The sequence below is a fragment of the Arthrobacter sp. LAR12-1-1.1 genome (genome assembly GCF_040676555.1).
In the GTDB taxonomy this organism is placed as follows: Bacteria; Actinomycetota; Actinomycetes; order Actinomycetales; family Micrococcaceae; genus Arthrobacter.
Map to the genome: position 1 here is coordinate 1 of NZ_JBEGIG010000012.1, position 110761 is coordinate 110761.

The window sequence follows — 110761 nt, forward strand, 5'->3', positions numbered from 1 at the left end:
CCGCAGCCTGGACCCCCTCCGCGGCGCACCACTGAAGCAGCCAGTCCAGCTCCTCGGCGGTGTCCGTGGCGAATTTGTTGACCGGCACAACCGGGATGATGCCGAACTTCTCGACGTTGCGGATGTGGCGCGGGAGATTGGCGACGCCGGCCCGCACGGCGCCCGCCCGGACGCCCCCGCCCAAGATGTAGGCCAGCCCACGTAAAGCGCCGCAAACGCGCGGATTCGCCGGAAAATCCCGGCGAATCCGCGCGTTTCCGGCGATTTCGCGTTTGCGGACCGGGGCGCAACGTGATCGAGTAGGAATATGACTGAACAGCCCGCACACCTGGACAACCAGCCGCTGAACGAACTCGAGGAGCAGCTTGCCCGGGGGGAGCAGCCGGACGCCAACCCGGTGGACGTGATCCTCGCCTTCCTCAACAACGAGGTCTACGTGGTCAGCTCCGACGCCCTGGAAGGCCCCGACTCGCAGGTGGAGCCGCTGGTCCTCGCGAACTCCTCCGGCAAGCCCGTCCTGGCCGTCTTCTCACACCCGAGCCGCGTCACCGAGCAGTATCTCGCCGCCGCCCCGAACGTGCTGGGCACGCAGGGCGCCGCGATCATCGGTAACCTCGGCGCAGAGCTCGGCATGGTGATCAACCCCGGGGCCGCCTACGGCTTTGAAATCGACCCGGAGGGCGTGGCCAACATCCGCCGCGACTTCAAGCCTACGGAGGAGCCCGCTGACGGAACCGCGGCCCAGCCCGCTGACGGGACCGTGGACCGGCCGGCGCAGAACGGCGACCCGGCCTAAGCCCGCGGTGGCGACGGCGGTATTCTTCGCGAATACCGCCGTCGCAGCTAGGCCAGCCGCACCGTGGGGGGAATAATGGCAGCATGCGTCTAGGCGTCCTCGACATCGGGTCCAACACTGTCCATTTGCTGCTGGTTGACGCCCATCCGGGCGCCCGTCCGGTCCCCTACGCCTCGCACAAGCGGCGGCTGTCGCTCGTGCAGTACCTCGACGACGACGGCAACATCAACGACGAGGGGCAGCATGAACTCGTCGAGTTTGTCCTTGAGGCGTGGGAATTCGCGGCCAAGCACAAAGCCGACGACCTCCTCGCGTTCTGCACCTCGGCCATCCGCGAGGCCACCAACGGTGCTGACGTCCTGGCCCGCGTCAAACATGAAACCACCGTCACCCTCCGTGAGCTCAGCGGCAGCGAGGAGGCATCCATGACGTTCTTCGCCGTCCGGCGCTGGTACGGCTGGGGCGCCGGGCCCATCCTGAACCTCGATATCGGCGGCGGCTCCTTCGAGATGGCCCTCGGCCAGGACGAGCTGCCCGAGCTGGCGATGTCCGTTCCGCTCGGCGCCAGCCGGCTGACGCGTGACTGGCTGCCCGAGAACCCGCCCTCGGCCAAGAGCATCAAGGAGCTGCGCCGCTACATCCGCTCCACACTCAAACCCGCGGTGCGTAAATTCGAGAAGCTGGGCCCGCCCAACCTGGTGGCGGGCACGTCCAAAACTTTCCGGTCCCTCGCCAGGATCGCCGGTGCCGCCCCGAGCGCCGCCGGACCCTACGTCAAGCGGGAGCTGCTGGCCCTCGACCTGGGGCTCTGGGCGCAGCGGATCTCGGCCATGGAGATAGGGGACAGGCTCCACCTGCCCGGCGTCTCCGAGGCCCGCGCGCCGCAGGTCCTCGCCGGCGCCCTCGTCGCGGAAGCCGCCCTTGAGATGTTCAAGTTCGACAGCATGGTGACCTGCCCGTGGGCCCTGCGTGAGGGACTCATCCTCCGCCGCCTGGACCAGTTGGTATTTGAGGGACCGGTCGATCCCGCGCCGCACGTGGCAGAGCAACCTCCGGCGCGGCTCTTGTCGCCGGAAAAAGCTTCCTGAAACCGCCCGGGCCGCGACTATGTCGATCCGCAGGGACCTCGATCGTGTAATTGCTGAGAGGCCGGCACGCCGCCGGCTGATTCGACAAGGAGGCACCCGAAATGACGCAGTACCTGCTCAGCATTTACCAACCGGACGGCCCTGCCCCGGACCCTGAGTTCCTCGAACCGATCATGCGTGACCTGGCGGCCCTGAACCATGAAATGCAGGCGGCCGGGGCCTGGGTGTTCGCCGCGGGACTCCACCCGGCAGAGTCCGCGACCGTCCTCCGGCCCAGTGACGGCGAGATCCTCGTGACCGACGGGCCATTCACCGAAGGCAAAGAGCATCTCGGCGGATTCACCGTGATCGAGGCCGAGGACCTTGACGCAGCCCTTGGCTGGGCACGGAAGCTGGCCGGCGCCAGCACACTTCCCGTTGAAGTCCGTCCCTTCCAGCACTAGCCGCCGGGCCGAGGGGGCTGCTGTGGGCGACACCGGCGCAACTGACGGCGCAACTGACGGCGCGACCGAGGCGGACATTGCCCGCGTGTTCCGGCTCGAATACGGCCGCGCCGTAGGTGTCCTGACGCGTACGTTCGGGAACATCGATATTGCCGAGGACGCCGTCCAGGATGCTTTTGCTGCGGCGCTCCAGCACTGGCCCTCGGCAGGCGTCCCGCCCAGCCCGGCCGGCTGGATCATCACGACGGCGCGGCACCGGGCGATCGACCGGCTGCGGAGGGAGGCCTCCCGGGAGGACAAGCATGCGCAGGCAGCCTGGCTGGCGGCGGCGCGGTCAGGGGCCGGACCTTCACCGGCTGCTGAAGAGCAGTTCCTGGCGGAACAGTCAGGAGTCGAGGACGTGGACGACGACACGTTGCGGCTGATTTTCACCTGCTGCCACCCCGCCCTGGCCAGATCTGCCCAAGTGGCGCTCACGTTGCGGCTTCTGGGTGGATTGACGACGGCGGAGATCGCCCGGGCCTTCCTGGTGCCGGAGGCGACCATGGCACAGCGGCTGGTCCGGGCGAAGGCGAAAATCCGGGATGCCAAAATCCCGTACCGTGTCCCGCAGGGAGCCGAACTGCCCGAACGGCTGCAACCGGTGCTTGCGGTCGTCTACCTGATCTTCAACGAGGGCTACACCGCCGGCCCCGCCGACAGCCCGGCCCGTGCGGAGCTCTGCACTGAAGCCATCCGGCTGGGCAGGCTGTTGGCGTCCCTCATGCCGGACGAGCCGGAAGCGGCGGGACTGCTGGCACTGATGCTGCTCATTGAGTCCCGCCGCGCTGCCCGGTTCGCCCCCGACGGCGGACTCGTGCTGCTCGCGGCCCAGGACCGGGGGCGCTGGGACAGCGCCGGGGCCGCCGAAGGCCAGGAGCTGGTGCGCCGCTGCCTGCGCCGGAACCGTCCTGGGCCGTATCAGCTCCAGGCGGCGATCAACGCCGTCCACAGCGTCGCCACGACCGCCGCGGAGACCGACTGGGCGCAAATCCTGCAGTTGTATGACCAGCTCCTGGCCGTCGCGCCCGGACCCGTCGTGGCGCTGAACCGCGCCGTCGCACTTGCCGAACTGCGCGGGCCGGTTGCCGCGCTGGCCGCGGTGGAGGGCCTGGGTCTGGAGAACTACTACCTCTTCCACGCCGTCCGCGCCGACTTCCTGGTGCGCCTGGACCGCTATCCGGAGGCCGCCGAAGGTTACAGGCGGGCCCTGGGGCTGGCCGGAAGCGCCGCGGAACGCCGGTTCCTCGAGGGCAAGCTCCGCAGCCCGGCGTTCGGCGGGGACGGAGCCGGTTAGAAGCGGGCCCACCCGGGCCTGATGCGGGCGGGTCAACGCCGGTTAAATGTGTAGCGCCGGGCGACTGGAGCAGGACTTGGGGGAACTCTGCTGCCAATCGCCCGGCGCACCGCCGGCTCCGGGGGAACCGACTATCATCACTCGCACCTGTTGAGGCACTTTCCAAGGTAATGGCCGATCTTGGGCGCACAGCGAGATTTCCCTGTGCGTTCGCTGGCAATCCCGGAGTCCCCGCTTTTTGGCCGGCTCCGGTGTGGGGCCTCTAAACGGCAAAGCACCGATTAAACGGCAAAGGCACCGGCGGTCCGCTGCGGGAAAAATGGGAAAATCCGCTGCAAACCACCGGTGCCGCGCAGGCATCCGCATGCCTGCTGCATCACTCGCACCCTCAATGAGGTAGCTCCAACGTTAGGGCCCGAAGTTGTGCAATGACTGCGGTAAAGGTGTGAGCTGGCTGGGAATCACGTCCGACTGCAATGATGGGGACATGAGCAACCGAATCGCATTCCTGGGCTGTGGGTCAATGAACGAGGCAATTCTGGGTGGGCTGATCGACGGCGGTGTCGACCCGGCCGATATCGTCGCTACCGTCCGCCGGGCCGAGCGCGCGGCCGAACTGGCCCAACGCCACCACGGGATCACGGCCATCGCGGGCGAAGAAGAGCCCGACAACAACAAGCAGGCCGCCACCGGCTCCGGCGTCGTCATCCTTGGCGTCAAGCCCGCGGGCATCGCCGATCTGGCGCGGGAAATCAGTGAGTCCCTTTCACCGGACACGATCGTCATCAGCGTCGCGGCCGCCGTGTCCCTGGCGCAGCTGGAGGCGGCGCTGCCGGCCGGCCAGCCCGTCATCCGCACAATGCCGAACACGCCGGCGAAGCTGGGCCGCGGCGTCGTCTCCGTCTCTCCCGGGACCAACTGCTCCGCCGGGCAGCTCCAGCGCGCCAAGGACATCCTCGCAGCCGCCGGCACGGTGGTGGAGATCCCCGAAGACCAGGTGGACGCCCTGTCCGCGATCAGCGGCTCGGGCCCGGCCTACGCCTTCTACCTGGCTGAGGCCATGGCAGAGGCCGGCGCGCAACTGGGCCTGGATCCGGAGCTGTCCCTGTTGCTGGCCCGCGAGACCGTCGCCGGGGCGGGCTTCATGCTGGCCGAGCCCGGCGCGGATCCTTCCGCGCTGCGCAAGGCGGTCACGAGCCCGAACGGCACCACGGAACGGGCCATTGCCACGTTTGACGAGCGGGGACTGCCGGCCATCATCGCTGACGGCGCCCGCGCGGCCGCTGCGCGCGCGGCCGAAATCACCCGGCAGCTCGCCTGAGCCTGCCCGGTCGTACACGCGCTTCCGGCGGGCACCAGGGCCACCGTGGTGGCTCCGGTCGCCGGTGGGCGCCGGTTGTGGCCTAGGGACGTGCGGCGAACCGTTCGAGCAGGTCCACGTGGCCCGAAACGATGAGCATGTCCCGCGAGGAAACCTTGGTTTCCGGCCGCGCATAAGTGAAGTCCTCACCCGGGGACTTCACGCCCACAATCGTGACGCCGTACTTGGAACGGACCTTGGACTCGTCCAGGGTGAAGCCCACGGTCTCCCGTGGCGGGTACATCTTGACGATCGCGAAGTCGTCGTCGAACTCGATGAAGTCCAGCATGCGCCCGGAGACCAGGTGCGCGGCGCGGACGCCAGCGTCCGCCTCCGGGTAGATGACGTGGTTGGCGCCGATCCGGGTCAGGATCTTGCCGTGCGAGGGCGTGATCGCCTTGACCCAGAGGTGTTCGATTCCGAGGTCCACGAGGTTCACCGTGATCAGCACCGAGGATTCGATCGAGGTGCCCACGCCCACGACGGCGGAACTGAATTCCTGGGCCCCGAGCTGGCGGAGGGCATCGATGTTGGTGGCGTCGGCTTCGACGACGTGCGTCAGGACACTCGCCCACTTCTGGACGAGGGTGCGGTCGCGCTCAATGGCCAGGACCTCCCGGCCCTGCTTGACCAGCTGCTCTGCGGTGGATGCGCCAAAACGGCCCAGCCCGATCACCAGCACGGGGGCGTTGTGGGCGGGGCGGTTGACGGCGCCTGAGGAACTAGCCAATGATCGGTCTCTCTTCCGGGTAGTGGTACAGCTGGCTGCGCTGGCGCAGGGCCAGGCCGGCGGCAAGGGTGACCGTCCCGACGCGCCCGGCAAACATGAGCAAGGCGAGGACGTAAACCCCCTCCGGCGGCAACTCTGCACTGAGGTTGGTGCTTAGGCCCACCGTGGCGAAGGCGGAAATGGTTTCAAACAGGACCCGGTCAAGGGAGGCATGGCTGATGTGCAGGAGCAGGAGGGCCGAGACAGAGACGAGGGTGGCGCCGGCGACGATCACCGAAATGGCCACGCGCATGGTGCCCTCAGGGATGGTGCGGCCATAGATCTTCACGTCCGCGTCGCCGCGGGCCTCGGCGGCGATCGCCAGGAACATCACGGCGATGGTCGTGACCTTGATGCCGCCGGCCGTGGAGGCGGAGCCGCCGCCGGCGAACATGAGGGCATCGGAGAGCAGCATGGTGGTCGACTCCATGTGGTTCTGGTCCACAAGGTTGAACCCGCCCGAGCGCAGCATGACTGAGGCAAACAGCGCATGCGTGATCTTGTCGCCGAGGTCCATGTCCCCGATGGTGCGCAGGTTGTCCCACTCCAGGAAGCCCCAGAGGACCGTACCGGCGGCGAGGAGGATGAAGGACACCTGGATGGTCAGCTTGGTGTGCAGGTTCCATTTCTTCCACCGCAGCCCGTTCTGGTGCAGCACCATGACCACGGGGAAACCCAGGCTGCCCAGGAACACCCCGAGCATGAGCGGGACGAGGATCCAGAGATCGGTTTCGTACGGGACGATCCCGTCCGAATGCGGCGTGAAGCCGGCGTTGTTGAAAGCCGAAATGGCGTAGAAGATGCCGTGCCACACAGATTGCGGGAAGCTCTCCCCGAGGATCAGGAAGCGGGGGATAAGAGCCAGCGCCAGGGCGCCCTCGATCACCACGGAGGTCACGATCACGATCCGCAGCAGCGTTCCGACTTCGCCGAGCCGGCCTGCATTCATGGCCTCCTGGGCGATCAGCTTGCCGCGGACACCGAGTCTCTTGCTGACCATGAGCGCCAGCAGCGACGCGAGGGTCAAGGTGCCCAAGCCGCCCACGAAAATGCCGAACAGAATCACGAGCTGGCCGAAGAAGGACCAGTGCACAGCCGTGGAGACCACGGTCAGGCCCGTGACGCAGACAGCGGACGCCGCAGTGAAGAACGCCTGATGCAGCGGTGTGACCTGTCCTGTCGCGGAAGCTAAGGGCAGCGAGAGCAAAGCGGTGAAGACCAGGATTACGACGCCGAACGCCGTAAGCGCCAGGCGGGCCGGCGAGCTGTTTGCGATGCTGTCAATGAAGTCGCGCAGGCGTGTGAAGATCCACAGGCCTTCCCGCTCCGGCATACCTGGCTGCCAGCTGGCGGGGCTCTTGGACCTCGACTGGCTTTGCGTCATGTTTTTCCTCGGTTGAAACTGCTTCCCCAAGTAGTAAACCACTAAACTCCCGTAATGGCCGGGGGAGCACCCGTGCACGCGCGGGAACCCGGGGACCGCTCCGGTAGCCTGTGATTGATGACATTCCTGCCCGGACTCACTCAGACCGCGCTGCCGACGACGGTGGTGTGGGCTCCTGCCATGACCGCCTACAACTTCGGCCACTCCCACCCGATGGCGCCGGAGCGCATGGAGCTCACAGCGAAGCTGGCCGGCAGTCTGGGACTGCTGGATCTGGACCACGTCACGGTGGCGGCACCGGACGTCGCCGCCGACGCGGAGCTGTGCGCGGTCCACAGCCCGGAGTTTGTGGCCGCCGTGCGGCGTGTGAGCGAAAACCCGGACACCCCCGACCACGCCAGGGGCCTGGGAACCGAGGATGATCCGGCCTTTGCGGGCATGCACGAAGCCAGCGCCCGGCTTGCCGGCGGCTCCCTGCTGGCGGCCGCTGCCATCCTGGACGGCAGCGCGGTGCGGGCCGTGAACTTCGGCGGCGGGATGCACCACGCCTCCAGGGACCGCGCGAGCGGTTTTTGCATCTACAACGACGCCGCCCTCGCGGTCCAGCGGTTGCTCGACGGCGGCGTCCAGCGCGTGGCCTACGTCGACGTCGATGCGCACCACGGCGACGGCACGCAGAGCATCTTCTGGGACGATCCGCGCGTGCTGACTATTTCGCTGCACGAGTCCGGGCTGACCCTCTTCCCGGGCACCGGGTTTGCCAACGAGATCGGCGGCCCGAACGCGCAAGGCAGCGCCGTGAACGTCGCCCTCCCGGCCGGCACCGCGGACGCGGGGTGGCTGCGGGCCTTCCACGCCGTCGTGCCCCAGCTCATTGGCGCGTTCGAGCCGGAAGTCATCGTCAGCCAGCACGGCTGCGACTCGCACCGGCTTGACCCGCTCGCCCACCTGAACATCAGCGTCGACGGCCAGCGCGAGGCCGCAACGGCCATCGGCAACCTCGCCGCGCGCTACTGCGACAACCGGTGGATTTCCACAGGCGGCGGCGGCTACAACGTCGTCAGCGTTGTGCCGCGGTCCTGGAGCCACCTCATAGCCATCGCGGCCGGCCGCCCGGTACCGCTGCGCACCCCGGTTCCGGAGGGCTGGCGAAACTATGTCAAAGACAAGTACGGGGCCAAGTTCGGTGTAGAGCCGCCCGAGGCGATGGGCGACGACGTCGACCTCTGGTGGCGGTCCTGGGAAGTCGGTTTCGACCCCAACGACGAGGTGGACCGCAGCGTCATGGCCACCCGCAAGGAAGTGTTTCCCCTGCACGGACTGGACCCCTGGTTCGACTAGGCCCGGGCCCGGGTGGAGGCCCCGGTTGGGGCCCGGTGCCAGGGAAGCAATTCGTGGATGCCATCTGGCGTATATGTCGCTAGTGTGGAGGACATGGTGACAGACGACGTATTTGCCGTCATTGCTGAGGCAACCAGGCGTGACATTCTGATAGCCCTCCGCAAGGGGGACAAAGCGGTGGGGGAACTGGTCCAGGAGCTTGAAGCAAGCCAGCCCACCATTTCCAAGCATCTCAAAGTCCTCCGCGAAGCGGACCTGGTGAGCATGCGCGCCCAGGGCCAGAAGCGGTACTACACGCTCAACCCCAAGCCGCTCGCCGGGATCGCCAGCTGGCTCCAGGCGTTCGACGTCGGCCCCGCTGCGACAGCGGACGCCGCCGCGCCCCTCCACCCCGAACCCAGTCCTGCCGCCGTCCCGGATGGCCTGGCCGCAGCGGCCGTCCCGCAGCCGGTCGCCGCGCAGCCCGCCGCAGCACTGGCGGCCCGTCCTGCCGGCAGCCCGCTGAGCCCCGCCGTCGTCATCCCGGTGGGAACGGCAGGGGAGGACAAGAGGCCCCAGCAGATCGGGCGGACCGTGGGCCGGGCCGCCACCAAGGCCGCCGACCTCCTGGCCAACCTGCCCAAGTTCGGCCGCAAGAAGTAACCCGGGCCGTTTGTGTCCTGCGCCACCCCGTTTTTGTCACAGGGGGCGCCCTCAGGTCCTCAAATAGAAATCCTTTCCGGCCCAGTGCAACCATGGAAAGGCTGGATTGTTGCGCCCGGAGAGGGGCGCCAAGGTTGAGGGAGTTGCAATGGACGCACGGCTTGAAGCCATCCGGGACACGGTGCTGGCACGGAATCCCGGCGAAAGGGAGTTCCACCAGGCAGTCATCGAGGTCTTCGAAAGCCTCGGACCGGTCCACGACCGCCACCCGGAGTTCCTTGAAGGGGCCGTCCTCGAGCGGCTCTGTGAGCCCGAACGGCAGATCATCTTCCGCGTGCCGTGGACGGACGACGCCGGCAGCTTCCAGATCAACCGCGGCTTCCGGGTGGAGTTCAATTCAGCGCTGGGCCCCTACAAGGGTGGCCTGCGATTCCACCCCTCGGTAAACCTTGGCATCATTAAGTTCCTCGGCTTCGAGCAGATCTTCAAGAATGCCCTGACCGGCATGCCGATCGGCGGCGGCAAGGGCGGCTCCGACTTCGACCCCCGCGGACGCTCGGACGCCGAAATCATGCGCTTCTGCCAGTCCTTCATGACGGAGCTGTACCGCCACATCGGCGAGTACACGGACGTCCCTGCCGGGGACATCGGAGTCGGCGGCCGCGAAATCGGCTACCTCTTCGGACAGTACAAGCGGATCACCAACCGCTACGAATCCGGCGTCCTCACCGGCAAAGGCATCTCCTGGGGCGGTTCGCTGGTGAGGCCCGAAGCCACGGGCTACGGCACCGTGATCTTTGCCGAAGAAATGCTCAAGACCCGCGGCCAGTCCTTCGACGGCCAGCGCGTGGTGGTCTCCGGCTCCGGCAATGTCGCCATCAACGCGATCGCCAAGGCCCAAGCGCTCGGCGCCACCGTTGTGGCCTGCTCCGATTCCTCCGGCTACATCGTGGACGAGGCCGGGATCGACGTCGCGCTGCTGCGCCAGATCAAGGAGGTCGAGCGCGGACGGCTCAAGGACTACGAAGCCCGGCGCTCCGCCGTCTCCTACGTGGAGGGCGGCTCAGTCTGGGACGTCGACGCGACGGTCGCGCTGCCGTGCGCCACGCAGAACGAACTCGACGGCGACGCCGCTGCCCGGCTGGTCCGCAACGGCCTGCTGGCGGTGGGCGAGGGCGCCAACATGCCCTCGACGCGTGACGCCGTCGCGGTCTTCCAGGAAGCCGGCATCCTGTTCGGCCCGGGCAAGGCCGCCAACGCGGGAGGTGTGACGACGTCCGCACTGGAAATGCAGCAGAACGCCAGCCGCGACTCCTGGTCGTTCGCGCACACCGAGGAACGCCTCACGGAGATCATGGTCGGAATCCACGACCGCTGCGCGGCCACCGCGGACGAGTACGGGGACCCTGGGAACTACGTGCTGGGCGCGAACATCGGCGGCTTCGTGAAGGTAGCCGACGCGATGCTCGCCCAGGGCCTCATCTAGGTCTGATCTTCCGGTTGCCCGTGTGCCGGGACAGCGGTGGCGGCAGTGTTCTTCGACAGACACTGCCGCCACCGTCATTTCCGCGGGCATATGTCGGACGGGCTACTGCCGGAGGATCCGCACGTGGTCCGGGGTGAGGTCCGCGATCCGGCTGACGCCCAGCAGGGCCATGGTGCGTTCCATGTCCTTCTCCAGGATTTGGAGGGCGCGGTCCACCCCGGCCCGTCCGCCGGCCATAAGCCCGTACAGGTAGGCGCGGCCGATCAGCGTGAAGTCGGCGCCGAGGGCGAGGGCGGCGATGATGTCCGCGCCGCTCATGATGCCGGTGTCCAGGATGATCGCGGCCTCGCTGCGGTCCGCCTTCAGCGCGGCAGCGACCTCGGGGAGCAGGTGGAACGGGATCGGTGCCCGGTCCAGCTGGCGGCCGCCGTGGTTGGAGAGCACAATCCCGTCCGCGCCGTGGTCCACCACCTTGCGGGCGTCGTCGACCGTCTGAATGCCCTTGACCACGAGCTTGCCCTTCCAGGTCTCGCGCAGCCAGTCGAGGTCGGCGTAGGTCAGGGTGGGGTCGAACATGGAGTTGATCAGGTCCGCGACCGTGCCCGTGTACCGGGACAGCGACGCGAAAGTCAGCGGCTCGTGGGTGAGGAAGTTGAACCACCACGCGGGCCGGTAGGACGCATCGAGCACGGTCTTGAGCGTCAGGGCGGGCGGGATGGTCATGCCGTTGCGGACGTCGCGGAGCCTGGCGCCGGCGACGGCGGTGTCCACCGTGACCATCAGGGTGTCGTTGCCCGCCGCGGCGGCACGCTGGATCAGTTCCAGCGACCGGTCCCGGTCCGTCCACAGGTACAGCTGGAACCAGTTGCGGCCCGTGGGTGCGGCGGCGGCCACGTCCTCGAGGGACGCCGTGCCCATGGTGGAGAGCGTGTATGGAATGCCGGCGGCTTCGGCGGCCTGGGAGCCGGCGTATTCGCCCTCGGACTGCATCATCCGGGTGAATCCTGTCGGCGCGATCCCGACCGGCAGGCGGGAAGGCCCGCCCAGGATGTCGGTGCTGAGGTCGATGCTGGAGACGTCACGCAGGACCCCGGGCCGGAACTCGATGTCCAGGAACGCCTGGCGTGCGCGGCGGAGGGAGATTTCGGCCTCGGCGGCGCCGTCGGTGTAGTCGAACGGTGCCTGGGGCGTGCGGCGCTTGGCCATGTCCCGCAGGTCCCAGATGGTGCTGGCACGGCGCAGCCTGGCGGCCCGGCTGAACTCCGGCTTCTTGAACTGCATCAGGGGAGCGAGGTCGGCGTATTTGGGCACACGGCGCTTCAACGCGGCAGGAAGCCCACGGGCGGCCGCTGCCGCTGCGCCTTGCCCGGACGAGGAGGCCCCGGGGTCCGTGGAAGTGGCCCCGGGAGTGATCGGAGCCTCGGGGCTGCCGGGCGGAACGGTCTGCGTCATGGCTGTCTCCATAGTGGGTCGGATGCTCGTGCTGGGGTTCCCTCACACTCTAGGTGGTGCCGGTGTGCGCCGAAATGACACTTCGCGGCAGTGTTGGCGCGGACGACTGCCGCGAACTGCACTCTCGGCGTCCCGGGGCGACGGGTCCGGCGAATTGTTACGCCCGGTGTTTGCCCCGGCCGCGGCTCCGGGGCTATGGTCGACGCTATGACTAACCGTTGGTATGCGTATTTTTCGTTGGCTCTGGAGGGGCCCGCGTCTAACTGACACGCATCCAACTTTCCTTCAGAGCCAACAGGGCAGAGATCATTCTCTGCCCTTCGCCATTTCTCCGGCGGGTTCTGATCAGGGCCCGCTCCGCATCCGGAACAGGACCCGAACATGAGCATCGAAGCAGCCCCCGGCACCCAGCACTCCACCTCGAACCTGCGCGTCAGCGAGTTCACCCCGCTGCCCACCCCGCAGGACCTCATGGCGGAACTGCCGCTGGAGCCCCGCCTGGCCGAGGTAGTTGGACGGGGCCGGGACGAGGTCCGGGCCATCATGGACGGTGTCGACGACCGGCTGCTCGTCATCGTGGGCCCCTGCTCCATCCACGATCCCAAGGCGGGGCTGGAATACGCCCGCCGGCTGGTCAGCCAGGCCGAGAAGCACCGCGAAGACCTGCTGATCGTCATGCGCACGTACTTCGAAAAGCCGCGCACCACGGTGGGCTGGAAGGGCCTGATCAACGACCCCCGGCTGGACGGCAGCCACGACATCGCCGCGGGCCTGCGCGCGGCCCGGGCCTTCCTGCGCCAGGTCACGGCCCTCGGCCTGCCCACCGCCACCGAGTTCCTTGAGCCCATCAGCCCCCAGTACGTCGCGGACCTGGTCGCCTGGGGCGCGATCGGCGCCCGCACCACGGAGAGCCAGATCCACCGCCAGCTGGCTTCCGGGCTGTCCATGCCGATCGGCTTCAAGAACGGGACCGACGGCGACCTCCAGGTGGCGCTGGATGCGTGCAGCGCCGCCGCTGCGGCCCAGGCGTTCCTCGGGATCGACGACGACGGCAGGGCCGCGCTTGTGGCCACCGCCGGCAACCCGGACACCCACGTCATCCTCCGCGGCGGACGCAAGGGACCCAACTACTCCGCCGCCGACGTTGAAGCGGCCTCCGCCAAACTCGCCGCGAAGCAGCTGAACCCCCGCCTGATCGTCGACGCCAGCCACGCCAACAGCGGCAAGAACCACCACCGCCAGGCCGAGGTCGCCCTCGAAATTGGTGCCCAGCTGGAAAGTCCCGGAGCCGCGGCCGGGGCCATCGCCGGCGTCATGCTGGAGAGCTTCCTGGTGGGCGGGGCGCAAAACCTAGAGGTCAACGCCGCCGTCACAACCGCAGGCAAAGCCGCAGGCAACGCTGGAGCCGCCGGCCGGGACGAGCTGGTCTACGGCCAGAGCGTCACGGATGCCTGCATGGACTGGGATGTGACGGCGTCGGTACTTGGCCAACTGGCCGCCTCGGCCCGCACGCGCCGGACGCGTGCCTGAGGGTTGGACAGGAGGGCGCGGGAAGTGCGAGATTTTCGAGATTCCTGCGGAAAACGTGTGGGGATTCCTGAGGAAGTCTTTCACATTGGCACCATGAGCAACTAGTGTTGCTAACACATGGTTGTTTGATGGCTCAGCATCGGCACACCGCCATGTCACCAGGTGGGGCTGCCGTTCGCTTGAGCAAAGGAATAGGGAAATGTCTACGGAGGCCAACTTCTCCAAGGCCCGTTTTTTGACCGTGGCCGAAGTCGCGGAACTTATGCGGGTATCAAAGATGACTGTGTACCGTCTGGTGCATTCGGGGGAGATGCCGGCCGTGCGCTTCGGCCGCTCCTACCGCGTGCCGGAAAACGCCGTCGAACAGTACCTCAAGGGTGCCGTCGTCGACCGGAGCGACGGTCACGCCGGAACTGGCTGAACAGCCAGCGGCAACATTCACAGCGTGAATCGACTGCTTTGGGTCCCGCATGGGTCCCGCGGTCGTGGGGTGCCTCGCAGAGGCGGTACCCTGTTAAGGAACGTTTTACGTCATTGTAAGAACCTGTCAGTTGTTTCAGTCTGCTTGCTTAGCCCGCGGACCCTTCCCAACAGGCAGGTACTGCATCTAGCCGGTAAGGAACTTTCGTGGGTTCAGTTATTAAGAAGCGTCGCAAGCGTATGGCCAAGAAGAAGCACCGCAAGCTGCTTCGCAAGACGCGCCACCAGCGTCGCAATAAGAAGTAGCCATACTTCGAAATGCATGAAATGCCCGTTGCCTTCCAGGCGGCGGGCATTTTTCTTGCTCCAGCCCGGTGGGAAGATTTCGCGCCGGATTGGACGCGGGCTGCGGAATCGGACACGGGCGGGCCCGGATCCGCGACGCGCGGGTCTGAAACAAAGGCGCGGAACCGAAACCGCAGCGGAAAACCGCGGGGATCAGCGGCTGGGTCCGCGGAAGCGGGAGAACCCCCGCCACAGGCCGTAGATGGCCCCGCCGACCGTCGCGGCCTTGAATCCCAGGGTGGCGGCACGCCGGCCGGCACGGAAGTCGTAGACCGGCCAGTTGTGCTCGCGGGCGTAACGGCGCAGCTTGGAGTCGGGATTGATGGCAACGGGGTGCCCCACCATGCTCAGCAGCGGGATGTCGTTGTGGGAATCGCTGTAGGCCCAGCAGCGGCTGAGGTCCAGCCCTTGGTCGTCGGCAATTTGCTGGACTGCGACTGCTTTGGCCGGGCCGTGGAGGATTTCTCCCACGAGCCGCCCCGTGTACGAGCCGTCCAAAATCTCGCCCACCGTGCCCAGCGCCCCGGTCAGGCCCAGCCGGGCGGCAATGACGGTGGCTACCTCGATCGGCGTCGCCGTGACGAGCCAAACTTTGCGCCCCACCCGGAGATGCTGCTCCGCCAGGGCCTTGGCCCCCGGCCAGATCCGCGACTCAATCATCTCGTCGTAGACCTCTTCGCCCAGAGCTTCGATGTCCTTGGCTGTGATGCCGGCGGCCAGCGTCAGGGCGGAATCGCGGACGGCGTGGACGTCATCCATGTTTTCGCCGCGCAGGACGAACATGAATTGCTTCCAAGCGAACCCGGCGGCCTGCGGCAGGGTGAACGCGCCGCGCTGGTGAAGCTTGCGGGCGACATGGAAAAGGCTTGCGCCCTTCATGAGGGTGTTGTCGACGTCGAAAAACGCAGCCTCGCCGTGCTGCATCGATGCAGCAGGCTCACTGGCCACAATGACGTATTTCTCCTCGGGCATGCCACGAGTCTAGTCAATGACCGGGCCCCGGACCGCCCGCACGGCGCGCGACGCGACGGCGGGACGGCCCGGCCTCAGGCGGACTGCGCCGCGCGTCGACGCCGAAGCGGCGGCCGGGCTACGGTGGATGCATGGCCAAACCCGCGTCCTTCCCCGATGTCGTACTGATCACCAAAGCTGACTGCCACCTGTGCGCGGACGCGCGCGCCGCCGTCGCCCGTGTTACCGCTGCGCTCGGCATCGACTGGTCGGAGAAATCGGTGGACGACGACGCCGGGCTGCGTGAGCGCTTCGCCGAGGAGATCCCGGTGGTGCTGGTCAACGGGGTCCAGCGGGATTTCTGGAAGATCGACGAGGCCCGACTGACCCGGACCCTGCAACGGGTCCTCGACCAGCCGTCCTGACGGCGGGGTGCTTTGTTGCGTGATGCGCCGGGGCTCTAGAGTGGGAAGCACAACGCGACGCAATGGAGCAGATAGTGACTTCGCTGGATTCATCTCCCGGGGCTGTCTCCGGGGGAGCCGGGACTGCCGCCAAACAGATTCCACCCGCGGCCGTGGCCCGGCTGACCATCTATCTGCGCGCCCTGACCACACTGCTGGCTGACGGGGTTGACCGGGTCTCGTCCGAGTCGCTGGCCGAGGCCTCCGGAGTTAGCTCCTCGACGCTGCGCAAGGACCTCTCCTATGTCGGCTCCTACGGAACCCGCGGTGTCGGTTACGAGGTCCAGTACCTTAACCGACACATCGCGGCTGCGCTCGGGCTGACGCATGACTGGAAAGTCGCGATCGTCGGTGCGGGCAACCTGGGCAAGGCCCTGGCCCGGTACGGCGGATTCGAGTCGCGGGGCTTTGACATTGTGGCGATTTTCGACGCCGACCAGATGGTGGTGGGTAGCGAGGTCGGCTGGCTGCGGGTCAGCGACGCCGCTGACCTTGAGCCGGTACTGCAACGGACGGGGGCCAACATGGTGGTCCTCGCCTTGCCCGCCGCGGTGGCCCAGGGCGTCTGCGACCGGGTGATTGCCGCCGGCGTGCGGAGCATCCTCAGCTTCGCGCCGGTGATGCTGCAGGTCCCCCCGGGGGTCAATCTCCGCAAGGTCGACATGGCAACTGAACTGCAGATTCTGGCCTACCACGCACAAAGGGCGCAGGACCCGGAGGACGCCGACTAGGATCGGCCGTACCCTCCGGGTCCCGCGCCCGCTGGGCAGTTCCCTGCTGGGTGGTGCTTGGCGAAGCTACTTCCCGAAAGGGGCTCCGGGCTGTCCGTAAGGGTTGGCAAAGGTCTGCCGCTTCTGGAAGTACGGCGAGGCCGCCGGCAGGTAAAGCAGCACGATGGCCGCGATGCCGACCAGCGCCGCGAGCGTGGCGAGGCTGAGCGGGAAGATGTTGAAGATCGACAAAGCGGCGAACACGGTGCCCAGAATTCGAGCCCAGTTCTTGCCCTTGCGGATATTGAATGCGACGAGGGCGTACAGCCCGGCGCTGATCAGGGCGAACACCACGATTGTGCCGATCAGGAAACCCTTGATGGATTCGAAATCGACCCTGGTGCCGCTCGTCGCCATCTGCTGCTCGAACATGTCCCTGACGGCAGGCGTGTCCAGGGTTCCCAGTGACACCAGCATGGAGATGACCCACAGGGCTCCGGCTGCGACGATCAGCCAGAACGAAGTGTTGACCAGTTGGGGAACCGCGCCTGGAGCCTGCGGCTGTTCGGACGGGTACTGGGCGTAGGGGGACTGGCCGTAAGGGGGCTGGCCGTACTGTGGCGCCTGCGGGGCGTTCTGGCCGTAGGTCGGGGGCGTCTGCTGGCCGTACTGTGGCGTCTGCGGGGCGTTCTGGCCGTAGGTCGGGGGCGTCTGCTGGCCGTGCTGCGGCGTCTGCGGGGCGTTCTGGCCGTACGCCGGCGGCGTCTGCTGGCCGTACTGTGGCGCCTGCTGGCCGTGCTGCGGCGTCTGCGGGGCGTTCTGGCCGTACGCCGGCGGTGTCTGCTGGCCGTGCTGCGGCGTCTGCGGGGCGTTCTGGCCGTAGCCCGGAGTGGATTCCCCGCCCGGCTCGGAGCCGTTGGGCGGTGAGGGCTGGACTGGCGGGTTGCTCATGAAAGCGGTCCTTTGCGTGTCGATCACTGAATCGGCCACCGGGACCAGTGATCCTGCCCTGCCCCCAGCATGGTTTAGCTCAACCGTACCGCGGCCCGGCCGCCGTGTGGATCATTCCGGAGAGGTATTCTCAACCCTTATTCGAAGGCCGGCGCAGCTGCGGCGGGAATGCACCGCCGCCCCCACGATCCGGTGGGTTCCCCGTCGGGCGGATGGCCTAGATTCGGCCCCGGTTGGCGACAAACCAGGCCTGGGCGTTCGGCAGCCACATAAGCACGGTAGCCACCAGGCTGATGATGAAGCCCGGCAGGTTTCCGCCCGCCCGGCCGTCGGCGACGCCGGCACCGATGACTGTCAGCACCAAGGAGATGCCGACAAGAATGGTGAGGGCGAAACGGGCCCACTCCCGGCCTTCCTTCATCTTCATGGCCAGGATGATTTGAGCGGTTGCCAATGCAAGAGCCACGATGACGAGCAGCAGCACCACGAGTCCGATCGGCGGCGCGAAGGCGATCAGGACGAAGGACCCGAACAACCCGATGATTCCACCGAGGAGTCCCAGCAGTCCGCCGATAAGCCAGATCCAGTACGAGACCTTCAGCTCGGTGGGCATCGGAGCGACCTTGAACATGCCGGAGAGGCCGCCTACAGGCAGTGCATCGCTGAAGTTCCTGGGACGGTCGGTGGGCATCTCGAAGCGGAATCCGCCAGCCGGCGCCGGCTGGCCCTGGTACCCGGGAGGGGGAGCCTGATAGCCGGACTCACCCTGATACCCGGGCGGCGGTGCCTGATAACCCGGCGGGGGAGCCTGATAGCCGGGCTCACCTTGATACCCCGGCGGCGGTGACTGGTATCCGGGAGTGGGCGACGGGTTGACTGGGGGCTGCTGTGGGCCGGCTGGCGGGACGTTGCCCGACGCCGGCGGCTGGGCGCCCGGCTGCTGTGGCGGTACATCACTCGGGTTGCTCATGGCTCTCACTGTAGACCGGCGTTTCCCTGTTATCTAGGAAATCCCCAGGCCCGTCGCGAAGCCCGTCGCGGCGCCCAGCAGCGGCACAAACAACAACGCCCTGCTTCATCGCGAAGATGAAGCAGGGCGTTGGAACCGGCGGGCCGGCGTCGTCCGCCCGGGACCGGACGAAGTGACCGGCCCGCGGCGGTACTGGCTACGCTGCGGGGGCGATGAAGGCCAGTTCCAGGTTGATGGCAACCTTGTCGCTGACCAGCACGCCGCCGGCGTCGAGGACTGCGTTCCAGGTCAGGCCGAAGTCCTTGCGGCTGATGGTGGTTTCGGCGCTGAGGCCGGCGCGGGTGTTGCCGAAGGGATCGACGGCCACGCCGTTGAACTCGGTGTCGAGGGCCACGGGGCGGGTGATGCCCTTGATGGTGAGGTCGCCCTGGAGCTCGTAGGCGTCGCCCTTGGGGACGATGGTGCTGGAGACAAAGGAGATCTCCGGGAACGTCTCGACGTCGAAGAAGTCTCCGCCGCGGACGTGGCCGTCGCGGTTGGCGTCGCCGGAGTCGAAGCTTGCGGTCTTGATCGAGGCGTTGACCTTGGAGTCGGTGACGTTCTCGGTCAGGTCCAGGGTGGCTGCGGCGTCGGTGAACTGACCGCGGACCTTGCTGATGCCGGCGTGGCGGACGGTGAAGCCGATCTCGCTGTGCGACGGGTCGAGGGTCCAGATGCCGGTGGTGACGTTTGCGGGAAGTGCCATGGTGATGCTCCTTGAGTCGGGTTGGTACTGCGGTGGTTCGTCTGATCGTTAGTTGAAGCCTCATTGGTTGAACTCTCAACTAACTGCTTCACCCAGTATAAACATGCATTTGCATCTTTTATTCCAACTCCGGGGAACATTTTTCCAAACTCTTCAGTTCTACTTCCTGTAGAAGATTTCAGATCGACCGGCATCTTTGAGAAACTGGTAGACATGCCCCAAGCCACTGTTCATTTGCTCCGCCACGGCGAGGTCCACAATCCCGATGGTGTCCTGTACGGCAGGCTGCCGGAATTCCACCTCTCCGAACTCGGCCGGGAGATGGCCCGCACGCTGGCCGAACACTTCAGGGAGCGTTCCGAACAAGGGGCCCGGATCGTCCACCTCGCCGCGTCCCCGCTGACCCGCGCGCAGGAGACGGCCCAGCCGATTGCCGATGCCCTGGGCCTCGAGATTGCCACCGAAGCCCGCATCATCGAAGCCGCCAACTACTTTGAGGGCCTCCACGTCTCCAAGGCGGAGCTGCTCCGGCCCAAGCACTGGGCCCGGCTGTACAACCCGTTCCGGCCATCCTGGGGTGAGTCGTACAAGGAGCAGGCCGCGCGGGTCATCGCGGCCGTCCAGGACGCGCGCGTCCGTGCCCTCGAACTGGGCGGCAACGGGGCCGAAGCCATCCTGGTCAGCCACCAGCTGCCCATTTGGGCCACGCGGCTCAGCGCCGAAGGCCGGCCGCTGTGGCATGACCCACGCAAGCGCGAATGCACGCTGACGTCCCTCACCTCCCTGGTGTTCGACGACGCCGGCGAGCTGGTGCGCGTCGACTACAACGAGCCCGCTGCCGCCCTCCTGCCTGGTGCCGCCAGCACCCCGGGAGCCTGACGATGCCGACGAACCGCCCCGAAGGGACTCCGCTGTCCCGCCGCCGCGTCCTGACCGTCGGCGGCGCCGCGCTGGCCGCAGTGCTCGGGCTTTCCGGTTGCGCCCAGGACGATGCCCTCGCCAAGCAGGCCAAGGCCGGGGACAACAAGAACTACGTGGCCGGCGACGGGTCCGTGACCGAGTTCGCCGTCGCGGACCGCAAGAGTCCCGTGGCGCTGAAGGGGACGCTGTTCGACGGCACAGCCGTCACGTCGGCGGACTTCCCCGGCAAAGTCACGGTGCTGAACTTCTGGTTCGCCGCCTGCGCCCCCTGCCGGGTCGAGGCGCCCTCCCTCGAGGCGCTGCACCAGGAATTCAAGACCAAGGGCGTGCAGTTCTTCGGGGTCAATTTGCGCGACGAGAAAGCCACGGCCGACGCGTTCGACAAGACGTTCAACCTGACGTACCCGAGTTTCAATGACAAGGACGGCGCCGTGCTGCTGGCCGTCTCCGGACTCGTGCCGCCCGGCGCCGTGCCCACCACCCTCGTGCTGGACAAGCAGGGCCGGGTCGCCTCCCGGGTCCTGGGCGAAATCCAGCAGGGCACCCTGAAGTCCCTCATCGCCGCCGCCGTGGCCGAGTAGTCCGGTCCCCGCCGTGAACAGCCCCTTCGCCGAAGCCATCCTGAACGGATCGCTCCTGCTTGCCATTCCCGTCGCGCTGCTGGCCGGCCTCGTCTCGTTCCTCTCGCCCTGCGTCCTTCCGCTGGTGCCCGGCTACCTGGGCTACGTCACGGGACTGACCGGCGTCGACCTGCAAAAGCAACGGCGCGGGCGCATGCTGGCCGGCATCGGGCTGTTCGTCCTGGGCTTCTCCGTGATCTTCGTGCTCCTCGGCGGGGCCTTCGGGCAGCTGGGCAGCCTCATCACCGGCTCGCAGAACAGGTGGATCACCCAGCTGCTGGGCGTCATGGTGATCGTCATGGGCGTCGTGTTCATGGGCGGCTTCGGCTGGCTCCAGCGCGATGCCAAGATCCACGCCAAGCCACCGGCCGGGCTGTGGGGCGCGCCCCTGCTGGGCATCACCTTCGGGCTGGGCTGGGCACCGTGCATCGGCCCCACCTATTCCGCCGTCCAGTTGCTCAGCCTCTCCGGCGGCTCGTCGGCGGCCAAGGGGGCATTTCTGGCCTTCGTGTACAGCCTTGGGCTGGGAATCCCCTTCCTGCTGATCGCCCTGGCCGTGCGCCGCGGCATCGGGGTGATGTCCTTCTTCCGCACGCACCGGCTCGCCATCCAGCGCACCGGCGGCGGGATCCTGATCCTGCTCGGCCTCCTGATGGCCAGCGGTGTGTGGGGCACCTGGGTCTCCGGGTTGCAGTACTGGTTCCAAACCGATGTGAAATTGCCAATCTGATGAGCGAGCGCGTGAACGAAAAGAAGAAGAAGTCCTCGAAGCCCGAGGCGGTCCTGCCCTCGCTGGGCGCGTTGGGCATGCTCCGGTGGGCGTGGACGCAGCTGACCAGCATGCGCACGGCCCTGTTCCTGCTCCTGCTGCTTGCCGTCGCCGCCGTGCCCGGCTCGCTGTTCCCGCAGCGCCCGGCCAACCCGGCGATTGTCACGCAGTACATCAAGGACCACCCCGACTACGGCGCGATCCTGGACTCGCTGCAGCTCTACGACGTTTACTCCTCGGCATGGTTTTCCGCGATCTACATCCTGCTGTTCGTCTCGCTGATCGGCTGCGTGATCCCACGCGCTATCGCGCACTACAAAGCGATGCGCTCCCAGCCCCCGCGCACCCCCGCACGCCTGTCCAGGCTCCCTGAATACGGCACCCTGGTCATTCCGGCCGACGCCGGGATCCCGGCGTCGGCGGCCATCTCCGATGCCGGAGAACTGCTGAAGAAGCGCGGATACCGGGTCGACGTCCGGGACCGCGACGGCGCCCGCCCCTCTTTGGGGGCCGAGCGTGGCTTCCTGAAGGAGGTCGGCAACCTCGTCTTCCACACCTCGCTGATCGGAGTGCTGGTCTCGGTGGCGGCCGGCGGCCTCTTCGGCTACAGCGGGCAGCGGATCCTGGTGGAGGGCGACACGTTCGTCAACACCCTCGTCGGCTACGACCAATTCACGCCCGGCACCAACTTCCAGAGCAGCCAGCTCCAGCCGTATTCGGTCCAGCTGGACAAGTTCGACATCACCTTCGACCGCGAATCGCAGGGCAAGTTCGGCCAGCCCATCGACTTCACGGCCGCCGTGACCACGAAGGAAAACCCGGACGCACCCGCCAAGCAGGAAGTGCTCAAGGTCAACGACCCGCTCAGCCTCGGCGGCACCAGCGTGTACCTCACGGGTAACGGCTACGCTCCCGTGGTCACCATCCGCGACGGCGCCGGAAATATTGCCATGCAGGGGCCAGTGGTCGCCAAGCTCCAGGGCGAGAACTACTACTCCTCCGTGGTCATCAAGGTCCCGGACGCCAAGCCGGAACAGCTCGCCTTCGCCGGGTTCTTCCTGCCGACGGCGTTTGTCACCGACCAGGGGGTGTCCTTCAGCGGTGATCCGGAGCTCATCAACCCGCAGCTGACCCTGAACTCCTACTTCGGCGACCTCGGCCTGGACGCCGGCTCCCCGCAGAACGTCTTCGAGCTCGACGTCAAGAAACTGACGCCGCTCAATGCCCGCAACCTGGACACCAAGGGCATCGTCCTGGCGCCCGGGAGCAGCTACACGCTGCCGAACGGCAAGGGTTCCATCAGCTTCGACGGCGTCAAGCGCTACATCGGCGTGGACATCCACCACAACCCCGGCCAGCTTTACGCCCTGATCTTCGCGCTCCTGGCCGTGGCCGGGCTGGTGACCTCGCTCTACGTCAACCGCCGCCGCGTCTGGGTCCGCACCGGCACCCACGAGGACGGCCGCACCATGGTGGAGTACGGTCTCCTGGCCCGCGGTGAAGACCACCGCCTTGCCGGGGAGGCCGCAGCCATCCGCAAACTCCTTTCCGACGAATGGCTATTGGGCGAGGACGCCACGATCGGTTCCCAGCCCGCTCCCAGCACAACGGCGGATAATGACCGGGCGGATTCCGCCGCGAACGGCGCCGGCAGCACACACGCCACCGAAGAACAACCCGCAGAAGACTTCATCCAGTCAACAGCCGGCTCTTCCGAGTCGAAGAAGGATCAGTAATGTTGTTCTCGATCAACGAAACCATGGGCCAGTACAGCGAGCTCTTCATGCTGCTGGCCGCAGGCACGTACACGGTGGCGTTCATCGCCTTCGCCTGGGACCTGGCCAAGAGCAGCAAGATGCTGCGCGCGGTGGACCTGAAGGCCGCGGAACTCGCCGCGCAGGCGACGACAACCGAGGCAGCGCGCATGCCCGTCGGCGTCGGTGCGGGGACCGCCGGAGGCGACGTTGACCGCTCCGATGCGGACGTCAGCGGCCCGGCAGGCCGTGCCGAGCGTCCGACGTCGGCCGTCTCCGGGCGCGGCACCGCGGCAGGTGCGGGCCAGACCGCCGACGGCAGCATGCGCTACGGCGGCGAGCGGCGTGCCCCCGCGCGGGTGGCCGTCGCGCTGACCGTCCTCGGCGCTGCGATCCATGCGGCCGGTGTGATCACCCGCGCCCTCGGTGCAGGCCGGGTGCCGTGGGGCAACATGTACGAATTCCTCACCACCGGCGCATTCGTGGCCGTGGCAGTCTTCCTCCTCGTGCTGATCCGCCGTGACCTGCGCTTCCTGGGCACGTTCGTGATCGGCCTGGCCATCATCATGCTGGTTGCGGCCTCCATCGCCTTCTGGACGCCCGTGGGCCACCTCGTACCGGCGCTGCAGAGCTACTGGCTGATCATCCACGTTTCCATCGCGGTGATGTCCTCGGCGCTGTTCACCCTGACTTTCGCGATGTCCGCGCTGCAGCTCGTGCAGTCGCACCGGCAGAAGACCATCGCGGCCGGCGGTGCCGACAAGCTCGGGTTCATGCGCCTGGTCCCGAACGCCCTGAGCCTGGAGAACCTGTCCTACCGCATCAACGCCATCGCGTTCGTCGGCTGGACGTTCACGCTCATGTTCGGCGCCATCTGGGCCGAGAAGGCCTGGGGCCGCTTCTGGGGCTGGGACACCAAGGAAGTCTGGACCTTCGTGATCTGGGTGGTCTACGCCGGATACCTGCACGCCCGCGCCACCCGCGGCTGGACCGGAACCCGTGCCGCCTGGCTGTCGATCGTCGGCTACCTGTGCGTGGTCTTCAACTTCACGATCGTGAACCAGTTCTTCAACGGCCTGCACTCCTACTCGGGTCTGTAAGCCGCACCCCAGTCCACGATTCGCCACAGATGGCCGCTAAGCCGATGCGCTTGGCGGCCATTCGTGTCAGATGAGTGCGGTTGGGGTGGCGTGGCGTGGCGGGCACTGCGTTGGGGTGGCGCGGCGTGGCGGGCACTGCGTTGGGGTGGCGCGGCGTGGCGGGCACTGCGTTGGGGTGGCGCGGCGGGCACTGCGTTGCGTGGGCTTCGGCCCCGGGCCTTTGGACCCCGGGGCGGGTTCTTTCCGGGGCTGGCTCGAACTCCATCGATTTGCCGCAGATGGGCGCTATGCAACCGTGCTTAGCGGCCATTCGTGCCAAGTGAGTGCGCTGTGGGGCGGGCACGTTGACGTTGCCCCGGCTTCGGCCCCGGGCCTTTGGAGCCGGGGGCGGGTTCTTCCGGGCTGCGGCTGGCCCGAACTCCATCTATTTGCCGCAGATGGCCGCTATGCAACCGTGCTTAGCGGCCATTCGTGTCAAGTGAGTGCTCTGTGGGGCGGGCACGTTGGCGTCGCCCCGGCTTCGGCCGCGGACCTTTGGACCCGGGGGGCGGGTTCTTTCCGGGGCTCCGCCAGCACTCTCTCCATCGATTCGTCGCAGATGGCCGCTATGCCACCGTGCTTAGCGGTCATTCGTGCCAAGTGAGTGCTCCGTGGGGCGGGCACGTTGACGTTGCCCCGGCTTCGGCCCCGGGCCTTCGGAACCGGGGCGTGTGGTTTGCCCGAGTGCGCTTGAACTTCGTCCCGGTGCTTCCAGGGGCTCCGCCAGCACTCTCTCCATCGATTCGCCGCGGATGGCCGCTATGCCACCGTGCTTAGCGGTCATTCGTGTCAAGTGAGTGCTCCGTGGGGCGGGCACGTTGACGTTGCCCCGGCTTCGGCCCCGGGCCGGGCGTCCAGCCGCGCTCCGTCAGCGCCGCGCGCACGCGGGTAACCGCGGCCGGCTCCATCCCAGGGGCGAACGGGGTCAAGTCCCATTGGGTCAATACGACGACGCGCCACCCGGCATCCCTGGCGTTCTCATCCCGAGAGATGTCGCTGCGACGCTGGGCCGGACTGGCGTGATGCCCGCCGTCGTACTGAATCGCGATCTTTTCTTGCTCGTAGGAGAGGTCCGGGTCTTGGATCCAACCGCCGGTCTCGTTGAACATGGGGACGTTGATCCCCGGTTCGGGCAGGCCATGTCGAATCAGAAGTAGCCGGAGTTCGGTCTCTTTGGGGGAGTCCGTGTCGGCGCGTATCAGGGAGCGGGCACGCATAGCGCTCCGGTAGCCCGCCCTGCCTTGCTTCCCGGCGAGGAATGCGTCCAGCTCATCGATGGTGGTCAGTGGATTTCTCCGCCGCAACAGGAAGTCCCCGGCAATCACCAATTCATCGAGGCTCAGGATGCCGGCGAGATCGAACCACGTCCGCAGCGGGGAGGTGCAGCTCACCCTGGCCCCGGGCACGATCTCCCCCGGTTCAAGTGACTGCTGATGGCCCACCACATTCTTATGCCGCACAGCCCGATGGCCCGGCCGACTCGTCAGATGGACGACAGCCAGATTCTCCAAGGCCTGCGGCAGAGGAAAACCCCACAGCACTGCCGCAGACAGATGACTCACGATTGCGCCCGTCACGGCCGTCAGGGCATGCACGCGTTCCAGCAAACTATCTGGGGTGGCGGCGGTGGCGCGCACTCCGTAACAGGGGCTGACGAGATCCCGGGCCCGGGTCCGGCGTCGGCCCAGCCCGGCACTGCGGGCCTCGGCCACGGTGAAGGGCCGGTTTCGAAGATGTGGGGGAAGCTCACTGGGCTGGCGCATACGAGCATTCTGCGCCGACGCCGAGAGTGCTCGGAGGTTATCCACAGAGCGGGCAGGGTGTGGGGGAGGAGTGGACCGTGGAAGCTGCAGGCGCGGGCGCGGATGAGCGGCGGCCGTTTGCCGGGGATGGCCGCTTTGAGGCGGGGATTCCGGCCATCTGGGGCGAATGGCCGCAGTTAGGATGCCCGGTGGTGGGGGATGGCCGAAGACGTACGGGACGCCTGGGCCCGGTGCGGGGACACACTTGGCAAGCTGCAGTCGCGGATGAGCGGCGGCCGTTTGCCGGAGATGGCCGCTTTGAGGCGGGGATTCCGGCCATCTGGGGCGAATGGCCGCAGTTAGGATGCCCGGTGGTGGTGGGGATGGCCGAAGACGTACGGGACGCCTGGGCCCGGTGCGGGGACACACTTGGCCAGCTGCAGGCGCGGGCGGCGGATGAGCGGCGGCCGTTTGCCGGAGATGGCCGCTTTGAGGCGGGGATTCCGGCCATCTGGGGCGAAAGGCCGCAGTTAGGAAAGCCGGAAAGGTGCTATTTGACTTCGTCGGTGCCTGGCGTTCCGGCGTCACCGGGTTCATGGGCATCGCCGGCGCCCTCCGGGCCGCCGGCCTCCGCGCTGCCGGCGTCGGGCTTGCGATCCTTGGCGTCGAGTTCTTCCTTGAGCTTCTTGAGCCTCTCGGCCTCGGCCTGGTGGCGGCGGCGGATTTCAAGGTTGCGGAGGAATTCGGGGTCGTCGTCGGGCGCTACCGGGTGGCTGTAGGGGACCGGTGCGGTGTCCGTGGCGCGGGGGCGCCCAAGGAGGAACCACAGGGTGGCGCCGACCACGGGGAGGAGAATCTGCACGAAGATCCAGGCGGTCTTGGAGATGCCCCTGGTCAGCCGCGCGTCAGTGCGGATGAGGTCGACCAGTCCATAGACAAATACGGCCAATATGACGATCGGAACCACTACACGGAGCATACCTTCAGTCTAGCCGTCGGGCGCCTCGACGGCGCAGGTCACTGTGGCCCGGTGCAGGCCGCCGGCGCCGCAGCGGCGGGGAGCAAGGTGGCCGAAGCAGCCCCGCTGTCCTGGCGGCTAAACTTGAGGGGTGGCATTCCTCAAATACACCCTGATTCGGCTGGCGCTGTTTGCGCCCTTGTTTGCGCTCTTCCTCTACCTGCAGCTGGGGGTGCTCCTGGCTGCCCTGTGCGCCGGGATGATGTCCTTCGCCATCAGCTTCCTGTTCTTCCAGAGGCAGCGCGACGCGGCCACGGCGACGCTCCACCACCGGTTCTCGGGTAAGGCCAAGCCGATGCGCAGCGCCGGCGAGGTGGCTGACGCCGAGGCCGAAGACCGCCTCGTGGACGCGAACCCCGACATTGCAGTCCGCACGGACAACCGCCCCAAGGATTCCCAGCAGCCAGGGTCCTGAGCCCCGGCCGTCATTTCAAGCAGTCCTTGAAAAGTCGCGGCTCGAAGCCGCGGCTCAGAGCCCCCGGCTTAGAACCCGTGGCTGAGGACGAGTCCGATTGAAAACAGCGCGGCGAAGCCGAGGTTGATCAGTCCGGTCTGCTTCAGGACGGGGATGAGGCTCTTTCGGCGCCGCCCGGCGATCATCAGCCAGGACGGCATGAGGCTGGCGGGGATCAGCAGCAGCACGATCAGCATCCACGGCCGAGCGGGGGCCAGGACGATGACCAGCAGGATCGCGACGGCGAGCATCAGCACGTAGCTTTCGCGTGCGTGCTTGTCCCCGAGCCGGACGGCCAGGGTTTTCTTTCCCGCCTTTCTGTCGGTCGGGATGTCGCGGACGTTGTTGGCCATCAGCAGCGCACACGCGATCAGCCCGGTGCCGATCGCCCCGATGATGGCGGCGAGGCTGAGCTGCCCCGCCTGCGTGTACGTGGTGCCAAGCGTTGCGACGAGCCCGAAGAACACAAACACGAAGACGTCGCCCAGGCCGAGGTATCCGTACGGGTTCTTGCCCCCCGTGTAGCCCCAGGCGGCCAGCACGCAGCCGAGGCCGACCAGGATGAGCCACCAGGCCTGCGTGATGATCACAAGGATCAGGCCGAACAGCATCGCCAGCCCGAACGCCGCGAACGCGGCCCGTTTGACGTGCTCCGGACTCGCGGTCCCCGAGCCCACCAGCCGGAGGGGACCCACCCGGTCCTCATCCGTGCCGCGGATGCCGTCCGAGTAGTCGTTGGCGTAGTTGACGCCGATCTGCAGGAGCAGGGCGACCAGGGCCGCCAGCACGGCGTTCAGCAGGATGAACGAATCCATCTCGTAGGCGGCTGCGCTGCCGATCAGCACCGGTGCGATTGCAGCCGGCAGGGTGCGCAGTCGGGCGCCTTGGATCCATTGTGCGGCTGTGGCCACGGTCAGTACCTCGTTGATTGGTTGAATACTCGTTGGTTGGTTGAATAGCCAGCGGCTTGTCTATTTTCCCTGATGGAGCGCATCCAGCAGGACCGTCATGCCCAGGCGGTCCGGTTTGCCGTTGGGCAGCATGAGCAGTTCCGCCGCGGGCAGGACCGTCTTCGGGGCCAGCGCGCCCAGCGCGGGTCCCCAGGTTTCGTTCCGGCGGGCGGCGAACGCCGCCATGCCTTCCGGGGAACTGTCGCCCATGGCGACGTACGCAGCCAGGGCGTGGCCCCACTCGGCAGAGGGCACCCCGGCGACAAAAGCCGCCCGCACGCCGTCGAGCTTTTCCAGCTCAGCCTGGACATAGGCGGCGGAAACCTTGACGCCGCCGGTGATGACGACGTCGTCGGCCCGGCCGAGAACGGTGAGCCGGCCGTCAGCGTCCAGTTCACCGAGGTCATTGGTCCGGTACCAGCGGATGCCGTCCTCTTCGATGAACGTCGCTGCCGAGAGCTCGGGGGCCTGAAGATACCCGGCGGCGACGGTTGCCCCGCCCAGCAGGATGCGGCCGTCGTTCTCCACGCGGACCAGGACGTCTTCGAGCGGGAAACCGTCGTACACGCAGCCGCCGCAGGTCTCGGACGAACCGTAGGTGGTCACCACGCGCACTCCGGCGTCCCGGGCCGCGGCGAGCAGCTCCGCAGGTGCGGGGCCGCCGCCGAGCAGGATGGCGTTGAAGCGCCGCAGCACCGCCAGCGTCTCGCCTGAGGGTGCGTCCAGCAGCCTCTGAAGCTGGGTGGGTACCAGCGAGGTGAAACGGATCTTGTCCGTGAGCTCCAGCGCCGCGGCGGTGAAGGCCTCCGGCGTAAAACCGCCGGACAGATCCATGACCCACGGTCGGGTCCCGGCAAAGAGCGAGCGGACCAGCACCTGTACCCCGGCCACGTACTGGACGGGGAGGGCCAGCAGCCACTGGCCTTCGCCCTTGAGCGCAAAGGCGGTCGCCACGGACGAGGCCGCCAGGGCCTCGACGGTGAGGACGGTCGCCTTCGGCGCGCCGGTGGACCCGGAGGTCCGCACCACGACGGCCGCGTCCTCGATGCCGGCCGTGTCAGGGAATCCCAGCACCGGTGAGCCGTCCGGCCCGGCGGAGAGTTCGACGGCGGGACCCTCGCCGTGGAGGGCAGCAGCCAGCGCCTTGAGCGCGGGTTCGATGTTCATGGCTCCGGAAGTCACAATGCGCCTTAGAAGTAGTACGGGAACGCGGACCAGTCGGGATCGCGCTTCTCGAGGAAGGCCTCCTTGCCCTCCACGGCCTCGTCGGTCATGTAGGCCAGGCGCGTCGCCTCGCCGGCGAAGACCTGCTGGCCGGCCAGGCCGTCGTCCGCCAGGTTGAACGCGAACTTGAGCATGCGGATGGCCTGCGGGGACTGCCGGGCAATGTCCGCGGCGTACTCCAGGGCGACCTCCTCAAGGCGTCCGTGGTCCACGGCCTCGTTCACGGCGCCCATCCTGACCATGTCCTCGGCGGAATATTCGCGGGCCAGGAAGAAGATTTCCCGGGCGGCCTTCTGGCCGATCTGGCGGGCCAGGAGGGCCGAGCCGTAGCCGGCGTCGAAACTGCCCACGGTGGCGTCGGTCTGCTTGAACTTTCCGTGCTCGCGGGAGGCGATGGTGAGGTCCGAGACGACGTGCAGGGAGTGCCCGCCGCCGGCTGCCCAGCCGTTGACGACGGCGATGACCACCTTGGGCATGGTGCGCATGAGCCGCTGGACTTCCAGGATGTGCAGCCGGCCGGCGCGGGCGGGGTCGATGGTCTCCGTCGTTTCCCCGTTGGCGTACCGGTAACCGTCACGGCCGCGGATCCGCTGGTCCCCGCCGGAGCAGAACGAATGGCCGCCGTCCTTGGCGGAGGGGCCGTTTCCGGTGAGCAGCACGGTGGCCACGTCCGGGGTCATCCGGGCGTGGTCCATGGCGCGGTAGAGCTCGTCCACCGTGCCCGGCCTGAAGGCATTGCGGACCTCGGGGCGGTCGAAGGCGATGCGCACGGTGGGCAGGTCCCGGACCACGGAGCCGTCCGCCCCACGCTCCACCTGCCGGTGATAGGTCATGTCCTGGAAGTCGTCGAAACCGGACACGGTGCGCCACCGGGTGGGGTCAAAGACGTCGGATACCTTGGCGGGGATTTCGTTGCTCACAGTCCGAGTCTAGTAATCGCGTCAGCTGATGCAGAACTCGTTGCCTTCCGGGTCCGCCATGGTGTGCCAGGAATGCGGTCCCTGGCTGGCGGTCCAGAGGAATGTGGCGCCGCGCGCTTCAAGGGCGGCCCGCACGGCATCCTTGTCCGCGCCCGCGAGCCTCACGTCCCAGTGGACCCGGTTCTTGACGGTTTTTTCTTCCGGGACGATCTGGAACAGAATGCGCCGGGCGGGCGATTTGGCGTCGAGTTCGTCGGGCGGGCGGATGGCGGCGCCCTCGCGCCACACGAGCTTGCCATGGTGCATCGTGGTGTCCGCCTCGGTAGCGAAGCCCTGATCGATCATGGAGTGGATGAAAACCTCATCCTGTGGCTCAACCGCCCATTCCAGTGTTTCAGCCCACCAGTCGGCGAGCTCGTGCGGGTTTTTGCAGTCCACAGCGATCTGGATGTTCAGTGTCATGGAAAGAACCTACGACGTCGGCGCCCGCGCCGGAAGCCCGGACCGGCATATCTCCCGCTGTTTCCAAACAACGCGGGGCTACGCACGAACCCGCCGTGCCCCACACGGGCCGCAAGTGACCCGCGTTGTTTTGGCTAGCCCTGCACCTGCTGCAGCTGTTCGAGGACTTCCGGCGGAATCGCGTAAATGAAGATGACCGCGAGGAGGTTTTTGGAGGCGTGGACGAAGTAGGAGAACATCACGTTCTTCCCGGTCCAGACATACACGAACACCAGGACGGCGCCCATGGCGAGGTAGGGCATCAGCACCTGCAGGGTCATTTGTTCCTGGCCCACGATGTGCAGGGCCCCGAAGAGGACCACGGACAGGACACAGCAGACCCAGAGGTTGACCCGGCGGCTCAGTTTGCCGATCAGCAGATGGCGGAAAATGTATTCCTCGACGAACGGTCCCACCATCACCAGCAGGGGCACCATGAGCCAGACCGGGACCTGCTGCATGAGCGCCTGGAGCCCGGCCTGATTGGCGGAGGTCTGCACCGGCCCGCTGACCGCCACGAGAACCGCGGTGAGGGTAAGCATCACCACGACGGCCAGCGGCACCATGAGCGCCGTGAACCAGGGCCGTGTGGCCAGGACGCGGAGGTCCCGGACGGCAACGCGCCGCGCGGCGGTCAGGGCAAGGATGCCGATAGTGGCGTAAAAGATCAGGTTGACCGCGTAGGACGCCACCGCAGGATTGGGCGATATCTGCAGCAGCAGCGGCGCCAACAGCCCGCCCGCCACGGCGAACAATCCGGCCACAGCAACATAGAGCCCAACGGTGACGAAATCGAGCCGGGAGAACCGGTAAAGTTCCGGCTGCGGCGCGGGTGGTGTGCGGAGAGCTGTGCCCATGTCCCCAGCCTAGCGCCGCGGCAAGGTTGCGCAGTCACGTACAATATTCGGCATGCCTAAATTTTCGTTTCGGTGCGCCAAAGTTGTCCGCCGATCCCGTCCCGTTCGCGCCGCCGGAGCCGCCGTCGCTGCCGTTCTTCTCTGCCTGTCCCTGGCCGCGTGCGGAGGTGCCGGCCAGGGCCAGGGTTCCGGGGGCGGGAAGCCCGTAGTCTTGACCACCTTCACCGTCCTTGCCGACGTGGCCCAGAACGTGGCGGGGGACAAGCTGCAGGTCGAATCCATCACCAAGGCCGGCGCTGAGATCCACGGCTACGAGCCCACCCCCGGCGATATCCGCAAGGCAGCCAAGGCGGACCTGATCCTGGACAACGGCCTGAACCTTGAAGCGTGGTTTGCCCAGTTCGTTGAAGGCCTGGACGTTCCGCACGCCGTGGTGAGCGAAGGCGTGGAGGTGATGTCCATCAGCGAAGACTCCTACCAGGGCAAACCGAACCCGCACGCGTGGATGTCGCCGGTCAACGTGCAGATCTATGTGGACAACATGGTGAAGGCGTTCTCGAAGCTCGACCCGGACAACGCTGCGGTCTTTGAGGCGAACGGCGCGGCCTACAAGGCCAAGCTCCAGTCGGTGAAGGATGAAATGGTCCAGAAGCTGGCGACTGTCCCCGAGGCGCAGCGGGCCCTCGTGACGTGCGAGGGCGCGTTCTCTTACCTGGCGCGCGACGCCGGCCTCCGGGAGGTCTACATCTGGGCCGTCAACGCCGAACAGCAGGCCACCCCGCAACAGATCACCAAGGCGATCGAATTCGTGAAGGCCAACAAGGTCCCCGCCGTCTTCTGCGAGTCCACGGTGTCGGACGCACCGATGCGCCAGGTGGAGGGAGCCACGGGTTCGAGGTTCGGCGGGGTGCTGTACGTGGATTCGCTCTCCGAATCGGACGGGCCCGTCCCCACGTACCTGGACCTCATCCGGCACGACTCCAAGATCATCACCGAGGGCCTGACAGGAGCGGCATCATGAGCAATCCGGCGATTCTGGTGGAAAACGTCACCGTCCACTACGGCGAGGTCCTGGCGCTCGACGCCGCGTCGCTGTCCCTTGACACTGCCCGGATCTGCGGCCTGGTGGGCATGAACGGCTCCGGCAAATCCACGCTGTTCAAGGCGATCATGGGAATGATCAAGCCCGACGCCGGCCGCGTCCTCATCAACGGTGAACCGCCCGCCAAGGCGCGCAAGGCCGGCGGGATCGGCTATGTCCCGCAGAGCGAGGACGTGGACTGGCAGTTCCCGCTGTCCGTCCGCGACGTGGTGATGATGGGCCGCTACGGGCACCAGGGGTTCACCCGCCGCGCTTCCAAGGCGGACCGCGCCGCCGTCGACCTCGCCCTGGACCGGGTGGAACTCTCCGAGTTCGCCGGCCGGCAGATCGGCCAGCTTTCGGGCGGGCAGAAGAAGCGTGCCTTCGTGGCCCGGGGAATCGCCCAGGGAGCCACCATGATGCTCCTGGACGAGCCGTTCGCCGGCGTCGACAAGCGCTCCGAGGCGACCATCACGCGCCTGCTCAAGGAGCTCGCCTCGGACGGCTGCACCATCCTGATCTCAACCCATGACCTTCATGCCCTGCCGCAACTATGCGACGAAGCCGTGCTCCTGATGCGCAAAGTCCTCATGCACGGCCCGCCCGAGGTCGTCCTGCAACCCGAGCACCTGGCCATGGCATTCGGCCTCGACGTGCTCAACCGCGACCTCCCCGGCGCGGCCGACCCCGACGACGGTCTCACCGCCCCGGATCCCGCTGACCGGCAACTCACTGACCCGGATCTCCCGTACGGGGCCGCATCGAAACCACAGGGCAGGAGCTGACCCATGGATCTCTTTGACATCCTGCTGGAACCGCTGAGCTATGACTTCATGGTCCGCGCCATCATCACCACGGCGCTGGCTGCAATTGTGTGCGCCGTGCTGAGCTGCTGGCTGGTGCTGATCGGCTGGTCGCTGATGGGCGACGCCGTCTCCCACGCCGTGCTGCCGGGCGTGGTGCTCGCCTACATCGTCGGGGCGCCCTTCGCCCTGGGGGCGCTGGTATTCGCGCTCATCGCCGTGACCCTCATCGGGGTGGTCCGCAACACGAGCCGGGTGAAGGAGGACGCGGCGATCGGGATCGTCTTCACCTCACTGTTCGCCCTGGGCCTGGTGCTCATCTCCGTCACACCGAGCCAGACGGACCTGAACCACATCATCTTCGGCAACCTGCTCGGCGTCAGCATCCCGGACCTCATCCAGGTTCTTGTGCTGGGCGTGGTCGCCTTCACCATCCTGATCCTCAAGCGGCGCGACCTGACGCTCTACGCCTTCGATCCCACGCACGCCCACGCGATCGGGCTGTCTCCGAAACGCCTCGGAGCCCTCTTGCTGGGCCTGCTGGCGCTTACCTCCGTCGTGGCGCTGCAGACCGTGGGCGTGGTGCTGGTAGTGGCCATGCTGATCATCCCCGGCGCCACGGCCTACCTGCTGACGGACCGGTTCTCCCGCATGCTCGTGATCGCGCCGGTCATTTCCGCGGTGTGCTCCATCGCCGGCATCTACCTCAGCTACTACCTCGACACCGCCTCCGGCGCCATGGTGGTCCTGACGCAGGGGGCCGCCTTCGCCGCCGTCTACCTGTTCAGCCCCCGACAGGGCCTGATCGGGACGCGGCTGGCGAAGGCCCGGCGCAAGAACGCGGTAGCGCTCGCGGCCTGAGCCCGGCCGACGGCGGCAGGCGCCTCAGTGCCTCACGAGGAGTCGTCGGTGCCATACTGAGGACGCAAGCCGCCGCCGGCAGGCTGGGCAACTACTTGCGAGGACTCCTTGAGCGAACATCTCCGCCTTTCGGGCGTATCCCATGGCTATGGGGACCGCCAGCTCTTTGCCGACGTCGACATTGCCATCACAGCCGGTGAACATGTGGCGATCGTCGGCGAGAACGGCGCGGGCAAATCCACGCTGCTCCGGATCTTGGCCGGGCTCGAGGCCCCGGACGAGGGCACCGCTGTCAGCCACGGCCGCGTGGGCTATCTGGCCCAGACCCACGGCCTGCCGGATCAGTTCACCGTCAGCAACGCGATCGACGCCGCACTGGCATCCCTCCGCGCCCTGGAGGCCGAGCTGGACCGCCTGGAGGGCGGGCTTGCCGACGCGGAAACCGGCGAACTGGAGCGCTACGGAAACCTGCAGACGCAGTACCAGCTCAGGGAAGGCTACGCCGCGGAATCCCGGGTGGAGGCGGCGCTGGACCGGCTGGGCCTGGGCGGGCTGGACCGGATGCGGACACTGGGCTCGCTCTCCGGCGGGGAACAGGAACGCGTGGCACTGGCCTGCGTACTCGCCGATCCCGCGGACATCCTGCTCCTGGACGAACCCACCAACCACCTTGACGCCAGCGGCACGGCCTGGCTGGAGGCGCGGCTGGCGGCGCACCGCGGAACCGTGGTGGTGGTCTCCCACGACCGCGTGCTGTTGCGAAAAGTGGCCACAACCGTGATTGAGGTGGATGCCGAACGCCGGACGGTCAACCGGTATGGCAACGGCTACGAAGGCTACTTGCGGGAGAAGGCGGCCGAACGCCAGCGCTGGGCCCAGCAGTACCGCGGGTGGCTGGACGCGATGGCTGCCGAGCAGCTCCAGGCGGACACGGTCGCGGGGAAGATGGGCTACGCCCGCCAACGCGACGGCGACAAAATGGGATTCGACTTCAAGGCCGGCACGTGGCAAAAGGCGGCCACCAGCAAGGTCCGCAATGCCCAGGAGCGTCTGCGCCGGCTGGAGGCAAACCCCGTCGACCGTCCCCCGGTGCCCCTGAAGCTGGCGACGGATCTGCGGGCAGACGTTGCGGAGGGCCCCGCTCTCGAAGCGAAGGGGGTGACCGTGCCCGGCCGCCTGGAACCCACGGACTTCCGCGTCGAAGCGGGCCAGAAAATCCTCATCACAGGCCCCAACGGCGCAGGCAAGTCCACGCTGCTCTCCGTTCTCGCGGGCACGCTGGAACCGGCCAAGGGCACCGTGGTGAGGCACGGCCGGATCGGCTACCTGCAGCAGGAGCTGGAACTCCCGCAGCGCCCGGCGTTGCGTCTCTTGCCCGCTTTTGCCTCGGGCCTGGGCGGCAACATCGATGAGCACGCCGAGGCGCTGCTGCGCCTGGGACTGTTCCGGACCAGCGAATTCCACGTACCGGTGGGCAGCCTGTCCGCAGGGCAGCAACGCAGGCTGGCGCTGGCCCGGCTCCTGCTGGGCGGCTTCGGAACGATGCTGGTGGACGAGCCCACCAACCATCTGGCGCCCGTGCTGGTGGAACAGCTTGAAGCGGCCCTTTCCGACTTCGACGGGACATTGGTCATGGTCAGCCACGACCGCGCGCTGGGGGAGTGGTTCAACACGTGCGCCAAGCGAAGCGAAACCGGGCACGGGGCCGGCGCCGGAAACTGGCTCCGCTACGCCATGCGGGACGGCGCCCTGGCGTAGCGGAACGATGCGCCGGGATTTGCGGACTCGAAATAGAACATTGTTCGGCTATTCTGCAGATTTGGCGCCATTAATTAGGGATAGTACCCATCTGGTGTTGCCCGCGTCACGGCCAAGCCGGGAATTCTAGTACGATGGATGAGCCGCGCGAAGCTTTGACTTTGTGAGGTTCGGTACACGAGGCTGCCCCACCGGGCAGAACCCGAATGCTGTGTAACCGAATCCCGGTCCCGTCCCGGCCATAATTCGACCTACAAGGAACCGTTGTGCCATCACTTACCCCCACAGAACTCAAGAGCGCGCCAGCGGAATCCGCCGTCGACTCGACCCTCAGCGCCGAGGGCTATAAGAAGACCCTGAGCGGCCGCCACGTGACGATGATCTCGATGGGTGGCGCAATCGGCGTCGGCCTGTTCATGGGGGCCGGCGGACGCCTGGCCTCCACGGGCCCGGCGCTGATCTTCTCCTACGCCATTGCCGGCGTGATCGCCTACCTGCTCATGCGGGCACTGGGCGAGCTCATCATGTACCGCCAGACCTCGGGCTCCTTCGTCAGCTACGCCGGCGAAATGTTCGGCAAGAAGGGCGCCTTCCTCTCCGGCTGGATGTACTTCATCAACTGGGGCATGACCGGGATCGCGGAACTGATCGCGATCGGCCTGTACTTCCAGTTCTTCTTCCCCAATGTCCCGGTGGAAGCCTCCGCGATTGCCGCCCTGGCGCTGCTGGTGGCCGTCAACCTGCTCAGCGTCAAGGCGTTCGGCGAGTTTGAATTCTGGGCTTCCTGCCTCAAGGTTGGCGCCATCCTGATCTTCCTGGCCGTTGGCACCTTCATGGTGGTCACCAACGCCAAGGTGGGCGATGGCCACGCCTCAGTCGCCAACCTCTTTGCCGACGACGGCGGGATGTTCCCCAAGGGCGCCCTCGTGATGGTCCTCGTGCTCAACGCCGTGATCTTCGCCTACAACGGCATCGAACTCGTCGGCATCACCGCAGGCGAGATGGAAAATGCCAAGCGCGAAGTGCCCAAGGCGATCCGTGCCGTCGTACTGCGCATTGTGGTGTTCTACGTCGGTTCCGTGCTGCTGCTGGCCATGCTGCTGCCCTCCGACCAGTACAAGGCCGGCGTGTCCCCGTTCGTTACCGTGTTTGGCCAGATGGGCCTCGGCTGGGTGGGCGACGTGATGAACATGATCGTCATCACCGCCGCGCTGTCCTCCTGCAACTCGGGCCTGTACTCGATTGGCCGTGTCTTCCGCACCATGGCCAACAACGGGCATGCCCCGCAGTGGCTCACCAAGATGTCCAAGCGCCACGTGCCGTACGCCGCCATCCTCGCGATCGCCGCTTTCTACCTCGTGGGCATCCTGCTGAACATCTGGCTGGGCGGCTCGCACGCCTTCGACCTCGCGCTGAACACCGCGTCCATCGGCGTGATCTTCACGTGGGGCGCCATCTTCGCCAGCCAGATCGCGCTGCGCCACCAGAAGGGCCGCGTCTCCAGCCTCCCCATGCCGGGCTCGCCCTGGACCAGCTGGGCCGGACTGGTCGCGCTGCTGGCCATCACCGTGCTGATCGGCTTCGACACCATGACCAGCAAGACCGGCGAGGTCTTCCACCTGGGCCTGTGGACCCTGGCCACCGTTCCGTTCTTCGCCCTGGTGCTGTGGCTGGGCTGGCAGAAGGTCAAGAACAACGCGCCCAAGAGCGAGCTCTACAGCTAGGACCCACCGGTCCGGCGCGTAGCGCGACGGCGGCGGCAATCACCTCGACCAGGTGGTTGCCGCCGCCGTCGCGTTTAACGCCGCGGATCTTCAGTAGCTGGCAGGGGTGTCGGCAGGCCCCACCACCGGGTCCGCTGGGATGTAGTCGGCAGCGAGTGCCTCGGAGCCGCGGGCGAGGATGGACACATCGGCCCCGACCAGCACGAAGGCCGCGCCGGCTGCCATGTAGTGGCGCGCGGTGGCGGGGTTGAAAGCGTTCACGCCCGCGGGTTTGCCGGCCGCTTTGGCGGCGGCAAGGCAGTGTTCGACGGCGGCGCGCACCCGGGGGTGTTCCTGCTGGCCCAGCAGCCCCATGGAAGCGGCGAGGTCGGCGGGTCCCAGGAAGATGCCGTCCACGCCGTCCACCGCCAGGATGTTCTCGACGGCGGCGACGGCGGCTTCGGATTCGATCTGCACGGTGACGCTGACGGTGTCGGAGGCGCGGGCGAGGTAGTCGGGGGTCCGGTTCCAGCGCGCGGCCCGGGCCAGGGCAGAGCCCACGCCGCGGACGCCGTGCGGCGGGTAGCGGGTGGCGGCCACGGCGGCCTCCGCCTCGGCGGCGGAGTTCACCATGGGGATCAGCAGGTTCTGGACTCCCAGGTCCAGGTATTGCTTGATGAGCACCGTGTCGTTCACCGGCGGACGGACCATGGCCTGGACCGGGTAGCCGTGGACGGCCTGCAGCTGGGCCAGGATGGATTCGAGGCCGTTGGGGCTGTGCTCGGCGTCGATCAGGAGCCAGTCCAGTCCGGCACCCGCGCACAGTTCGGCCACCAGGGGGCTGCCGGAGCAGACCCACATCCCGGCCAGCGGGCGGCCGGCGCCGCCCGTTTGGTTGCGCAGGGCGTCACGGAAGGTGGGGTCTGGTTCTACTCGAAGCGGCATGTCACAACTCCCAGGGGTCCGTAGTCGGCGTGCACGGTGTCACCTTTGTACACCCAGAGGGGCCGGGTGAAGGAGCCGGCGAGGATGATGTCGCCGGCCTTCATGCCGTCCCCGTGGGCGGCGATCTTGTTGGCCAGCCAGTGCACGCCGTTAGCCGGGTGGTCCAGGACACCGGCGGCCACGCCGGTTTCCTCCACGGTCTGGTTCTTGTAGAGGATGGCGGAAACCCAGCGGAGGTCCACGGCGTCGGGCCGGACGGGGTTTCCGCCCACCACCATGGCGCCCATTGCGGCGTTGTCGGCGATGGTGTCCACGATGGTCCGGCCCTCCATTTCGATCCGGGAGTCCAGGATCTCCAGGGCCGGGACCACGTAGTCGGTGGCATTCAGGACGTCGAAGATTGTGCAGCCGGGACCGGCCAGGTCCTTCTTCAGCACGAACGCCAGTTCCACTTCGACCCGCGGGTGGGTGTACTGGTCCCACTGCACCGAGCAGCCGGTCTCCAGGACCATGTCATCGAAGATGGCGCCGTAGTCCGGTTCGGTGATGCCGGTGGCGGCCTGCATCGCCTTGGACGTGAGGCCGATCTTGCGGCCCACCAGGGCCCGTCCGGCGTCCTCGTTGCGGCGCCGCCACAGCTGCTGGACGGCGTAGGAGTCCTCCACCGACATGTCCGGGTAGCGGGCCGTCAGACGGGGGACCGGGGTCCGGCGCCGGCCGGCTTCCACCAGTTCGTCTGCGATCGCCTCGATGGTCGCGGGATCCAGCACGCTAAACCTGCGCTCCGAGCTTGAAGCCCGTCTTTTCTCCGGCGGGGCCGTCCTCTTCCTTGCGGGTGTAGGAGAAGCCGTCCGCGCCCACGGTCACGGCCATCTCGCTTTTTTCCTCACGGACAATGACGGGCTGTGGGTTGCCGTCGAGGTCCAGGACCAGGGAAGCCTCGGTGTACCAGGAGGGGACCACGGGATTGCCCCACCAGTCGCGGCGCTGGTTGTCGTGGACGTCCCAGGTGATGATGGGGTTGTCCGGGTCGCCGGTGTAGTAGTCCTGCGTGTAGATCTCGATGCGGTGGCCGTCCGGGTCCAGGATGTAGAGGTAGAACGCATTGGAGACACCGTGCCGGCCGGGGCCGCGTTCGATCCGGTCGGAGATGCGCAGGGCACCCATCTTGTCGCAGATCTGGATGATGTTGTGCTTCTCGTGCGTGGCGAAGGCAATGTGGTGCAGCCGCGGGCCGTTGCCGCCGGTCAGTGCGGTGTCGTGCACGGTCTGCTTGCGGTGCATCCAGGCGGCGTAGGTGACACCGTCGGAGTCCTTGATGTCCTCGGACACGCGGAAGCCCAGGTCCTCGAGGTATTTGCGGCCGCGCGGGACGTCCGGGGTGACCTGGTTGAAGTGGTCCAGCCGGACCAGCTCGCCGGCCGAGTAGAGGTCGTAGCGCTGGGTGAGGCGCTCGACGTGTTCGGTCTCGTAAAAAAATTCGTAGGGGAAACCGAGCGGATCCTCGACGCGGACGGCGTCGCCGATGCCCTTGGTGAAGCCTTCCTTGCGGCGCTCGGTGCGGCAGCCGAGTTCCTTGTAGTAGGCCTCGGCGGCATCCACCTCGGCGGGGGACTTCACCCGGTAGGCGAAGGCGGCCGCAGCTGCCACGGGGCCCTTGCGCAGCACCAGGTTGTGGTGGATGAACTCTTCCAGGGACCGCAGGTAGATGGTGTTCTCGTCTTCCTCGGTGACGTGCAGGCCCAGCAGGTCCACGTAGAACTCGCGGGACTTGGCGAGGTCCGTGACCACGAGTTCCAGGTAAGCGCAGCGGACGATGTCCGGGGCCGGGACGGTGGGGGTGGGGACGAAGTTGGTCATGGTGTTCTCTCTTCTTTGAAAGGGGGTGGTGTGCGCTGTTAGGCGCCGAATTTGGGGGTGTGGACGGTGCCGAGGGTGATGTGGACGGCCTGCTGGTCGGTGTAGAAGTCGATGGACCGGTAGCCGCCCTCGTGGCCCAGGCCCGAGGCCTTGACGCCGCCGAACGGGGTGCGGAGGTCGCGGACGTTGTGGCTGTTGAGCCAGACCATGCCGGCCTCGACGTTCTGCGAGAAGTTGTGCGCCCGGGTCAGGTTCTGGGTCCAGATGTAGGCCGCCAGCCCGTACCTGGTGTTGTTCGCCAGGGCGAGGGCTTCCTCGTCGGTATCGAAGGGTGTAATGGCAACGACGGGGCCGAAGATCTCCTCCTGGAAGATCCGCGCGTCCGGGGCGACGTCGGCAAACACGGTCGGGGCGATGTAGTTGCCCTCCGGAAGGTGGTCCGGGCGGCCGCCGCCGGCCAGCAGCCGGCCCTCGGACTTGCCGATCTCCACGTAGGAGGCCACCTTGGCGTAGTGCTCCGGGTGGACCAGGGCACCGACCTCGGTCTTGGGGTCGTGCGGGTCGCCCACCACGATGTTCTTGGCCCGGGCGGCGTACTTGTCGCAGAATTCCTCGTACACCGCGCGTTCCACCAGGATCCGGGAGCCGGCGGTGCAGCGCTCGCCGTTGAGGGAGAAGACGCCGAACAGCGCGGAGTCGATCGCGGCGTCGAGGTCGGCGTCGGCGAACACGACGCACGGGGACTTGCCGCCGAGCTCCATGGACAGGCCCTTGAGGTTGGCCGCGGCGTTGCGGAAGATCGTCTGGCCCGTGGTGGTTTCACCGGTGAAGGAGATCAGCGGGACATCGGGGTGCTTCACCAGGGCGTCGCCGGCTTCCTCGCCGAGGCCGTTGACGAGGTTGAACACGCCGTCGGGAAGGCCGGCGTCCTTGAAGATCGTCGCCCACAGCGAGGCGGACAGGGGAGTGAATTCGGCCGGCTTGAGGACCACGGTGTTGCCGGTGGCCAGGGCGGGGGCGAGCTTCCAGGACTCGAGCATGAACGGAGTGTTCCACGGGGTGATGAGGCCGGCGACGCCGATCGGCTTGCGGTTGACGTAGTTGATCTGGGCGCCGGGGACCTTCATGGCGTCGTCGAACTGGGCCACGATCAGGTCCGCGAAGAAGCGGAAGTTCTCGGCCGCGCGCAGCGCCTGGCCCTTGGCCTGGGTGATGGGCAGGCCGGTGTCGAAGGTTTCGAGCTCGGCGAGGCGTGCCTCCTGGGCTTCGACGGCGTCGGCGATCCTGTTCAGGATCCGGGCCCGTTCGCGGGGCTTCATCTTCGGCCACGGTCCGTTGACGAACGCGTCGCGGGCGGCGGCGACGGCGAGGTCGATGTCTTCCTTCTGGCCGGCGGCGGCGGTGGCGTAGTTCTGGTTGGAGACCGGGTCCAGGACGTCGAAGGTCGCCCCGCCCACCGAATCAACGAATTCGCCGTTGATGTAGTGCTGGATGTGGGTGGGAAGGTCCTGCGGAACGTAGTGGGTCTGGGTGGATTCGGCAGTGAACGTCATTGTTTTTCCTTACTGCTGTGTGGTCTGCGGGGTCGGGAGCTCGATTGCCGCCGCCTGGGCGAGGTACGCGTCCAGGGTGGCGCTGCGGTGCCGGCGGGCGGCCTTTTCGATGTCATCCGGGCTGGCGCCGGACTCGATGAGCTGGAGCAGGGCCTCGTGCTCGTCCACGGAGTCGTGGGCGCGGCCGGGGACGAAGCGGAACGTGGATGAGCGCAGGGATGCGAGCCGGTTCCAGCCCCGGTGGACGAGGTCCAGGATGTGCGGGTTGGGGCAGTGCTCGAACAGGACGCTGTGGAAGTCCTGGTTCAGCCGGGTGAACCGGACGGGGTCGAAGTGCTGCAGGCATTCGCGCATCTCGGCGTTGACGGCCCGGGCGCGGGCCACGTCCGCCTCCCCGATCAGCGGGGCCGAGAGTGCTGTGGCGGCGCCCTCGACGATGCTGAGGGTCTGCATTGTGTAGAGGTACTCGGTGGGGTCGATGCCGGCCACCGTGGCGCCGACGTTCCGCTCGAACTTGACCAGGCCCTCGGCCTCAAGCCGGCGGATGGCTTCGCGGACCGGGACCACGCTGACGCCCAGGTCCTCGGCGATCTTTGCCAGCACCAGCCGGTAGCCGGGGGAGTAGGTCCCGTCCACGATCCGGGATTTGACGGCCGCGTAGGCCTGCTCGGATTTGCTTGCTGTCGTGGTGGCCGTGGCGGCTGTGTCAGTCATGGGCTTTGCCGGCTTCCCATTCCTGGTAGCGGGTCCGCCATGCGGCGTTGAGCGGGTAGAGCCCGTCCACGCTGTGGCCCTGCTGCACCATTTCGGCGATGAAGGTCTCCTCGCGTTCCTGGGCGATGGAGTCGTCCGCGAGCTCTTCGGCGAGGGCCGGCGGGATCACCAGGATGCCGTCCGCGTCGGCCACGATGATGTCCCCGGGCTGCACGGTGGTGCCGCCGCAGGCGATGGTGATGTCCGTGTCCCACGGGATGTGCCGGCGGCCCAGGACTGCGGGGTGCGGGTTGGCATAGTAGGTGGGCATGTCCATGGCGGCCACGGCGGAGAAGTCGCGGACGCCGCCGTCGGTGATGATGGCCGCGGCGCCGCGGACCTGGGCGCGCAGGGCCAGGATGTCGCCGATGGTGCCGGTGCCCTTTTCGCCACGGGCTTCCATCACCAGGATCTCGCCCTCGTTGACGGAATCGATGGCCTTCTTCTGGGCGTTGAAGCCGCCGCCGTGGGTCTTGAAGAGGTCCTCTCGGTTGGGGACGTAGCGCAGGGTCCGGGCCAGGCCCACGATCCGCTGCTCCGGCCGGGTGGAGGTGAGTCCGTCGATGCTGACGTTGTCCAGGCCGCGCTTGCGCAGCTGGGAGGACAGGGTGGCGGTGCAGACGCTTTCCAGCTTGGCCTTCAGCTCAGCGGACAGGACAGGCCCGACGGCGGCGAGGCCGGCGGCTTCACGCGAGCCGTAGGCTTCCTCCCGCTGCAGATCGTCGGTCTTGGGCCGGGCGCCAAAGTCTGCGAACGGCGTTGTGCCGTCCGCCACTCGGGTGACCAGCCGGCCGGTGGTCAATTCAGCGCCGGCGGTGCCTCCCGTCGTCGCGCTGACTTCCACCTCGACGACGTCGCCCGGCTTGGCCACCGAAGCCCCGGCGGGGGTACCGGTGAGGATGATGTCGCCCTCTTCGAGGGTGAGCAGCTGGGACAGATCGGCCACGAGCCGGGCAAACGGGAAGAGCAGGTCCCCGGTGGTGTCGTCCTGGACCAGTTCGCCGTTGTGCCAGGTGCGGATCCGCAGCTCGGCGGGATCGACGGCGTCGGCCGCGATCAGGCCCGGTCCCACCGGTGTGAAGCCGTCGCCGCCTTTGGAGCGGAGGTTGGAGCCCTTGTCCGCGTAGCGGAGGTCGTAGACGCCGAGGTCGTTGCTGGCGGTGACCCACTCGACATGGCTCCACGCGTCCTCGATGCCCACGCGACGGGCGGGCTTGCCGATGATCAGGGCGATCTCGCCCTCGTAGCCGAGGAGCTCGCAGCCGGCCGGGCGCTCCACGCTTGTTGGGGCTGCTGCCGAACCGATTGCCAGGGACGACGACGGCTTCAGGAAGTAGGAAGGCTGCTCGGGTGTGCGGCCGCGCTGGGCTGCCCGGCTGGGGTAGTTGATGTGCACCGCGATGACCTTGCGGGCCGCGGCCAGGATGTGGTCGGTGACCTGTTCCAAGAGTTACTCCTCATCGAGTACGAAATCGTATACGAAAACTATGGTCCGGGATCCGTGGAACGTCAAGGCCCTTTTCGGCAATTTCCAAAGTGCTTGTAACCCGCGTCATATCTGCCGTACAGTTTTGGATTGGGAATCAAAATTCTATTATCGAACGTCAAGTTCTAATATCGAACACCACGACGGCGACAGACCGCCACACAACGAAGTGAGGAAAGCCCGTGCATTTCCACCACCACGGTTACGTATCCGGTGACCCGCGAGTCCAGCCGGCCGCCGGCGTCGGCATCGACCGTCCCACGCAGCTTCCGGACGAGGTCGACGTGCTCATTGTGGGCACCGGGCCTGCGGGCATGCTCACCGCCGCGCAACTCTCCCAGTTCCCGGGCGTCACGACCCGGATCGTGGAGCGCCGCGCCGGCAGGCTCGCCATTGGCCAGGCCGACGGCATCCAGGCCCGGAGTGTCGAGACCTTCCAGGCCTTCGGTTTCGCCGAGCGGATCATCGCCGAGGCCTACCGCATCACCGAAATGGCCTTCTGGAAGCCGGACCCCGCGGACCCGTCCCGCATTCACCGCAGCGCCCGCGCCGTGGACGACCCTGCCGGCATCAGTGAGTTCCCGCACCTGATCGTCAACCAGGCCCGCGTGCTGGACTACTTCGGCGAGTTCATGGCGAACTCGCCCACCCGCATGTCGCCGGACTACGGCCTGGAGTTCCGCGGCCTCGAGGTCACCGGTGAAGGCGAATACCCCGTCACCGTGACCCTCCTGCACACGGCCGGCCCCTACGAGGGCCAGGAACGCACTGTCCGCGCCAAGTACGTCGTCGGTGCGGACGGCGCGCGGAGCAAGGTGCGGGAATCGATCGGCTGCACGCTCGCCGGCGACCAGGCCAACCATGCCTGGGGTGTCATGGACGTCCTCGCGAACACGAACTTCCCCGACATCCGGCTGAAGTGTGCCATCCAGTCCGGCCGGGGCGGCAGCATCCTGCATATCCCCCGTGAAGGCGGCCACCTCTTCCGCATGTACGTCGACCTCGGCGAGGTGGACCCCAACGACAAAGGCGCGGTCCGCAACACCACCATCGAGCAGATCATCGCCAAGGCGAACGAAATCCTCCACCCGTACACGCTCGACGTGCGCAACGTCGCCTGGCACAGCGTATACGAGGTGGGACACCGCCTCACCGACCGGTTCGACGACGTCCTGCCGGAGCAGCGGGGCACCCGCACGCCGCGAGTGTTCATCACCGGCGACGCGTGCCACACGCACAGCGCCAAGGCCGGCCAGGGCATGAACGTCTCCATGCAGGACGGTTTTAACCTGGGCTGGAAGCTCGGACACGTGCTCGAAGGCCGCAGCCCGGAGACCCTGCTGTCCACGTACTCGGCCGAGCGCCAGGTCATCGCGAAGAACCTCATCGACTTCGACAAGGAGTGGTCGACGCTGATGGCGAAGAAGCCCGAGGAGTTCGAAAGCCCCTCCGAGCTCGAGGACTTTTATGTCAGCACCGCCGAATTCCCGGCAGGCTTCATGACCCAGTACGCACCCTCCATGCTCATCGGCGGGCCGGCGCACCAGGACCTGGCCGCCGGGTTCACCATCGGCAAGCGTTTCAAGTCCGCGCCCGTCGTGCGGGTCTGCGACACAAACCCGGTGCACCTCGGCCACCAGGCGAAGGCGGACGGTCGGTGGCGCATCTACGTCTTCGCGGACGCGGCAGCGCCGCAAACGGGCCAGCAGGGCGCGGGCGAGCAGGGCGCGGCGTCGCCCGTCGCCGAGTTCGCCGACTGGATCGCGAACTCGCCGGACTCGCCCCTCGCCGCCACCCCCGAGGGGGCCGACCGTGATGCTTGGTTCGACGTGAACGTGATCTACCAGCAGGACCACACGAACCTCGACATCGGCGCCGTGCCGGCGGCGTTCAAGCCGCAGGTGGGCCCGTTCCAGCTCACCTACCTCGAGAAGGTCTACGCCACGGATCCGACGGCGGACATCTTCGAGCTGCGCGGCATCGACCGCGGCGGCGCGGTGGTGGTGGTGCGGCCTGACCAGTATGTGGCGAACGTCCTGCCGTTGACAGCGACGGCGGAGCTCGCCGCGTTCTTCGCGCCCCTCCTGCGGGCAGGCAACCGCGCCCGTGAATTCCAGAACCACGCGGGCTAAGCGCCGGCCCACGGGCACCCTTCCGATGGCGCAGTGACGCTCCCGCCCAGTTGCTGCTGACCGCACCTCTGCGTACCCGCGAAATCCCGGTGGTGCGTAGAGGTGATGCGGAGTCCAGCACCGAGCAACTGGGATGGAGCGTCGTCACGCGGAAGCAGGGACGAACGCGGACATCCCGCCACACACCGGCCCGGTTCCGCTACGGAAAACGTTCCGTAACACGACAATGGCCCGGCGCTACGGGTATACCAGCAGCGCCGGGCCGTTTGCTCGTCGCCGGCCCGGATCCGTAGCGAATTGCTGGGGCGCTCAGCCCGGGACTGGGTCCCGCGACGTGGCGGCAATCCTGGGGCTCAATTGTCCCTGAGTCGGCGTGTTCGCACGGCTCAGGGCCTCAGGTGCTGGGCGAAGTGGTCCTCGATCCGCTGCCAGGCTTCGGGGGCCGATTCCGGGTCGGGGCCGATGCCCATGACCCGGAACAGTGGTCGCAGCGGCCTCGGCCCGGTCTCCACATCGTTGAGGAAGGCGTGCCCGGCGTGCGGGAATTCCTTGACGTCGTGGGCCACACCCAGGCGGTCGAGCACGGACTCGAGTTTCGCGGCCCCACCACGCAGGGTGCGGTCCTTGCCGCCGAAGTTGGCCACGATCGGGCAGGCCCCGGCGAGGGCCTCTTCCGGGTTCTTGGGGAGCCTGCCGTAGTTGACGGCTGCGGCGTCGAAGCCGTCGTTGGCCAGGAGCAGGGCAAAGCCGCCGCCCATGCAGAACCCGATCACGCCGATCTTGCCCGTGGTCCGGCCGGATTCCCGGAGCCAGTCCCGGGCGGTGGCCAGATCGGTGAAGGCCCGGCCCTCGCCCGCAGCCAACGCACGCATGGTGGCCACGAGACAGCGGCGGGCGCCGCCGTCGCTGAAGAGGTCAACGGCCAGCGTCAGGTAACCGGCGGCCGCCATGCGGTTGGCGTGGCGGACGGTAATGTCGTCCAGGCCCAACGCTTCGTGGACCATCAGGACCGCAGGAAAAGGCCCGTCGCCCTCCGGCGTCGCCAGGTAGCCGCGCAGCACCGGCGAACCGCCGGCGGCAGCGCTGGCCCGGCTCAAGTCGACGTTGCTGAGATTCCGGCTGACGCTCTGGCCGTGGTCTGCTTGGGTGCGTGCCATGGTGTCCCCTTTGTCGGCTGTGTGGGGCCATTCTCGCAAACGGGCACAAAAAAGCAGCGCCGGACATCCCCCAAAGGAAAATCCGGCGCCGCAAACTTTTTAAGGACTAGTCCTTCTTGAAGGTGTCCTTGACGTTTTCGCCGACCTTCTTCGCATCGGCTACAACCTGGTCCCGCTGGCCCTCGGCTCGAAGCTGGTCGTTGTCAGTGGCATTGCCAGCAGCTTCCTTGGCCTTGCCGCCGAGGTGCTCTGCTTCGTTCTGAATCTTGTCTCCGACGCCCATGGTGTTGGCCACCTTTCGTTTCCGGTTGAAATTCACTGTCCAATCACCATAACACAAAGCATGCTTACTAATTCAAGGGTCTCCCGGGATGATCCTCCGGTGCGTCGACGCCGGCCGCGGCCTGGGCGGTTGGCGCAAGGGTGAAATTCCCCCGGCCCGCGGGCTAGGCTCGAGGTCATGGACCACAAGACCACTCTCACGCAGCACATCAATGCTCCGGCGGACTCGGTGTGGGCGGTGGTGTCGGACATTCCGGGATCTGCCGCGACCCTGTCCGGCGTCGATTCGATCCAGATGCTCACTGACGGACCTTATGCCGTGGGCACACGCTGGAAGGAAACCCGCACCATGATGGGGCGCTCGGAAACGGTGGAGATGTGGGTTTCCCAGTCCGAGGCGCCGTCGACCGGCCGGGGCGGCAGCACCACGGTGAAAGCCCTCCAGGGCGGCGCCGACTACACCTCCAGGTTCGCACTGGCGGAGCGCGACGGCGGAACGGACCTCACGCTGACCTTCGGCGCCGAAGTCATCAAACCAACCCGGTTCAGCAAGATTATGCTCACCGTGTTCGGCCCGCTCGGGATGCGCATCACCCGCAAGGCGCTGGCCAAAGACCTGGCGGACATCGCCGCCAAAGCCGAGTCCCTGTGATGGTGCGGCGCGCTGCGGCGGACAAGGCTCCCAAGGTCACCGCACCCCGCCTCGAGCCGGTCCGGCCGGGGGAGCTGCGGGACGATCCTGCCCCGGAATTCCGGCGCGGTGTTCGGTACGACGGCGTCCGGTACAGCCGCGCGTCGGCAGACGGCCTGGACCTTGGCGCCACGGACTTCGCCGAGTGCGAATTCGCCGGGGTCTCCTTCAACGAGACGCAGCTGCGCGGTGCCACTTTCCGTGACTGCATCCTGACCGAGGTCTACGCCTCGGTGCTGACCGCAGCCCGGACCAGTCTGCGGGATGTGGAGATCAGCAACCCCCGCTGGGGATCGGCTGAACTCTATGAATGTGGCTGGCAATCGGTGCGGATCGACGGCGGCAAACTCGACTATGTGAACCTGCGCGGGTCCAAGCTCACGGACGTGCAGATCAGTGACTGCATCATCAACGAGCTGGATCTGGGCTCCTGCACCGCCACGCGGGTCGCCTTGAAGAACTGCACGATCGGCACCCTTGATTTCTCCGGGGCCCGGCTCAAGGACTTCGACCTCAGGGGCACCGATTTCCGCACGATCAGCGGCCTGGGTAGCCTGGCCGGCCTCGTGGTCGACGACGACCAGCTCACCCTGCTCGCCCCATTGCTCGCGGCCCATCTGGGCGTCGTCGTCGCGTAATCCGCCGGCATCCGGTTGACCCCCTTGGCCCACCGTGTAATCTTTATAGAACGAACGGTCGGTAAATTACTCTGCTGCCGGCCCCGCTTTCTTGGTGAAGGATGTTCTCATGGTCGAGGCTTTTCTTGTTGGCGGCGCCCGCACCCCGGTGGGCCGCTACGGCGGCGCCCTCTCCGCAGTCCGCCCCGATGACCTGGCCGCACTGGTGGTTCGTGAGGCTGTGGCCCGGGCCGGCGTCGATCCGGACAGCATCGAGGAGGTAATCCTCGGCAACGCCAACGGCGCCGGCGAAGAAAACCGCAACGTGGCCCGCATGGCCACCCTACTTGCCGGGTTGCCCCTCCACATCTCCGGCATCACCGTGAACCGGCTCTGCGCCTCCGGGCTCAGCGCCATCATCATGGCCAGCCACATGATCAAGTCCGGCGCCGCGGACATCGTGATCGCCGGCGGAGTCGAATCCATGAGCCGGGCCCCCTGGGTCCAGGAAAAACCCCGGACCGCCTTCGCCAAACCGGGCGAAATATTCGATACCTCCATCGGCTGGCGTTTCGTCAACCCGCAGTTCACTAAGGGAGAGCTCTCCCGGGACGGCAAGATGACCTACTCCATGCCCGAGACGGCGGAAGAGGTGGGCCGGGTTGACGGCATCTCGCGGGAGGACGCCGACGCCTTCGCCGTCCGCTCCCACGAACGCGCCCTGGCCGCCATCGCCGCCGGCCGCTTCGCCGAGGAAATCGTCCCCGTGACCGTCAAGACCCGCAAGGGCGAGACCGTGGTGGACACCGATGAGGGCCCCCGCGCCGGCACCACCATGGACGTCCTCGCCGGGCTCCGGCCGGTAGTCAAGGGCGGCTCGATCGTCACGGCAGGCAACTCCTCCACCCTCAACGACGGCGCCTCCGCCATCATCGTGGCCTCCGAAGCCGCGATCCAGAAGCTTGGCCTCACGCCCCGGGCACGCATTATCGACGGCGCCTCCGCCGGCTGCGAGCCCGAAATCATGGGCATCGGACCGGTCCCGGCCACCGAGAAGGTACTCGCCCGTTCCGGCCTCAGCGTCGGGGACCTCGGCGCCGTCGAACTGAACGAGGCGTTCGCGACCCAGTCCCTGGCCAGCATGCGCCGGCTCGGCCTTGACCCGGAGATTGTGAACCGCGACGGCGGCGCGATCTCCCTGGGCCACCCGCTCGGTTCGTCCGGTTCCCGGATCGCGATCACGCTGCTGGGGCGGATGGAACGCGAAAACGCGAAGATCGGCCTCGCCACCATGTGCATCGGTGTCGGCCAGGGCACGGCCATGCTGCTGGAGCGCGTGTAGTGGCGGCCCCGGCACTGGCCCTCGACGCGGCTGGCTTCGGCACGCTCCTGGTCGAAGAGCGCGAGGACCGCGTGGTGGTGGTGCTCAACCGCCCCGAGGTCCGCAACGCGATCGACCAGCAGATGGTCGACGAACTCCACGCCGTCTGCGCCCATCTCGAGCAGCACCCGAAAATCCTTATCATCGCCGGCGCCGCCGGGGTTTTCGCCTCTGGCGCCGACATCGGGCAGCTGCGCGAACGGCGCCGCGACGATGCCCTGCAGGGCATCAACTCCACCATTTTCGTCCGGATCGCCAAGCTGCCGATGCCCGTCATCGCAGCCCTCGACGGCTTCTGCCTCGGCGGCGGCGCCGAACTGGCCTACGCCGCCGACTTCCGGATCGGCACCCCGTCCGTCCGGATCGGCAATCCCGAAACCGGACTCGGCATCCTGGCCGCCGCCGGCGCCAGTTGGCGCCTCAAGGAACTTGTGGGGGAGCCCGTCGCCAAGGAAATGCTGCTGGCCGGTGCCGTGCTGCGGGCAGACCGTGCCCTCGCGGTCAACCTCATCACCGAAATCCACGAACCGTCCGCTCTGATGGCCGCGGCCCACGGGCTCGCCGACCGGATCGCCTCGCAGGACCCGCTCGCCGTCCGGATCACCAAATCCGTGTTCCACGCCCCGGCCGAGGCGCATCCCCTCATTGACCAGCTGGCGCAGGGGATCCTCTTCGAATCCCAGGCCAAGTTCGACCGTATGCAGACTTTTTTGGATAAAAAATCAGTCAAGAAAACAGAGAAGCAGTCAGCCAAAGAATCCGGGAAGCAGAAATAGACATGGGCAACTCCGTACTCCCCGACAGTAACCTTCCCGGCAGCAAGTTTCCCCACTCCGTCGGGGTTCTCGGCGGCGGCCGCATGGGCGCAGGCATCGCCCACGCCTTCCTGATCAAGGGAGCCAATGTGGTGGTCGTCGAGCGCGACGAGGCTTCGGCCGAGGCCGCCCGGGAGCGGGTCGAGTCCGCCGCTGCCAAGAGCCTCGAGCGCGGCGCCGTGGATGGCAACCTGGACGAGATGGCTTCCCGGCTCGCGGTCACGGTGGACTACGACGACTTCGCCGACCGGCAGCTGGTGGTCGAGGCTGTTCCGGAGGACTGGGACCTGAAGGTCACCGCGCTGCGCGGCATCGAGGAACGGCTCGCCGACGGCGCCTACCTCGCGTCAAACACGTCGTCGCTGTCCGTCAACGGGCTGGCCCGTGAGCTGAAGCGGCCGCAGAACTTCCTGGGCCTGCACTTCTTCAACCCGGTGCCGGCGTCGACGCTGATCGAGGTGGTCCTCGGCGAGCAGACTTCCGACGCCCTGGCGCAGGCCGCCCGCGGCTGGGTCGAGGCGCTCGGCAAGACCGCCGTCGTGGTCAACGACGCGCCTGGATTCGCCTCCTCCCGGCTTGGCGTCGCGATCGCCCTCGAAGCGATGCGGATGGTGGAAGAGGGCGTGGCCACCGCCGAAGACATCGACAACGCCATGGTCCTCGGCTACAAGCACCCCACGGGCCCGCTGCGGACCACCGACATTGTGGGCCTGGATGTGCGCCTCGGCATCGCGGAGTACCTGCAGTCCACGCTGGGGGATCGTTTCGCTCCGCCGCAGATCCTGCGGGACAAGGTCGCCCGCGGGGAACTGGGCCGCAAGTCCGGCAAGGGCTTCTTCGACTGGACCAAGTGACCGGCGCGTGACCGTGCCCCTAGGATGGTGCGGTGACTTCCCTGGACCGCCCCGCGATCGCCCCCATCACCCTGACCGGCAAATATGTCGTCCTTGAACCGCTGAGCCCGGACCACCACGACGGCCTCGTCGAGGCGGCCCACGACGGCGAGCTGTGGCACCTCTGGTACACCAGTGTGCCCGCGCCGCAACACATGGCCGCCGAGATTGAGCGGCGCCTGGCCCTGCAGGACAGCGGCGACATGCTGCCCTTCACCACGCGGCTGCTCGACCCCGCCACGGGCACACCGGGCAGGGTGATCGGCATGACTACCTACATGAACATCGACGCCGCAACGCCCCGGGTGGAGATCGGCTCCACCTGGAACGCGGCGTCAGCACATGGCAGCGGCACCAACCCGGACTCCAAGTTGCTGCTGCTGCGGCACGCCTTCGAGACGCTGGGCTGCCCCGCCGTCGAGTTCCGGACGCACTGGCTCAACCACCAGTCCCGTGAGGCGATCGCGCGGCTGGGCGCCAAGCAGGACGGTGTGCTCCGCAGCCACACGCGCAGCACTGACGGGGCGCTGCGGGACACAGTTGTGTTTTCCATCCTGGAACACGAGTGGCCGATGGTCCGGAACGCCCTTGAGTCCAGGCTGGCCAAGCGGCGTCAGGGTGCCGAGTAGGCCTTGGCCCCATTAAGCGAAGCGAAGTACGCCTCGTAGCCCCGGGCATTCGGGTGGAAGTTTTCGGGACTGGCCAGGGCCGAACGGTCGAGATTGATCCACGGGGCTGCTGAGTTCACGCCGTGACCGGCGAAAGCGGCCCGGACATCGACGTACTCCGCTCCGGTGGCCTGGGCGGCGGCGGCGATGGAGCCGTTCAAGCCGTCAGCCAGGAGTGTGGCCTTGTAGATGAACAGGGACATCGGATCAGCCTGACCGGGGGCGACCGGATCGTAGAGGTACGGGTAGCCCGTCACCACAACCTTGGCGTTGGGCGCGGCAGCCTTCACGCGCTGGATCATCGCGGTCACGTCACCGGCCAGTTTATGGCTGGAGATCTGGCCCTCAGCGTAGGCGCTGGCAGCGTCGCAAAGCGGACCCGCGGCGGGATTAACCATGGCGGCGCCGCAGGAGGCGAGGATTTCCGCAAACCGGAGGTTGTTGCCGCCGGCCGTGATGGTGACGAGTTCCGTGCCCTTGTTCAGCTGCCTCAGCTGGGTGTTCACGACGTCTTGGGTCGTCTTGCCGCTGCAGGCCGCGTTCGCGACCAGTTTGATGGATTTCTTGTGGGCAGCGAGTTCGGAATAGGTGTTCTCGCTGCGGTAGCAGTCATCCAGGTACGGCCCCGCCCCCAGCCCGGCGGCGTAGGAGTCTCCCAGCGCGATGTAGTTGGCCTTGTCCACGGCCTGCGCCGGCACCGCCGCCAAACTGGCCGCCACTGCCAGGGTGGCGAGACCGGCCGCAAGAGCCGTTCGCCGGCGTCGAAGTTTCAGAGTTCCCATGGTGTTCTCCTCGGTTGCACGCTGGTTTCAGCGCCCGTGCCGTGAAAGCGTGCCGCGAAGAGGTCTCAGTCCCGGCTGCAGGCGAGCTGAAGTGTGCCCGGCGGCCACCGGGCACACCGCCACCCTATGCGGAAGCGTCGACCCGCACCATGGCAATCGTCCCGTTGTGTATAACTTTTGTGAATCCTCCCGTGGATCGGCACCGGTGCGTGTGTTTAGCTTTCTGGATGACGATTCCTGCCGCGCCCGGAGGCCATGCCAGGGGGACGGCCGTGCCCGGAGCGATGGCGTGGGACGGAGCGGTTAACGCCTGGCACGTCGCCGGCAGCGTGTTCCGGATGGGACGCCGCGAGTGGCTGACCGAGGCCGGCTGGCGGCAGGTGTACGACGGCGGCATCCGGACAGTCGTCGATCTCCGCAACGAAGCGGAAATCCGGCGCCGGGAGACCGACCCGCCGGTGACGGGGGCAGCCTTGGCCGGTTTCGACGTCGTGCTGGCCCCCACCGAAGACCCGGGCAACAGCGAGTTCCGCGAGCTCTGTGTGCCCTACCTGAACGACCCTGTCTGTTATGGCGACAACGCCAGGCTGTTCCCGCACCTGCTGGCCGGCGTCTTTAAGGCAGTGGCGGCCGCGGAGGGCGGCGTGGTCATCCACTGCTCTGCCGGGCGGGACCGGAGCGGCATGATCGCCGCCATGCTCCAGGACCTCGCCGGCGACAGCGACGAGGCCATTGTGCGCGGCTACCAGCGCTCCATGCGGGGCATCAATGAGCACCTCAGGCAGGCGGCTGTCCCGCATCCCCACGAACGGTATCTGCCCGAGGAAGTTCTGGCTCCGCTGCTCCAAACGCGGTCGGAAAGCCTCTTGCGGTTCGTGCGCCACGTGAAGACCGGTGATTTCTTACGCCACAATGGCATAACGGACCGGGAGCTGACTGCCATTCTGGCCAAATTGGGGCGCTAGAGTAACCGGGTGAAGACTCCGACGTACCAGCTGACAGTGCGGGCGGTGGCGGCTGCCGCCATCGCGCTTGCGGGATCGTTCTACGCCGTTCCTGCCCTCGCCGTAACAGGAGGGACGGAACCCGCACCGACAGCGTCGCCGACAGTCTCGCCGTCGGACGCACCGACAGCCCCGCCGTCGGCAACCGCCGGCCCGGCAGCGCCGGTTGATACGACGGCGGCGGCTGGCGCGACAGCCACGGCCGCCGCCGCGACGCGCATCAGCGACGCCGGCCTCGCCGAAGCCGTGCAGCGGGACCTTGGCATGACCCTTGCGGAGTTTGATGCCGCCGGTGCGCTGGCCCGGCGGGCCGCCGACGCCGCTCCCTCCCTGCGGGCCCTCCCCGGCTATGTGGGGATCAGCCTCGCCGGCGGCAAGATCGCGGTTGAAGGCAGCGGCCCCGAGCTCCGGGCCCGCGTGGCCGAGCTGAACCAGTCCGGCACGGCCACGTTCGTGCTTGCCGCCCCTGCCGCCGCCGTTGTCCCCTCGGCCGCGGAGCTCCTTGCCTCCAGCACCCAGCAACTGTTCGAGGCCTACGTCAGCGAGGTCGGGGCCGCAGGGCTGCAGGCCGTCACCTACACCAACGGCCACTTCGTCATCCGCACCGGCGGCACCAACACGGCGCAGTCCATTCCCGCCTCCGGCGCCGCTCCCGCCTCCGGCGCCGCTCCCGCCTCCGGCGGGGATGCGCAGCCAGCGACAGCGCCGGGCACGAAGCCGAAGATGTCCGCGGCGGATTTCGTGGCCCGCTACGCCAACGTGGCACTGGAACAAGGATCGCGGATCGCCACGGAAGAGGACTTCTTTGGCGGCCAGGGGTACATCATTGACGGCCGCACCCTGTGTTCGGCCGGATTCGGGGCCTTCAGCCCCGCGGGCGAGCCCTTGGTCCTGACCGCCGGGCACTGCGCCGCTGACGGTGCCGCGAAGCAGGCCCAGGTTGAAGATCCCGCGGGGGCGCCGGCGGCCGGCGGGGCCGGTTCGGGCGCGGCCGCCGGGACCCTGGGGACCTTCGGGTTCAGCCAGTTCGGCGGTCCGGACAATTCCATAGTGGCTGCGGACGGCACCAACGTCGGCACGGACATCGCCGTCCTCCGGGGTATCCGGAGCAGCTTGGACCTCCAGCCGGCCGTCACGCGGTGGGACAACCCCGCCGATCCGGGGCCGTCGTCCGTGAAGATCGTGGGAACCGTGGCGCCGTTCCAGGGTCAGCCCGTGTGCCGGTCCGGCCGGAGCCTCGGCTGGTCGTGCGGGACCGTGGACTCAGTGGGCACCTGGGTCATCGCCGGACCGAACTCCTTGCCGCCGGACTTTGACAACGATCTCCGGGCGCTGAACGGCTTCGACTCCAGCACGGTCAAGTCCCGCCCCGGGGACTCCGGCGGACCGTGGATCAGCGGGAACTTCGCCGTCGGCATGCACACCGGGGCGGAAAGCGAGGGCGGCGTACAGACGCGGGCCATCGCGACCACGCTCGAGGACGCAGCGGGCCGGGTTCCCGGCGGTGTCCAGCTGCAGCTGTTCCTGGCCAAGCCAACGCTAGCGGCGGCCGCCAACGGAACCGTCACAGCCGGTGAGCCGATTACGGGGCACGTGGGCGCCGGTCCGGCCTCCGTGGTGGCGCCGAATTCCAAGGTCCGCGTCACCGTCCTAGACCAGAAACCAGGCCAGAAACCAGTCCAGAAACCAGGCCAGAAGGACGGTCAGCCGTTGGAAGTGCCCATCGACGCGTCGGGAAACTGGCAGTTCCCCGCGCCGTCGTCGGCCGGGCAGTTCAAGTTCTCGGCTGAAACTGTGAACGAATTCAGCCGCTCCGGGGCAGTCTCGCTGTCCGTCGACGTATCCCGCCTCGCGGCTCCGGCCATCACCTCTCCGGTGGACGGCCCGGCGCTCACCGCCATCGAAACAATCGAGGGCACCGGCGAAGCCGGCCGCACGGTGCGGCTCTCCGGCGACTTTACTGGGACCGGACTGGTCGCCGCAGACGGCCGCTGGAGCATCAAGGTGGCCGATCAGCCGGTCTTCGGAAAAATTTCGGTCACGGCGGTGCTCACGGCCCCCGGGCAGGCGGACAGCCCCTCGGTGACCCGCGCCTACTCTGTCATTCCGCCGGTTCCGGCGGTGTCGAACCTCCGGGACGGCAAACGCCTGCGCCAGGATGCCCTGCCCGCCGGCATCTCGGGCACCGCCATTGACGGTGCCGACGTGACCGCGGCGGTGGATGGGGTGGCCATTGGATCAGTCCTGGCCGGTGCTGGCAATGCTGGTGCCGGCGGTTCCGGCGGTGCGGGGGCGCGGGCCGCGCTGCAGCAGCGGATTCCGCAGGACCTGGCCGGCGGCGCCCGCTGGAGTGTCCCGTTCCCCGCCGGACTGGCCACTGGAGCGCACACGCTGACGGTTACGCAGGCCATTGACGGTGTCGCTTCGCTTCCGGCCGCCGTGGCGTTCACCGTCGACGCCGCACCTGTTTCCGCGGGTACCCCGGACGAGACCCCGGCAAACAGCCCGCCGGCAACGCCCAGCCAACCGACAGTCCCGCAGCAGCCGGTCAACCCGGCCGGAGCTCCCGCCGAGCCGGCCAACCCGGCGCAGGCGCCCGTCCCGCCGTCGGACACTTCCGTCATTGTGGGCGGCGAAGCACCGGACGGTGCGGCACCAGACGGCACGGCGGCAGGCGATGCGGGCCAGTTGGCCAGCACGGGTGCCGGCGGGCTCCTGCCCGCCGCAGGACTCGGCGCCGGGGCCCTGCTGCTCGGCGCGGCCTTCGTGGCGTTCGGCCGGCGCCGGGCGGGCCGCTAGCGGCGGACTCCAGGCCCGGCTCGCTGCAAAGCTGCGGGGTCGCCGTACGGTTACGGCGACCCCGCAGCTTTTGGGCGACCCCGCGAGTTCGGGGGCAGAACCGCGAGACGCGGCTACTGGAAGTCAGCCAGCCAGAGATCCGGGCCGAAGACCTCGTATTGAATGTCCTTCGCCGGTACGCCACCAGCGATCAAGGCGCTCCGAACCGATTTCAGGAACGGCAGGGGACCGCAGAGGTAGTACTCGGCGTCGTCGGGGAGTTCCACCGCTCCGACGTCCATGAAGCCGGAGAACTCGGATCCGGAGTCACTTCCGCCGACAGTGGGATTCAGGAACCACGTCCTCAACGTCCCGTCCGGCAAGGCAGCCAGATCCTCCGTGACCTGCCCCCGAAGTGGGAAGGACGCCTCGCTGTCGTCGGCATGCAGCATTATCACCTGCCGCTGGGAACCGGACTTGACGAGGTGCGACAGCATTCCGGCCATCGGGGTGATCCCGATCCCCGCGCTGGCCAGGACCAGGGGCCGGTCCGTGTACTCCAGCACCACATCGCCGAAGGGTGCCGAGAGCTCCACCTCGTCGCCCACCCGGACCTCATTGTGCAGCAGATTGGACATCTCGCCGTCGGGGGTCCCGAGTCCTTGGACCCGCTTCACCGCGAACTGCCGGTGCTGGCCGTCGTCGGCCTTGGTCAGGCTGTACTGCCTGGGCTGGTGGACGCCGTCGTGCATTTGCATCTTGATCGTCACGTACTGCCCCGGCAGGGAAGGCTTGACGTCGCGCTCGTCGGTACGTTCGACGACGAACGAGACGACGTCGTCTGTCTCCTGGATCCGCTGCACCACCCGCCATGTCCGCCAGATGGTTTCGGGGGAGAGGTGCACGGCGTTGTACAGCCCGCGCTCCTTGTTGATGAGCAGGTTCGCCAGCAGCCAGTAGACCTCGTCCCAGGCGGCGGCGACCTCGGGGGTGACGGCATCCCCCAGGACATCCACGATCGCCCACATGAGGTGGTCGTGGACAACCTGGTACTGGTCCGGGCTCAGGCCCAGCGAGACGTGTTTGTGGGCCACCCGGGAGAGCAGATGGTCCGGCACCTGATCCGGTTTCTCCACGAGCATGGTGGCGAATGCCGCGATGGATCCGGCGAGTGCCTGCTGCTGGCGGCCGTCCGCCTGGTTTCCCCTGTTGAACAGGCCGTCCAGGAGGTCCGGCCGTGCCTCGAACATATGTTTGTAGAAGCGCTTGGCGATCTCCTCGATGTGCTCGCCGACTACGGGAAGCGTTGCCTGGATGACAGGAAGTGAGGTGTCTGAGAGCATGGTGGATCCCTTCCGGTGCGACCGGTGCAACCCGTCGGTGGCGGGCGACTCAGCACTACCAAGCTAACAGCCGGGGCAACGGGCCTTCCGGGTCGATCGGCCCTACACCGACGGGGGCGACCGGTGTAGGCGGCGTTCACGCCCGGGCCCAGTTTCCCGCCCCCGCCCCCGTCCAGGCCCACGCCCAGGTCCCGTTCCATGCCCCGGCTCGCCGGAAAGCTGCGGGGGCGCCGTACGGCTACGGCCACCCCGCAGGTCTCCGGCGACCCCGAGGCGGCGACCCCGAGGCGTCGGGCCCCAGGCGCGGGCCGCGAACTCGGGAGTCAGGCCTTGCGGGCCAGCAGCAGATTGGTGATCCGCAGCGTGCAGAGCCGCTGGCCGGCCTCGTTCGTGATCAGCACCTCGTGCGTGGTCAGGGTGCCGCCCAGATGGATCGGGGTTGCCGTGATCGTGATCAGCCCCTCGCGGGCCGATTTATGGTGCGTGGCCGAGACGTCGACGCCCACCGCCGTCTTGCCCAGGGTGCTGGCGTGGATGACGGCGGCCCAGGAGCCCACGGCCTCGCCCACGGCCAGGGAGGCGCCGCCGTGCAGGAGCCCGAACGACTGCCGGTTGCCCTCCACCGGCATGGTCGCCACCACGCGGTCCACGGACTCCTCGACGATCTTCACGCCCATCTTCTCGTCGAGTTCCCCGAGGGTGATCTTCCACATCTCGGTGCTGCCGGTCTCGGGCGTCATAGCGTCTCCTTTGTTGCCGGCCGGCCGCGGCCCGGTCGGTGCCACCGCTGCTAGTGTGCGGCAGGCCTCATTCATGTACTCTAGATCATATTACCGAACGGACGGTCAGTAATGTTCCGGCCGTGTTGATCTTGCTCCCCCGTTGGAAGGACCCGTCAACGATGACCACCACAGCCGCACCCACAGTAGACACTGTCGAGATCGTTCCCAGCTTCATCCGGGGTTCCTGGTGGACTCCCGACGCCGCCTCCGCCGCCGGCGCAGCGCCGGTCCTGGACGCCAGCACCGGCGAACTTCTGGCCAAAGTGAGCACCGAGGGGCTCGACCTCGCCGCCGTCGTGGACTACGGCCGCACCACCGGCCAGGCGGAACTGGGCACGCTGACCTTCCACCAGCGCGCGCTCAAGCTCAAGGAGCTGGCGCAGTACCTCAACGGCCGCCGCGAGGAGTTCTACGCGCTCTCGGCGCAGACCGGCGCCACCAAAATCGACTCAATGGTCGACATCGACGGCGGGATCGGCGTCCTGTTCACTTTCGGGTCCAAGGGCCGCCGCGAACTGCCCAACTCCCAGGTGGTGGTCGATGGCCCCATGGAGGTGCTGTCCCGCGACGGCTCGTTCGCCGGTGAACACATCTACACCCGCATTCCCGGCGTCGCCGTGCAGATCAATGCCTTCAACTTCCCCGTGTGGGGCATGCTCGAGAAGCTGGCCCCGGCCTTCCTCGCCGGCGTGCCCACCATCGTCAAGCCGGCCACCCCCACCGGGTACGTGGCCGCCGCCGTGGTCAAGGCGATCGACGAATCCGGCATCCTGCCCACGGGCTCGCTGCAGCTGATTTCCGGCTCCGTCCGCACCCTGCTGGACCACCTGGACTACCGCGACCTCGTGGCCTTCACCGGCTCCGCCTCGACCGCCAACACGCTCAAGTCCCACCCCAACGTGGTCAAGGGCGGGGTCCGCTTCACTTCCGAAACCGATTCCCTCAACGCCGCGATCCTGGGCCCGGACGCCGTCAAGGGCACGCCGGAATTTGATGCCTTCATCAAGTCCCTCGTCACCGAGATGACGGTCAAGGCCGGCCAGAAATGCACCTCGATCCGCCGCGCGATCGTGCCGCAGGAACTCGTCGCCGACGTCACCGCCGCCGTGGGGGAACGCATCCGCGAACGCGTCGTGCTCGGTGACCCCCGGGCCGAGGGCGTCACCATGGGCGCCCTGGCCTCCCTCGAGCAGCTCGCCGACGTGCGCGCCGCCGTCCAGTCCATGCTCGACGCCGGCGGGGAGCTTGCCTACGGCACGCTCGATGCACCGAAGGTCACCAGCGCGGACGGCAGCATCGGCGTCGTCGACGGCGGTGCCTTCATGTCCCCTGTCCTGCTGAGCTGGGCCAACCCTGAGGCCGACGAGGTCCACTCGCTCGAGGCCTTCGGCCCGGTGTCCTCGGTGATCGGCTACACGGACCTGGCCGACGCCGTCCGCCTCGCCGCCCGCGGCGGCGGCTCGCTGGTCGCCTCGGTCTGCACGAACGACCCCGCCGTGGCGCAGCAGCTGGTCACCGGGATCGCGGCCCACCACGGCCGCGTGCTCATGCTCAACCGCGAGGACGCCCGCAGCTCCACCGGCCACGGCTCCCCGGTCCCGCACCTGGTCCACGGCGGGCCCGGCCGCGCCGGCGGCGGCGAAGAGCTCGGCGGCATCCGCTCGGTGATGCACCACATGCAGCGCACCGCGATCCAGGGCTCGCCCAACATGCTCACCGCCGTCACCGGCGTCTGGCACACCGGCGCGGACCGCAACTTCACGCTCGAGACCGAAGGCCAGCACCCGTTCCGGAAATCCCTGGCCACGCTGCACATCGGCGACGCCATCCGCTCCGAGCTGCGTGAGGTCTCGCTGGAGGAGATCACCAAGTTCGCGAACTCCACCGGCGACACGTTCTACGCCCACACCAACCAGGAAGCCGCCGCCGCCAACCCGTTCTTCCCGGGCATCGTGGCGCACGGCTACCTCCTGCTCAGCTGGGCCGCCGGCCTGTTCGTGGAGCCCGCACCGGGCCCGGTCCTTGCCAACTACGGCCTGGAGAACCTGCGGTTCATCACCCCGGTGGCCGCGGGCGACTCCATCCGCGTGACCCTGACGGCCAAGAAGATCACCCCGCGCGAGACCGACGAGTACGGCGAGGTGGCCTGGGATGCCGTCCTGACCAACCAGAACGACGAAATCGTGGCGACCTACGACGTACTGACCCTCGTCGAGAAGTAGCCTCACCCGACGCTCCCTCCCGTTGCGCTATCACTTGTGGCTGCCAAAAGGTCGAAATGGCCGCCACAAGTGATAAGGCAACCGGGGAGGGGGCTCTTTCCACCCCGCTCCGGCGTAAAATCTTGCTCGTAGGAGGTGGCGAAATGACCCTAGTACTGAACAAAGCCACAACAGTCCTGCCAGTCGATGATGCAGCGCGTGCCCGGCATTTCTACGAGGACACTTTGGGGCTCCCGCACCGCGGCGTGGCAGACGACGGAAGCGAAATGTTCGGCTCAGAAGGCGGCCCGATGCTGCAGCTGATGCCTGTCAAGGATGGAAAGCACTCAGAGCACACCACCCTGAGTTTTGAAGTCAGCGAGATCGAACGCACAGTCAAGGATATGGAAGCCAAGGGCGTCATGTTCCAGGACTACGATCTCCCGGATCTCAAGACCGAGAACCACATTTGTACAACGGATTCAGAGAAGTGCGCCTGGTTCATGGACTCCGAGCACAATATTCTCTGCGTGCACGAGAACATCACCACGGCAGCTGATTACCAGCTCTGAGATCCGGTCCAGCCCTGGAAATTCGGGGGGACAAGATCAGTGCGGACAGATGCACGGCGCTCCGGCTCAGCGGGGCGCCTTTCTCGTGCGCACGGCCGTTAGCGTGCCCCCGGACCTCCCCCCGGACCGTCCGATCTGTCCGGGCGGGACCACGGCGACACGGGGCGGGTCTGGAGCACGCCGTCGACGCTCACGTCGACGCGCTCATTGTAGAAACTGATGAGGCCGTGGATCTGGGCGGCGTCGCGGTACCGCCGGTCATAGCTCCACGCGATGTTCCGGCCCTGCGCGGAATCCGGGTAGCTCCAGTAGCGCGCCTGGCCCTTGTAGGGGCAGACGGTCCGCTTGGGGCTTTCCTCCATCAGGTCCAGCCGCACATCCGACGGCGGGATGTAGTAGCGCACCGGCAGCATCGTTTCGTAGAGCAGCTGCGCGCCGTTCGTCGCGGCCAACGTTACGCCGTCGAGACCTACCTCAACGGTGAGCGAGGACGCCCGGATGTCCACACGGTGGAACGGGTCGCGGGGATGGCCGATGATTTCCTCGTCGTCCTCCAGCCAGTCGAAAGCGTTGAAGTCCAGCACCACATATCCGGCCAGGTCGGGGTCCGCTGGCCGGAAGGCAGCGCGGGGCAGCCTCCCGTGGGAGGTCACGACGTCGAGCTCCTCGCCGGCCGCTGTGTGCCGGCCGAACGACGTGCGCGGATCCAGTGCCTGCGGCCCCTCCAGACCCATCCTGAAGCCGTGTTCCGTCACGTCGCCCGCCTGCTGACCCGGCGGCGCGAGTTCAGCCCGGAGGTCAACGTCGGAAACGGCGTAGACAGGGGTGACGCGTTTGGGCTCCCACACCAGGAGCGCGTGAAGAGTGTCGACGACGGCCATCCCGCCCACCATGGCACGGACTCTTTTCTCGGTGGGCTGGTATCGCAAATCGGGGAATGTGCTGAAGAGGACCTCAGATAACTTCGTGGCCATGACTACAGGGTGGGCGTCCGTTATCCTGCCGTCAACGACTGTCCCGGCCACCCGCCCGCCGGCGGGCGGTCAGCGGGGGACGTGGAGGCCGTGGAACGCCATGGTGATGACGTCGTCGGCCAGCTTTTCCGGCGACAGCGAACCGCCGGGTTTGTACCACTCGACAATGGAGTTGATGGTGCCGAACAGCAGGCGGGTCACGGTGCGGGGATCGATGTCCTGGCGCAGGGAGCCCTCGTCCCGGGCCTCGGAAATCAGCGCGGCGACCTTGTGGTCGAAGGTGCGGCGCCGTTCCAGCGCGTCCCGCTCGATCTCCGTGTTCCCGCGCAGGCGCAGCAGCAGCGTCACGAAGGGCAGCCGCTCCACCAGGACCGAGATGGTCTGGCGGACCACGAACTCCAGCCGGGCATCGGCCGAGCCGGAGGTGGCCCCGGGCTGGTCCAGGATCGCCTCAAGCCCGCCCAGGGCGTGATCCAGGGCGAGCTTGAGCAGGTCGCCCTTGGACGGCACGTGATGGTAGATCGCGGACTTGGAGATGCCCAGGTTCTCGGCAAGGATGCCCATCGAGGTGGCGTCGTAGCCGTGGCGGTTGAAGACGTCGACGGCGATCACCAGCACCGACTGCTGGTCATAGCCGGGACGGCCGCGCTTCGTTGTGATTGCTGTGCTGGGCATAGTGGCTAGTTTCTCACGATCGGGTGCTCACTCAGGCCTTGGGCCGCATGTCGTAGATCCGCCGCAGCTTGCCGTTGGACCGCTCCAGCGAGCCGGGCTCGACGACGTCGACCGTGCAGGAGGAGCCCACATGGATCTTGATCTGCTGCTGCAGGGCCTTGGCGGCCGCCGCCGCGCCCTCGGCCGTGACGGCGTCGCGGCGCTCGATCTTAACGGTCATCTGGTCCATCCGATGGCCCTCGGGCCGGGTGAGCTCCAGCTGGAAGTGCGGGCTGAGCTCGGGGATGCGCAGAGCGATCTCCTCGATCTGTGACGGGAACAGGTTCACGCCGCGCAGGATGATCATGTCGTCGCTGCGGCCGGTGATGCGGCCCATGCGGCGGTGCGCCGGGCGCGCGGTGCCCGGCAGCAGCCGGGTGAGGTCCTTGGTGCGGTACCGGATGATCGGCAGCGCTTCCTTGGTGAGAGAGGTGAAGACGAGCTCGCCCGGTTCACCGTCGCCCAGCACCACCGTGGGGTCGAAGGCGTCGATGATCTCGGGGCGGAAGTGGTCCTCCCAGATGTGGCTGCCGTCCTGCGTTTCCACGGCTTCGCCGGCGACGCCCGGGCCCATGACCTCGGAGAGGCCGTAGATGTCGCAGGCCTTGAGGTTCATGGTGGTCTCGAGCTCGTGCCGCATTTCCTCGGTCCACGGCTCGGCGCCCAGGACCGCGTACTTCAGCGACGTGGAGGCCGGGTCGATGCCCTGCTTGATCATCGCGTCGGCAATGGTCAGCAGGTACGTGGGGGTGGCCAGGATGGCGTCGGGCTTGAAGTCCTGGATGAGCGTGATCTGGCGCTCGGTCTGGCCGCCGGAGATCGGGATGACGGTGCAGCCGAGGGCCTCGGCGCCGGCGTGGGCGCCCATGCCGCCGGTGAACAGGCCGTAGCCATAGGCGTTGTGCACCTTCATGCCCGGCCGGACGCCGGAGGCGCGCAGCGAGCGGGCCACAAGCTTGGCCCAGTCGGCGAGGTCCTTCTTGGTGTAGCCCACCACGGTGGCGCGGCCCGTGGTGCCGGAGCTGGCGTGGATCCGCGCGACCTCGTGCTGCGGCACGGCGAACATGCCGAAGGGGTACTCGAGGCGGAGGTCCTCCTTGGTGGTGAAGGGGAACTTGCCGAGGTCGGAGAGTTCACGCAGGTCCGTCGGGTGGACGCCGGCCTCGTCGAACTTGCGCTTGTACAGGGGGACGCGGTCATAGGCGTAGGCCACCGTGTGCTGCAGGCGGCTGAGCTGGAGCGCCTCGAGCTCGTCGCGGGAGATGGTCTCCTCGCGGTCCAGGACAGCGTCAGTTGTGGCGGCGGCAGTTTCTTGGGTCATCAGTGGTTCCCTGTTTCTATTTCTTGGAGATGGTGCGGCTGCGGCCGCGGAACTCGGCGATGAGTTCGCCCGGGAGGATATCGGTGGGGAGCTGGCCCGGAAGGGTTGCTGCGGGGGCCGCGCCGGCCGGTGCCGCCGTCGGGATGCCCGCGCCAGGATCGGCGGCGTAGATCTGGATGTCGTACAGCCCGCTGCGTCCTGTGCTGGCGCGGCGGTTCGCGACGGCGGTCAGCACTTGTCCGCGGAAGGCGGGTTTCAGGAAGTTGATGTCGACGCCGGCAGCAACGGTGATGTTGGAGTCCTCGCCCGGGAGCGGATTGGCCGGGTTGCAGGCCAGCGCGAAAGCCGTGTCGCCGAAGGCGAAGATCATTCCGCCGTGGGCCATGCCGAAGCCGTTGAGCATTTCCTGCCGGAGTCTCATGCGGATCGTGGCATGCCCGTCGTCCAGCGCGAGGACTTCGATGCCCATCCATTCCGAGGCGTAGTCGTCTTTCAGGATGGGGTGGGTGCCCCCGGAAACCGTCAGTTCAGCCATGCGTCGTTGCCTCCAGCTTTATTTACCGAATGTTCATTAGGTAATCCCATTTTGGACCAAGCTGTCAAGAGCCGGTAGGCGTTGGTGCCCTGCTGGGACCAAGAGGCATGGACGAACAAGCGTACGTCTTGACTCGCTGGTGCGAAGGACACATACTGAATTCGGGCCCCGGCTGCAATGACGAAACCGGCGGCAACTCAAGAACCTTGGAAGGGATTTGCCATGACTGAAGTGGCCTTTGACATCAACCGCAACGTGGACCTGTTCCGTGTGAACCGGGCAGACGAACTGGCCGCCGCGCCGGGACAGACGCTGAATGCCCGCCGCATCTCCGGCGTCAGCAAGGAAAGCAGTCCCGTTGAGCGACTCTGGTTCGGCAAGGTCTTCACCGGTCCCGGGGAGATCTCGGATGCCCACCACCACGGGGAGGCCAACACGGGAGGCTATGTGCTGAAGGGCCGTGGCTTTATCCGCTACGGCGAGGGCTACGGCCAGATCGTCTACCTGGAAGAGGGTGACTTCGTCTTCGTGCCGCCGTTTATGCCGCACATCGAAGGCAACGCCAGCAAGACCGAGGAACTGGTCTGGATGACCACCCGCACGCCGGACAACATCGTCGTTAACCTGCGCGACCAGGACGTCGTGGACCTTGAAATCGACTACCGGTCCTGATTTCCCCCAACAATAGGGCGGCTACCGAAAGGTAGTCGCCCTTTTGCTGTCGTTGGTCCAAATATAGGGGCGGCTACCGAACAGGTAGCCGCCCCTTGTCGTTGCTAGGTGCCGGTCAGAAGGACCGGGGAAGTCCCAAGTGCTTCTCGCCGATGTAGTTGCGCGTCATCTCGTCAGTAAGCGGCGCGAACGTGTACAGCCGGGCATCGCGGAAGTAACGCTGCATGGGCAGGCCGCGGAAGAAGCCCCAGCCGGCCATGACCCGCATGCCAACGTCGGTGGTGGTGGTTGCTGCGTCGGACGCTGCTAGCTTCGCCATGGCGGACCAGGTCTCATTGGTTCCCTCGCCGCCGTCGGACGCTTCTGCCGCCTGGCGCAGGAGGAGCCTGGCGGATTCAATTTTCACGCTGGCATCCACCAGATTGTGCTGGAGCCCCTGGAAGGAGCCCACGGGGCGGCCAAAAGCGTGCCGCTGACGTGCCCATCCGACGGCGGTTTCCATGGCTCCGCGGGCGATCCCCAAAGCCACCGCGGCCCCATTGAGCCGCTCGCCGTTGAGCGTATCCAGAACCTGGCGGAATCCCCTGTCCAGTTCACCCAAGACGTTTGCTGCCGGGACCCGCACGTCGTCGAGGTAGACGTCGCACTGCGCGAGGCCGCGGATGCCCATGGTGTCGATGACTTCGGTCCTGATCCCGGGTGTGGAGCGGGGGAGTAGGAACATGGTGATGCCGTCAATGGCGGAGCGGGTGGTTTCGCTGGTCCGGGCCAGGAGGATCAGGTAGTCCGCGTCCATCGCACCGCCGATCCATTTCTTCTGTCCGGAGATGGAGTAGCTACCGTCCTCCAGGCGGGTGGCGTTGGTCTTCATGGCCCGGGCAACGTCAGTTCCGCCGTCGGGCTCGCTCAGTCCGAAGGACATCTTGGCTTTGCCGGCATGCAGCGGAGCCAGGAACTCTTCCTGCTGCCGGCGGTTGCCGTAGGTGTGAAGGAGCTGGACGCCCATGTACTGGACCACCATGCTCACGGCCACCGACGTGGGGCCGGCGCCGAGTTCCTCAAGAACCACCGCCTGCGCCTGGTGTTTGGGTCCGCGGCCGTGGAGCTCGCCGTCGAGCTTGATCAGACCGGCGGCGCCAATCTCGCGGTATAGCTCGACGTCGTATTCTTCGGCTTCGTCGAACTTGTTGAGCCGCTCCGGCGTGACGTGCTCGGCGAGCATGGCGCGCACACGTGTCCGCAGCGCTGCGAATTCGTCGGGCTCGGAGATTTCGGCCGGCGGTGCCGGGCGGAAATTGTCCTGGATTGTCATGGCCTACTTCCTTTTCATGATGAAGCTGCTGCTGAACGTCATGACGGTGGAACCGTCCTGTTTCAGTACGGAGTAATCGATTTTCCAGATGCCCTGGTCCGGTTTTTTGGTCTCGCGCGCCATGGCTACCGTGGCCTCAACATGGATAGTGTCCCCGATGAACACCGGGGCGAGGGCACGGACCTCATCCAGGCCCAGCCATGCGACCACGTTGCTGAAATACCCCGTTTGGGTCATCAGGCCCAGGCCGAGGGACATGGTCAGCGGCCCGTGGGCGATGCGCTGTCCGAACGGCGTCGTTGCCGCATAGGTTTCATCCAGGTGCAGGGAGACGAGGTCGCCGGTGAGGCCCGCCCACTGGACCAGATGTGCATCCGTGATGGTCATACCTGCCGTGCGGACCACGTCGCCTGCCACCAGATCTTCCCAGTAGTGGTCAGGGCGGCCTTTGGGTTGCGGCAGGGTGGTGCCGGCCAGTTGGGGATCGATGCTGTGCATGTCTCTCTCCTGTTCGGGTGAATGAGGTCGGAGCCTAGGGGAATCGTAAGTCCACCTGGAATAAGACTAGACTAGCGAACGCTTGTTCGTATACTAATGAAGGACAGCAACTCGAATTCCTGGAGGCCCAACATGAGTGAAGCTACGATCGTCGCCCCCGCGCCGGTGTCGGACATCGAAGTCCCGGCAGCAACCGTGCACGAACAACTGACCGAGAAGCTCGCTTCGGCCCGCCTCGGTGGCTCAGAGAAGAACCGCAAGAAGATCACCGAATCAGGAAAGCTCCTCGTTCGGGAACGCTTGGCAATCCTGTTCGACGACGAAAACTACATCGAGGACGGGCTCCTCGCCCGCTATGAGGAAGGCCTGCCCGGTGACGCCGTCGTCATCGCGTTCGGCCGCGTTGACGGGCGCGAAGTGTGCGTCATCGCCAACGATTACTCCGTCAAGGCCGGCACCTGGGGCAACCGCACGTTCGAAAAGATCACCCAGGCGCAGAAGAACGCGGATGCCGCCGGCATCCCCATCGTTTACCTCTTCGACTCCGCCGGTGCCCGCATCGACGAACAGTTCGAGAGCTTCGCCGGCCGCCACGCCTGGGGCAACATCTTCTACAACCAGGTCCAGATTTCCGGTCGTGTTCCCCAGGTTTGTGCCCTTTTCGGCCCGTCGCCTGCGGGTTCGGCCTACGTTCCGGCGCTCTGCGACATGACCATCATGGTCCGCGGGCACGCAACCGCCTACCTGGGATCACCCCGCCTGGCGGAAATGGTCACCGGCGAGAAGGTGACGCTGGAGGAAATGGGCGGCGCCGAGATGCACTGCACGGTCTCCGGCCTGGGCGACGTCCTGGTGGAAAGCGACGAGGAAGCCCTCAACGCAATCCGCGTCTGGCTGTCCTTCCTGCCCGCAAACTGGGAAACCCCCGCGCCGCTGGCCCCCGCAATCGAGCCGCGCCCCGGACGCACCCTGCAGGAAATCGTTCCGCTGCGCGAGGCCGAGGTCTTCGACATGGAGGAATTCGTGGAATCCCTCGTGGACGAAGGATCCTGGTTCCCGTACAAGGAGTTGTTCGCTCCCGAGATGCTGACCGGCTTCGCCCGCATCAACGGCCGGCCGGTGGGGCTGGTGGGCAACCAGCCCAGGCACATGGGCGGCTCTATCTTCCCCGACTCCTCGGACAAGGCTGCCCGCTTCATCTGGATCTGCAATGCCTACAACATCCCCATCGTCTTCCTGGTGGACATCGCGGGCTACATGATCGGATCTGCCGTGGAGCGCCAGGGCATCATCCGGCATGGAGCCAAAATGATCTTCGCCGTCTCTGAGTGCCGGGTTCCGAGGATCACGGTCCTGGTCCGCAAGGCCTACGGCGGCGGCTACCTTGCTATGTCCGGTGCCCCCATGAACCCGGACGCTGTCATCGCGCTGCCCACGGCCCGTCCCGCACTGATGGGTCCGGATGCCGCAGTCAACGGCATCTACTACAACCAGATCCACGAGATTGAGGATCCGGCAGAGCGCAAGGCGTTCATCCTGGCTAAGCAAGCCGAGTATGCAGAAGGCATCGACGTCTTCAAGATCGCCAACGCGAACGCTGTAGAAGCTGTTGTCCCCGCCAACGAGCTGCGCGCCGATCTGACCAGGCGGCTGGGCCTGTACTCCAAGCGCAAGATGGTCCCCGTGGAGCGGCGCCAGGCCGTCACCCCGGCCTAAGGCGCGCGGCACATGATCAAGGTAGTGGCCGTTATCAAAGCCAAGCCGGAGCTGACCCGGGACGAGTTCCTGCACTTCTGGAACGTGGAGCACCCGGCCTATGTGCGCAAGCTCCCAGGCATCATCCGGTACCGGCAGAACCCTGCAATCGAGCACCGGAAGCCCTGGCCATACAGCGGCATGGCAGAACTTTGGTTCTGCTCGGTGGCCGACGTCAAGGCCGCCTATGCAGGCCCTGAAGGCAAGGAGCTGTTCGACCACGAGCACCACTTTTTGGAGAGTGTCGAATGGTTCTTGGCCGAAGAAGTCGACGTGCCGCTGGCCGTGGAGGACTGACCCGTGCCCAAACGCATCACCTACCTGGAGAAGCGGGACGGCCTGGCCCGGAAGGACTTTCGCACGCACTGGTCCACGACGCACGCCGAGATTGCCCGTGCCCTGTCCGGTGTGACGGACTACCGGCAGAACCATCTGCTGGAATCCGCGCCGGGGCTCGGGGCGGGGCTGTACCGTGTGGACGGCATCGTTGAACTGTGGTTCGCCGCCGACGACGTCGTACACGCCGGCTTCGACTCCGCGGTGGCGGACCGCCTGATGGTCGATGAGCAGGAATTCCTCAGTGGCCTCACGGGGGGACCGGTGACCGCCGGCGCGCCCCACGCCCCGTGGCCGTTCAAGCTTTGGGTGCTGGCACGCTGGCGCGACGGAACTGACAACGACTTTGACGCGGTTGACCGCTGGGCGGGGCCGCTGTCTGCAACATTCGACGGCGCCCTCGGCCGGGCCGTGAACGTGCTCGTTCCCGGGGCGGATCTGTTGGTCCGCGCGGCGCTGCGCCGGGAGGAACATATTCCGGAGGTTGCCATCTCCTTCGGCTTCGCCGACGAGGCGGCCGCACGTGCCGCCGCCAGCATGCTGCCGGCCCACGTGGACGGGGTCCAGGGTATCCTGACCGGATTGTATACCCGCGTCGCCGAGGAACTCGTCATTATCTGATGGAGGTCCGGCGATGACGCCAGTCGGCGGTGTGGTCCGCTTCGTCCTGCTCGGCGCTGCGTGGGGCTCCAGCTTCCTGCTGATGAAACTGGCGGTGCAGGGGCTTTCCCCGGGCCAGGTGGTCCTCGGACGGCTGGTCCTCGGCGCACTGGCGCTGACCCTGCTTCAGCTCGTGATGCGGCGGCCGTGGCCGCGGCAGCGCAAGCTGTGGTCGCACCTGGCGGTGACCGCCGGCGTCGGCTGCGTCCTGCCGTTCCTGCTGTTCGCGTGGGCGGCCGAGCGCATTCCCAGCGGACTCTCCAGCGTCCTGAATTCCGCCACGCCGCTGGCCACCGCGGCTGTCACCGCGCTGGCCCTGCGGCAGGAGAAAGTCACGCCGCGGAAGACCGTCGGCATCGTGGCCGGAGCCGCCGGAATCCTCGTGGTGCTCTCGCCGTGGCGGTTCTACGCCGGGGACGCCCTCGATTTGTGGGGGCAGATGGCTTGCCTCGCGGCCGTGCTGTGCTTTGGCGTCGTCTTTTCCTATACCAAGAAGTACGTTTCGCCCTACGCGGCGGACCACATAGGGATCCCGGCGGTCCAAATGGTCGCGGCGTCATGATGCTGGTCCTGGCTCCGCTCATTGCAGCCGGGGAAACCTCGCTGACGGCCCCGGTGGTGGTCGGCATGCTGCTGCTGGGTGTCGTCAGCACCGGCCGGGCATATGTCTGGAACTTCCGCATCATCGCCGAGTGGGGCGCCACGGCGGCGTCGACCGTCGCCTACATCACCCCGCTCGTAGGGGTGGCGCTCGGCGCGGTGGTGCTCCGGGAGGAAGTCAGCTGGAACCAGGTGGCCGGCGCTGGGGTGGTTATCGGCGGGATCGTCCTGGCCCAGTCAGGGCCGAAAGCGCCGGAGAAAGCCCCGGACGAGGAGTTGGAGGAAGCAAGGTGAACACGCCCCGCGGCACAAGCACGCCCCACGATTGCGAGGACCTCAGGAGCTTTGAGGACATCAGGAATCTGAAGTCCGACTATTTCCGTCACGTTGATGCCAAGCGGTGGTCGAGCCTCCGCGCCCTGTTCCACGCCGACGCGAAGTTCCATGGATTTCCCTTCGCCGCGGACGACGCCGACGGGTTCATCGGCGGCGTGTCGGGCTTCCTCGAGGGCGTCGAGTCGGTGCATCAGGGTTTTATGCCCCGCCTGGCCGTCACGGGCGACGGCGGCATCCGCGGGATCTGGTCGATGCATGACTACTTGGTCTGGGCCCACGACAGCAGGCCTTATCGGGGCGCCAGCATCGCCGGACTCTACGGAATCCGGGGATACGGCTTGTACGAGGAGGAATACCGGCGGCTCGACGGGCAATGGCGGATTGCTGCCATGCGGCTGGTGCGGACCAGAGTTGACCTCCTGGTGGGTGAACCCCTGCAGCTCCCCGGCCAGGAGTTCGGCGCACCGGACCCTGACTGGATGCCCCGAACCTGACCCCAGGCACCTGAACGGCCGCCTTAAACCACCGGGGTCAGCCCCGGCACCCCCGCGTGGACGCCGGAGGTTGCCAGATACCGGATGTGGGCGGCCGTCTCGCTCAAGGCCAGCCTGAACTGCAGCGCGCCAAGCGACTCCCAGCCCCGGGACCATGTGAGCTGCCGGGCCACCTCGTGCACCGTGGGCGCGCCCTTGCCCAGGACGTCCAGGACTTCCCGTGAACGCTCCGCAATGTGCTTTTCGAGGACCCTTGCGCGGTGGCCCACGCCACGGAACCGGTATTCGTGTGCAGGGCAGACCTCGTAGTGGTCGTTGCCCGCGATCCGCTGCAGCGACTCAATATTGTGCCGCAGCGGATCGGTGTCGCCGCGGATCTCCAGGGACACGTTGGGGGAGATGCGGGGGAGGACATGGTCGCCGGACAACACCAGTTCGCCGTCGTCATCCCACATGCAGATGTGCCCCGGGGTGTGGCCCGGTGTTTCCATAATGCGCCAGTTACGTCCGGCCGCGGCCAGAGTGTCCGCATCGCCCAGCCGCCGGTCGGGGTCGGCGAGGCGCCGCATGTCGTGGAGTCCCTGAGGGCTCATGGCGGCTTCGGCCACCCGCCCCTCGGGGACGCCCCAGGTCCGCATGCGCTCGCGGTCCCGTTCCGATTCCGCATGGGCGTCATCGAACGCGGAGATGTGCCGCCGTTCCTGTTGCCCCAAAGCGATCCACGCGCCGGAGCCCCGCGCAAGGCGCGCCGCCATCCCGAGGTGGTCGGTGTGGAAATGCGTGGCCACGATCCCGCTGATTTCACGCGGCCCCACGTCCAGACGGCCCAGGGCAGCCATCAGCTGGCCGTGTCCCCCGTCGCTGTCAAAGCCGGGATCCACCACCACGCACTCATCGCCATCGAGCAGCACGTAGCTGAGCGTGTAGCGCATCGGATTTCCGGGAAAGGCAACCGGAACGCTGTGGACACCGGGCGCCACTACCTCCACCGGCGGGAGGACGCGGCGTTGCCAGGCCTCCTTCTGGGCGGTCCCGGTGATGGTGATGCCGTTGGTCTGCATCGTCTTAGTCTGCATGGTTATTGAAAAGCGAAAAGAGTCTGGTGGCGCCGCCGTCGATCAGGAGGTCCGCGCCGTTGATGTTGCGGGCGTCGTCCGTCAGCAGGTACGCGATCATGGCGCCGATTTCGGCGGGGTCAACGATGGTCTGGGTGGGGACGCGGCGGCGTACCTGGTCACGGACCTCCTGGATGACCATGGGGGTGTCCACTACGCCGGGGCAGATCGAGTTGATAGTGATTCCGGTACCCCAAAAGTCCTCAAGGAGGGAGCGCGTGAGGTTGGCCAGTCCGGCTTTGGAGGCGGCGTAGCTCGGGTACGGGTAGCCCGTCACGCCGGCGATCGAAGCGATGTTGACGATCCGCCCCCAGCCGGCCTCGATCATTCCGGGGGAAAACGCCTTGATCAGGTTGAACGGACCCACCAGGTTCACGTCCAAGGCGCGCCGGAAGGACTCCGCGGTGCTGTCCGCGAGGTACTTCCGGTCGAGGATGCCGGCCGCGTTGACCAGCGCCTGCACGGGCCCCACCTTGGCGGTCACCTCGGCCAGCAGCGTGCCGACGGCGGCCTCGTCCGCCACGTCGGCGGCAAACGCTACGGCCTTCCCGCCGGAGTCGCGGATGGCCCGGGCGGCCGCCTCGCTGCTCCCGGCGTCGAGGTCCACGCAGACGATGGTGTGGCCGGACCCGGAGAGGCGGGCATTGATGCCGCGGCACATGCCGCCGCCCGCTCCGGTCACCAGGACATTGAGGGAAATGCTGCTCATGATGCTGTGTCTCCTTCAGGAGTTCGAGTCGGAGCGCCCGGCGTTGGGCCCCCGCGTCAGGTGCTGCTTGTTGCCAGCGACGGATAGTCGGTGTAGCCCTCGGGGCCACCACCGTAGATGCCCGTGGGGCGCAGGGGTTCGAGTGGCGCCTGGGTCAGGAAGCGGTCCGGGAGGTCGGGGTTAGCGATGAAGAGCCGGCCGAAGCCCACCAGATCCGCCGTTCCGTCAGCGAGGAGTTGTTCGGCGGAAGCCTGGTCATGTCCACCCGTGACGATGACGACGCCGTCGAACAAGGCAGCGAGTTCGGCCGTGGGGACGGACGCGGCCGGCCGTTCCACGGTGGTGGACCCTGCGATCTCGGGTTCCACCAAGTGGAGGTAGGCGATTCCCAAGTCACTGACAAGGCGCACCACCGAGGAATACAGGGTGCGCTTGTCCGAGTCGTTGGCGTCCATCCATTCCGACGACGGCGAGAGGCGGACGCCGATGCGTTCCATGGGAAGGTGGCGGGCCACCTCGGTGACTACCTCGCGCAAGAACCGCATACGGTTTTCGAGGGAGCCGCCGTAGTGGTCGGTCCGGCGGTTGGACCCGTCGTTGAGGAATTGATCGATCAGGTAGCCGTTGGCGGCGTGCAGCTCCACGCCGTCGAATCCGGCCCGGACCGCGTTCCGGGCCGCCGCTCCGTAAGCTTGGATAATCCCGGCGATCTCCGCCGCCGACAGTTCGCGGGGCGTCTCGTAAGGGATCCTGCCGGCCGCACTGCGGTACTGGTAACCGGTGATGGCAACGGGTGAAGGCGCCTTGGGGGGCAGGCCGTCCGGCTGGACACTGGAATGGGACTGCCTTCCCACGTGCCATAGCTGGGCGTAGACCACGGCGCCCTCCCGCTTTGCGGCCTCCACTACCGGCCGCCAGGCCGTCACCTGGTCCGGGGAGTAGAGCCCGGGAACCCGGGCGTAGGCCGAAGCCTGGGGCGTGATGACGGCACCCTCGCTGATCACCAGGCCCGCACCGGCACGTTGCCCGTAGTACTCCTCCATGAGTGGCGTAGGCACGCCGTCATCATCGGCGCGGCTGCGGGTCAGCGGTGGCAGCACAATGCGGTTTCGCAGCGGCTGGCCTCCGAGGGAGAAGCTGTCAAACAGGGTGCTCTGGGGTTCCACGGATGTCTCCTACTGGCTTACGAGCGTTCGTACGACTAAAGTGAGTTTTGCGGATGTTGGGAGCCATGTCAATATCCCCGCCCCTAAAAGCGGACGCTTGTTAGGATTAGCGGAGATATGACCGACACGATCACTGAGGGGGAGGCCAAGATGACCGTCCGAGCGGAACGAAACACTGCCCAGACCATCCGGGAAGGCGCAGCCAAGCTTTTTTTCGAGCGTGGTTACGATGCAACCACGCTGCGGCAGGTGGCCTCGTCCGCGGGGCTCAAGGTCGGCAGCCTCTACAACCACATCGACAGCAAGGAAGACCTCCTGCTGCAAATCATGGGGGGCATCATCGATGACCTGCTCGAGCGCGTCCGGCAAGCTGTCGCTGACGCGGACGGAGGGGACAGTGTCGATCTCCTCCAGGCTGCCCTGGCTGAGCACATCACCTTCCACGCGGAGCGTGCCCAGGAAGTCTTCATTGGCAACGCGGAGCTGCGCTCGCTGCCCCAGGGTGCACGTGATGTGGTCATCAAGAAGCGCGCCGACTACGAAGCGTTCCTGGAGGTCCTGGTGTCCGCCGCGGGGCAGGCTGGACTCGCGGACGTCATCGACGCCAAAATCCACGTGTACAGCTTCGTTGCCCAGGCCACCCATATCGCAGGCTGGTTCAAGCACGGCGGCCGGTTCTCGCTCGAGGAGATTGTCCGGATCTACACGCGCCTGGCGCTGCGGGAGCTGAAGGTCGCGGACGCTGACGAACGCGTCGGTCGGGTGGTCCTGGACAGCTCAGCCACATAGGTAGCCGAGGCAGCGCCTCGCGCCGTTTTCGGACACCGCCAACGGCCGTTTTCGGACACCGCCCAAGAGTGTCGGAATCCGCCAAGAACCGGAACGCCCGGCTGGAATATCCGGCCGGGCGTTCCGGTCTTAAGGCTGGCTGCCGCGTCACTGGCCGGACCGCCAGTGCGGTCAGGCCGGCGACGTCAGGCGAGTGTGGTCAGTGCTCCTCCTGCAGCGATTGCTTGAACCGCTCCGGCAGCGTCAGGGTGGCAATGACGGAGATGATCACCAGGCTGAGGGCGATGGCCGTCAGGGCGGCCGTTCCGTTCTCGGTGTTCTGGAAGATCCAGGCCGCAATGAACGGGATAGGGGCGCCGAAGATCAGGCCGGCGAGGGTCATGCCGAGGGCTGAGCCGGTGTAGCGCATGCTCGTCGGGAGCGATTCCGAGAAGAACGCCGCCTGGGTACCGGCAGTGACCTGGATGCCGCACAGGGCCAGGGCGATGATCGCGACGCTGGCGGGGTAGTTCATGGAGTTCATGATGGGGAACATTGTGCCGGCAGCTACACCCTGCAAGGACAGGCCGAGGAGGAAGGTCTTCTTGCGGCCGATGCGGTCGCTGAGCTTGCCGCCGAAAATAGCGGCCGGGATGGAGATCAGGTTGGCCACGAGCAGCAGGCCGAAGGTGATCGAGTTTTCGTAACCGAGTTCCTTGGTCAGGTAGTTCACGGCGTAGGTGACGCTGATCCAGAACAGCCCAGCGGACGCAGCCCAGGACAGCACCAGCTTGATGACGGTTCCCGGCTTCTTCGCGATCACGGCCAGGGCACGCTCCTGGGGAACCGCGGACTCGGCAGCTTTCCTCTGGTTCTCCTTGAAAGCCGGAGTTTCTTCGACCCGCTGGCGGATGAATACGCCCACCACGAGCAACAGCACACCCATCAGGAAGGGGATCCTCCAGCCCCACGCGGCAAAAGCGTCCTTGGAAAGGAACATCGCCAGCCCGGTGAGGGTGATCGAGGCGAAGGTCTGCGCCAGCGGAGAGCCGGTGGCCAGGATCCCGCCGAACAGGCCTCGATGGTTAGTGGGCGCGTGCTCGACGACGAGCACTTGAACGCCGGTGGCCTCGCCGCCGAGGGCGAAGCCCTGGAGGAAGCGAAGCACCACCAGGAGCGTCGGGGCAACAATTCCCGCCACGGCGTAGGTGGGCAGCAGGCCAATCAGCACCGAGGACACGCCCATGAGGATAAGGGTGAACATCAGGACGTTGCGTCGGCCGATCTTGTCGCCCAAGGCACCGAAGACGATTCCGCCGAGGGGGCGGGCCACCATGCCGGCCCCGAAGGTGGCAAACGACGCGAGGATCGCCGAGTTCGCATCAAAGCTGGGGAAGAAGAGCTGGGGGAAGAGGGTTGCCGACAGGGTGCCGTACACAGCGAAGTCGAACCACTCCAGTGCGGTGCCGAACGTGCCGCTCGCCACGGCGGTCCTTGCTGTCTTCGGATCGAACGTCGGTGCTTCGAGCACCAAGAGCGGCGGGGGCTGAACAGGATTCGTCAATTCCGACATTGGAACTCACTCCTTGGATAGGTGGAAAGTCAGTGGCGTTCGCCGGTCTCCGTCGTGTGCAGCGAACCGCAACCACACTCCGCATCCTCTTCGTCAGGGAGGGCTCGGACCCTAGGGGCAATATACCCGGGGTTCGATGGAGAAGAACAAGCGTTCGTACATGAACAAGCGTTCGTACGAAGTGTAGGGTGTGATGTGGATCTCGCGCAAGGGCCCCCGGGGGTGCCTCTCCGCACCTGCCCGCCGATCCGTCAGCGCCCTCGACCGTGGACTCGGATCCCTCTTGCGGAGGGAACCAACTCATACTAAACTTTCGAACGAACGCTTGTTCGTTGAAGAATAAGCACTGCGGAGTCCGGCTTGTCGGACCCGCACCAGCCACACCGAGGAGCAATCATGCGAACGATTGGTGAGTGGATCAAACTCAACCACCGGCGCTACCCGACGCGCGAAGCCATCGTCGACGGCGCCCGCCGGCTGACCTTCGCCGAGCTCGCCGAGAGCGCATGGGGCCTGGGGAGGGGCCTGCGGGACGCCGGCGTCGGCGTGGGTAACACCGTGGGGGTGCTGGCCGGAAACTCGACCTTTAATGCCGAAGTCTTCTTTGGGGTCGCGGCCGCCGGCGGAACATACGTTGCCTACAACTGGCGTTGGGCACCGGCGGAGCTCGCGGCCGGCATCAAGGAGACCGGCGCGAAGATCATCCTGGTGGAGGAACGGCTCATTCCCAACGCGGAAGAGGCCCTGGAAATACTGGGCCGAACCGAGCAGGAGCTGCCGCGGCTGGTCCGACAGGGTGCCGAGGTCGACGCCCTGCGCACCGGATCCGGTCCGTTGGAGGATGTCACCACACTGGACAGCCCGCTCTGCATCATCTACACGGGCGGAAGCACTGGTACGCCCAAGGGCGTGGTCATGTCCCAAAGGGCAGCAGCGGCCAACGCATTCAACGAAATGTACGACTGCAGGATGGGCAGCCGCCGCGAGGAACGCGGCCTGATCATCACACCGTTCTTCCACTCGGCGGCACTGCTGTGCTGGCTGGTGCCGCACTTCATCGCCGGTGCCACCAGCGTGATCGCCGAGAAGTTCAACGACGAATTGATCGTGGACCTGGTGGGGCGGGAGCGGGTCACCAACACATTCCTCATCCCGAACATGATGCGCCGGCTGATGGAAAACGGCGTCTTTGCGGACCCGGCCATCAAGACCCATCTCAAGGCGGTCCATACGGGTGCCGGCCTGCTGCGGATGCCGGACAAGCAGCTTTTCACTGACCTGCTGCCCGACGCCGAACTGTACTTCCGCTACGGCCTCACCGAGGCGGGGCCCATGGTCACCCGGCTCAAGCCGGAAGACATGCTGGATCCCGCCGTCGACGGTTCGATCGGCACAGAGTACCTGCTGGCCGAGGCGCAGCTCCAGGATCCGTTCGGCGAGCCGGTTCCCCCGGGTGAGCTCGGCGAGATCTGCGTCAAGGGCCCGTCCCTGATGACCGGCTACTATGGCCGGCCCGAAGCTACCGCCGAGGCCTTCCGCGGCGGCTGGCTACACACCGGAGACCTGGCCGTGCAGGACGAGCGAGGGTATTACTTCTTCCGGGACCGGCTGAAGGAAATGATCAAGACCGGCGGTGAGAATGTCTATTCCGCCGAGATCGAGCAGGCGCTGTACCTGCACCCCGCCGTCCTGGAAGCAGCTGTTGTTGGTGTCCCGGACCCGCGCTGGGACGAGGAGGTGCGGGCCGTGGTCGTGCTCCGCAGCGGACTGCAGGCGAACGGCGAAGAACTATCCACCTTCCTCCGCGGGCACCTGGCAGGCTACAAGATTCCAAAAAAGATCGTCTTCCTGGGTGCCGACCAGCTGCCGCGGTCCGCGGCCGGAAAGCTCGTGAAGGCTCAGCTGAAATCGAACCTGGGATGGGGCGCATGAAACTCGCAACCGTACGGATCGAAGGCGGCACCGCAGCCGCCGTGGAGGTGGACGGTGTACTGGCGCTCTTGCCGTTTGCAGACGTCGGCGAATGGCTCCGTGCCGGATCGCCGGCAGTGGACCAGTACGACGGCGGCACACGCCTTGCGATTGACGGGGCCGACTTCGCGCCGCTGGTCACCGCTCCCGGAAAGATTGTGTGCGTCGGGCTCAACTACCGCGAGCACATCCTTGAGATGGGCCGGGAACTGCCGCAGCACCCCACCCTCTTCGCCAAATTCTCGGACGCCCTGATCGGCGCCAACGATCCCATCGTCCTGCCGCCGGGTTCCGAATCCGTGGACTGGGAGGCCGAGCTCGCCGTCGTTATCGGAAACAGGGTCTCGCGGGCCTCGGCAGAGGAAGCCGCGGCGGCGATCGCCGGTTTCACGGTGGCAAACGACATCTCAGCCCGCGACTTCCAGCGCCGGACGCCCGAGTGGCTGCAGGGCAAGACCTTCGACGCCACCACCCCGCTGGGTCCGTTCCTGCTGACGGCCGATGACGCCGGACACGCGCCGGACCTGGAGATTTCCTGTTCGGTGGATGGTGTCGCCAAACAAAAGGCGCACACCAGCGACCTGGTGTTCAGCCCCGTTGACCTGGTCCGCTACATTTCCGCGATCACCACGCTGCACCCGGGCGATGTGATTCTCACCGGCACGCCGGGAGGCGTAGGCGACGGCCGCACTCCCAAGGAACTCCTCACCGACGGCAGCGTCGTCACCACCTCGATCGACGGCATCGGCCAATGCCGCAACGCCTGCATCCTGCGCTGATTTCGGCGCCCTAGCTCTAAGGACAATCATGTTCAGCAAAATCCTGATCGCCAACCGCGGCGAAATCGCCGTCCGAGTGGCACGCAGCTGCCGCACCCTCGGCGTCGAGTCCGTTGCCGTTTATTCGACGGCGGACGCCGCGTCCATGCACGTCCGGGCGGCGGACACCGCCATCGACCTCGGCGACGGTCCCGCCAGCAGCAACTACCTGAGCATCCCCAAGATCATCGCGGCGGCGCTCGAGTCGGGTGCCGAGGCCATTCACCCGGGTTACGGCTTCCTGTCCGAGAACCCGGAATTCGCGTTAGCCGTTGCGGACGCGGGCCTGACATTCATCGGACCGTCTGCGCATGCCATCACCACCATGGGCGGCAAAGTGGCTGCCCGCGATGTCGCCATCCGCGTCCAGGTCCCCCTGGCGCCGGGCACCGATGGAGCCATTGCCAGCGCGGCCGCCGTCGAGGCGTTCGGCGCTGAGCACGGCTACCCCGTCCTGGTGAAGGCCTCAGCTGGTGGGGGCGGACGCGGCATGCGCCGCATCGACTCCGAACCCCAGGCCAAAGAAGCCTTCGACGCCGCCGTCCGTGAAGCTACAGCGGCCTTCGGCAACGGCGAGGTCTACCTCGAGCGGTACCTCACCCACGCACGCCACGTTGAGGTCCAGGTCTTCGCCGACACGCACGGAAACACCGTCTACGTGGGTGACCGCGACTGCTCTGTGCAGCGCCGCCACCAGAAGCTGGTGGAAGAGTCCCCGGCCCCCGGTCTCTCCGACACCCTGCGCCGGAACATGGGTGAGGCCGCCGTCCGGCTGGCCCGCGAGGTTGGCTACGTCGGCGCCGGCACCGTTGAGTTCCTGGTGGAGGACGAGAAGTTCTACTTCCTCGAAATGAACACCCGCATCCAGGTGGAACACCCGGTCACCGAAATGGTGCACGGCGTGGACCTCATCGCGGAGCAGATCCGCGTGGCGGCGGGCGAGGAGCTGTCCATCATGGGCAACCTGACGCCCAAGGGTGCAGCCATCGAGGCACGCATCAACGCCGAGGACGTCGCGGAAGGCCGGTTCCTGCCCGCCCCGGGTCCGGTGGACCTCCTCACCGCACCCGTTGGCGAGGGCCTGCGCTTCGACGCAGGCTACGAGTCCGGCGACACGGTGCTGCCGCTGTACGACAGCCTCATCGGCAAGCTGATTGCCTACGGCCCGGACCGCGAGACGGCCATCAAGCGCCTGCTCGGCGGCCTGGAGCGGCTGCAGATCGAGGGCGTACCCACCACGGCCCCCGCCGCACAGACGATTGTTGCGCACCCGGATTTCCAGGAGCTTCGCTTCAGCACCCTGTGGCTGGAAGAGACCGTTGACTTCACGGAACCCGAGCCCGTGGACCGCGCCAACGTGGAGGTGGGCGGACGCTTCTACATCATCCCCACGTTCAACGACTACGGCAGCGCGGGCGGCTACGGCAACGCCGCCCCCGCCCTGGCCGATCCGTCAGCCGCAGATCCGGCGGCCGCCACCGGCCGGACGCGGCAGGCAAGGGCCAAGCGCGAGAAAGTCAGCGACGGAACCGTCAAGGCACCGATGCAGGGCACCATCATCAAGATCAACGCGGCCGCCGGGCAGAGGGTGGCCAAGGGCGACGTGCTGTTTGTCCTGGAAGCGATGAAGATGGAGAACCCCATCACCGCGCCGGTCTCCGGCGTGGTCGGTGAGATTACCGCCGTCGTGGGCGATTCCATGGCCGCCGGCACCCTGCTGACCAAGATCACCGAGGAGGTGGCGGCATGAAGCCATACCGTTCGCTGCTCTTTGTCCCCGGGCACAAACGGGACTGGATCGACAAGGCGCTGAACTCCGAGGCCGACGCCATCATCATCGACCTGGAGGACTCCGTCCCCGAGCAGGACAAGGAACTGGCCCGCACCAACGCCCGCGAAGCACTGGAAGCCCACGACGGCTCAAAGGGCATCCTGGTCCGGCCCAACGCCCTGGACACCATCTTCTTCGGCCGTGACGTGGCCGACGTGACCCACCGCAACCTGACCGCATTCCTGCTCCCCAAGCTGTTCTCCCGGGACGACGTGGTCCGGTTCGATGCGCTGGTGACGGCGGCGGAGCTCGATCACGGCATTGCCCGCGGAACCGTTGAACTGGTGCCCTCTCTCGAAACCGCCGCCTCCATCAATAAAGTGGATGAGATCCTGACCGGACCGCGGGTTGGCGGCGTAATGGCAGCGGCCGCCAAAGATGCGGACGTCTCCCGGGAGGTCGGCTTCCGCTGGACCGCCGCGGGAATGGAGACGCTGTACCTCCGGAGCAAAGTGGTGGTGGCGGCCCGTTCCGCCGGCATCCGCACCATTGTCCTGGGGCTCTGGCAGGAGGTGCGGAACCTGGAGGGGATGCGCAGCTTCGCGCAGGACAACAGCGGCCTGGGCTACACCGGGCAGGTGCTGATCCACCCTTCGCACGCTCCGATCGCCAACGAGGAATACGGCCTGACCGAGACGCTGAAAGGCTACTACGAGGGCCTGATCGAGGCTTTCGAGGAAGGCCAGCGCAACGGCCACGGGGCCGTCTCCTACTGCGGGGACCACATTGACCTGGCCCACGCCAACCACGCCCGCGAGGCTCTCGCCCTCGCCGCCGCGTAACCGCTACCTCAACAAAACCCACCCAAGCAAAGGAGGCCAGTCATGGCCGGAATGTATTACGAGGACTTCACCGTCGGCGACGTCATCAAGCACGAGGTCACCAGGACTGTCACCGAGACGGACAACCTGCTGATCACTGCACTGACCATGAACGTCCAGCCGCTGCACCTGGATGCGGAGTTCGCCAAGAAGAGCATGTTTGGACGCCAGATCGTCAACAGCATTTTCACCCTAGGTCTTGTCACGGGAATCCCCGTCCAGGACACCACCCTCGGCACTACCCTGGGAAATCTTGGCTTCCGGGACATCGAGTTCCCTAAGCCGGTGTTCTTCGGTGACACGCTGCGGGTGGAGACCGAGGCCTTGGACAAGCGTGAATCGAAGTCGCGTCCGGACACCGGAATTGTGGGCATCGAACACCGCGGCTACAACCAGGACGGCGAACTGGTCTGCGTTGTGCGCCGGACGGCGCTGATGCTGCGTCGCGCCGGTCAACTGGCGGAAGCAGTGGCCCCCAGCCATTCATAGTGGGTTGACTCACGCTCTGCCTGGCCCAGGTCGCCGCAGGAGGTGACAGGATAGGAGGACCTGCACCAGCACAGCAAAGGGCGGATCATGGCCAAAGGAATTTACGTCAGCGCGACCACCCCGGGCTCCGGCAAGTCCCTCATAGCGCTGGGGCTGGCGGACACCCTCCATCGGCACGCGGACCGGATCGGCTTCTTCAAGCCTGTGGTTCACGGCAACGACGCCGCGGCGGACCCGATGGTGGCGCTGATGAAGGCCCGGTTCGATCTTGACGACCAGCGCTGCCGGGGCGGGCTGACCTTTGCCGAGGTCCGCGGGCTGCTGGCCGAGGGAAACAGGGCCGAGATCGACGCCCGCTGCGTGGAGATCTTCGCCGAAATGTCCCGCCACTGCGACGTCGTGATTGTGGAGGGGACGGACCTCACCGGCCAGGATGCCGCCGTCGAATTCGACCTCAACGCTCGCCTGGCGAACAACCTGGCCGCCTCGATCGTGGCCGTGGTCGGCGCGAAGGGGCGGACCGTCGCGGAGGCTGCCGACGCCGTCGAGGTTGCCCGCAAGGAACTGGCGGCGGAACGCTGCAGCCTCCTGGCCATCATGGTGAACCGCGCCGACCCGGAGGACGTGGACGGGATCATCGCCGCCGTGAAGCCCGGCGCGTCCGGCCGCCCTGTCTACGTCTTCCCCGAGCTGGAGGACATCGCACGGCCCACCACCGGGGAGGTGGCCTCGGCCCTCGGGATCCGCCAGGTGGCCGGCCGGCAGGACATGGAACGCGACGTCCATTCCATCAAGGTGGCGGCGATGAACGTGGCCAACTTCCTGCACGTGCTCGACGACGGCGCCCTGGTGATCGTTCCGGGTGACCGTGCGGACGTGATGGTCGCGTGCCTCGCGTCGTCGTTCTCGCCGGAGTTTCCGGTGCCGTCGGCGCTCATCCTCACCGGCGGCCTGGCCCCGGACCCCAACATCTACTCGCTGCTGGCGCAGGCTCCATTCCCCGTGTTCGCGGCCCCGGACGATACGTACACCACCGCCAAACGGGTGTCCGAGGTCCGCAGCGAGATCTGGTCGGGGCACCGCCGCAAGGTGGCCTCGGCCGTTGGGCTGTGGGCGAAGCGCGTGGACGAGGCCGAGCTGGTGGAGCGGCTGCACCTGCCGCGGCTGGAGCGGATGACGCCGCTGCGGTTCCTGCACGACCTCATTGAGCGGGCCCGGCTGCAGCGCCGGCACATTGTCCTGCCCGAGGGCAACGACGTGCGGATCCTGCGGGCCGCCGAAATTCTGCACCGGCGGGACGTCTGCGACCTCACGATCCTGGGCAACGAGTCGGCAGTCCGGGAGTTGGCGTCCACCCAGGGCATCGACCTCTCCGGCATGAGCATCGTGGACCCCGCGACGTCGGAGCTGCGCCAGCAGTTTGCTCAGAAGTACGCGGAGCTGCGGGCGCACAAGGGCGTGGACCTGGCCCGGGCGCTGGAAGTCATGCTCGACGGCAGCTACTTCGGCACCATGATGGTGCAGCTCGGAGTGGTGGACGGCATGGTGTCCGGCGCCGCGCACACCACGGCCCACACCATCCGGCCCGCGCTGGAGTTCGTCAAGACGCGGGACGGCGTAAAGATCGTCTCCTCGGTGTTCCTGATGCTGATGCCGGACCGGGTGCTGGTCTACGGCGACTGCGCGGTCAACCCTGACCCGAACGCGGAGCAGCTGGCGGATATCGCGCTGGCCTCAGCCGAGACCGCAGCCCAGTTCGGCGTGGAGCCGCGGGTGGCCATGCTGTCCTACTCCACCGGCGGGTCCGGGACCGGGGAAGCAGTGGACAAAGTCCGGCAGGCCACCGAAGTCGTGAAGGACCGCCGCCCGGATCTCGCCGTCGAGGGCCCCATCCAGTACGACGCCGCCGTGGACGCCGCGATCGCCCAGTCCAAGATGCCCGGCTCGTCCGTCGCCGGGCAGGCCACCGTGTTCATCTTCCCGGACCTCAACACCGGCAACAACACCTACAAGGCGGTGCAGCAGTCCTCGGGCGCGGTCGCCGTCGGGCCCGTCCTGCAGGGGCTCCGGAAGCCGGTCAACGACCTCTCCCGCGGGTGCACCGTGGAGGACATCGTGAACACGGTGGCCATCACCGCCGTGCAGGCGCAGTCCGTGACTGACAGCGCGTCAGCCGAGGCGCTAGACTCCGACGCGCAGCCCGCGCAGGCGGGGCGCGCCGGAGCCTAGGGCTTGGTGCTACTCGTTGCTGCTGCGGTCGGCGCGGGCCACGGGGAGGTCCCCGAGCCGGTCCACTTGCTCGGCCAGGGCATCGATCACGGCGCGCAGCTGGACCTGGGCCACCTTGGTGTAGGTGCGGACATACTCGATTTCCTGAATGGTGTCGGTGTAGCCGGCCGCCGTGGCCGCCGGCACAGGAACGGCCTCCCGCGTGGCCACGGAGTCCTCGGCGCGGCGCAGGATCTCGCTGTACTGCGTGCGGGCGCTGGCTACGAGGTCCTTCGAGTACTGCTCGGCCTCGGCCACGAACTTCTCGGCGAGAATCTGCGCCTGCGTGATGACCTTGACCATCTCGTCCTTGGCTTGGGGACTTACTGCGCCCGGCTGGCGCTGGTCCGCCTCGAGTTGCTCGGCAACAGCGCGAAGGAACTCGTGGACGGATTGCTGGTCGTACCCGCGTCCCACCACCTCGAACGAGGCGTTGCGGACGTCGGAAGGGCTGATGCGGCCTTCTGGGCTAGCGGTGCTCATGGTATACCTCTCCCTGGTCTGCGCCGGTGGCAGAGGAGTTGTCCTCGACACCTGCGTAGTCTTCGTACCGTATATCGGCGCGCGGGGTGCCCGCCGCAACGAGTTCGCTGATGGTGTGCCCCACCATCGCCGTCGATCCGGCCACGAGGGCCAGACGGCTGGGTGCCTCGGGGTGTGCCGCTGCCACGGTGCCCACGTAGCCCTGGGCGCCCGGGAAGGTCGCGTCGTCGGAGACGACCGGGTGGTAGCTGAACCACGGCTCCCTCGAGTCGAGCTCGGCGAGCCGCTGCTGGTCGTAGAGGTTCCACGGGACCCGTGCCCCGTGGAAGAGGTCCACCCGCGGCCCGGTCCCGTACTCGCCCCATTGCTGCCGGACGGCGTCGACGATCGCGGCCATGGGGGCGAGCCCGGTCCCGCCGGCAACCATGAGCAGGTCCCGTGAACCCTCGAGGGCGAGCTGGTCCCCTACAGGGGCGCCGATGCGCACCGTATCGCCCACCTTGGTCCGGCGGACGGCGGCGGTGCTGAAGAGGCCGCCGGGGATCAGTTGGACGTGCAGTTCGATTGTGCCGTCGGCGCGGGGGGCGTTGGCAGGACTCAGGAAGCGCCAGGTCCGCGGGAGGGCGGGAACCTCCACCGAGGCCGACTGGCCGGGCGAGTAGGTGAAGCCGTCCGCGACGCGGACCTCCAGGACCGTGACATCCAGGCTTCGGCGCTCGACGGCGGTGACCTCGCCTTCCCACCACGGCGGAGTAGTATCCGAGGCCTCCTCGGCGGCCATGACCATGACCTTGGCGATCAGTCCGTACGCCTCGGCCCACGACTGCGCCACCTCGTCGGTCCATTCCGGACCGAGGTACTTCTGCAGCGTCGCCAGGAAGGAAGCCCCCACCATCGAGTACTGCTCAGGCGTTACGGAGAAGCGGCGATGGTCGCGGCCGAGTTGGCCGATGAATCCGGCCACCTCGTCAATTTGATCCGCGTGGCTCACAATGTGCCCGAGGGCGGCGAAGAGTTTGTCCCGCTGGCCGGCCATCGAGACCGGGAACATTTCGCGTAGCTCCGGGTGGGACAGGAATAAGTGCGAGTAGAAGTACAGGGGGACTTCGTCCCCGAGCGCGGCCGCCATGGACCAAGTCCTTTTCAGCCCACCGGCATCCATCCAAAGGCCCTTCTGTCGGGGTCGTCCTCCGCCGGTTCGGGCGGAGCGGGCCCCCCCAGCACCCCGGCAAACTTACCCCATTGCCGGTCCGCAGGTCCAACGGGTCTAGGCACCCACGCCGCAGGCCCGGGCCTTCCTCGCGGCACCTTGAAAGGGGCCGGGCAGGCCGGCTCCGCCGCGGCTTTCGCAACGGATTGGCGCCCTTGCCGGGTCCGGCAATTTATAGTGGAACCGACGGAGCGCTCGGCCAGGCTCCGGCGTGATGCCAGTCCCGACGCACCCTCGACGGTAGCGTCGAAGCCAAGGCTTAGGAGGCCCCATGCTCGTGCTCGTCATCAACTCCGGCTCGTCCTCGCTCAAGTACCAGGTGCGCGACGTCGAGGCCGGCAGCGTGCTCACCGAGGGCCTGGTCGAGAAGATCGGCATGGGTGCCGGCGGTGAGGGCGACGGCCAGATCGAGGGCCCCCGCGACCACGCCGAGGCGCTGGAGCAGGTGGGCGCGGCCATCCACGAAGCCTTGGGGGACCGTGAGCTCGATGCCGTGGGCCACCGCGTGGTGCACGGCGGGGAGCGCTTCGCCGAGCCGGTGCTGGTCAACAACGAGATCACCCGGGCCATTGAACGGCTGAACCCGCTCGCGCCGCTGCACAACCCCGCCAATGTCCTTGGCATCCGCGCGATCTCGAAGAAATGGCCCGAGCTGCCGCAGGTGGCCGTGTTCGACACAGCCTTCCACCGCACCCTGCCCGAGCACGCCTGGCGTTACGCGGTGCCGGACGAGCTCTACACACAACACGGGATCCGCCGCTACGGGTTCCACGGCACCTCGCACGAATACGTGGCGCACCGGGCGGCAGCGCTGCTGGATGTTCCGGTCGAGGAGTTCGACGCCGTCATCGCCCACCTGGGGAACGGCGCCTCGGTCACGGCGATCCGCGGCGGCCACTCAATCGACACCTCCATGGGATTCACGCCCCTTGAGGGCCTCGTCATGGGGACCCGCTCCGGGGACCTCGATCCGTCCATTCTGGTCTTCCTGGGCCGGAACGGCTGGTCTCCCGAGGACCTGGATTCGATGCTCAACCGGCAGTCCGGGCTCAAGGGCCTGGCCGGTAACAACGACATGCGCTCTGTGGTGGAGGCCGCGGAAGCCGGCGACGCCAAGGCGGCCATGGCCCTGGCGGTCGCGTCCTACCGGCTCGCGAAGTACATCGGCGGCTACCACGTGGCCGTTGGCGGTGCGAAGGCCCTCGTGTTCACGGCCGGGATCGGGGAGAACTCGCACCAGTTCCGGAACCTGGTGGCGCAGCGGCTCGGTGCGCTCGGCGTCGAACTCGATGCCGGGCTGAACCGGGAGCGGTCCAAGGAACCCCGGGTCATTTCCACCCCGACGTCGGCCCTGCCTGTCCTGGTGGTCCCCACCGACGAGGAGCGCGCGATCGCCGAGGCGACGGCCGCCGTCGTCGCCCAGGCATCGGTTGCTCCGTAACCGCCCTTGTGGCGGCTCAAAACGGCGCTTACGGAGCAATCGATGGGTAGCGTTGGAGGCATGACCGAACCCAAGCCCCTCCCTCCGCTGCCCATCCGCACCGAACGGCTAGTGCTGCGGCGCTTTGAGGCCTCCGACCTCGATGCCTTCCACGCGTACCACTCGCTCCCGGAAACCGCCCGGTTCCTGCCCCGCGAGGCCAAGAGTTACACCCAGTCGATGGAAACGGTGGGACGGTACGCCAACTTCGAGTTCGAGAAGGAGGGCGACTGGGTGGCCCTGGCCATCGAGGCCGCGGACTCGCCGGGGCTGCTCGGCGAGGTGGTGCTGAAGTGGCTGGAGGGGTGCGGGCAGGCCGAGATCGGCTGGAGCCTGGCCCCCGAAGCGCGGGGCCGGGGCATCGCGAGCGAGGCTGCCCGGGCGCTGCTCAAGCTCGGTTTTGAGGACCTGGGCTTCCACCGCATCGACGCCAAGCTCGATGCCCTGAACACGGACTCGGCGGCGCTTTGTGAGCGGCTCGGCATGCGCCTGGAATCACGGCAGGTGGACAAGTGGCACTACAAGGGCGAATGGGCCACGGAGGTGGTGTACGCCATCCTCGCGGAGGAATGGAAGGCCCGCTAACCGGGCCCCACTGAGACGTTGACAGGCAGGTCCAGGGGACACCTTTCTGATGCCCCGGGGTTCGACAGGTTCAATGGTTCGACAGGCTCAACCACGGGACGAACCAGGATCATAGGTCCCGTACGTCGGAAGCCCTGCCGACTCATAGACAAGAATCGCGAGTCCGCCCGGCGTCGTCTCATTGCGGACCAGACGCAGGCCCGCCGGGGCGCCTCCCGGCGGAAACAGCCGCCTGCCGTTACTTACCACCACCGGGGCGATCACCAGGCGCAGTTCGTCGATCAGCCCTGCGCCCAGCAGCGACTGGGCCAGCCGGGCACTCCCGTGGATCTGCAATTCCCTGCCGGGCTGCCTCTTCAACTCAGCGACCTGTGCGGGGACGTCGCCGGACAGGATCGTCGTCGGTGCCCAACCAGCCTGCGCCAGGGTGTGCGAGGCCACGTATTTCGGCAGACCATTCATCTTTTCGGAGAACGGATCATCAGGGTCCGTGATTCTCGGCCAGTCCCTCGCAAAGTTCTCGTAGGTCCGACGGCCGAACAGCAACGCATCCGCCTCACCGAGCCAGGCCGCCGCCCGCCGGACGAAATCCTCGTCCAGGTAGGGGACGAACCAACCTCCTTGTGAGAAGCCGTCGCTGGTGTCCTCCTCGGGCGATCCAGGACCCTGCGCCACGCCGTCCAATGTGAGGAACTCTGTCAGCGTTAGTCTCATCGTGTTGCCTCTCCGTGATGGGTGCCGGGTCCAACGGCTCGGCATGGCCTGGAATCTCGGCAGGTGGAAAGTGGCAGGCCAACGTGGCACCAAAAGGACGAACGGGCCACGGAAATGGTGTACACCGTCGTCGCGGATGAATGGAAGGCCCGGTAGGAGGTGTCCGGCGGTTGGAGGCGCCGGGAACGCCGGGAAGCGCCGATCTGACGCAACGCCGATCTGACGCAGATGGCCGGAATGAAGTCCTCATTCCGGCCATCTGCGTCAATTCGGCTGCCGTTCGCGTCCCCGGCTTAGGGTGCCGGCGGCCCGGTGGACGCGGGCGCTGGTGAGACCGTGCCCGACGCGGGAGCCGGCGCAGTCGGTTGCTGCTCTGTCGGCACCGTGGCAACGGAGCCCGGAGCGGGACCGGACGACGCCGCACCGCCAGCCGGCGCCGTCGCTCCGGTGGGTCCCGGGGTGGCTCCCGCAGAGGCGCCAGACGTCGCTCCCGCGGTGGCGCCGGACGTCGCGCCGGGGGTGGCGCCAGGCGTCGCGCCCGGCGTGGCACCCGGCGTTGCGCCCGGCGTCGCTTTCGTGCCGGAGGACCCGGCCGGGGTGGCACTGGGATCGGCCTTGATGACCGCCATGATCTGTTCCTTGTACGCGCTGAGCCGGCCCTGGATCTCCGAGAGCGGCTGGTTCCGCAGGTCCTTGCCGTAGGCCGCGATCTCCTGCCACAGGGCGTTGAGCCTGGCCGTGCCGTCGCCGCTCAGGGGCCCGTCAAGGGTGAGCACCAGTTGGCTCGCCAGGGCGTAGGTCAGGCACCGGAGGCAGTTGTAGTTGGCCGATGCCGTGAGGTTCTCCGGGACGATCACATCGGTCTGGCCCACAATCAGGACCACCTGGAAGCCCACGGCCACGGCGGCGCAGTCCGCGCAGCTGGCAAAGGCGTAGGCCTCATTCTTGGTGTCCACGGTGTCGCCGTCGTCCGCCCAGACCAGGGCGAAGGCGACGTCGTAGACCACGGAACCGTCAGTGGTGTTGACCGCGAGGGACTGGTTGCCGTCATCCTCCGGAGCGGCAGGCTTGTCGAAGGGGAACACCCACGACGGCGCCGCCGCGCCGGCCGTGCCGGCTGGGGCTCCCTGCCGGGGCACCAGGACCATGCTCAGCTGCGGCTCGTCGCGTGTGGGCTTCCGGGCGCCCTCCGGCCACAGGGCAACGGTCTTGCCCGACTGGCCCTCCGCCATCCGGCCCGTGGCGGCGGCTGGGAAGACTGCCGTGGTGGCGTCGGCCAGGGTGCCGCGCTCGTAGGGCTGGACGGGGCGGTAGGTGTCACCGCCGGGCCACCAGGCCCAGGCGAGGCCCGCGGCCACTGCCGCGATGGCTACCATTGCGGTGGCCCGCTGCAGGGCCTTGCCGCGGGTCTTCCGCCACAGCCCGGTGACCAGCTGGCGGACCAGGCGCAGCAGGATGTACAGGATGCCCAGCACCGGCAAAGCCAGGCAGGCGATCGCGATCACCCGGACGGCGGCGTCGGCAATGTCCCCGGCGGCGAGGCTGTGGGAGAGCATGGCCTGCTGCTTGAGGCCGTTGTCCCAGGCGGTGCCCAGGACGCGCGGCAGGGTCAGCACCATGGTGGCCATGCTGAAGAGCAGCAGGGGAACCGTGACCAGCACCCAGATGGTGACCACGGCCCGAGCCCAGGGCTTCAGGAGCCTGGCTTCGGGATCTGTCCTGCGCCACGGCACCAGTGCCAGCAGGGTGGGCTTGATGCGCTGGAACAGGTCCGGGACGCCGGTGGCGTCGGCCAGGATGTGATAGCCGTCAAAGCGGACCAGCGGCATCAGCTGCCGGACCATCTGCAGGATCTGGGTGACCACCACCAGCAGCAGCGCATCGAAGCCGGTGGCCCACCAGATGCCCATGATCGCGACGGCCACGATTGCGTTGAAGTAGAGTCCGCCAAGGTCGGTGCGCAGCCGGCCGCCCCGCCCCAGCCGGTAGGAGTCGGTGACGTCCGTGTAGAAGGCCGGCCACATCAGGTACAGACCCGTGCCCATGGCGCCGGGGGTGGCACCGCCGCGACGGGCGGCGGCGGCGTGGCCGAACTCATGGAAACCGGCCGAGAGCACCGTGACCACCAGGATCAGGAGGACCAATCCGGGGTTGGCGAAGGCTTCATGGGTGGCCGATGCCAGCCCCTTGACCATCAGCACCCACCAGCACGTGACCAGGAAGGCAGCGGTCACGGCGACCACGATCAAGGGGTTGAACAGTGTGGCGAACGGCGCCGTGATCTTCCGGGTGCGGTCCGGATCGGTCACCGAATACCGGAAGCGCATGCCCAGCAGCGGGTCCGATTTCTTCACTTCGGGCTCGGAACCGTCCGCCAGCCGGAGGAGTCCGAGGGGGAGGAGCTGGGAGGTGATCAGGGTGCGGACGTTCTCGGCACTGACGAGCCGTCCGAAACTGTTGCTGGCGTGCCCGGCGATTTCTTCCGGGCCCCGCTGGCCGTCGATCGCCTCGAGCACCAGGTATAGCAGGCGCGTGAGCTGGATGGTCTGGCCGTCGGAGCGGCGCACCAGGGACGGGGGTTCCTTGTAGCCGGACCCCTTCGCCTCACCGATCAGCTGGACGCCGGCGGCCCGCAGCGGCACCGGCTGCAGGCCGACGGCCACGGACGACCCTGCGCCCTCAGTACCGGCGCCGGCAGTACCGGGGCCGGCAGTTCCGGCGCCGGATCCGGCGTCGGACGTGGCGCTGCCGGTCGAGGCAGAGCCGACGCCGCCGGTGGCAGGCAGGACCGGAGGGCCGTCCTGCCCGGACGGCCCTCCGTGCACAGTGTTCATCTAGGTGCTACTGCTTCAGGTCGGACTGCTGGTCAGCCGACGCCGTGGCGTCGCCATGGATGTCCTGGTTGATGATGGCATCCTGCTGGGCGACGGCGAACGCGTTGCTGTCGATTGAGCCGATGTTGGCGCCGACGGCCGCGTCGATCGGCGCGGCGACGTTGGCGTTGGCGGCCACCGCGCCATTGATGGGTGCTGCGATGCCCGCGTTGGCGTCCAGGTTCACGTCGACGTTGAGCAGGTTGCCGCTGAGGGCACCCGCGGCGCCTGCGGCTCCGGCCACATCCGTCGGCAGCGCGCCGCCCAGGTCCGGGGCCGTGCCATCGGGCAGGACGCCCGTGCCGTCGGCAGGAACAGCGTCGGCAGGTACGGCACCGGCGAGATCGGCTGTGGCCGGATCCGTGGGGGCAGGCGCTGCGGCAGAACCTGCTGTGGTCCCGGCATCCGTGCCGGCGCCCTGATCGATGACGCTGTCCTGGGTGGAGTCTGCCGTGGCGTCGCCCGTGACGCCCTGGTTGATGATGGTGCCCTGGTCGGCGAGGGCCTGGGACTCAGAACCGAAGGAGAGCACGTTTGCGGAGGCGGCCGCATCAATCGGCGCGGCAACGTTGGCGTTGGCCGCGATGCCGAGATCGATCGGCGCCGCCGCGCTGATCCCGAGGTTCAGGTCGGCGTTCAGGTCCAGGACGGAAGCGACCTCCTTGTCCGGAAGGGCGGTGCCGCCCTGCGCCATCAGCTCATCATCAGTCAACGGCGTCATTCCCTGCTCAACGCTCATAACAAACTCCATCTCCGGCACGTCTCTGCTGCCCCCAGTGAGCAGTTTCTCCATCGATGTGCCTAACAAGCGTCAATAGTAAGCATGATGATCATTAATTGTGTACCGGACGCCCCGCCGATTCGACGAAAATGGCCGCTATGAGAGCTCTCATAGCGGCCATCTTTGGCGAATGGGCGCGTTAGTGCGGAACTCGCCAGCGAAACCGCGGCCGGATGTGCCGCCCGTGCGGGCTACTTCACTCCGGCTCCCGGCAGCAGTTCGGTGGCGCCAAGGGAATCGGCCACGAACGCGTAGTCCCAGGCCCGTTCGCGCCACTGCACGTACCGGCCCGAGGCGCCGCCGTGGCCGCCTTCCATCTCGATCTTCATGACGATCGGCTCGCTGCCGGTGTTCACTTCGCGCAGCCGCTGCACCCATTTGGCCGGCTCCACGTAGAGCACGCGGGTGTCGTTGAAGCTGGTGACCGCGGCGATCTTCGGGTACGCCACGGCCTGGACGTTCTCGTAGGGCGTGTACGACTTCATGTACGCGTACACGTCCGGGTCGGTGATCGGGTTGCCCCATTCCTCCCACTCCAGGGCCGAGAGCGGCAGTTCGGGGTCCAGGATGGTGGTCAGCGCGTCTACGAACGGGACGGCGGCAACAATCGCCGCATACTTTTCCGGCGCCAGGTTGGCGACGGCGCCCATCAGCAGGCCGCCGGCGGAGCCGCCCATCGCGGCGATCCGGCCCGGGTCCACCCAGCCGGATCCGGCGAGCCAGTCGGTGGCCGCGATGAAGTCGGTGAACGTGTTCTTCTTACGCAGCTTCTTGCCGTCGTCGTACCAGTGCCGGCCCAGCTCCCCGCCGCCGCGGATGTGGGCGATCACGAACACGACGCCCCGGTCCAGCAGGGACAGCCGGGGAATCCCGAAGCCCGGATCCATGCTCATTTCGTAGGAGCCGTAGCCGTACACCAGCCCGGCCGCGGTCGAATCCTGCCGGACGGAGGCGTGGCGGAGCACCGAGAGCGGAATCTTCGTCCCGTCCGCGGCGGTGGCCCACTCCCGGGTGGCGACGTAGTCCGACCTCGAGTAGCCGCCCAGCACCGGGCTCTCCTTGCGCAGCAGGAGTTCACCGGCCGGTTGCTCCGCGGTGGGCAGCACGAAGTCGTAGACCCGCGACGGGGTGAAGTACGAGGTGTAGCCCATCCGGATCACGGGGGCCTCGTAGTCGGAGCCCGCGACGCCGGCCGTGTACAGCTCCTCGTCGAACGCGGGTTCCACCGCGGCGCCCTGCTCCGGGGTGCCCAGGCCGGCCAGGGGCAGGACCTGGACCCGTTCGATGGTGTCCTTCCGGACGGAGACCACCGCGTGGGTCGAGGTGACCCCGGCGCCGTTGACCCGGACGTGGTCGGAATGGGCGACGACGGTGTCCCAGTGCTGCTCGGCGAGCGGCTTTGCGAGCTCGGCCGGGTCCACGAGCGAGACCATGGAATTGATGGCGTCCTTGTTGTGGGTGAGCAGGATCCGCTCCTGGCTCCGGCCTGAGGCATCCGCCAGCAGGAACGGCTCGGCCTCGTACAGGATGCGCTCGTCGCGGGAGATAACGGTGCGCAGTCCGGCGTCGAGGTCATCAAAGCGCAGCAGGCGGGTCTCGCTGAACTCGGAGCAGCCGATGCTGAGCACCAGGTGGCGCCGGTCGGCCGAAAGCTCGAAGCCGAGCCACATGGCGACGTCGTCCTCCTGGTAAATGACCGCGTCCTCGCTGACGGGTGTGCCGAGCACATGGGACTTCACCTGGTACGGCCGCCAGGAATCGTCCACCACGGTGTAGAAGATCCGGCTGCCGTCGGGGGAGAAGGAGATGCCGTAGAAGACGTTCTCGATCACGTCCGGCAGCAGCACACCGGTGCGCAGGTCCTTGATGCGCAGCGTGAAGCGCTCGTCGCCCGCGTTGTCCACGGCGTAGGCATAGAGGGTGCCGTCGATGGTCGTGGCGGCCCCGCCCACGGCGAAGAACGGCTTGCCCTCGGCCTCTAGGTTGCCATCGAGCAGGACTTCCTCGCCGGGGATGACGACGCCGGCCTCCACGGCCGGGGGAGTCCAGTCCGCGACGCGGTCCCCGGTTTCCTGGCCGCGCACGCGGCAGTGGATGCCGTACTCCTTGCCCTCGACCGAGCGGGTGTAATACCACCAGCCGTCCTTGCGGTTCGGGACCGAGAGGTCTGTTTCCTGGGTGCGGCCCTTGATCTCCTGGAAGATGGCCTCGCGCAGCGGCTCCTGGTGCGCGGTCACGGCCTCCTGGTAGGCGTTTTCGGCCTTGAGCAGGTCCACCACCTCGGCGGATTCCTTGTCCCGCAGCCACTCGTAGTTGTCCTCGAACGCGTCGCCGTGGTGGGTGCGCACCGCGGGAACTTTCCGGGCGACGGGAGGCTGCGGGGACGGCTGGGCGGGAGTCTGGGTCATGGACCCAATCTACCGAAGAGCGGCGCCTCAATTGCCGTTCTGCAAATTGTTGGCCGCCACGTAGCGGGCAAGCGTCCCCGAGCCCAGCGCGGCGGAGACCGCGGCGGTCGCGGCAGGGTTCTGCAGGACAATCGACTGGCCGTCCCGGCTGAACCCTGTGCCGGCGGTCGGCAGCGTGAAGAACACGCCACGGCCCGGCGCTGTGCTGCGGAGGCTGAAGGCGAGGTGTTCCAGCGACTTCAGGGTGAAGCTTGCATCCAGGGTCACGTGCGGCAGCACAGTGGCGATGAGTTTGCGGACGGTGTCGCGGTCCGCCAGCCTGCCTTCGGACGCCATCTTGGCCATCACGGCTTTCAAGAAGGTCTGCTGGTTCCGGACCCGCTGGTAGTCGCCATCGGCGAAGGCATGGCGCTCGCGGACAAAGGCCAGGGCCTGCAACCCGTTGAGTCGGTTCACGCCCGCCGGAAAATACACCTTGTCATCTGCGGTGCTGGTGAATGCCCGCTTGACGTTGACGTCAACCCCGCCGAGCGCGTCTGTCATGGCCGCGAAACCCTGAAAATCCAGCATCACCGTATGGTCTATGTGCTGGCCCAGCAGCGCCTCCACGGTCTTCGTCATCAGCGGCAGCCCGCCCAGCTCAAGTCCGGCGTTCACTTTCGCGAATCCGTAGCCGGGGATGTTCACCCACAGGTCACGCATGATCGAGATGCCGTAGACACTCTGCCGGTCCGCCGGGAGGTGGATCAGCACGAGGGCGTCCCCGCGCTGGTCGGAGGCGGTGCCGCCGGCCGCCGCCGCCCGCTCATTGACCCGGCTGTCGCTCCCAATCAGCAAGATGTTAAGGGCGACGGCGGGCGGTTCCGGCGTGGGCGTGGGGCTGGGCGGCGGCGTGGGAACGGGGCTGGGAGTGGGTGCCGGGCCGGGTGCCGTCGCGGGCGCGGCGGCCGGTGCGGCGGTTCCCGCCGGCGCCGGGTCGGCGGACCGCGGCCGGGAGAAAACGTACACCGAGGCCGCAACGGCCACGGCGAGCGCGACCAGCGCCCCCAGGAGCAGGATGATCCGACGACGACGGCGTGCCGCGGGGGACGGGGGAGGGGACGCCGCGGAAGCCGCGGCTGCTGGCTCCGGAGCATTCCCCATGAACGGACGCTACCACTGCAGCCCGCCGCGGACTATGGGTCCAAGGGCCTCCCCTGGCGCCTCACTTGGCGGGCTCAGTTCCCGTTCTCGAACTCGTTCGCCGCAACGTACTCGCCCAGGGTGCCCGAGGCCATGGCCCCGGAGATGTCGTTGATGGCGTTCGGGTCGGCCAGTACGATCGACTGGCCGTCCGTGGACGTTCCCACGCCGCCGGTCGGTAGCGTGAACATGACGGTATTCTGCGCCCGGATGTCCGTGAGTTCGAGCCCCAGCCCGGCCACGGCTCCAGAATCAAAGGACTTGTCCACTGTCACGAACGGCGAGACGGCGCCCACCATGTTGTTGATCGTGATCGGGTTGCTCAGCGTCTGGCCGGCGGTCGACTTCTTGATGATGGCCCGCAGGAACTCCTGCTGGTTGCGGACCCGCTGGTAGTCGCCGTCGGCGTAGGCGTGGCGTTCGCGCACGAAGGCCAGGGCTTCGGTTCCATTGAACGTGTGCTGGCCCGGGGCGAAGGACTGGCCTTTCAGATCGTTCGAGGTGAACGGCAGGTTGAGGTTCACGGTCACCCCGCCCAGCGCGTCCGTGAGGCCCTTGAAGCCCTCGAAGTCGATCATCGCCACGTGATCGACGCGCTGCTGGAAGATCGACTCGACGGTCTGCACCATCAGGGGCGTGCCGCCAAGGGCCAGCGCCGAGTTGATCTTGGCTTCGCCGTGCCCGGGGATGTCCACCCAGAGGTCGCGCATGATGGACATGGTGTAGATGTTCTTGCGGTCCGCCGGGATATGCATGAGCATCAGCGTGTCCGCGCGTTGGTCTGTGGGCGTGGCGCCCGCGTTATCAGACGCGGCGGCGCCGCGGCTGTCGCTGCCCATCACCAGGATGTTCATCGAGGTGTCCGTCTTCTTCGGGCGCGTGGACTCGTCCGGGAAGGCCTGCTCAATCTTGCTGCTACCGGAGTCGAAGGTCCGTGCGAGGTTAAAGAGGTAGCCGCCAGCCACCACCGCGACGAGCGCCAGCACCACGCCGACGGCGATCAGCACCTTGCGGCCTCGGCGTTTCTTCACGGGGCGCCGCCGCTCGCGGAAATCCGCCCCGCGGTCGTCGTCTGGGCTGTCGAAGGGGTGTGTCATGTGTTCCTCTAAGTCGGCCGGGCCCGGTGCCCGGATTCTGGCTGCCAGTACTCTGGCGGGCCACGCCGGAGTACTGAGGGGCGCGAAACGCAGAGTGGACTGGCTGGCCGGCGCTGGCTCGTCCTGCATCCGGTGATGCAGTTCCTCGCCGCGGCGGTAAGGGGGCCACGATGTCGCTCTCCGGTGCGTTCTGGGCTAGTGCCAAGTGCCGGATGGTCTCCGTGGGGCCTCCTCTACAGTACACCGTGCCCGCAGATCAACACTTTTTCGCCAACAACCCGGCACATAACGCGCGGTTTCCCCGATATGAAGCGCACTGTTGCCTACGTCACACTCCATGCCTAGGCTGGGTTGCGGTCGCAGCGTCGCGGCCAAACCGGTCGCAGCGTCGCGGCCAAGCGGTACATGCACGAACAGGGGAATCGTTTTGAACCACAAACTCCGGGTCCTTGTCAGGCTCGACCTCGATTGCGGTCAGGCAGAAGTAGCAGCGCAGGGACATGTGACGGCGAGGAGCCTCCAGGCCCTGTACGTGGTGGTCAAGCGGGCAAACCACCTGAGGGAAGGACTCCACTTGGTGGTGGATGTCAGCCACGCCGTGGTGGAACCGGCGGCCCTCGAACAGCTCCGGGAGTGCTCAGCCTCCCACCACCTGCCGGCCACCATTGATCCGCTGCAGTCAGAATGCCAGCTCAGCATCGTAGCGCCGGCGGAAAGGGCCGCGGTTCCGGTTCCCCGGGTCCGAAGGCTGGCGGCGGCCTAGTATCCAGCTGCGCCGGGTTCGCCTCTCGAACAAGTTTTTATCGGCTGAAAAATGGCTGGAGGGCACTACTCGGCGGACGGCCGCTGTCGTTGCCGTTTCGTCGCCGCCCGCTGCTCCTTTGCGGCGAGGCGCCGACGGTTCGAACCCCGGGTGGGTTTGGTTGCCCGGCGGCGAGCAGCTTCGGGTGCAAGACCCTCTGCGACGAGGTCGGCGAGCTTGGCCAGCGCGATCTCGCGGTTGCGCAGCTGAGAGCGCCGCTCGGAGGCGGTCACGGTGATCACCCCGACGATGAGACGTTGTCCGAGGCGGCTGAGGAGCATCTGCCGTTGGCCATCCGAGAGCGCCGCCGAGCCGGCGACGTTCCACGAGAGTTCGACGCGGCTGTCCGAGGTATTGACGTGTTGACCGCCTGGCCCGGACGAACGCGAGAACCGCCAACCGAGTTCCGACGCGGGAATCGTGAGCGCGGGCGACACCTCCAGATCCATGCAACTAGCGTTGCACGAAATGGGCGCCGGCGCGGAGACGGCCGCGGTTCCCCGAGTTCGAATGCTGGCGGCCTAGCTACAAGTACTGGCCTGGCTCAGCTGTGGTGGCGTGCGAACCGTAGGATGGCGAGGATGGCCGGGGCCAGCTCGTCCTCCATCTGGTCGTAGAACTCCTGCCCGCGCCGGTAGGGATCCACGACGTCGTTGTCGGAGGCGTCCGGGGCCAGCGCCAGGTGACGCACTGACCCCGCCCGGCCCGGGAGTTCCCGCCAAAAGGCAGGAATGTCGCCGGCAGAAGAGGGCGCGGAAGCGTCCGCGTCGCGCTGCTCAAGGACCTTCAGCATCCGGGCAAACTCGCGGATAGTAAAGGTCCGCTTCAGCAACGAGGCATCCATCTGCATCACCTCGCCGCGGTGTTTAGCGGTCATCGCCAGCACGAGATCGGACTCCCTGAGGATCTTTTGCGTTAGTTGGCGGGCCGCAAAGCCGTCCGGCGTTCCGCCAAACGTCCTGATGATGTCCGCAGAGCTCGGCTGGATCGGATCGCCCACCATGGCCCGCGTGCCTGCGCTTCGCACCACAAAGGCGCCAGGTTGCACCTGGTCCAGGCCCGCCTGAAGCAGGCGCTCGGCCACCGGCGAGCGGCAGATGTTGCCGGTGCAGACCGTGAGGATCCGAACGGGGCGAGGCGTATCCAAGGTTTGTCCAACTTCCGTTAGCGAGACTCTTACCGGCGGCATGGTCTCCGAGTCTATCCGCGACGGGCCATTCAGATCTCCGGGAGGAGATAGTGGCGAATTCTGTCGTTCTTGAAAATAAAGCATCTTGATATTGAAGATTCATGCTTTTCTGCGTACAGTCGTCCAAGGATGCCGAAACGCTCGGCAGGAGCTGGCCCGACTGGGTTCTCCGCCGCACTAGAACTTGGGGTAGTAGATGTCGGAGATCAAGAGCCTGGCCGCACCGAAGGCGAGTTTCGACCGCCGTTCCGTTGTTAAGGGCGCCGCATGGAGCGTGCCCGTTATCGCGGCAGCAATTGCAGCGCCGGCCGCGTCGGCGTCGGCACGTAATGCGAGCGCAGGCTTTGATGGGCTGAGCGGGGCCGTATCATTCGCTCCGACGGACCCAAAAAGCAAGGCAAAGCCGGGAACCGGGCCCACGGGCTTCACGATCACCAACTACGCGGGGGCCATCGCCGGCCCCATTAGCGGTACAGTCACCATCCAGCCGGCCACTTCCGGAACCGCTGACCCAGGCGTCGGTTTCCTAAAGCTCACGGGTGCAACGTCCTTTACTCCTCAGCCTTTAACTGCGAGCAAAGTTTTCGTTGGTACCTTCACGGCTAACGGCATCCCGGCCAACGACAAACTGTCTTTCTCCATGGATCCCACTTCGTACTACTACACCGGAGGAAATGGCAGCCCCGCACGCGATTTTTCAATCTCTGTAAGCTTCACCCTCCCCGACGGCACTCGCCCCAATGTCAATTTGGATATTTCGCCTGTCACCCTGCACATCGCTAAGAACTAGAGGTTCATCCGCGGCTGGATCTGCGGCCTCGTTGGCCTTCCAACAGTGATCTAATGGCGAGTGTGAGATATCGAAATGCGTTGGGAGTGCCGTGACGGAAGGCGTCTGGCAGTGCGGGCAACGTGTAGTGGACGGGCTTCTTCTGACGAGCCGCGCGGGGGGAGGTGATGCTGAGTGAAAGCCTCCGCCGACTTGCATATCGAGGTGCTGGAAACTCTTTTCACCGTCGCCTGGGGTGCAGCAGTCACTACTGGTCAGCGGCAATCAATGGCCACGGCGTGGAGCCGCTGTATTGGTAATCCCCGACCTAACACGCCGGAAGTAGCGCCCGGCACCGCAGGCCTGCCCTTCACAGCCTCTATCTACTTTGATTCGAAGCTCCCGGGCGTCGGCGTCAGGCACCTCGGCTCGGACAGCTTTGAGGGCTTGGCGGAAGCCGTGACCTCGGAGGTCACAATCGCTGCCATCCTCGAACGCGCCGGAGAACTGACCCTGCTCCATGCCTGCGGGGTTTCGGATCCCGGCGGCGCCGTGATTGCCCTCGTGGCAAAATCCGGCACCGGCAAGACGACGGCGTCCTCGCAGCTCGCCCGGACTTTCGGCTATATAACTGACGAAACGGTCGCCATCCGGGCTGACGGGAGTGTTGTGCCGTATCCCAAGCCTCTGTCCGTTAAGCAGGCAACGCCAGGCGCCGCGAAACTGCAGGTCGGCCCGGACGAGCTAGGCCTGCATGTTGCGCCGGGCGAACCCCGCATCACGGCCATTGCACTGCTCGACAGGTTGGCCGGCGCTGACTACCAGTTGCCCATCATCGAGCCGGTCCCTCTGATGGAGGCAGTTCTGGCGCTTATTCCGGACACGTCCTCCCAAACTGCCGTCTTCCAGCCGCTTCAGTCGCTCTGCCGGCTGATAGACAGCGTGGGCGGAGTGTTCCGCGTCAGCTATTCCGAAGCGGCTGACCTGGTGGACAGCTTGGCGCCGCTGTTCTTGACGGACCCTAAAAACCCGCCGGAAGCCGCCAAATCATGGTCTCCCGCCATGAAGGAACCGGAAATGGAGTCAGTGGCGGACCCTGCCGGCGAACAGCCAGCAGAACCAATTCCCGCGGGTTGGCTGCAGGCGGCCGCCGCCGTTGACGCGGTCGAGATCGGCGAGGACTTGCTCGTCCTGACGGAAGCCGAACTCACCCGCCTCAGCGGCATCGGACCGATCATCTGGAAGTCCGCCCGGCGACCCATCTCGATGCAGACTTTGGTGAGTCGGATCGAAGCTCTGCATGGGCTACCCGAGGGCTATGAAGCGTTACTGGATGAGGCTGTTGACGGACTCGTCGGCCGGGGATTACTGCTGCGCGACTAACGCGGTTAATAAGCACACCAACGCGGTCACCGTACCGTAAAGTAACTTTTCGTGTGGGTCGTTGGGGCCAGGCACGGGGGAGAGGACCAACGCGTGACTGGTTTTGATACGGCCGAGAACAACGGGCAGACACCTGCGGGGCTTGCGCTAGAGGACTACCTGCGCATCGCCCGGGCCCGGTGGAAGGGCGTCTTGGCTTTCACTCTGGCCTTCACCGTGCTCGCTTTTTGCTGGACCCTCCTGCAGCCGAAGATCTACTCGGCACAGTCCAGCGGGATCGTCGTGGCAGGCGGCTCGGACAACCTTAGTCTTTCGCTCATGAGTGAAAACCTGTCCCAGACGAAGGCCGCCAAGTACGAGTCTGTGGCCAAGTCCAGGCTTGTGGCCGAGCGCGTCGTCAAGTCTCTGGGCCTCACCACCTCGCCGGACACCCTGCTGGGGTCCGTCTCCGTGTCCGTGCCGAAGGAAAGCGCCCAGCTCGCCGTCACTGCCACCTCCACGGACCCCGCGATGGCCCAGCGGGTCGCGGATGCCTGGGTTAAGGGCCTTGCTGAGCAAGTCAAGGAGATGGAAAGCATCCCCGCCGTCGAAGGCTCGGACGTCGTTCCCGTTCCGGTCATCCGGGTGGTTCCACTGGGCGAAGCCGTCCTGCCGACCGCCCCGACATCCCCCAACGTGAAGCTGGCTCTGGGAATCGGAGCCCTGGCCGGGCTGGCCCTCGGAGTCCTCTACGCGCTCATTCGCCACCGACTGGACCGCCGGCTCCGGAGCGCCACGGCCATCGAACGTCGGTTCGGCGTGCCAGTGCTGGGCACGCTCCCGGTGGATCACCGCCTGGACGGGAAAAGTACCGTGCTGGACGACGGGTTCAGCCCGGTCGCATCGGGCGAAGGTTCGCATGCCATCACCGAGGCCCTGAGAGAACTTCGGACGAATCTCCAGTATGTCGATGTCGACAATCCCCCGCGGATTATTGTCGTGACGAGTTCTGTGCCGGCCGAGGGGAAATCGACGGTGACGGCCAATCTGGCGGTCACCATGGCGGCCGCCGGCGAGAACGTTGTGGTGGTCGACGGCGACTTGCGCCGGCCCACCTTGGTCGATGTCTTCAATCTCATCCCCGGAGTCGGTGTCACCGACGTTCTGAGCGGCCACGCCGAGCTGGAAGACGTGCTGCAGGTATGGAGCGCGATGCCCAACCTGCGGGTGCTCGGTTCAGGTCGAATCCCGCCGAACCCCAGTGAGCTGCTGGGCTCGCAGGCCATGAAGACGTTGCTCAAGACCCTCGCCCAGGACGCCATTGTGCTGGTTGACGCACCACCGTTGCTCCCCGTGACGGACGCCGCCGTCCTCACGCGCATTGCCGACGGAGCAATCGTCGTCGTCAGGTCCGGAAAGACCACCGATGAAGAGCTTGGCAAATCCCTCGGCAACCTTGGGCGCGTGAACGGCACCGTCTTCGGCACCATTCTCAACCGCGTGCCCACCACAGGCGCGGGCTCGTACAGGTACTACACCGCGTATCAATCCGTCGAGCCGGTGGCGGCGCGGTAGACGCGAGCTAGCACTGAAGATATCCCCTTGGAGCAACCCGCTCCGAGGGGATTTTCATATTCCTAGTAAGTCAGCCCACTCCGCCGGCGCGGTCCAGAGGCCAGAATCTCGCCGCCACCTGACCGACGACGGCCGAGGACTTGATCGTCCTAATACAGTCACCAGCCACAGCAGTCAGGCTCCGGCAGGCGATGACGGAATCAACCGAGACTGAACGATGGTCACCCAACACCACGAGCTCGCCCTCGGGGACCGTGAACGCGGGAACACACCTGAGCGAACGAGGAGTGGTCTGGCAGTCGATGCTGCCGGCCTCAAACGGCAGATCTTCGAAAATGTAGGGCTCGTCGAGGGGCTGGCCGTCGATGCGCAGTTTGCCATCCTGTCCGCAGCAGCTAATGGTTTGGCCGCCAGTCGCAATCACCCGCTTTACCAGGAATTGCTCGTTGGAGGTCCCGATCCCTGTCACGTCTCCGAATGAACGGGCAAGCTCGGCGATCCCGCCGCCGTGGGCCGCTGCCGATTCCGACTGCCAGCTTTCCGGCCGGGTGAACACCACAATGTCGCCGGAGTGCGGTTCTGAGCCGGTGTAGGCAAGACGGTTGACCAGGATTCTGTCACCGTCGCCCGCGGAGCCCTGCAGCGTCGGCTCCATTGACCCGGACGGTATCCGATAGGCCTTCACCAGGAACCCCTGGACCAGGGCGACGGCCACCAGGGCAATCAGCATGTTCAGGGCCACAGAGGCCCAGAGGGGGAGCTTTTTGCCGGCAGCGATCTTCACGAGTTCAAGCTATCACCGGCAATCCGGGCTCATGACGCCGGCGCTTGAGCGCGGTCCGGACATTCATTAGGAACCCCCGTCCTTGACGCATCTCGGGCCTTCCGCATATCCTGAACGAACGGTCGGTAATTATTTATCGGAAATTCACGAGGAGCAACCATGGCATCGCAGACCCTGCAGTCAGTGCCCGCCGAGCCATCGCCGGTACGGCATGAACAGAGCCCCGAGGACGCGGCCCGGCTCGACGCCGAGGGCCAGGCCTACTTCGACAAGGTCATGGCCGAAGATTCCCGGATCGAGCCGCGGGACTGGATGCCGCCGGCCTACCGGAAAACGCTCCTGCGCCAGATCTCCCAGCATGCCCACTCGGAGATTATCGGCATGCAGCCGGAGGCCAACTGGATCTCCCGCGCCCCGAGCCTGAAGCGCAAGGCCATCCTCATGGCCAAGGTCCAGGACGAGGCCGGCCACGGACTCTACCTCTACTCCGCCGCCGAAACCCTCGGCCAGCCGCGTGATCAGATGATGCAGGACCTGATGGACGGCAAGGCCAAGTACTCCTCCATATTCAACTACCCCGCCCGCACCTGGGCGGACATGGGCGCCATCGGCTGGATGGTCGACGGCGCCGCTATCGCCAACCAGGTGCCGCTGTGCCGCGCCTCCTTCGGCCCCTACGGCCGCGCCATGGTCCGCGTCTGCAAGGAAGAATCCTTCCACCAGCGCCAGGGCTTCGAGATCCTGCTGGAACTCTCCCACGGCACGCCCGAGCAGAAGCAGATGGCCCAGGACGCGGTGAACCGCTGGTACGCGCCGGCCCTGATGATGTTCGGCCCGCCGGATGACGATTCACCCAACTCCAAGCAGTCCATGGCCTGGAACATCAAGCGCTTCAGCAACGACGAACTGCGCAACCGCTTCGTCGGCATGATGATGGAGCAGGTCAAGGTCCTGGAGCTCACCCTCCCGGACAAGGACATCCGCTTCAACGAGGAAACCAAGAAATGGGAGCACGGCCCGCTGGACTGGGATGAATTCCACGAAGTCCTCGCCGGCCGCGGCCCCTGCAACGCCCAGCGCCTGGAACGGCGCCGTGAAGCACACCACAACGGCACCTGGGTCCGCGAAGCCGCGGCGGCTTATGCCGACAAACAGCGCCGCAAGCAAGCAGAAAAGGTATCAGCAGCATGACAACCGAACCCCAAGCAGGAAACGTCTGGCCCATCTGGGAAGTATTCGTCCGCTCCAGCCGCGGCCTGTCCCACGTCCACGCAGGATCCCTGCACGCACCCGACGCGGCCATGGCCCTGCGCAACGCCCGTGACCTCTACACCCGCCGCAACGAAGGGGTGTCCATCTGGGTGGTCCCGGCCGAGGCCATCGCCTCGAGCGATCCGGACGCCAAGGGCTCGTTCTTCGAGTCGCCCCAGGGCAAGGATTACCGGCACGCAACGTACTACACCAAGAGCGAGGGCGTGAAGCACCTGTGAGCACCACACGTGAAACGGCGGCAGAAACCGGCGGCCACGGCGACATTTCCGTCGGCGTCCAGGGCGCCAGCGGCAGCGGCGAGGCCACGGCCAGCGCCACCCGCATCACCCCCGGCAACGCCCTCCGCCCGGAGGACATCGCCCTGGCCGTGAGCCGCGGCACCGCCAAGCCGAGCGAGGACGTTGCCGAGTTCGCCCTGCGCCTGGGCGATGACGCCCTGGTCCTCGCCCAGCGCCTGGGCCACTGGATTTCCCGCGCCCCGGAACTCGAAGAAGACATCGCCCTCGGCAACATCGCCCTGGACCAGTTGGGCCACGCCCGCTCCTTCCTCAGCTACGCCGGCGGCGCTCTCGGAGAGGACGGAACAGCCCGCAGCGAGGACGACCTCGCCTATTTCCGCAGCGAGCCCGAGTTCCGTTCCGTCGAGATCTTCGAACTCCCGAATGGCGACTTTGCCGTCACCATCGCCCGCCAGTTCGTCGTCAGCTACTACCAGTTCGAGCTGTACAGCCGGCTGACGCAGTCCACCGATGCAACGCTCGCCGGCATCGCCGCCAAGGCCGTCAAGGAAGTGGACTACCACCGCGACCACAGCGCCCAGTGGGTGCTGCGCCTGGCCCAGGGCACGGACGAGTCCCGCGAAAAGATGATCCACGGCTTCAAGGTCATCTGGCCCTACGTGGACGAGCTGTTCCGCGACGACGAGCTCACCGCCCGCCTCAGCGAAGCAGGCGCCGCCGTCGAACCCTCCAGCCTCCGCACCAACTTCGACCGGCTCACCGGCGAGGTCCTGGCCGAAGCGGAGCTCGAGGTCCCCAACGTGCAGCCAACACCCGGCGGTGGCCGCAAGGGTCTGCACTCCGAACACCTCGGCTACCTCCTCGCCGAAATGCAGGTGCTCGCCCGCGAGTACCCCGGGGCCAGCTGGTAACCACCATGGACATGTACGTCAGCCACCCCACGGCCGCAGACGGCCGCCCGGCGGAGCAGAAGACCCCCGAGCAAAAAGCCTGGGACCTCGCTGCCACCGTCTGCGACCCGGAAATCCCGGTCCTCACCATCGAGGACCTCGGGATCCTGCGCAATGTCCAGCTCTACGACGACGGCGGCATGGTCCCGGCGGTGCAGGTCACCATCACGCCGACGTACTCCGGCTGCCCGGCCATGGACGCAATCCGCGACGACCTTAAAGCGGCCTTCAACCGCGAAGGCTACCCCAGCGTCAACGTGGAACTTGTCCTCTCCCCGGCCTGGACCACCGACTGGATGAGCGAGGACGGCAAGGCGAAGCTGGAGCAGTACGGGATCGCCCCGCCGTCGGGCCACTCGGCGGCCGTCCGGCACGCAGGCCCGGTCCGGCTCGCGCTCGCCGTTAAGTGTCCCCAGTGCTCATCGCTCAACACCAAAGAACTCACCCGCTTCGGTTCCACCTCCTGCAAGGCCCTCTACGTGTGCCAGGACTGCAAGGAACCGTTCGACTACTTCAAAGTCTTGTAAGGAACAGGTGCCTCCATGAAGGTTGTCCGCCAGAGCGCCGCGGAGTCGGCCACAGCCACCGGCCGCCGTCGTGCGTCCTTCCACACCCTGACGGTGGACGAGGTCCGCCGGCTCACCGACGACGCCATCGAGGTGACGTTCGGGGTCCCGGCCGAGCTCGCCGGAGCGTTCGATTACCTGCCGGGCCAGTACGTCGCGCTGCGCACCACCCTGCCCGACACGGACGGCCAGCCGCACGAGATCCGCCGCAGCTACTCGATCTGCGCCGAGCCGCGCAGTTTCGCGGACGGCAGCAGCGAAATCCGGGTGGCCATCAAGAAAGACCTCGGGGGCCTGTTCTCCACGTGGGCCAACGCCGAACTCAAGGCTGGCGACGTCCTGGACGTCATGAGCCCCATGGGTGCCTTTATCTCCAAGCACGGCCGCGACGGCAAGTCCGTGGAGCAGAACGTCATGAACTCCATGAACCACCCGGAGGAGCTGGCGGGGGAGCCCGGCTCGTTCGTCGCGATCGCCGCAGGCTCCGGCATCACTCCCGTGATCGCCATTGCCCGCACCTTGCTGGCGGCCCATCCGGAGACCCGCTTCGACCTCATCTACGCCAACAAGGCCGCCATGGACGTGATGTTCCTCGAGGAACTCGCGGACTTGAAGGACAAATACCCGTCCCGGCTGGCGCTGCACCACGTGCTCTCGCGTGAACAGCGGATCGCGCCGCTGCTCAGCGGCAGGATCGACGCCGAGAAGCTGCAGGCGCTGCTGGGCACCGCCATCCACGCTGACGACGTCGACGAATGGTTCCTCTGCGGCCCGTTCGAACTCGTCCAGCTGTGCCGGGACACTCTCGCCGCACGCGGCGTCACCCCGGAGCACGTCCGCTTCGAACTGTTCACTTCCGGCAAGCCGGACCGCCCCGAGGGCAACATTGGCCGGCCGGTGATCGCGGACGAATCCAAGGAGACCTACAAGATCACGTTCAAGCTGGACGGCCTGCAGGGCGAAGTGGCGAGCCCCACCCACGCCCGCGAATCCATCCTCAACGCCGCCCTCCGGGTCCGCCCCGACGTGCCGTTCGCCTGCGCCGGCGGCGTCTGCGGCACCTGCCGGGCCAAGGTGGTCAGCGGCAATGTCACCATGGACGAGAACTACGCCCTGGAGCAGGACGAGCTCGACAAGGGCTATGTCCTGACCTGCCAGTCCCACCCCACCACCCCGGAAGTCACGGTCGACTTCGACGTCTAGGGTTTTTCGACTACTAGGCCTTTTCGAATCCAAGGAGCCCCATGATTTCCCTGTCCATTGCTCGCGGCGTCGCCGAGGTCGTACTCGACGCCCCGCACAAGCTGAACTCCCTCGACGAGCAGGCACTCGCGGATTTGTCCCAGGCGTACGATCGCGCCGCTGACGCCGCCGCCCGCGGCGAGGTCCGGGCACTGCTGCTCCGCGGCGAAGGACGCGCCTTCTGCGCCGGCCGTGACATTGCCGGCGTGACCCCGGAGAGCGACGACGCGCAGGCCTACCTGGGCGGCCTCGTCCAGCCGCTGCTCAAGAAGATGAGCGCCTTCCCGGCGCCCACGTTCGCCGCGGCCCAGGGCGCCTGCCTCGGCGTGGGGCTCGGCCTGCTGCTGGCCACGGACGTGGTCTACGTGGCGGAAAATGCCAAGTTCGGCTCACCGTTCGCCAAGCTCGGCGCCACCCTCGATTCCGGCGGCCACTGGTACTTCACCGAGCGCCTCGGCATGCACCGGACCCTGGACCTGATCTACACCGCCGAGCTCATGAGCGGCGCA

General features: G+C 66.9%; 107 protein-coding genes and 1 pseudogene (1 of these 108 cut by a window edge). 61 read left to right on the forward strand and 47 right to left on the reverse strand.

Annotation, left to right across the window (positions count from 1 at the left end; translation table 11 throughout):
* Window positions 1-160: pseudogene (locus MRBLAR12_RS08035) on the reverse strand (formate--tetrahydrofolate ligase); the annotation flags it as partial.
* Between the two features lie 147 nt (window positions 161-307).
* Between MRBLAR12_RS08035 and MRBLAR12_RS08040 the strand changes: the two are divergent.
* The 5 genes from MRBLAR12_RS08040 to proC all read left to right on the forward strand — a co-directional run bounded on the left by MRBLAR12_RS08040 (window position 308) and on the right by proC (window position 4984).
* On the forward strand, window positions 308-796 hold the full coding sequence (locus MRBLAR12_RS08040; protein ID WP_364744974.1) for an SseB family protein: 489 nt from the start codon (window positions 308-310) through the stop codon (window positions 794-796).
* Window positions 797-879: 83 nt separating this feature from the next.
* Window positions 880-1884: a Ppx/GppA phosphatase family protein gene (locus tag MRBLAR12_RS08045; RefSeq protein WP_364744977.1), complete on the forward strand. Its 1005-nt coding sequence runs from the start codon at window positions 880-882 to the stop codon at window positions 1882-1884.
* 101 nt (window positions 1885-1985) lie between these two features.
* Window positions 1986-2327, forward strand: coding sequence for a YciI family protein (locus MRBLAR12_RS08050; protein ID WP_364744980.1), 342 nt, complete (start codon window positions 1986-1988; stop codon window positions 2325-2327).
* Between the two features lie 22 nt (window positions 2328-2349).
* On the forward strand, window positions 2350-3663 hold the full coding sequence (locus tag MRBLAR12_RS08055; protein WP_364744983.1) for an RNA polymerase sigma factor: 1314 nt from the start codon (window positions 2350-2352) through the stop codon (window positions 3661-3663).
* 487 nt (window positions 3664-4150) lie between these two features.
* On the forward strand, window positions 4151-4984 hold the full coding sequence (gene proC / locus MRBLAR12_RS08060; RefSeq protein ID WP_229993722.1) for a pyrroline-5-carboxylate reductase: 834 nt from the start codon (window positions 4151-4153) through the stop codon (window positions 4982-4984).
* Window positions 4985-5066: 82 nt separating this feature from the next.
* Here proC and MRBLAR12_RS08065 read toward each other — a convergent pair whose 3' ends face one another.
* Together MRBLAR12_RS08065 and MRBLAR12_RS08070 are read right to left on the reverse strand one after the other, a co-directional pair.
* Window positions 5067-5705 (reverse strand): potassium channel family protein, encoded by a 639-nt coding sequence (locus MRBLAR12_RS08065; protein ID WP_026266712.1) that lies wholly within the window; start codon window positions 5703-5705, stop codon window positions 5067-5069.
* 40 nt (window positions 5706-5745) lie between these two features.
* Window positions 5746-7176: a TrkH family potassium uptake protein gene (locus MRBLAR12_RS08070; protein ID WP_229993723.1), complete on the reverse strand. Its 1431-nt coding sequence runs from the start codon at window positions 7174-7176 to the stop codon at window positions 5746-5748.
* 117 nt (window positions 7177-7293) lie between these two features.
* On the opposite strand from MRBLAR12_RS08070, the gene MRBLAR12_RS08075 reads away from it, so the two are divergent.
* The 3 genes from MRBLAR12_RS08075 to gdhA all read left to right on the forward strand — a co-directional run bounded on the left by MRBLAR12_RS08075 (window position 7294) and on the right by gdhA (window position 10645).
* Complete coding sequence (locus MRBLAR12_RS08075; RefSeq protein WP_364744988.1) at window positions 7294-8517, forward strand: acetoin utilization protein AcuC; 1224 nt, start codon at window positions 7294-7296, stop codon at window positions 8515-8517.
* Between the two features lie 93 nt (window positions 8518-8610).
* Window positions 8611-9159 (forward strand): ArsR/SmtB family transcription factor, encoded by a 549-nt coding sequence (locus tag MRBLAR12_RS08080; protein WP_364744991.1) that lies wholly within the window; start codon window positions 8611-8613, stop codon window positions 9157-9159.
* A gap of 148 nt (window positions 9160-9307) precedes the next feature.
* The gene (gene gdhA, locus MRBLAR12_RS08085) at window positions 9308-10645 is read left to right on the forward strand and encodes an NADP-specific glutamate dehydrogenase (RefSeq protein ID WP_229993726.1); all 1338 of its coding nucleotides are present in this window, start codon (window positions 9308-9310) and stop codon (window positions 10643-10645) included.
* Window positions 10646-10747: 102 nt separating this feature from the next.
* Here the strand turns inward: gdhA and MRBLAR12_RS08090 are convergent, their stop codons facing one another.
* On the reverse strand, window positions 10748-12097 hold the full coding sequence (locus MRBLAR12_RS08090) for an alpha-hydroxy acid oxidase (RefSeq protein WP_364744994.1): 1350 nt from the start codon (window positions 12095-12097) through the stop codon (window positions 10748-10750).
* Between the two features lie 381 nt (window positions 12098-12478).
* On the opposite strand from MRBLAR12_RS08090, the gene MRBLAR12_RS08095 reads away from it, so the two are divergent.
* The 3 genes from MRBLAR12_RS08095 (at window position 12479) to MRBLAR12_RS08105 (ending at window position 14353) form a co-directional block, all read left to right on the forward strand.
* Window positions 12479-13627, forward strand: a complete 1149-nt coding sequence (locus tag MRBLAR12_RS08095) for a 3-deoxy-7-phosphoheptulonate synthase (protein ID WP_229993727.1) — start codon at window positions 12479-12481, stop codon at window positions 13625-13627.
* Between the two features lie 199 nt (window positions 13628-13826).
* Window positions 13827-14048 carry a helix-turn-helix domain-containing protein gene (locus MRBLAR12_RS08100; protein ID WP_090574680.1) on the forward strand — a complete coding sequence of 74 codons (222 nt, stop codon included), beginning with the start codon at window positions 13827-13829 and terminating at the stop codon, window positions 14046-14048.
* A 206-nt stretch (window positions 14049-14254) separates the two neighbouring features.
* Window positions 14255-14353 carry a 30S ribosomal protein bS22 gene (locus MRBLAR12_RS08105; protein ID WP_003792170.1) on the forward strand — a complete coding sequence of 33 codons (99 nt, stop codon included), beginning with the start codon at window positions 14255-14257 and terminating at the stop codon, window positions 14351-14353.
* Between the two features lie 192 nt (window positions 14354-14545).
* Here MRBLAR12_RS08105 and MRBLAR12_RS08110 read toward each other — a convergent pair whose 3' ends face one another.
* On the reverse strand, window positions 14546-15364 hold the full coding sequence (locus tag MRBLAR12_RS08110; RefSeq protein WP_229993728.1) for an HAD family hydrolase: 819 nt from the start codon (window positions 15362-15364) through the stop codon (window positions 14546-14548).
* 131 nt (window positions 15365-15495) lie between these two features.
* Here MRBLAR12_RS08110 and MRBLAR12_RS08115 point away from each other — a divergent pair, with 131 nt between their 5' ends.
* Together MRBLAR12_RS08115 and MRBLAR12_RS08120 are read left to right on the forward strand one after the other, a co-directional pair.
* The gene (locus MRBLAR12_RS08115; protein ID WP_229993729.1) at window positions 15496-15768 is read left to right on the forward strand and encodes a glutaredoxin family protein; all 273 of its coding nucleotides are present in this window, start codon (window positions 15496-15498) and stop codon (window positions 15766-15768) included.
* Window positions 15769-15842: 74 nt separating this feature from the next.
* On the forward strand, window positions 15843-16538 hold the full coding sequence (locus tag MRBLAR12_RS08120; RefSeq protein ID WP_364744999.1) for a redox-sensing transcriptional repressor Rex: 696 nt from the start codon (window positions 15843-15845) through the stop codon (window positions 16536-16538).
* A 66-nt stretch (window positions 16539-16604) separates the two neighbouring features.
* On the opposite strand, the gene MRBLAR12_RS08125 is transcribed toward MRBLAR12_RS08120, so the two are convergent.
* The 3 genes from MRBLAR12_RS08125 to MRBLAR12_RS08135 all read right to left on the reverse strand — a co-directional run bounded on the left by MRBLAR12_RS08125 (window position 16605) and on the right by MRBLAR12_RS08135 (window position 19183).
* Window positions 16605-17468: a Yip1 family protein gene (locus tag MRBLAR12_RS08125; RefSeq protein WP_364745002.1), complete on the reverse strand. Its 864-nt coding sequence runs from the start codon at window positions 17466-17468 to the stop codon at window positions 16605-16607.
* 217 nt (window positions 17469-17685) lie between these two features.
* The gene (locus MRBLAR12_RS08130) at window positions 17686-18438 is read right to left on the reverse strand and encodes a hypothetical protein (RefSeq protein ID WP_364745005.1); all 753 of its coding nucleotides are present in this window, start codon (window positions 18436-18438) and stop codon (window positions 17686-17688) included.
* Window positions 18439-18634: 196 nt separating this feature from the next.
* The gene (locus tag MRBLAR12_RS08135) at window positions 18635-19183 is read right to left on the reverse strand and encodes a YceI family protein (RefSeq protein ID WP_364745008.1); all 549 of its coding nucleotides are present in this window, start codon (window positions 19181-19183) and stop codon (window positions 18635-18637) included.
* A 213-nt stretch (window positions 19184-19396) separates the two neighbouring features.
* Here MRBLAR12_RS08135 and MRBLAR12_RS08140 point away from each other — a divergent pair, with 213 nt between their 5' ends.
* From MRBLAR12_RS08140 to ccsB, 5 genes are read left to right on the forward strand one after another with little or no spacing between them, the layout of a single operon-like run.
* The gene (locus MRBLAR12_RS08140) at window positions 19397-20062 is read left to right on the forward strand and encodes a histidine phosphatase family protein (protein ID WP_364745011.1); all 666 of its coding nucleotides are present in this window, start codon (window positions 19397-19399) and stop codon (window positions 20060-20062) included.
* A 2-nt stretch (window positions 20063-20064) separates the two neighbouring features.
* Window positions 20065-20685 carry a TlpA family protein disulfide reductase gene (locus tag MRBLAR12_RS08145; RefSeq protein ID WP_229993736.1) on the forward strand — a complete coding sequence of 207 codons (621 nt, stop codon included), beginning with the start codon at window positions 20065-20067 and terminating at the stop codon, window positions 20683-20685.
* A gap of 13 nt (window positions 20686-20698) precedes the next feature.
* Entirely contained in the window at window positions 20699-21454 is a 756-nt protein-coding gene (locus MRBLAR12_RS08150; RefSeq protein ID WP_229993737.1) for a cytochrome c biogenesis CcdA family protein, read from the forward strand.
* On the forward strand, window positions 21454-23229 hold the full coding sequence (gene resB, locus MRBLAR12_RS08155; RefSeq protein WP_364745014.1) for a cytochrome c biogenesis protein ResB: 1776 nt from the start codon (window positions 21454-21456) through the stop codon (window positions 23227-23229). Before MRBLAR12_RS08150 ends, resB begins: the two co-directional genes overlap by 1 nt.
* Window positions 23229-24347 (forward strand): c-type cytochrome biogenesis protein CcsB, encoded by a 1119-nt coding sequence (gene ccsB, locus MRBLAR12_RS08160; RefSeq protein WP_364745017.1) that lies wholly within the window; start codon window positions 23229-23231, stop codon window positions 24345-24347. Before resB ends, ccsB begins: the two co-directional genes overlap by 1 nt.
* 812 nt (window positions 24348-25159) lie before the next feature.
* Here ccsB and MRBLAR12_RS08165 read toward each other — a convergent pair.
* Together MRBLAR12_RS08165 and MRBLAR12_RS08170 are read right to left on the reverse strand one after the other, a co-directional pair.
* Window positions 25160-26023, reverse strand: coding sequence for a hypothetical protein (locus tag MRBLAR12_RS08165; protein WP_364745019.1), 864 nt, complete (start codon window positions 26021-26023; stop codon window positions 25160-25162).
* Between the two features lie 655 nt (window positions 26024-26678).
* A complete protein-coding gene (locus tag MRBLAR12_RS08170) occupies window positions 26679-27107 on the reverse strand; it encodes a PLD nuclease N-terminal domain-containing protein (RefSeq protein WP_364745022.1) in 429 nt (142 codons plus the stop codon).
* A 130-nt stretch (window positions 27108-27237) separates the two neighbouring features.
* Here MRBLAR12_RS08170 and MRBLAR12_RS08175 point away from each other — a divergent pair, with 130 nt between their 5' ends.
* Window positions 27238-27561 carry a DUF4229 domain-containing protein gene (locus tag MRBLAR12_RS08175; protein WP_364745025.1) on the forward strand — a complete coding sequence of 108 codons (324 nt, stop codon included), beginning with the start codon at window positions 27238-27240 and terminating at the stop codon, window positions 27559-27561.
* A 68-nt stretch (window positions 27562-27629) separates the two neighbouring features.
* Here MRBLAR12_RS08175 and MRBLAR12_RS08180 read toward each other — a convergent pair whose 3' ends face one another.
* The 5 genes from MRBLAR12_RS08180 to MRBLAR12_RS08200 form a co-directional block, all read right to left on the reverse strand.
* A complete protein-coding gene (locus MRBLAR12_RS08180) occupies window positions 27630-28511 on the reverse strand; it encodes a 1,4-dihydroxy-2-naphthoate polyprenyltransferase (RefSeq protein ID WP_364745026.1) in 882 nt (293 codons plus the stop codon).
* A 60-nt stretch (window positions 28512-28571) separates the two neighbouring features.
* The gene (locus MRBLAR12_RS08185; RefSeq protein WP_364745957.1) at window positions 28572-29717 is read right to left on the reverse strand and encodes an AMP-binding protein; all 1146 of its coding nucleotides are present in this window, start codon (window positions 29715-29717) and stop codon (window positions 28572-28574) included.
* A gap of 23 nt (window positions 29718-29740) precedes the next feature.
* Window positions 29741-30694, reverse strand: coding sequence for a 1,4-dihydroxy-2-naphthoyl-CoA synthase (locus MRBLAR12_RS08190; protein ID WP_364745029.1), 954 nt, complete (start codon window positions 30692-30694; stop codon window positions 29741-29743).
* 21 nt (window positions 30695-30715) lie between these two features.
* Window positions 30716-31156: a VOC family protein gene (locus MRBLAR12_RS08195; RefSeq protein WP_364745032.1), complete on the reverse strand. Its 441-nt coding sequence runs from the start codon at window positions 31154-31156 to the stop codon at window positions 30716-30718.
* 134 nt (window positions 31157-31290) lie between these two features.
* A complete protein-coding gene (locus MRBLAR12_RS08200; RefSeq protein WP_364745034.1) occupies window positions 31291-32052 on the reverse strand; it encodes a CPBP family intramembrane glutamic endopeptidase in 762 nt (253 codons plus the stop codon).
* A gap of 52 nt (window positions 32053-32104) precedes the next feature.
* On the opposite strand from MRBLAR12_RS08200, the gene MRBLAR12_RS08205 reads away from it, so the two are divergent.
* The 5 genes from MRBLAR12_RS08205 (at window position 32105) to MRBLAR12_RS08225 (ending at window position 38279) form a co-directional block, all read left to right on the forward strand.
* A complete protein-coding gene (locus MRBLAR12_RS08205) occupies window positions 32105-33073 on the forward strand; it encodes a metal ABC transporter substrate-binding protein (RefSeq protein WP_364745037.1) in 969 nt (322 codons plus the stop codon).
* Window positions 33070-33918, forward strand: a complete 849-nt coding sequence (locus MRBLAR12_RS08210) for a metal ABC transporter ATP-binding protein (protein WP_364745039.1) — start codon at window positions 33070-33072, stop codon at window positions 33916-33918. The genes MRBLAR12_RS08205 and MRBLAR12_RS08210 overlap by 4 nt, the downstream gene beginning before the upstream one ends.
* Window positions 33919-33921: 3 nt before the next feature.
* The gene (locus tag MRBLAR12_RS08215) at window positions 33922-34797 is read left to right on the forward strand and encodes a metal ABC transporter permease (RefSeq protein WP_364745042.1); all 876 of its coding nucleotides are present in this window, start codon (window positions 33922-33924) and stop codon (window positions 34795-34797) included.
* 108 nt (window positions 34798-34905) lie between these two features.
* A complete protein-coding gene (locus MRBLAR12_RS08220; RefSeq protein ID WP_229994770.1) occupies window positions 34906-36555 on the forward strand; it encodes an ABC-F family ATP-binding cassette domain-containing protein in 1650 nt (549 codons plus the stop codon).
* A 266-nt stretch (window positions 36556-36821) separates the two neighbouring features.
* Window positions 36822-38279: an amino acid permease gene (locus tag MRBLAR12_RS08225; protein ID WP_229994771.1), complete on the forward strand. Its 1458-nt coding sequence runs from the start codon at window positions 36822-36824 to the stop codon at window positions 38277-38279.
* A 90-nt stretch (window positions 38280-38369) separates the two neighbouring features.
* Here MRBLAR12_RS08225 and MRBLAR12_RS08230 read toward each other — a convergent pair whose 3' ends face one another.
* Genes MRBLAR12_RS08230 through MRBLAR12_RS08255 form a run of 6 tightly spaced genes read right to left on the reverse strand, consistent with a single transcriptional unit; the run spans window position 38370 to window position 44816 of the window.
* Window positions 38370-39203 (reverse strand): HpcH/HpaI aldolase family protein, encoded by an 834-nt coding sequence (locus MRBLAR12_RS08230; RefSeq protein WP_364745047.1) that lies wholly within the window; start codon window positions 39201-39203, stop codon window positions 38370-38372.
* Window positions 39188-39973 (reverse strand): 2-oxo-hept-4-ene-1,7-dioate hydratase, encoded by a 786-nt coding sequence (gene hpaH / locus MRBLAR12_RS08235; RefSeq protein WP_364745050.1) that lies wholly within the window; start codon window positions 39971-39973, stop codon window positions 39188-39190. The genes MRBLAR12_RS08230 and hpaH overlap by 16 nt, the downstream gene beginning before the upstream one ends.
* Window position 39974: 1 nt before the next feature.
* Window positions 39975-41063, reverse strand: coding sequence for a 3,4-dihydroxyphenylacetate 2,3-dioxygenase (hpaD, locus tag MRBLAR12_RS08240; protein WP_229994774.1), 1089 nt, complete (start codon window positions 41061-41063; stop codon window positions 39975-39977).
* Between the two features lie 38 nt (window positions 41064-41101).
* On the reverse strand, window positions 41102-42616 hold the full coding sequence (hpaE, locus tag MRBLAR12_RS08245; protein ID WP_364745053.1) for a 5-carboxymethyl-2-hydroxymuconate semialdehyde dehydrogenase: 1515 nt from the start codon (window positions 42614-42616) through the stop codon (window positions 41102-41104).
* Window positions 42617-42625: 9 nt separating this feature from the next.
* Entirely contained in the window at window positions 42626-43330 is a 705-nt protein-coding gene (locus MRBLAR12_RS08250; RefSeq protein WP_364745056.1) for a GntR family transcriptional regulator, read from the reverse strand.
* The gene (locus tag MRBLAR12_RS08255; protein WP_364745059.1) at window positions 43323-44816 is read right to left on the reverse strand and encodes a fumarylacetoacetate hydrolase family protein; all 1494 of its coding nucleotides are present in this window, start codon (window positions 44814-44816) and stop codon (window positions 43323-43325) included. Before MRBLAR12_RS08255 ends, MRBLAR12_RS08250 begins: the two co-directional genes overlap by 8 nt.
* 221 nt (window positions 44817-45037) lie before the next feature.
* On the opposite strand from MRBLAR12_RS08255, the gene MRBLAR12_RS08260 reads away from it, so the two are divergent.
* Window positions 45038-46987 carry an FAD-binding monooxygenase gene (locus tag MRBLAR12_RS08260; RefSeq protein WP_364745062.1) on the forward strand — a complete coding sequence of 650 codons (1950 nt, stop codon included), beginning with the start codon at window positions 45038-45040 and terminating at the stop codon, window positions 46985-46987.
* 386 nt (window positions 46988-47373) lie between these two features.
* On the opposite strand, the gene MRBLAR12_RS08265 is transcribed toward MRBLAR12_RS08260, so the two are convergent.
* Together MRBLAR12_RS08265 and MRBLAR12_RS08270 are read right to left on the reverse strand one after the other, a co-directional pair.
* On the reverse strand, window positions 47374-48144 hold the full coding sequence (locus MRBLAR12_RS08265) for a dienelactone hydrolase family protein (protein ID WP_229994779.1): 771 nt from the start codon (window positions 48142-48144) through the stop codon (window positions 47374-47376).
* 106 nt (window positions 48145-48250) lie between these two features.
* A complete protein-coding gene (locus MRBLAR12_RS08270) occupies window positions 48251-48427 on the reverse strand; it encodes a CsbD family protein (protein ID WP_229994789.1) in 177 nt (58 codons plus the stop codon).
* A gap of 177 nt (window positions 48428-48604) precedes the next feature.
* On the opposite strand from MRBLAR12_RS08270, the gene MRBLAR12_RS08275 reads away from it, so the two are divergent.
* The 6 genes from MRBLAR12_RS08275 to MRBLAR12_RS08300 all read left to right on the forward strand — a co-directional run bounded on the left by MRBLAR12_RS08275 (window position 48605) and on the right by MRBLAR12_RS08300 (window position 53452).
* Window positions 48605-49078 carry an SRPBCC family protein gene (locus MRBLAR12_RS08275; protein ID WP_364745065.1) on the forward strand — a complete coding sequence of 158 codons (474 nt, stop codon included), beginning with the start codon at window positions 48605-48607 and terminating at the stop codon, window positions 49076-49078.
* The gene (locus tag MRBLAR12_RS08280) at window positions 49078-49755 is read left to right on the forward strand and encodes a pentapeptide repeat-containing protein (RefSeq protein WP_364745068.1); all 678 of its coding nucleotides are present in this window, start codon (window positions 49078-49080) and stop codon (window positions 49753-49755) included. Before MRBLAR12_RS08275 ends, MRBLAR12_RS08280 begins: the two co-directional genes overlap by 1 nt.
* Window positions 49756-49864: 109 nt before the next feature.
* On the forward strand, window positions 49865-51076 hold the full coding sequence (locus MRBLAR12_RS08285; protein ID WP_229994782.1) for a thiolase family protein: 1212 nt from the start codon (window positions 49865-49867) through the stop codon (window positions 51074-51076).
* Entirely contained in the window at window positions 51076-51891 is an 816-nt protein-coding gene (locus tag MRBLAR12_RS08290) for an enoyl-CoA hydratase/isomerase family protein (protein WP_414645478.1), read from the forward strand. The genes MRBLAR12_RS08285 and MRBLAR12_RS08290 overlap by 1 nt, the downstream gene beginning before the upstream one ends.
* 2 nt (window positions 51892-51893) lie before the next feature.
* The gene (locus MRBLAR12_RS08295) at window positions 51894-52784 is read left to right on the forward strand and encodes a 3-hydroxyacyl-CoA dehydrogenase family protein (protein ID WP_229994783.1); all 891 of its coding nucleotides are present in this window, start codon (window positions 51894-51896) and stop codon (window positions 52782-52784) included.
* Between the two features lie 32 nt (window positions 52785-52816).
* Entirely contained in the window at window positions 52817-53452 is a 636-nt protein-coding gene (locus MRBLAR12_RS08300; RefSeq protein ID WP_229994784.1) for a GNAT family N-acetyltransferase, read from the forward strand.
* On the opposite strand, the gene MRBLAR12_RS08305 is transcribed toward MRBLAR12_RS08300, so the two are convergent.
* Window positions 53437-54273, reverse strand: coding sequence for an SGNH/GDSL hydrolase family protein (locus tag MRBLAR12_RS08305; RefSeq protein WP_364745073.1), 837 nt, complete (start codon window positions 54271-54273; stop codon window positions 53437-53439). The genes MRBLAR12_RS08300 and MRBLAR12_RS08305 overlap by 16 nt on opposite strands.
* Before the next feature lie 284 nt (window positions 54274-54557).
* Between MRBLAR12_RS08305 and MRBLAR12_RS08310 the strand changes: the two genes are divergently transcribed.
* Together MRBLAR12_RS08310 and MRBLAR12_RS08315 are read left to right on the forward strand one after the other, a co-directional pair.
* On the forward strand, window positions 54558-55238 hold the full coding sequence (locus tag MRBLAR12_RS08310; protein ID WP_229994791.1) for a tyrosine-protein phosphatase: 681 nt from the start codon (window positions 54558-54560) through the stop codon (window positions 55236-55238).
* Between the two features lie 9 nt (window positions 55239-55247).
* Window positions 55248-58076 (forward strand): trypsin-like serine protease, encoded by a 2829-nt coding sequence (locus MRBLAR12_RS08315; RefSeq protein ID WP_229994786.1) that lies wholly within the window; start codon window positions 55248-55250, stop codon window positions 58074-58076.
* Between the two features lie 113 nt (window positions 58077-58189).
* Here the strand turns inward: MRBLAR12_RS08315 and MRBLAR12_RS08320 are convergent, their stop codons facing one another.
* Entirely contained in the window at window positions 58190-59398 is a 1209-nt protein-coding gene (locus MRBLAR12_RS08320) for a globin domain-containing protein (protein ID WP_229994787.1), read from the reverse strand.
* 323 nt (window positions 59399-59721) lie between these two features.
* Window positions 59722-60138, reverse strand: coding sequence for a PaaI family thioesterase (locus tag MRBLAR12_RS08325; protein ID WP_229994412.1), 417 nt, complete (start codon window positions 60136-60138; stop codon window positions 59722-59724).
* Between the two features lie 161 nt (window positions 60139-60299).
* Here MRBLAR12_RS08325 and paaZ point away from each other — a divergent pair, with 161 nt between their 5' ends.
* Both paaZ and MRBLAR12_RS08335 read left to right on the forward strand, forming a co-directional pair.
* A complete protein-coding gene (gene paaZ / locus MRBLAR12_RS08330) occupies window positions 60300-62402 on the forward strand; it encodes a phenylacetic acid degradation bifunctional protein PaaZ (RefSeq protein ID WP_229994413.1) in 2103 nt (700 codons plus the stop codon).
* 143 nt (window positions 62403-62545) lie between these two features.
* Window positions 62546-62953 (forward strand): VOC family protein, encoded by a 408-nt coding sequence (locus MRBLAR12_RS08335; RefSeq protein ID WP_229994414.1) that lies wholly within the window; start codon window positions 62546-62548, stop codon window positions 62951-62953.
* A 98-nt stretch (window positions 62954-63051) separates the two neighbouring features.
* Here the strand turns inward: MRBLAR12_RS08335 and MRBLAR12_RS08340 are convergent, their stop codons facing one another.
* The 4 genes from MRBLAR12_RS08340 to MRBLAR12_RS08355 form a co-directional block, all read right to left on the reverse strand.
* Window positions 63052-63927, reverse strand: coding sequence for a DUF427 domain-containing protein (locus tag MRBLAR12_RS08340; RefSeq protein WP_364745078.1), 876 nt, complete (start codon window positions 63925-63927; stop codon window positions 63052-63054).
* 69 nt (window positions 63928-63996) lie between these two features.
* Entirely contained in the window at window positions 63997-64602 is a 606-nt protein-coding gene (locus MRBLAR12_RS08345) for a TetR/AcrR family transcriptional regulator (protein ID WP_229994417.1), read from the reverse strand.
* Window positions 64603-64633: 31 nt separating this feature from the next.
* Window positions 64634-65962 (reverse strand): phenylacetate--CoA ligase PaaK, encoded by a 1329-nt coding sequence (paaK, locus tag MRBLAR12_RS08350; RefSeq protein ID WP_229994418.1) that lies wholly within the window; start codon window positions 65960-65962, stop codon window positions 64634-64636.
* 16 nt (window positions 65963-65978) lie between these two features.
* Entirely contained in the window at window positions 65979-66497 is a 519-nt protein-coding gene (locus MRBLAR12_RS08355) for a hotdog fold thioesterase (protein WP_364745080.1), read from the reverse strand.
* Between the two features lie 222 nt (window positions 66498-66719).
* On the opposite strand from MRBLAR12_RS08355, the gene MRBLAR12_RS08360 reads away from it, so the two are divergent.
* A complete protein-coding gene (locus MRBLAR12_RS08360; protein ID WP_229994420.1) occupies window positions 66720-67169 on the forward strand; it encodes a cupin domain-containing protein in 450 nt (149 codons plus the stop codon).
* A 115-nt stretch (window positions 67170-67284) separates the two neighbouring features.
* Here MRBLAR12_RS08360 and MRBLAR12_RS08365 read toward each other — a convergent pair whose 3' ends face one another.
* Both MRBLAR12_RS08365 and MRBLAR12_RS08370 read right to left on the reverse strand, forming a co-directional pair.
* Complete coding sequence (locus tag MRBLAR12_RS08365; RefSeq protein ID WP_364745082.1) at window positions 67285-68481, reverse strand: acyl-CoA dehydrogenase family protein; 1197 nt, start codon at window positions 68479-68481, stop codon at window positions 67285-67287.
* 3 nt (window positions 68482-68484) lie between these two features.
* Window positions 68485-68979 (reverse strand): MaoC/PaaZ C-terminal domain-containing protein, encoded by a 495-nt coding sequence (locus tag MRBLAR12_RS08370; protein WP_229994423.1) that lies wholly within the window; start codon window positions 68977-68979, stop codon window positions 68485-68487.
* A gap of 132 nt (window positions 68980-69111) precedes the next feature.
* On the opposite strand from MRBLAR12_RS08370, the gene MRBLAR12_RS08375 reads away from it, so the two are divergent.
* From MRBLAR12_RS08375 to MRBLAR12_RS08400, 6 genes are read left to right on the forward strand one after another with little or no spacing between them, the layout of a single operon-like run.
* Window positions 69112-70695 carry an acyl-CoA carboxylase subunit beta gene (locus MRBLAR12_RS08375; RefSeq protein ID WP_229994424.1) on the forward strand — a complete coding sequence of 528 codons (1584 nt, stop codon included), beginning with the start codon at window positions 69112-69114 and terminating at the stop codon, window positions 70693-70695.
* Window positions 70696-70707: 12 nt separating this feature from the next.
* Window positions 70708-71031, forward strand: a complete 324-nt coding sequence (locus tag MRBLAR12_RS08380) for an EthD family reductase (RefSeq protein ID WP_364745085.1) — start codon at window positions 70708-70710, stop codon at window positions 71029-71031.
* A 3-nt stretch (window positions 71032-71034) separates the two neighbouring features.
* Entirely contained in the window at window positions 71035-71691 is a 657-nt protein-coding gene (locus tag MRBLAR12_RS08385) for an EthD domain-containing protein (RefSeq protein WP_364745088.1), read from the forward strand.
* Window positions 71692-71704: 13 nt separating this feature from the next.
* On the forward strand, window positions 71705-72292 hold the full coding sequence (locus tag MRBLAR12_RS08390) for a DMT family transporter (protein WP_364745091.1): 588 nt from the start codon (window positions 71705-71707) through the stop codon (window positions 72290-72292).
* On the forward strand, window positions 72289-72624 hold the full coding sequence (locus MRBLAR12_RS08395; RefSeq protein ID WP_364745094.1) for a DMT family transporter: 336 nt from the start codon (window positions 72289-72291) through the stop codon (window positions 72622-72624). The genes MRBLAR12_RS08390 and MRBLAR12_RS08395 overlap by 4 nt, the downstream gene beginning before the upstream one ends.
* Complete coding sequence (locus tag MRBLAR12_RS08400) at window positions 72621-73160, forward strand: nuclear transport factor 2 family protein (protein ID WP_364745097.1); 540 nt, start codon at window positions 72621-72623, stop codon at window positions 73158-73160. Before MRBLAR12_RS08395 ends, MRBLAR12_RS08400 begins: the two co-directional genes overlap by 4 nt.
* Window positions 73161-73183: 23 nt before the next feature.
* On the opposite strand, the gene MRBLAR12_RS08405 is transcribed toward MRBLAR12_RS08400, so the two are convergent.
* From MRBLAR12_RS08405 to MRBLAR12_RS08415, 3 genes are read right to left on the reverse strand one after another with little or no spacing between them, the layout of a single operon-like run.
* Window positions 73184-74221 (reverse strand): MBL fold metallo-hydrolase, encoded by a 1038-nt coding sequence (locus MRBLAR12_RS08405; protein ID WP_364745100.1) that lies wholly within the window; start codon window positions 74219-74221, stop codon window positions 73184-73186.
* 4 nt (window positions 74222-74225) lie between these two features.
* Entirely contained in the window at window positions 74226-74984 is a 759-nt protein-coding gene (locus tag MRBLAR12_RS08410; protein WP_364745103.1) for an SDR family NAD(P)-dependent oxidoreductase, read from the reverse strand.
* Window positions 74985-75040: 56 nt separating this feature from the next.
* Window positions 75041-76150: an alkene reductase gene (locus tag MRBLAR12_RS08415; protein ID WP_229994438.1), complete on the reverse strand. Its 1110-nt coding sequence runs from the start codon at window positions 76148-76150 to the stop codon at window positions 75041-75043.
* A 117-nt stretch (window positions 76151-76267) separates the two neighbouring features.
* Here MRBLAR12_RS08415 and MRBLAR12_RS08420 point away from each other — a divergent pair, with 117 nt between their 5' ends.
* Window positions 76268-76939 (forward strand): TetR/AcrR family transcriptional regulator, encoded by a 672-nt coding sequence (locus tag MRBLAR12_RS08420; protein WP_364745106.1) that lies wholly within the window; start codon window positions 76268-76270, stop codon window positions 76937-76939.
* A 199-nt stretch (window positions 76940-77138) separates the two neighbouring features.
* Here the strand turns inward: MRBLAR12_RS08420 and MRBLAR12_RS08425 are convergent, their stop codons facing one another.
* Window positions 77139-78491 carry an MFS transporter gene (locus tag MRBLAR12_RS08425; protein ID WP_229994440.1) on the reverse strand — a complete coding sequence of 451 codons (1353 nt, stop codon included), beginning with the start codon at window positions 78489-78491 and terminating at the stop codon, window positions 77139-77141.
* Between the two features lie 396 nt (window positions 78492-78887).
* Between MRBLAR12_RS08425 and MRBLAR12_RS08430 the strand changes: the two genes are divergently transcribed.
* The 6 genes from MRBLAR12_RS08430 (at window position 78888) to pta (ending at window position 86650) form a co-directional block, all read left to right on the forward strand.
* A complete protein-coding gene (locus MRBLAR12_RS08430) occupies window positions 78888-80423 on the forward strand; it encodes a class I adenylate-forming enzyme family protein (RefSeq protein WP_229994441.1) in 1536 nt (511 codons plus the stop codon).
* Complete coding sequence (locus MRBLAR12_RS08435) at window positions 80420-81241, forward strand: fumarylacetoacetate hydrolase family protein (protein ID WP_364745110.1); 822 nt, start codon at window positions 80420-80422, stop codon at window positions 81239-81241. Before MRBLAR12_RS08430 ends, MRBLAR12_RS08435 begins: the two co-directional genes overlap by 4 nt.
* A 28-nt stretch (window positions 81242-81269) precedes the next feature.
* A complete protein-coding gene (locus MRBLAR12_RS08440; protein WP_364745113.1) occupies window positions 81270-83030 on the forward strand; it encodes an acetyl/propionyl/methylcrotonyl-CoA carboxylase subunit alpha in 1761 nt (586 codons plus the stop codon).
* Window positions 83027-83893 carry an HpcH/HpaI aldolase/citrate lyase family protein gene (locus tag MRBLAR12_RS08445; RefSeq protein WP_364745115.1) on the forward strand — a complete coding sequence of 289 codons (867 nt, stop codon included), beginning with the start codon at window positions 83027-83029 and terminating at the stop codon, window positions 83891-83893. Before MRBLAR12_RS08440 ends, MRBLAR12_RS08445 begins: the two co-directional genes overlap by 4 nt.
* Window positions 83894-83935: 42 nt before the next feature.
* Window positions 83936-84421, forward strand: a complete 486-nt coding sequence (locus MRBLAR12_RS08450; protein ID WP_364745117.1) for a MaoC family dehydratase — start codon at window positions 83936-83938, stop codon at window positions 84419-84421.
* 87 nt (window positions 84422-84508) lie between these two features.
* Complete coding sequence (gene pta / locus MRBLAR12_RS08455; RefSeq protein ID WP_364745120.1) at window positions 84509-86650, forward strand: phosphate acetyltransferase; 2142 nt, start codon at window positions 84509-84511, stop codon at window positions 86648-86650.
* A gap of 9 nt (window positions 86651-86659) precedes the next feature.
* Here the strand turns inward: pta and MRBLAR12_RS08460 are convergent, their stop codons facing one another.
* Both MRBLAR12_RS08460 and MRBLAR12_RS08465 read right to left on the reverse strand, forming a co-directional pair.
* Complete coding sequence (locus tag MRBLAR12_RS08460) at window positions 86660-87172, reverse strand: DivIVA domain-containing protein (RefSeq protein WP_229994448.1); 513 nt, start codon at window positions 87170-87172, stop codon at window positions 86660-86662.
* The gene (locus tag MRBLAR12_RS08465; RefSeq protein WP_364745123.1) at window positions 87159-88301 is read right to left on the reverse strand and encodes a globin domain-containing protein; all 1143 of its coding nucleotides are present in this window, start codon (window positions 88299-88301) and stop codon (window positions 87159-87161) included. Before MRBLAR12_RS08465 ends, MRBLAR12_RS08460 begins: the two co-directional genes overlap by 14 nt.
* A 352-nt stretch (window positions 88302-88653) precedes the next feature.
* Between MRBLAR12_RS08465 and MRBLAR12_RS08470 the strand changes: the two genes are divergently transcribed.
* Together MRBLAR12_RS08470 and MRBLAR12_RS08475 are read left to right on the forward strand one after the other, a co-directional pair.
* Window positions 88654-89823 (forward strand): acetate kinase, encoded by a 1170-nt coding sequence (locus MRBLAR12_RS08470; protein ID WP_364745125.1) that lies wholly within the window; start codon window positions 88654-88656, stop codon window positions 89821-89823.
* 60 nt (window positions 89824-89883) lie between these two features.
* Window positions 89884-90447 (forward strand): GNAT family N-acetyltransferase, encoded by a 564-nt coding sequence (locus tag MRBLAR12_RS08475; protein ID WP_364745128.1) that lies wholly within the window; start codon window positions 89884-89886, stop codon window positions 90445-90447.
* 87 nt (window positions 90448-90534) lie between these two features.
* Here the strand turns inward: MRBLAR12_RS08475 and MRBLAR12_RS08480 are convergent, their stop codons facing one another.
* From MRBLAR12_RS08480 to MRBLAR12_RS08505, 6 genes are all read right to left on the reverse strand, one after another.
* Window positions 90535-91161, reverse strand: a complete 627-nt coding sequence (locus MRBLAR12_RS08480; RefSeq protein ID WP_364745131.1) for a dihydrofolate reductase family protein — start codon at window positions 91159-91161, stop codon at window positions 90535-90537.
* Between the two features lie 293 nt (window positions 91162-91454).
* Window positions 91455-93995, reverse strand: a complete 2541-nt coding sequence (locus MRBLAR12_RS08485; RefSeq protein WP_364745133.1) for a hypothetical protein — start codon at window positions 93993-93995, stop codon at window positions 91455-91457.
* Between the two features lie 7 nt (window positions 93996-94002).
* Window positions 94003-94773, reverse strand: a complete 771-nt coding sequence (locus MRBLAR12_RS08490) for a peptidoglycan-binding protein (protein ID WP_364745136.1) — start codon at window positions 94771-94773, stop codon at window positions 94003-94005.
* Window positions 94774-95006: 233 nt separating this feature from the next.
* Window positions 95007-97223 (reverse strand): S9 family peptidase, encoded by a 2217-nt coding sequence (locus tag MRBLAR12_RS08495; protein WP_364745139.1) that lies wholly within the window; start codon window positions 97221-97223, stop codon window positions 95007-95009.
* A 27-nt stretch (window positions 97224-97250) separates the two neighbouring features.
* Window positions 97251-98366: an LCP family protein gene (locus MRBLAR12_RS08500; RefSeq protein ID WP_364745142.1), complete on the reverse strand. Its 1116-nt coding sequence runs from the start codon at window positions 98364-98366 to the stop codon at window positions 97251-97253.
* Window positions 98367-98440: 74 nt separating this feature from the next.
* Window positions 98441-99502 (reverse strand): LCP family protein, encoded by a 1062-nt coding sequence (locus MRBLAR12_RS08505; RefSeq protein WP_364745145.1) that lies wholly within the window; start codon window positions 99500-99502, stop codon window positions 98441-98443.
* Between the two features lie 427 nt (window positions 99503-99929).
* On the opposite strand from MRBLAR12_RS08505, the gene MRBLAR12_RS08510 reads away from it, so the two are divergent.
* The gene (locus MRBLAR12_RS08510; RefSeq protein WP_229995214.1) at window positions 99930-100265 is read left to right on the forward strand and encodes a hypothetical protein; all 336 of its coding nucleotides are present in this window, start codon (window positions 99930-99932) and stop codon (window positions 100263-100265) included.
* 65 nt (window positions 100266-100330) lie between these two features.
* Here the strand turns inward: MRBLAR12_RS08510 and arfB are convergent, their stop codons facing one another.
* Together arfB and MRBLAR12_RS08520 are read right to left on the reverse strand one after the other, a co-directional pair.
* Window positions 100331-100753 (reverse strand): alternative ribosome rescue aminoacyl-tRNA hydrolase ArfB, encoded by a 423-nt coding sequence (arfB, locus tag MRBLAR12_RS08515; protein ID WP_364745148.1) that lies wholly within the window; start codon window positions 100751-100753, stop codon window positions 100331-100333.
* 95 nt (window positions 100754-100848) lie between these two features.
* Window positions 100849-101451, reverse strand: a complete 603-nt coding sequence (locus MRBLAR12_RS08520; protein WP_364745151.1) for a low molecular weight phosphatase family protein — start codon at window positions 101449-101451, stop codon at window positions 100849-100851.
* Between the two features lie 238 nt (window positions 101452-101689).
* Here MRBLAR12_RS08520 and MRBLAR12_RS08525 point away from each other — a divergent pair, with 238 nt between their 5' ends.
* The 3 genes from MRBLAR12_RS08525 to MRBLAR12_RS08535 all read left to right on the forward strand — a co-directional run bounded on the left by MRBLAR12_RS08525 (window position 101690) and on the right by MRBLAR12_RS08535 (window position 105199).
* Complete coding sequence (locus MRBLAR12_RS08525; RefSeq protein WP_364745154.1) at window positions 101690-102283, forward strand: hypothetical protein; 594 nt, start codon at window positions 101690-101692, stop codon at window positions 102281-102283.
* 174 nt (window positions 102284-102457) lie between these two features.
* Window positions 102458-103645, forward strand: a complete 1188-nt coding sequence (locus MRBLAR12_RS08530) for a hypothetical protein (protein ID WP_364745157.1) — start codon at window positions 102458-102460, stop codon at window positions 103643-103645.
* Window positions 103646-103738: 93 nt separating this feature from the next.
* Window positions 103739-105199 (forward strand): polysaccharide biosynthesis tyrosine autokinase, encoded by a 1461-nt coding sequence (locus MRBLAR12_RS08535; protein WP_364745160.1) that lies wholly within the window; start codon window positions 103739-103741, stop codon window positions 105197-105199.
* A 70-nt stretch (window positions 105200-105269) separates the two neighbouring features.
* On the opposite strand, the gene lepB is transcribed toward MRBLAR12_RS08535, so the two are convergent.
* The gene (gene lepB, locus MRBLAR12_RS08540) at window positions 105270-105983 is read right to left on the reverse strand and encodes a signal peptidase I (protein WP_364745163.1); all 714 of its coding nucleotides are present in this window, start codon (window positions 105981-105983) and stop codon (window positions 105270-105272) included.
* Between the two features lie 159 nt (window positions 105984-106142).
* Here lepB and paaA point away from each other — a divergent pair, with 159 nt between their 5' ends.
* The 6 genes in view from paaA to MRBLAR12_RS08570 are tightly spaced (at most 41 nt apart) and all read left to right on the forward strand, a layout consistent with a single transcriptional unit that may run on beyond the window.
* The gene (gene paaA, locus MRBLAR12_RS08545; RefSeq protein WP_364745166.1) at window positions 106143-107174 is read left to right on the forward strand and encodes a 1,2-phenylacetyl-CoA epoxidase subunit PaaA; all 1032 of its coding nucleotides are present in this window, start codon (window positions 106143-106145) and stop codon (window positions 107172-107174) included.
* On the forward strand, window positions 107171-107473 hold the full coding sequence (paaB, locus tag MRBLAR12_RS08550) for a 1,2-phenylacetyl-CoA epoxidase subunit PaaB (protein ID WP_229995222.1): 303 nt from the start codon (window positions 107171-107173) through the stop codon (window positions 107471-107473). The genes paaA and paaB overlap by 4 nt, the downstream gene beginning before the upstream one ends.
* A complete protein-coding gene (paaC, locus tag MRBLAR12_RS08555) occupies window positions 107470-108405 on the forward strand; it encodes a 1,2-phenylacetyl-CoA epoxidase subunit PaaC (RefSeq protein ID WP_364745170.1) in 936 nt (311 codons plus the stop codon). Before paaB ends, paaC begins: the two co-directional genes overlap by 4 nt.
* A gap of 11 nt (window positions 108406-108416) precedes the next feature.
* Window positions 108417-108971: a 1,2-phenylacetyl-CoA epoxidase subunit PaaD gene (gene paaD, locus MRBLAR12_RS08560; protein ID WP_229995233.1), complete on the forward strand. Its 555-nt coding sequence runs from the start codon at window positions 108417-108419 to the stop codon at window positions 108969-108971.
* 15 nt (window positions 108972-108986) lie between these two features.
* Window positions 108987-110213 (forward strand): 1,2-phenylacetyl-CoA epoxidase subunit PaaE, encoded by a 1227-nt coding sequence (gene paaE / locus MRBLAR12_RS08565; protein ID WP_364745173.1) that lies wholly within the window; start codon window positions 108987-108989, stop codon window positions 110211-110213.
* Window positions 110214-110254: 41 nt separating this feature from the next.
* A protein-coding gene (locus MRBLAR12_RS08570; RefSeq protein ID WP_364745176.1) for an enoyl-CoA hydratase/isomerase family protein crosses the window boundary here: on the forward strand, window positions 110255-110761 show its 5' portion. It continues 276 nt past the right edge of the window; the window shows 507 of its 783 coding nt (coding positions 1-507); the start codon lies at window positions 110255-110257; the stop codon falls past the right edge of the window.

Excerpts from the sequence above, each read along its gene's own strand:
- MRBLAR12_RS08205 (WP_364745037.1), top strand. The coding sequence starts at position 32,105 with ATGCCTAAATTTTCGTTTCGGTGCGCCAAAGTTGTCCGCCGATCCCGT.
- MRBLAR12_RS08130 (WP_364745005.1), bottom strand. The coding sequence starts at position 18,438 with ATGAGCAACCCGAGTGATGTACCGCCACAGCAGCCGGGCGCCCAGCCG.
- MRBLAR12_RS08445 (WP_364745115.1), top strand. The coding sequence starts at position 83,027 with ATGAAGCCATACCGTTCGCTGCTCTTTGTCCCCGGGCACAAACGGGAC.
- paaB (WP_229995222.1), top strand. The coding sequence starts at position 107,171 with ATGACAACCGAACCCCAAGCAGGAAACGTCTGGCCCATCTGGGAAGTA.
- paaA (WP_364745166.1), top strand. The coding sequence starts at position 106,143 with ATGGCATCGCAGACCCTGCAGTCAGTGCCCGCCGAGCCATCGCCGGTA.
- MRBLAR12_RS08320 (WP_229994787.1), bottom strand. The coding sequence starts at position 59,398 with ATGCTCTCAGACACCTCACTTCCTGTCATCCAGGCAACGCTTCCCGTA.
- MRBLAR12_RS08405 (WP_364745100.1), bottom strand. The coding sequence starts at position 74,221 with ATGCAGACCAACGGCATCACCATCACCGGGACCGCCCAGAAGGAGGCC.
- MRBLAR12_RS08285 (WP_229994782.1), top strand. The coding sequence starts at position 49,865 with ATGGTCGAGGCTTTTCTTGTTGGCGGCGCCCGCACCCCGGTGGGCCGC.
- MRBLAR12_RS08395 (WP_364745094.1), top strand. The coding sequence starts at position 72,289 with ATGATGCTGGTCCTGGCTCCGCTCATTGCAGCCGGGGAAACCTCGCTG.
- MRBLAR12_RS08125 (WP_364745002.1), bottom strand. The coding sequence starts at position 17,468 with ATGAGCAACCCGCCAGTCCAGCCCTCACCGCCCAACGGCTCCGAGCCG.
- MRBLAR12_RS08360 (WP_229994420.1), top strand. The coding sequence starts at position 66,720 with ATGACTGAAGTGGCCTTTGACATCAACCGCAACGTGGACCTGTTCCGT.
- MRBLAR12_RS08135 (WP_364745008.1), bottom strand. The coding sequence starts at position 19,183 with ATGGCACTTCCCGCAAACGTCACCACCGGCATCTGGACCCTCGACCCG.
- MRBLAR12_RS08355 (WP_364745080.1), bottom strand. The coding sequence starts at position 66,497 with ATGGCTGAACTGACGGTTTCCGGGGGCACCCACCCCATCCTGAAAGAC.
- MRBLAR12_RS08045 (WP_364744977.1), top strand. The coding sequence starts at position 880 with ATGCGTCTAGGCGTCCTCGACATCGGGTCCAACACTGTCCATTTGCTG.
- MRBLAR12_RS08410 (WP_364745103.1), bottom strand. The coding sequence starts at position 74,984 with ATGAGCAGCATTTCCCTCAATGTCCTGGTGACCGGAGCGGGCGGCGGC.
- MRBLAR12_RS08310 (WP_229994791.1), top strand. The coding sequence starts at position 54,558 with ATGGCGTGGGACGGAGCGGTTAACGCCTGGCACGTCGCCGGCAGCGTG.
- MRBLAR12_RS08380 (WP_364745085.1), top strand. The coding sequence starts at position 70,708 with ATGATCAAGGTAGTGGCCGTTATCAAAGCCAAGCCGGAGCTGACCCGG.
- MRBLAR12_RS08435 (WP_364745110.1), top strand. The coding sequence starts at position 80,420 with ATGAAACTCGCAACCGTACGGATCGAAGGCGGCACCGCAGCCGCCGTG.
- MRBLAR12_RS08335 (WP_229994414.1), top strand. The coding sequence starts at position 62,546 with ATGACCCTAGTACTGAACAAAGCCACAACAGTCCTGCCAGTCGATGAT.
- MRBLAR12_RS08195 (WP_364745032.1), bottom strand. The coding sequence starts at position 31,156 with ATGACACTGAACATCCAGATCGCTGTGGACTGCAAAAACCCGCACGAG.
- MRBLAR12_RS08485 (WP_364745133.1), bottom strand. The coding sequence starts at position 93,995 with ATGAACACTGTGCACGGAGGGCCGTCCGGGCAGGACGGCCCTCCGGTC.
- paaE (WP_364745173.1), top strand. The coding sequence starts at position 108,987 with ATGAAGGTTGTCCGCCAGAGCGCCGCGGAGTCGGCCACAGCCACCGGC.
- MRBLAR12_RS08505 (WP_364745145.1), bottom strand. The coding sequence starts at position 99,502 with ATGACACACCCCTTCGACAGCCCAGACGACGACCGCGGGGCGGATTTC.
- MRBLAR12_RS08365 (WP_364745082.1), bottom strand. The coding sequence starts at position 68,481 with ATGACAATCCAGGACAATTTCCGCCCGGCACCGCCGGCCGAAATCTCC.
- MRBLAR12_RS08295 (WP_229994783.1), top strand. The coding sequence starts at position 51,894 with ATGGGCAACTCCGTACTCCCCGACAGTAACCTTCCCGGCAGCAAGTTT.
- MRBLAR12_RS08140 (WP_364745011.1), top strand. The coding sequence starts at position 19,397 with ATGCCCCAAGCCACTGTTCATTTGCTCCGCCACGGCGAGGTCCACAAT.
- MRBLAR12_RS08305 (WP_364745073.1), bottom strand. The coding sequence starts at position 54,273 with ATGGGAACTCTGAAACTTCGACGCCGGCGAACGGCTCTTGCGGCCGGT.
- pta (WP_364745120.1), top strand. The coding sequence starts at position 84,509 with ATGGCCAAAGGAATTTACGTCAGCGCGACCACCCCGGGCTCCGGCAAG.
- arfB (WP_364745148.1), bottom strand. The coding sequence starts at position 100,753 with ATGGATCTGGAGGTGTCGCCCGCGCTCACGATTCCCGCGTCGGAACTC.
- MRBLAR12_RS08345 (WP_229994417.1), bottom strand. The coding sequence starts at position 64,602 with ATGCCCAGCACAGCAATCACAACGAAGCGCGGCCGTCCCGGCTATGAC.
- MRBLAR12_RS08480 (WP_364745131.1), bottom strand. The coding sequence starts at position 91,161 with ATGAGACTAACGCTGACAGAGTTCCTCACATTGGACGGCGTGGCGCAG.
- hpaE (WP_364745053.1), bottom strand. The coding sequence starts at position 42,616 with ATGACGTTCACTGCCGAATCCACCCAGACCCACTACGTTCCGCAGGAC.
- MRBLAR12_RS08080 (WP_364744991.1), top strand. The coding sequence starts at position 8,611 with ATGGTGACAGACGACGTATTTGCCGTCATTGCTGAGGCAACCAGGCGT.
- hpaD (WP_229994774.1), bottom strand. The coding sequence starts at position 41,063 with ATGACCAACTTCGTCCCCACCCCCACCGTCCCGGCCCCGGACATCGTC.
- MRBLAR12_RS08265 (WP_229994779.1), bottom strand. The coding sequence starts at position 48,144 with ATGGCACGCACCCAAGCAGACCACGGCCAGAGCGTCAGCCGGAATCTC.
- MRBLAR12_RS08115 (WP_229993729.1), top strand. The coding sequence starts at position 15,496 with ATGGCCAAACCCGCGTCCTTCCCCGATGTCGTACTGATCACCAAAGCT.
- MRBLAR12_RS08070 (WP_229993723.1), bottom strand. The coding sequence starts at position 7,176 with ATGACGCAAAGCCAGTCGAGGTCCAAGAGCCCCGCCAGCTGGCAGCCA.
- MRBLAR12_RS08250 (WP_364745056.1), bottom strand. The coding sequence starts at position 43,330 with ATGACTGACACAGCCGCCACGGCCACCACGACAGCAAGCAAATCCGAG.
- paaK (WP_229994418.1), bottom strand. The coding sequence starts at position 65,962 with ATGACCCAAGAAACTGCCGCCGCCACAACTGACGCTGTCCTGGACCGC.
- paaD (WP_229995233.1), top strand. The coding sequence starts at position 108,417 with ATGTACGTCAGCCACCCCACGGCCGCAGACGGCCGCCCGGCGGAGCAG.
- MRBLAR12_RS08215 (WP_364745042.1), top strand. The coding sequence starts at position 33,922 with ATGGATCTCTTTGACATCCTGCTGGAACCGCTGAGCTATGACTTCATG.
- MRBLAR12_RS08110 (WP_229993728.1), bottom strand. The coding sequence starts at position 15,364 with ATGCCCGAGGAGAAATACGTCATTGTGGCCAGTGAGCCTGCTGCATCG.
- MRBLAR12_RS08525 (WP_364745154.1), top strand. The coding sequence starts at position 101,690 with ATGTCGGAGATCAAGAGCCTGGCCGCACCGAAGGCGAGTTTCGACCGC.
- MRBLAR12_RS08465 (WP_364745123.1), bottom strand. The coding sequence starts at position 88,301 with ATGGCGGCCGCGCTCGGGGACGAAGTCCCCCTGTACTTCTACTCGCAC.
- MRBLAR12_RS08460 (WP_229994448.1), bottom strand. The coding sequence starts at position 87,172 with ATGAGCACCGCTAGCCCAGAAGGCCGCATCAGCCCTTCCGACGTCCGC.
- MRBLAR12_RS08275 (WP_364745065.1), top strand. The coding sequence starts at position 48,605 with ATGGACCACAAGACCACTCTCACGCAGCACATCAATGCTCCGGCGGAC.
- MRBLAR12_RS08340 (WP_364745078.1), bottom strand. The coding sequence starts at position 63,927 with ATGGCCACGAAGTTATCTGAGGTCCTCTTCAGCACATTCCCCGATTTG.
- resB (WP_364745014.1), top strand. The coding sequence starts at position 21,454 with ATGAGCGAGCGCGTGAACGAAAAGAAGAAGAAGTCCTCGAAGCCCGAG.
- MRBLAR12_RS08185 (WP_364745957.1), bottom strand. The coding sequence starts at position 29,717 with ATGAACATCGAACCCGCGCTCAAGGCGCTGGCTGCTGCCCTCCACGGC.
- paaZ (WP_229994413.1), top strand. The coding sequence starts at position 60,300 with ATGACCACCACAGCCGCACCCACAGTAGACACTGTCGAGATCGTTCCC.
- MRBLAR12_RS08270 (WP_229994789.1), bottom strand. The coding sequence starts at position 48,427 with ATGGGCGTCGGAGACAAGATTCAGAACGAAGCAGAGCACCTCGGCGGC.
- MRBLAR12_RS08495 (WP_364745139.1), bottom strand. The coding sequence starts at position 97,223 with ATGACCCAGACTCCCGCCCAGCCGTCCCCGCAGCCTCCCGTCGCCCGG.
- MRBLAR12_RS08095 (WP_229993727.1), top strand. The coding sequence starts at position 12,479 with ATGAGCATCGAAGCAGCCCCCGGCACCCAGCACTCCACCTCGAACCTG.
- MRBLAR12_RS08375 (WP_229994424.1), top strand. The coding sequence starts at position 69,112 with ATGAGTGAAGCTACGATCGTCGCCCCCGCGCCGGTGTCGGACATCGAA.
- MRBLAR12_RS08050 (WP_364744980.1), top strand. The coding sequence starts at position 1,986 with ATGACGCAGTACCTGCTCAGCATTTACCAACCGGACGGCCCTGCCCCG.
- MRBLAR12_RS08170 (WP_364745022.1), bottom strand. The coding sequence starts at position 27,107 with ATGCTCCGTGTAGTGGTTCCGATCGTCATATTGGCCGTATTTGTCTAT.
- MRBLAR12_RS08075 (WP_364744988.1), top strand. The coding sequence starts at position 7,294 with ATGACATTCCTGCCCGGACTCACTCAGACCGCGCTGCCGACGACGGTG.
- MRBLAR12_RS08430 (WP_229994441.1), top strand. The coding sequence starts at position 78,888 with ATGCGAACGATTGGTGAGTGGATCAAACTCAACCACCGGCGCTACCCG.
- MRBLAR12_RS08090 (WP_364744994.1), bottom strand. The coding sequence starts at position 12,097 with ATGACGCAGACCGTTCCGCCCGGCAGCCCCGAGGCTCCGATCACTCCC.
- MRBLAR12_RS08390 (WP_364745091.1), top strand. The coding sequence starts at position 71,705 with ATGACGCCAGTCGGCGGTGTGGTCCGCTTCGTCCTGCTCGGCGCTGCG.
- proC (WP_229993722.1), top strand. The coding sequence starts at position 4,151 with ATGAGCAACCGAATCGCATTCCTGGGCTGTGGGTCAATGAACGAGGCA.
- MRBLAR12_RS08200 (WP_364745034.1), bottom strand. The coding sequence starts at position 32,052 with ATGGGCACAGCTCTCCGCACACCACCCGCGCCGCAGCCGGAACTTTAC.
- ccsB (WP_364745017.1), top strand. The coding sequence starts at position 23,229 with ATGTTGTTCTCGATCAACGAAACCATGGGCCAGTACAGCGAGCTCTTC.
- gdhA (WP_229993726.1), top strand. The coding sequence starts at position 9,308 with ATGGACGCACGGCTTGAAGCCATCCGGGACACGGTGCTGGCACGGAAT.
- MRBLAR12_RS08210 (WP_364745039.1), top strand. The coding sequence starts at position 33,070 with ATGAGCAATCCGGCGATTCTGGTGGAAAACGTCACCGTCCACTACGGC.
- MRBLAR12_RS08420 (WP_364745106.1), top strand. The coding sequence starts at position 76,268 with ATGACCGACACGATCACTGAGGGGGAGGCCAAGATGACCGTCCGAGCG.
- MRBLAR12_RS08450 (WP_364745117.1), top strand. The coding sequence starts at position 83,936 with ATGGCCGGAATGTATTACGAGGACTTCACCGTCGGCGACGTCATCAAG.
- MRBLAR12_RS08145 (WP_229993736.1), top strand. The coding sequence starts at position 20,065 with ATGCCGACGAACCGCCCCGAAGGGACTCCGCTGTCCCGCCGCCGCGTC.
- MRBLAR12_RS08425 (WP_229994440.1), bottom strand. The coding sequence starts at position 78,491 with ATGTCGGAATTGACGAATCCTGTTCAGCCCCCGCCGCTCTTGGTGCTC.
- MRBLAR12_RS08280 (WP_364745068.1), top strand. The coding sequence starts at position 49,078 with ATGGTGCGGCGCGCTGCGGCGGACAAGGCTCCCAAGGTCACCGCACCC.
- MRBLAR12_RS08230 (WP_364745047.1), bottom strand. The coding sequence starts at position 39,203 with ATGCCGCTTCGAGTAGAACCAGACCCCACCTTCCGTGACGCCCTGCGC.
- MRBLAR12_RS08370 (WP_229994423.1), bottom strand. The coding sequence starts at position 68,979 with ATGCACAGCATCGATCCCCAACTGGCCGGCACCACCCTGCCGCAACCC.
- MRBLAR12_RS08100 (WP_090574680.1), top strand. The coding sequence starts at position 13,827 with ATGTCTACGGAGGCCAACTTCTCCAAGGCCCGTTTTTTGACCGTGGCC.
- MRBLAR12_RS08500 (WP_364745142.1), bottom strand. The coding sequence starts at position 98,366 with ATGGGGAATGCTCCGGAGCCAGCAGCCGCGGCTTCCGCGGCGTCCCCT.
- MRBLAR12_RS08490 (WP_364745136.1), bottom strand. The coding sequence starts at position 94,773 with ATGAGCGTTGAGCAGGGAATGACGCCGTTGACTGATGATGAGCTGATG.
- MRBLAR12_RS08325 (WP_229994412.1), bottom strand. The coding sequence starts at position 60,138 with ATGACGCCCGAGACCGGCAGCACCGAGATGTGGAAGATCACCCTCGGG.
- MRBLAR12_RS08040 (WP_364744974.1), top strand. The coding sequence starts at position 308 with ATGACTGAACAGCCCGCACACCTGGACAACCAGCCGCTGAACGAACTC.
- MRBLAR12_RS08440 (WP_364745113.1), top strand. The coding sequence starts at position 81,270 with ATGTTCAGCAAAATCCTGATCGCCAACCGCGGCGAAATCGCCGTCCGA.
- MRBLAR12_RS08470 (WP_364745125.1), top strand. The coding sequence starts at position 88,654 with ATGCTCGTGCTCGTCATCAACTCCGGCTCGTCCTCGCTCAAGTACCAG.
- MRBLAR12_RS08475 (WP_364745128.1), top strand. The coding sequence starts at position 89,884 with ATGACCGAACCCAAGCCCCTCCCTCCGCTGCCCATCCGCACCGAACGG.